88 protein-coding genes and 4 pseudogenes (2 of these 92 running past the window's edge) are annotated in these 115,343 nt (G+C 72.0%); 51 read left to right on the top strand and 41 right to left on the bottom strand.

Translation table 11 applies throughout. The annotated features are described in order from the left end of the window. Nucleotides 1-1,289: the 5' portion of a TrkH family potassium uptake protein gene (locus tag ACWEVS_RS10425; RefSeq protein WP_354907417.1), read on the bottom strand. Its footprint begins 58 nt before the window's first position; only the first 1,289 of its 1,347 coding nucleotides appear in the window; it begins with the start codon at nucleotides 1,287-1,289; the stop codon falls past the left edge of the window. Between the two features lie 123 nt (nucleotides 1,290-1,412). Between ACWEVS_RS10425 and ACWEVS_RS10420 the strand changes: the two genes are divergently transcribed. Next, nucleotides 1,413-1,889 carry a hypothetical protein gene (locus ACWEVS_RS10420; protein ID WP_449927149.1) on the top strand — a complete coding sequence of 159 codons (477 nt, stop codon included), beginning with the start codon at nucleotides 1,413-1,415 and terminating at the stop codon, nucleotides 1,887-1,889. A gap of 97 nt (nucleotides 1,890-1,986) precedes the next feature. On the opposite strand, the gene ACWEVS_RS10415 is transcribed toward ACWEVS_RS10420, so the two are convergent. After that, complete coding sequence (locus tag ACWEVS_RS10415; RefSeq protein ID WP_449927152.1) at nucleotides 1,987-2,586, bottom strand: TetR/AcrR family transcriptional regulator; 600 nt, start codon at nucleotides 2,584-2,586, stop codon at nucleotides 1,987-1,989. A gap of 59 nt (nucleotides 2,587-2,645) precedes the next feature. Between ACWEVS_RS10415 and ACWEVS_RS10410 the strand changes: the two genes are divergently transcribed. The 9 genes from ACWEVS_RS10410 to glnII all read left to right on the top strand — a co-directional run bounded on the left by ACWEVS_RS10410 (nucleotide 2,646) and on the right by glnII (nucleotide 12,427). Continuing rightward, nucleotides 2,646-3,725, top strand: a complete 1,080-nt coding sequence (locus ACWEVS_RS10410) for a calcium:proton antiporter (RefSeq protein WP_452550979.1) — start codon at nucleotides 2,646-2,648, stop codon at nucleotides 3,723-3,725. A 41-nt stretch (nucleotides 3,726-3,766) separates the two neighbouring features. Next, nucleotides 3,767-4,072 (top strand): hypothetical protein, encoded by a 306-nt coding sequence (locus tag ACWEVS_RS10405; protein WP_449927158.1) that lies wholly within the window; start codon nucleotides 3,767-3,769, stop codon nucleotides 4,070-4,072. Next, entirely contained in the window at nucleotides 4,066-5,166 is a 1,101-nt protein-coding gene (locus tag ACWEVS_RS10400) for an adenosylhomocysteinase (protein ID WP_449927161.1), read from the top strand. The genes ACWEVS_RS10405 and ACWEVS_RS10400 overlap by 7 nt, the downstream gene beginning before the upstream one ends. Continuing rightward, entirely contained in the window at nucleotides 5,163-6,764 is a 1,602-nt protein-coding gene (locus ACWEVS_RS10395; protein ID WP_449927164.1) for an ABC transporter ATP-binding protein, read from the top strand. The genes ACWEVS_RS10400 and ACWEVS_RS10395 overlap by 4 nt, the downstream gene beginning before the upstream one ends. Before the next feature lie 18 nt (nucleotides 6,765-6,782). Beyond that, complete coding sequence (locus ACWEVS_RS10390; RefSeq protein ID WP_449927167.1) at nucleotides 6,783-7,352, top strand: ECF transporter S component; 570 nt, start codon at nucleotides 6,783-6,785, stop codon at nucleotides 7,350-7,352. Nucleotides 7,353-7,355: 3 nt separating this feature from the next. Continuing rightward, entirely contained in the window at nucleotides 7,356-8,177 is an 822-nt protein-coding gene (locus ACWEVS_RS10385; RefSeq protein WP_449927170.1) for an energy-coupling factor transporter transmembrane component T family protein, read from the top strand. Further along, on the top strand, nucleotides 8,174-9,412 hold the full coding sequence (locus ACWEVS_RS10380; RefSeq protein WP_449927173.1) for an amidohydrolase family protein: 1,239 nt from the start codon (nucleotides 8,174-8,176) through the stop codon (nucleotides 9,410-9,412). The genes ACWEVS_RS10385 and ACWEVS_RS10380 overlap by 4 nt, the downstream gene beginning before the upstream one ends. Before the next feature lie 3 nt (nucleotides 9,413-9,415). After that, nucleotides 9,416-11,323, top strand: coding sequence for a sensor histidine kinase (locus tag ACWEVS_RS10375; RefSeq protein ID WP_452550977.1), 1,908 nt, complete (start codon nucleotides 9,416-9,418; stop codon nucleotides 11,321-11,323). 84 nt (nucleotides 11,324-11,407) lie between these two features. Next, nucleotides 11,408-12,427: a glutamine synthetase gene (glnII, locus tag ACWEVS_RS10370; protein ID WP_449927179.1), complete on the top strand. Its 1,020-nt coding sequence runs from the start codon at nucleotides 11,408-11,410 to the stop codon at nucleotides 12,425-12,427. Nucleotides 12,428-12,866: 439 nt separating this feature from the next. Here the strand turns inward: glnII and ACWEVS_RS10365 are convergent, their stop codons facing one another. The 3 genes from ACWEVS_RS10365 to ACWEVS_RS10355 all read right to left on the bottom strand — a co-directional run bounded on the left by ACWEVS_RS10365 (nucleotide 12,867) and on the right by ACWEVS_RS10355 (nucleotide 15,476). After that, the gene (locus ACWEVS_RS10365; protein WP_452550975.1) at nucleotides 12,867-13,412 is read right to left on the bottom strand and encodes a dihydrofolate reductase family protein; all 546 of its coding nucleotides are present in this window, start codon (nucleotides 13,410-13,412) and stop codon (nucleotides 12,867-12,869) included. 191 nt (nucleotides 13,413-13,603) lie between these two features. After that, nucleotides 13,604-14,305: a helix-turn-helix domain-containing protein gene (locus ACWEVS_RS10360; protein WP_452550973.1), complete on the bottom strand. Its 702-nt coding sequence runs from the start codon at nucleotides 14,303-14,305 to the stop codon at nucleotides 13,604-13,606. 229 nt (nucleotides 14,306-14,534) lie between these two features. Beyond that, on the bottom strand, nucleotides 14,535-15,476 hold the full coding sequence (locus ACWEVS_RS10355; protein WP_449927191.1) for a MerR family transcriptional regulator: 942 nt from the start codon (nucleotides 15,474-15,476) through the stop codon (nucleotides 14,535-14,537). Nucleotides 15,477-15,570: 94 nt separating this feature from the next. On the opposite strand from ACWEVS_RS10355, the gene ACWEVS_RS10350 reads away from it, so the two are divergent. Beyond that, the gene (locus ACWEVS_RS10350) at nucleotides 15,571-16,185 is read left to right on the top strand and encodes a TetR/AcrR family transcriptional regulator (RefSeq protein ID WP_452550972.1); all 615 of its coding nucleotides are present in this window, start codon (nucleotides 15,571-15,573) and stop codon (nucleotides 16,183-16,185) included. Nucleotides 16,186-16,263: 78 nt separating this feature from the next. Here the strand turns inward: ACWEVS_RS10350 and ACWEVS_RS10345 are convergent, their stop codons facing one another. The 5 genes from ACWEVS_RS10345 to ACWEVS_RS10325 all read right to left on the bottom strand — a co-directional run bounded on the left by ACWEVS_RS10345 (nucleotide 16,264) and on the right by ACWEVS_RS10325 (nucleotide 24,176). Then, nucleotides 16,264-16,587, bottom strand: a complete 324-nt coding sequence (locus ACWEVS_RS10345; protein WP_449927196.1) for a hypothetical protein — start codon at nucleotides 16,585-16,587, stop codon at nucleotides 16,264-16,266. 54 nt (nucleotides 16,588-16,641) lie between these two features. After that, complete coding sequence (locus ACWEVS_RS10340; RefSeq protein WP_452550971.1) at nucleotides 16,642-18,654, bottom strand: CehA/McbA family metallohydrolase; 2,013 nt, start codon at nucleotides 18,652-18,654, stop codon at nucleotides 16,642-16,644. Between the two features lie 116 nt (nucleotides 18,655-18,770). Next, nucleotides 18,771-20,303, bottom strand: coding sequence for an aldehyde dehydrogenase family protein (locus tag ACWEVS_RS10335; protein WP_452550969.1), 1,533 nt, complete (start codon nucleotides 20,301-20,303; stop codon nucleotides 18,771-18,773). A gap of 69 nt (nucleotides 20,304-20,372) precedes the next feature. Next, complete coding sequence (locus ACWEVS_RS10330) at nucleotides 20,373-20,918, bottom strand: cupin domain-containing protein (protein WP_452550967.1); 546 nt, start codon at nucleotides 20,916-20,918, stop codon at nucleotides 20,373-20,375. 9 nt (nucleotides 20,919-20,927) lie between these two features. Beyond that, nucleotides 20,928-24,176: an NACHT N-terminal Helical domain 1-containing protein gene (locus ACWEVS_RS10325; RefSeq protein ID WP_452550965.1), complete on the bottom strand. Its 3,249-nt coding sequence runs from the start codon at nucleotides 24,174-24,176 to the stop codon at nucleotides 20,928-20,930. Between the two features lie 58 nt (nucleotides 24,177-24,234). Between ACWEVS_RS10325 and ACWEVS_RS10320 the strand changes: the two genes are divergently transcribed. The 7 genes and pseudogenes from ACWEVS_RS10320 to ACWEVS_RS10290 all read left to right on the top strand — a co-directional run bounded on the left by ACWEVS_RS10320 (nucleotide 24,235) and on the right by ACWEVS_RS10290 (nucleotide 33,171). Further along, a complete protein-coding gene (locus ACWEVS_RS10320; RefSeq protein WP_449927211.1) occupies nucleotides 24,235-25,137 on the top strand; it encodes a hypothetical protein in 903 nt (300 codons plus the stop codon). Next, nucleotides 25,134-26,456: a DUF5691 domain-containing protein gene (locus ACWEVS_RS10315; RefSeq protein ID WP_452413985.1), complete on the top strand. Its 1,323-nt coding sequence runs from the start codon at nucleotides 25,134-25,136 to the stop codon at nucleotides 26,454-26,456. The genes ACWEVS_RS10320 and ACWEVS_RS10315 overlap by 4 nt, the downstream gene beginning before the upstream one ends. Further along, the gene (locus tag ACWEVS_RS10310; protein ID WP_354907393.1) at nucleotides 26,453-27,520 is read left to right on the top strand and encodes an AAA family ATPase; all 1,068 of its coding nucleotides are present in this window, start codon (nucleotides 26,453-26,455) and stop codon (nucleotides 27,518-27,520) included. Before ACWEVS_RS10315 ends, ACWEVS_RS10310 begins: the two co-directional genes overlap by 4 nt. After that, nucleotides 27,517-29,436, top strand: a pseudogene (locus tag ACWEVS_RS10305) (DUF5682 family protein); the annotation flags it as partial. The gene ACWEVS_RS10310 and the pseudogene ACWEVS_RS10305, both read left to right, overlap by 4 nt. Before the next feature lie 60 nt (nucleotides 29,437-29,496). Next, nucleotides 29,497-30,702, top strand: a complete 1,206-nt coding sequence (locus ACWEVS_RS10300) for a DUF5682 family protein (protein ID WP_452551056.1) — start codon at nucleotides 29,497-29,499, stop codon at nucleotides 30,700-30,702. Further along, nucleotides 30,695-31,828 (top strand): VWA domain-containing protein, encoded by a 1,134-nt coding sequence (locus ACWEVS_RS10295; protein WP_449927221.1) that lies wholly within the window; start codon nucleotides 30,695-30,697, stop codon nucleotides 31,826-31,828. The genes ACWEVS_RS10300 and ACWEVS_RS10295 overlap by 8 nt, the downstream gene beginning before the upstream one ends. 329 nt (nucleotides 31,829-32,157) lie before the next feature. After that, nucleotides 32,158-33,171: an aldo/keto reductase gene (locus ACWEVS_RS10290; RefSeq protein ID WP_452550963.1), complete on the top strand. Its 1,014-nt coding sequence runs from the start codon at nucleotides 32,158-32,160 to the stop codon at nucleotides 33,169-33,171. 717 nt (nucleotides 33,172-33,888) lie between these two features. On the opposite strand, the gene ACWEVS_RS10285 is transcribed toward ACWEVS_RS10290, so the two are convergent. Continuing rightward, complete coding sequence (locus ACWEVS_RS10285; protein WP_452550962.1) at nucleotides 33,889-35,325, bottom strand: MFS transporter; 1,437 nt, start codon at nucleotides 35,323-35,325, stop codon at nucleotides 33,889-33,891. Between the two features lie 123 nt (nucleotides 35,326-35,448). Between ACWEVS_RS10285 and ACWEVS_RS10280 the strand changes: the two genes are divergently transcribed. Continuing rightward, entirely contained in the window at nucleotides 35,449-36,168 is a 720-nt protein-coding gene (locus ACWEVS_RS10280; RefSeq protein WP_452550961.1) for a TetR/AcrR family transcriptional regulator, read from the top strand. A gap of 572 nt (nucleotides 36,169-36,740) precedes the next feature. Here ACWEVS_RS10280 and ACWEVS_RS10275 read toward each other — a convergent pair. After that, complete coding sequence (locus ACWEVS_RS10275; RefSeq protein WP_449927231.1) at nucleotides 36,741-37,949, bottom strand: ROK family protein; 1,209 nt, start codon at nucleotides 37,947-37,949, stop codon at nucleotides 36,741-36,743. 130 nt (nucleotides 37,950-38,079) lie between these two features. Here ACWEVS_RS10275 and ACWEVS_RS10270 point away from each other — a divergent pair, with 130 nt between their 5' ends. From ACWEVS_RS10270 to ACWEVS_RS10240, 7 genes are all read left to right on the top strand, one after another. Beyond that, complete coding sequence (locus ACWEVS_RS10270; protein WP_452550959.1) at nucleotides 38,080-39,162, top strand: sugar ABC transporter substrate-binding protein; 1,083 nt, start codon at nucleotides 38,080-38,082, stop codon at nucleotides 39,160-39,162. 55 nt (nucleotides 39,163-39,217) lie between these two features. Beyond that, entirely contained in the window at nucleotides 39,218-40,192 is a 975-nt protein-coding gene (locus ACWEVS_RS10265) for an ABC transporter permease (RefSeq protein WP_452550957.1), read from the top strand. Next, nucleotides 40,189-40,965, top strand: a complete 777-nt coding sequence (locus ACWEVS_RS10260; RefSeq protein WP_449927240.1) for an ATP-binding cassette domain-containing protein — start codon at nucleotides 40,189-40,191, stop codon at nucleotides 40,963-40,965. The genes ACWEVS_RS10265 and ACWEVS_RS10260 overlap by 4 nt, the downstream gene beginning before the upstream one ends. Before the next feature lie 64 nt (nucleotides 40,966-41,029). Continuing rightward, a complete protein-coding gene (locus ACWEVS_RS10255) occupies nucleotides 41,030-41,905 on the top strand; it encodes a sugar phosphate isomerase/epimerase family protein (RefSeq protein WP_449927243.1) in 876 nt (291 codons plus the stop codon). After that, nucleotides 41,902-42,591 (top strand): nucleoside/nucleotide kinase family protein, encoded by a 690-nt coding sequence (locus ACWEVS_RS10250; protein ID WP_452550955.1) that lies wholly within the window; start codon nucleotides 41,902-41,904, stop codon nucleotides 42,589-42,591. Before ACWEVS_RS10255 ends, ACWEVS_RS10250 begins: the two co-directional genes overlap by 4 nt. 174 nt (nucleotides 42,592-42,765) lie before the next feature. Beyond that, on the top strand, nucleotides 42,766-44,142 hold the full coding sequence (locus tag ACWEVS_RS10245; protein WP_452550954.1) for an MFS transporter: 1,377 nt from the start codon (nucleotides 42,766-42,768) through the stop codon (nucleotides 44,140-44,142). A gap of 8 nt (nucleotides 44,143-44,150) precedes the next feature. Further along, nucleotides 44,151-45,155 carry an enolase C-terminal domain-like protein gene (locus ACWEVS_RS10240; RefSeq protein ID WP_452550952.1) on the top strand — a complete coding sequence of 335 codons (1,005 nt, stop codon included), beginning with the start codon at nucleotides 44,151-44,153 and terminating at the stop codon, nucleotides 45,153-45,155. 3 nt (nucleotides 45,156-45,158) lie between these two features. Here ACWEVS_RS10240 and ACWEVS_RS10235 read toward each other — a convergent pair whose 3' ends face one another. Further along, nucleotides 45,159-46,154 carry an NADP-dependent oxidoreductase gene (locus ACWEVS_RS10235; protein WP_452413970.1) on the bottom strand — a complete coding sequence of 332 codons (996 nt, stop codon included), beginning with the start codon at nucleotides 46,152-46,154 and terminating at the stop codon, nucleotides 45,159-45,161. A gap of 47 nt (nucleotides 46,155-46,201) precedes the next feature. Here ACWEVS_RS10235 and ACWEVS_RS10230 point away from each other — a divergent pair, with 47 nt between their 5' ends. Next, on the top strand, nucleotides 46,202-46,615 hold the full coding sequence (locus ACWEVS_RS10230) for a MarR family winged helix-turn-helix transcriptional regulator (protein WP_449927257.1): 414 nt from the start codon (nucleotides 46,202-46,204) through the stop codon (nucleotides 46,613-46,615). A 22-nt stretch (nucleotides 46,616-46,637) separates the two neighbouring features. On the opposite strand, the gene ACWEVS_RS10225 is transcribed toward ACWEVS_RS10230, so the two are convergent. Continuing rightward, nucleotides 46,638-48,122, bottom strand: a complete 1,485-nt coding sequence (locus ACWEVS_RS10225; protein WP_452550950.1) for an LCP family protein — start codon at nucleotides 48,120-48,122, stop codon at nucleotides 46,638-46,640. A 328-nt stretch (nucleotides 48,123-48,450) separates the two neighbouring features. Here ACWEVS_RS10225 and ACWEVS_RS10220 point away from each other — a divergent pair, with 328 nt between their 5' ends. Next, the gene (locus ACWEVS_RS10220) at nucleotides 48,451-49,350 is read left to right on the top strand and encodes an alpha/beta hydrolase (protein ID WP_354907376.1); all 900 of its coding nucleotides are present in this window, start codon (nucleotides 48,451-48,453) and stop codon (nucleotides 49,348-49,350) included. 91 nt (nucleotides 49,351-49,441) lie between these two features. On the opposite strand, the gene ACWEVS_RS10215 is transcribed toward ACWEVS_RS10220, so the two are convergent. Next, nucleotides 49,442-50,935: an alpha/beta hydrolase family protein gene (locus ACWEVS_RS10215; protein ID WP_452550948.1), complete on the bottom strand. Its 1,494-nt coding sequence runs from the start codon at nucleotides 50,933-50,935 to the stop codon at nucleotides 49,442-49,444. Between the two features lie 121 nt (nucleotides 50,936-51,056). Here ACWEVS_RS10215 and ACWEVS_RS10210 point away from each other — a divergent pair, with 121 nt between their 5' ends. From ACWEVS_RS10210 to ACWEVS_RS10195, 4 genes are all read left to right on the top strand, one after another. Beyond that, nucleotides 51,057-52,169, top strand: a complete 1,113-nt coding sequence (locus ACWEVS_RS10210) for an exonuclease SbcCD subunit D (protein ID WP_452550946.1) — start codon at nucleotides 51,057-51,059, stop codon at nucleotides 52,167-52,169. Next, entirely contained in the window at nucleotides 52,170-57,266 is a 5,097-nt protein-coding gene (locus tag ACWEVS_RS10205; RefSeq protein WP_452550944.1) for an AAA family ATPase, read from the top strand. Nucleotides 57,267-57,481: 215 nt separating this feature from the next. Continuing rightward, nucleotides 57,482-57,853, top strand: a complete 372-nt coding sequence (locus ACWEVS_RS10200) for a VOC family protein (RefSeq protein ID WP_354907372.1) — start codon at nucleotides 57,482-57,484, stop codon at nucleotides 57,851-57,853. Further along, the gene (locus ACWEVS_RS10195) at nucleotides 57,850-59,268 is read left to right on the top strand and encodes an MFS transporter (protein WP_452550943.1); all 1,419 of its coding nucleotides are present in this window, start codon (nucleotides 57,850-57,852) and stop codon (nucleotides 59,266-59,268) included. The genes ACWEVS_RS10200 and ACWEVS_RS10195 overlap by 4 nt, the downstream gene beginning before the upstream one ends. A gap of 487 nt (nucleotides 59,269-59,755) precedes the next feature. On the opposite strand, the gene ACWEVS_RS10190 is transcribed toward ACWEVS_RS10195, so the two are convergent. The 7 genes from ACWEVS_RS10190 to ACWEVS_RS10160 form a co-directional block, all read right to left on the bottom strand. Then, the gene (locus tag ACWEVS_RS10190) at nucleotides 59,756-61,051 is read right to left on the bottom strand and encodes a threonine/serine ThrE exporter family protein (RefSeq protein ID WP_449927283.1); all 1,296 of its coding nucleotides are present in this window, start codon (nucleotides 61,049-61,051) and stop codon (nucleotides 59,756-59,758) included. 156 nt (nucleotides 61,052-61,207) lie between these two features. Continuing rightward, nucleotides 61,208-64,459: a chromosome partitioning protein ParA gene (locus tag ACWEVS_RS10185; RefSeq protein WP_452550941.1), complete on the bottom strand. Its 3,252-nt coding sequence runs from the start codon at nucleotides 64,457-64,459 to the stop codon at nucleotides 61,208-61,210. Continuing rightward, on the bottom strand, nucleotides 64,460-66,160 hold the full coding sequence (locus ACWEVS_RS10180; protein WP_452550939.1) for a hypothetical protein: 1,701 nt from the start codon (nucleotides 66,158-66,160) through the stop codon (nucleotides 64,460-64,462). Beyond that, on the bottom strand, nucleotides 66,157-67,356 hold the full coding sequence (locus ACWEVS_RS10175) for a hypothetical protein (protein ID WP_449927291.1): 1,200 nt from the start codon (nucleotides 67,354-67,356) through the stop codon (nucleotides 66,157-66,159). Before ACWEVS_RS10175 ends, ACWEVS_RS10180 begins: the two co-directional genes overlap by 4 nt. Nucleotides 67,357-67,694: 338 nt before the next feature. Further along, nucleotides 67,695-69,320 carry an alpha/beta hydrolase gene (locus tag ACWEVS_RS10170; protein ID WP_452550937.1) on the bottom strand — a complete coding sequence of 542 codons (1,626 nt, stop codon included), beginning with the start codon at nucleotides 69,318-69,320 and terminating at the stop codon, nucleotides 67,695-67,697. Next, entirely contained in the window at nucleotides 69,317-70,090 is a 774-nt protein-coding gene (locus ACWEVS_RS10165) for an ABC transporter permease (RefSeq protein WP_452550935.1), read from the bottom strand. The genes ACWEVS_RS10170 and ACWEVS_RS10165 overlap by 4 nt, the downstream gene beginning before the upstream one ends. A gap of 13 nt (nucleotides 70,091-70,103) precedes the next feature. Continuing rightward, the gene (locus ACWEVS_RS10160) at nucleotides 70,104-71,024 is read right to left on the bottom strand and encodes an ABC transporter ATP-binding protein (RefSeq protein ID WP_452550933.1); all 921 of its coding nucleotides are present in this window, start codon (nucleotides 71,022-71,024) and stop codon (nucleotides 70,104-70,106) included. A gap of 262 nt (nucleotides 71,025-71,286) precedes the next feature. Between ACWEVS_RS10160 and ACWEVS_RS10155 the strand changes: the two genes are divergently transcribed. Further along, complete coding sequence (locus ACWEVS_RS10155) at nucleotides 71,287-72,363, top strand: winged helix DNA-binding domain-containing protein (protein WP_452550929.1); 1,077 nt, start codon at nucleotides 71,287-71,289, stop codon at nucleotides 72,361-72,363. Between the two features lie 54 nt (nucleotides 72,364-72,417). On the opposite strand, the gene ACWEVS_RS10150 is transcribed toward ACWEVS_RS10155, so the two are convergent. After that, a complete protein-coding gene (locus tag ACWEVS_RS10150) occupies nucleotides 72,418-73,134 on the bottom strand; it encodes a M50 family metallopeptidase (protein WP_452550927.1) in 717 nt (238 codons plus the stop codon). Nucleotides 73,135-73,251: 117 nt separating this feature from the next. On the opposite strand from ACWEVS_RS10150, the gene ACWEVS_RS10145 reads away from it, so the two are divergent. Genes ACWEVS_RS10145 through ACWEVS_RS10135 form a run of 3 tightly spaced genes read left to right on the top strand, consistent with a single transcriptional unit; the run spans nucleotide 73,252 to nucleotide 75,724 of the window. Next, nucleotides 73,252-74,130 carry an amidohydrolase family protein gene (locus ACWEVS_RS10145; protein ID WP_452550926.1) on the top strand — a complete coding sequence of 293 codons (879 nt, stop codon included), beginning with the start codon at nucleotides 73,252-73,254 and terminating at the stop codon, nucleotides 74,128-74,130. A 15-nt stretch (nucleotides 74,131-74,145) separates the two neighbouring features. Further along, complete coding sequence (locus ACWEVS_RS10140) at nucleotides 74,146-74,619, top strand: nuclear transport factor 2 family protein (RefSeq protein ID WP_449927312.1); 474 nt, start codon at nucleotides 74,146-74,148, stop codon at nucleotides 74,617-74,619. Between the two features lie 10 nt (nucleotides 74,620-74,629). Next, nucleotides 74,630-75,724 carry a magnesium and cobalt transport protein CorA gene (locus tag ACWEVS_RS10135; protein WP_449927316.1) on the top strand — a complete coding sequence of 365 codons (1,095 nt, stop codon included), beginning with the start codon at nucleotides 74,630-74,632 and terminating at the stop codon, nucleotides 75,722-75,724. An 81-nt stretch (nucleotides 75,725-75,805) separates the two neighbouring features. Here ACWEVS_RS10135 and ACWEVS_RS10130 read toward each other — a convergent pair whose 3' ends face one another. Continuing rightward, nucleotides 75,806-78,025, bottom strand: coding sequence for a thiamine pyrophosphate-dependent enzyme (locus ACWEVS_RS10130; RefSeq protein WP_449927319.1), 2,220 nt, complete (start codon nucleotides 78,023-78,025; stop codon nucleotides 75,806-75,808). A gap of 188 nt (nucleotides 78,026-78,213) precedes the next feature. Between ACWEVS_RS10130 and ACWEVS_RS10125 the strand changes: the two genes are divergently transcribed. Beyond that, nucleotides 78,214-79,575: a hypothetical protein gene (locus tag ACWEVS_RS10125; protein WP_452550924.1), complete on the top strand. Its 1,362-nt coding sequence runs from the start codon at nucleotides 78,214-78,216 to the stop codon at nucleotides 79,573-79,575. 76 nt (nucleotides 79,576-79,651) lie between these two features. Here the strand turns inward: ACWEVS_RS10125 and ACWEVS_RS10120 are convergent, their stop codons facing one another. The 4 genes from ACWEVS_RS10120 to ACWEVS_RS10105 all read right to left on the bottom strand — a co-directional run bounded on the left by ACWEVS_RS10120 (nucleotide 79,652) and on the right by ACWEVS_RS10105 (nucleotide 82,610). After that, complete coding sequence (locus ACWEVS_RS10120) at nucleotides 79,652-80,527, bottom strand: ABC transporter permease (protein WP_354907354.1); 876 nt, start codon at nucleotides 80,525-80,527, stop codon at nucleotides 79,652-79,654. Beyond that, the gene (locus ACWEVS_RS10115; RefSeq protein WP_452550922.1) at nucleotides 80,524-81,489 is read right to left on the bottom strand and encodes an ATP-binding cassette domain-containing protein; all 966 of its coding nucleotides are present in this window, start codon (nucleotides 81,487-81,489) and stop codon (nucleotides 80,524-80,526) included. Before ACWEVS_RS10115 ends, ACWEVS_RS10120 begins: the two co-directional genes overlap by 4 nt. Next, nucleotides 81,486-81,947 carry a PadR family transcriptional regulator gene (locus ACWEVS_RS10110; protein ID WP_354907351.1) on the bottom strand — a complete coding sequence of 154 codons (462 nt, stop codon included), beginning with the start codon at nucleotides 81,945-81,947 and terminating at the stop codon, nucleotides 81,486-81,488. Before ACWEVS_RS10110 ends, ACWEVS_RS10115 begins: the two co-directional genes overlap by 4 nt. A 93-nt stretch (nucleotides 81,948-82,040) precedes the next feature. After that, nucleotides 82,041-82,610 carry an SACE_7040 family transcriptional regulator gene (locus ACWEVS_RS10105; protein WP_452550920.1) on the bottom strand — a complete coding sequence of 190 codons (570 nt, stop codon included), beginning with the start codon at nucleotides 82,608-82,610 and terminating at the stop codon, nucleotides 82,041-82,043. Nucleotides 82,611-82,657: 47 nt separating this feature from the next. On the opposite strand from ACWEVS_RS10105, the gene ACWEVS_RS10100 reads away from it, so the two are divergent. The 8 genes and pseudogenes from ACWEVS_RS10100 to ACWEVS_RS10065 all read left to right on the top strand — a co-directional run. After that, a complete protein-coding gene (locus ACWEVS_RS10100) occupies nucleotides 82,658-84,178 on the top strand; it encodes a carboxyl transferase domain-containing protein (RefSeq protein ID WP_452550919.1) in 1,521 nt (506 codons plus the stop codon). 2 nt (nucleotides 84,179-84,180) lie between these two features. Continuing rightward, on the top strand, nucleotides 84,181-86,187 hold the full coding sequence (locus ACWEVS_RS10095; protein WP_452550917.1) for an acetyl/propionyl/methylcrotonyl-CoA carboxylase subunit alpha: 2,007 nt from the start codon (nucleotides 84,181-84,183) through the stop codon (nucleotides 86,185-86,187). A 5-nt stretch (nucleotides 86,188-86,192) separates the two neighbouring features. Then, nucleotides 86,193-87,098 carry a hydroxymethylglutaryl-CoA lyase gene (locus ACWEVS_RS10090; RefSeq protein ID WP_449927332.1) on the top strand — a complete coding sequence of 302 codons (906 nt, stop codon included), beginning with the start codon at nucleotides 86,193-86,195 and terminating at the stop codon, nucleotides 87,096-87,098. 6 nt (nucleotides 87,099-87,104) lie between these two features. Beyond that, a complete protein-coding gene (locus ACWEVS_RS10085) occupies nucleotides 87,105-88,241 on the top strand; it encodes an acyl-CoA dehydrogenase family protein (protein ID WP_449927335.1) in 1,137 nt (378 codons plus the stop codon). Between the two features lie 79 nt (nucleotides 88,242-88,320). Then, the gene (locus ACWEVS_RS10080; RefSeq protein ID WP_354907346.1) at nucleotides 88,321-88,755 is read left to right on the top strand and encodes a GNAT family N-acetyltransferase; all 435 of its coding nucleotides are present in this window, start codon (nucleotides 88,321-88,323) and stop codon (nucleotides 88,753-88,755) included. 33 nt (nucleotides 88,756-88,788) lie between these two features. Then, the gene (locus ACWEVS_RS10075; protein WP_452550915.1) at nucleotides 88,789-92,409 is read left to right on the top strand and encodes a helix-turn-helix transcriptional regulator; all 3,621 of its coding nucleotides are present in this window, start codon (nucleotides 88,789-88,791) and stop codon (nucleotides 92,407-92,409) included. A 1,282-nt stretch (nucleotides 92,410-93,691) separates the two neighbouring features. After that, nucleotides 93,692-94,795, top strand: coding sequence for a DUF4236 domain-containing protein (locus tag ACWEVS_RS10070; RefSeq protein WP_452551054.1), 1,104 nt, complete (start codon nucleotides 93,692-93,694; stop codon nucleotides 94,793-94,795). 281 nt (nucleotides 94,796-95,076) lie between these two features. After that, a pseudogene (locus ACWEVS_RS10065) lies at nucleotides 95,077-95,423 on the top strand (transposase); the annotation flags it as partial. Nucleotides 95,424-95,589: 166 nt separating this feature from the next. Here ACWEVS_RS10065 and ACWEVS_RS10060 read toward each other — a convergent pair. The 8 genes from ACWEVS_RS10060 to ACWEVS_RS10025 all read right to left on the bottom strand — a co-directional run bounded on the left by ACWEVS_RS10060 (nucleotide 95,590) and on the right by ACWEVS_RS10025 (nucleotide 102,144). Then, on the bottom strand, nucleotides 95,590-96,759 hold the full coding sequence (locus ACWEVS_RS10060) for a GNAT family N-acetyltransferase (protein ID WP_452550914.1): 1,170 nt from the start codon (nucleotides 96,757-96,759) through the stop codon (nucleotides 95,590-95,592). Nucleotides 96,760-96,769: 10 nt separating this feature from the next. After that, nucleotides 96,770-97,300, bottom strand: coding sequence for a MaoC family dehydratase (locus tag ACWEVS_RS10055; protein WP_452550912.1), 531 nt, complete (start codon nucleotides 97,298-97,300; stop codon nucleotides 96,770-96,772). A gap of 32 nt (nucleotides 97,301-97,332) precedes the next feature. After that, complete coding sequence (locus ACWEVS_RS10050) at nucleotides 97,333-98,169, bottom strand: HpcH/HpaI aldolase/citrate lyase family protein (protein WP_452550910.1); 837 nt, start codon at nucleotides 98,167-98,169, stop codon at nucleotides 97,333-97,335. A gap of 8 nt (nucleotides 98,170-98,177) precedes the next feature. After that, the gene (locus ACWEVS_RS10045) at nucleotides 98,178-98,408 is read right to left on the bottom strand and encodes an acyl carrier protein (RefSeq protein WP_452550908.1); all 231 of its coding nucleotides are present in this window, start codon (nucleotides 98,406-98,408) and stop codon (nucleotides 98,178-98,180) included. Next, a complete protein-coding gene (locus tag ACWEVS_RS10040) occupies nucleotides 98,405-99,415 on the bottom strand; it encodes a beta-ketoacyl-ACP synthase III (RefSeq protein WP_452550906.1) in 1,011 nt (336 codons plus the stop codon). The genes ACWEVS_RS10045 and ACWEVS_RS10040 overlap by 4 nt, the downstream gene beginning before the upstream one ends. After that, a complete protein-coding gene (gene dmpG, locus ACWEVS_RS10035) occupies nucleotides 99,415-100,425 on the bottom strand; it encodes a 4-hydroxy-2-oxovalerate aldolase (protein WP_452550904.1) in 1,011 nt (336 codons plus the stop codon). The genes ACWEVS_RS10040 and dmpG overlap by 1 nt, the downstream gene beginning before the upstream one ends. A 13-nt stretch (nucleotides 100,426-100,438) precedes the next feature. After that, complete coding sequence (locus ACWEVS_RS10030; RefSeq protein ID WP_452550902.1) at nucleotides 100,439-101,305, bottom strand: acetaldehyde dehydrogenase (acetylating); 867 nt, start codon at nucleotides 101,303-101,305, stop codon at nucleotides 100,439-100,441. A gap of 74 nt (nucleotides 101,306-101,379) precedes the next feature. After that, nucleotides 101,380-102,144 (bottom strand): 2-keto-4-pentenoate hydratase, encoded by a 765-nt coding sequence (locus ACWEVS_RS10025; protein ID WP_452550900.1) that lies wholly within the window; start codon nucleotides 102,142-102,144, stop codon nucleotides 101,380-101,382. A 233-nt stretch (nucleotides 102,145-102,377) separates the two neighbouring features. On the opposite strand from ACWEVS_RS10025, the gene ACWEVS_RS10020 reads away from it, so the two are divergent. Further along, nucleotides 102,378-103,751: a hypothetical protein gene (locus ACWEVS_RS10020; protein WP_452550898.1), complete on the top strand. Its 1,374-nt coding sequence runs from the start codon at nucleotides 102,378-102,380 to the stop codon at nucleotides 103,749-103,751. 73 nt (nucleotides 103,752-103,824) lie between these two features. Here ACWEVS_RS10020 and ACWEVS_RS10015 read toward each other — a convergent pair whose 3' ends face one another. Next, nucleotides 103,825-104,580 (bottom strand): NUDIX domain-containing protein, encoded by a 756-nt coding sequence (locus ACWEVS_RS10015; protein ID WP_452550896.1) that lies wholly within the window; start codon nucleotides 104,578-104,580, stop codon nucleotides 103,825-103,827. Nucleotides 104,581-104,595: 15 nt separating this feature from the next. Between ACWEVS_RS10015 and ACWEVS_RS10010 the strand changes: the two are divergent. Together ACWEVS_RS10010 and ACWEVS_RS10005 are read left to right on the top strand one after the other, a co-directional pair. Continuing rightward, nucleotides 104,596-104,862 (top strand): annotated as a pseudogene (locus ACWEVS_RS10010) (transposase); the annotation flags it as partial. 55 nt (nucleotides 104,863-104,917) lie between these two features. Continuing rightward, nucleotides 104,918-106,799, top strand: a pseudogene (locus ACWEVS_RS10005) (ISAzo13 family transposase). A gap of 165 nt (nucleotides 106,800-106,964) precedes the next feature. On the opposite strand, the gene ACWEVS_RS10000 reads toward ACWEVS_RS10005, so the two are convergent. From ACWEVS_RS10000 to ACWEVS_RS09985, 4 genes are all read right to left on the bottom strand, one after another. Further along, entirely contained in the window at nucleotides 106,965-109,535 is a 2,571-nt protein-coding gene (locus ACWEVS_RS10000; protein ID WP_452550894.1) for a hypothetical protein, read from the bottom strand. A 69-nt stretch (nucleotides 109,536-109,604) separates the two neighbouring features. Then, nucleotides 109,605-110,531: a carbohydrate kinase family protein gene (locus ACWEVS_RS09995; protein ID WP_452550893.1), complete on the bottom strand. Its 927-nt coding sequence runs from the start codon at nucleotides 110,529-110,531 to the stop codon at nucleotides 109,605-109,607. Continuing rightward, entirely contained in the window at nucleotides 110,528-111,454 is a 927-nt protein-coding gene (locus ACWEVS_RS09990) for a pseudouridine-5'-phosphate glycosidase (protein ID WP_354907326.1), read from the bottom strand. Before ACWEVS_RS09990 ends, ACWEVS_RS09995 begins: the two co-directional genes overlap by 4 nt. Nucleotides 111,455-111,549: 95 nt before the next feature. Beyond that, on the bottom strand, nucleotides 111,550-112,611 hold the full coding sequence (locus ACWEVS_RS09985; protein WP_449927356.1) for a YeiH family protein: 1,062 nt from the start codon (nucleotides 112,609-112,611) through the stop codon (nucleotides 111,550-111,552). A 70-nt stretch (nucleotides 112,612-112,681) separates the two neighbouring features. Between ACWEVS_RS09985 and ACWEVS_RS09980 the strand changes: the two genes are divergently transcribed. The 3 genes in view from ACWEVS_RS09980 to ACWEVS_RS09970 are tightly spaced (at most 42 nt apart) and all read left to right on the top strand, a layout consistent with a single transcriptional unit that may run on beyond the window. Continuing rightward, nucleotides 112,682-113,572, top strand: coding sequence for a LysR family transcriptional regulator (locus tag ACWEVS_RS09980; protein WP_354907324.1), 891 nt, complete (start codon nucleotides 112,682-112,684; stop codon nucleotides 113,570-113,572). Between the two features lie 42 nt (nucleotides 113,573-113,614). Continuing rightward, on the top strand, nucleotides 113,615-115,108 hold the full coding sequence (locus ACWEVS_RS09975) for a phytoene desaturase family protein (protein WP_452550890.1): 1,494 nt from the start codon (nucleotides 113,615-113,617) through the stop codon (nucleotides 115,106-115,108). Between the two features lie 33 nt (nucleotides 115,109-115,141). Next, nucleotides 115,142-115,343 carry the start of a response regulator transcription factor gene (locus ACWEVS_RS09970; RefSeq protein WP_452550888.1) on the top strand. 497 nt of this gene lie beyond the right edge of the window, so 202 of the gene's 699 nt are visible here — the first part of the coding sequence; the start codon lies at nucleotides 115,142-115,144; the stop codon falls past the right edge of the window.

Raw genomic sequence — 115,343 nt, 5'->3', positions numbered from 1 at the left:
GCCAGCGCCGAGCCGAGCGTGAGCGGCCCGATCCGGCCCACGAACATCAGCAGCACGAGCAGCAGGTGCGCCGCGGGCGGCAGGTCGGCGGTGATGCCGGTGGACAGGCCCGCCGTGCCGAAGGCGGCGATCACCTCGAACAGCACCCTGTCCAGGCTGTGCGGGGTGATCACCAGCAGGATGTAGGTGGAGACGGTCACGAACGCCACCGCCATCAGGCTGATCGCCACGGCCTGCCGTTGCGCGGACTCCGGCAGCCGGCGGTGCCCGATGTTCACCCTCGACTCCCCTCGCAACTCGGCCCAGATGACGAAGGCCAGCAGGCCGAAGGTGGTCACCTTGATGCCGCCCGCCGTGCCCGCGCTGCCGCCGCCGATGAACATCAGGACTTCGGTCACCAGCCAGCTCGACGGGTGCATCTGGGAGATGTCGAGCGTGTTGAAGCCCGCCGAGCGCGGCATGACGCCGGCGAAGAAGGCGGCCAGCAGCTTGCCCGGCTCGTCGAGCGGGCCGAGCGTGCGCGGGTTGGTCCACTCGGTCAGCAGGAAGGCCAGCGTGCCGGCGGCCAGCAGGACGACCGTCATCCAGACGGTGATCCTGGTGAGCACGGTCCACCGGCCCGGGTGCCGCCACGCGCGGAACAGCTCGAAGACGACCGGGTAGCCGAGCCCGCCGACGATGACCGCGGCGGCGATCGTCAGGCAGATCCACGGGTCGCCGACGAAGCGCGTCAGGCCGTCGCTCCACAGGGCGAACCCGGCGTCGTTGAAGGAGGAGATCGCGTGGAAGACACCCAGGTAGACGGCCCTGCCCAGCGGCTCGCCGTACCCGAGGAGGAAGCGCAGGGTGAGGATGACGGCGATGACCGCCTCACAGCCGAGGCTGAAGAAGAGCACCTTGCGGGCGACTCTGCGCATGTCGGCGGTGCCGAGCGCCTTGGACTCGGCCTGGGCCAGCATGCGGGCGCGCAGGCCGAGGCGTCCCGAGACCAGGACGGTGAACATGGTGGCGAGCGTCATGATGCCCAGGCCGCCGACCTGGATCAGACCGGCGATCACCACCTCGCCGAACACCGACCAGTGCCCCTCGGTGTCGACGGTCGCCATGCCGGTCACGGTCACCGCCGAGGCGGCGGTGAACACCGCGATGACCCAGCCGGCCGGCTCGCCCGTGGTCGTGGCCGCGGGCAGCATGAGTAACAGCGTGCCCGCCAGGACGGCGAGCCCGAACGCGGTGGCGATCACCTGGGTGGGGCGCTGGAACCGTTCGAGCGCGGTCGACCTCCTCATCGCCCCCGCCGCGGCCCGTTGGCCAGGATCGTCGCTGACATCACGACCCAGAACCGTATCGGGTTCCGCTCGGGCCACGAGCCCGGGGTGAACCACACGGCCGCGGCGCACGTGAGTGGGGGCATGAGGAGACTTGTCGCGGCCGTGGGCATCCTGACGGCGCTGCCGGGTTGCGCCGCCGAGCGGGCGTGCACGCTGGTCGGCGCACCCGCCGGGATCTCGATACGCGTCGACGCCCCGCTCGCCGGCCGGGTGTCGGCGGCCGAGCTGACGGCATGCTGGAACGGCTCCTGCCGCCGGACGAGGGTGGAGCTCCACCCGGCCGGCGGCATCGTGCGGCAGAGCTGCGAGGGCACGGACTGCACGGCCGAGCTGGGGCCCAAGGGCGGCAAGCAGGGTTTCGGCGACCTGGCGGAGCTGCCGAAGGCGCGGGTGGACGCGGTGCTACGGCTGGAGGGGCGGGCCGGAGCGACCGTCGTGGAGCGGCGCCTGACCCTCACGCCGAAGGCCGTCTTCCCCAACGGCCCTGACTGCGGCGAGGCGGGTCCGCAGGCCGTGATCACCGTGTCCGGCACCGGCTCGGTCAGCGAGGGGACGTGACCTCGGTGCGGTCACCGGTCGCGCCGGCGGAGAGCGGCGGAGCGGCGACGACGCCGGCGAGGACACCTGGCCGCGTCCTGGCCGGCGGCGGGGACGGTCAGGAGGGCTCCTCCCGCAGCGCGCCGTAGAGGAAGATCTGGACGAGATCGGCGGTGGCGGGGCCGTCGCCCGTCCGCGCCCCGGTGAACAGCAGGCCGAGGAAGACGGCGGCGACCTGGTCGGCGCTCGCCCGCAGGGCGCCCGCCTCCGGCTCGAACAGTTCGGCGATCGCTGCCCTGACGAGGTCCATGGAGCGCTCGCGGTCGCCGGGCCGGCCGGCGGTCGCGTCGCCGCGACGGTGGCCCGAGGACATCAGCGCCCCGGCGACGGCGCCGATGCGGGCGAGGTGGGCGCCGAGCGCGTCAGCGGCCTCGGTGAGGCGGTCGGCGAGCGGCTGGTCCATCGGGATCGAGGCGATCTGCTCGACGGCGTGGTCGGGGCGGAGCGCCTCGGCCATGCAGGCGTCGAGCAGCTCCTCCTTGTCGGCGAACACGCGGAAGATCGTCGCCTCGCCGATGCCGGCGGCCCGGGCTATCTGGCTGGTCGTCACGGCGGTGCCGTGCTCGGCGACGAGGGGGAGCGCGGCGGCGACGATCATCGCGCGACGGCGCTCGGGGGTCATGCCGGGGGCGCGGCGCCGGGGTGTGTCTGTCGTCATATCGCCCACGGTACGGAGTGAGCGCTCACTCCGTCAAGAGAGCCGATAGGGTGATCGGCATGATGTTGCGTTGGACCGTGATCGTGCCTGTCGCCGCCTTCCTCGTTCTCGCCTTCGCCTGGGGCCGCCCGGCCGTCGGCCTGCTCATGGCGCTGGTCGCGCTGGCCCTGGTCGGCGCCGTGATCGCCGCCGTGCACCACGCGGAGATCGTCGCCCACCGGGTGGGGGAGCCGTTCGGCACGCTGATCCTGGCCATCGCCGTCACCGTCATCGAGGTGGGGCTCATCGTCATCCTGATGAGCGCGGGCGGCGCGGGTGCGGAGTCCCTGGCGCGCGACACCGTGTTCTCCGCCTTCATGATCGTCTGCAACGGCGTGATGGGCCTGTGCCTGCTGGTGGGCGCGCTGAAGCACCACGTGCTGGAGTTCAGGGTCGACGGCGTCACCGCCGCGCTGGCGACGCTGAGCGCCGTGGCCACGCTCGCGCTGGTCCTGCCGAACTTCACGCTCGCCACGCCGGGACCGACGTACTCGGCCGCGCAACTGGCCTTCGCGGGCGTCGCCTCGCTGGTCCTCTACGGCGTGTTCGTCTTCATGCAGACCGTGCGCCACCGCGACTACTTCCTGCCGGTCCAGGCCGGCGGCGGGGTGCGCCCGTCCGAGGAGCACGCCGACCCGCCCACCGGGCGCACCGCCCTGATCAGCCTCGGCCTGATGTTGATCTGCCTGGTCAGCGTCGTGGGACTGGCCAAGACCGTCTCTCCGGCCATCGAGGAGAGCATCGCGGCGATCGGCGCGCCGCGCACCACGGTCGGCGTGGCGATCGCGTTGCTGGTCCTGCTGCCCGAGACGGTGGCGGCGGTGCGCGCCGCGGCCCGCAACAGGGTGCAGAACAGCTTCAACCTCGCGCTCGGCTCCGCTCTGGCGAGCATCGGGCTGACCATTCCGGCGATCGCGGTCGTCTCGCTGCTGACCGGCGACAGTCTCGCCCTCGGCCTTGGACCGCTCCAGATGGTGCTGCTGGCACTGACGGTGGTGATAACAACTCTGACCGTCGCCCCGGGAAGAGCGACACTCATGCAGGGAACCGTCCACCTGGTGCTTTTCGGGGCCTTTCTCTTCCTTGCCGTCAGCCCCTGATCTCCCCTTTAATCGGAACCTGCGATTTCGGACGGAGACCATTGACCCCGCTACCTGCCGCCCAGGTCGTCATCCAGACCATCCTGCGGCGCACGAACCTCCTCATGGCGGGCAAGCGCGTATCGATCGTGGGCGACGTGCCAGGACTGGCCTCCCGCCTGCGCGCCATGGGCGCCCACCCCGGCGCCGCGCTCGCCGAGGCCGACCTCGTGATCGGCGACGACGTCGACCGGGCCGCGCTGCGGCCCGGCGCGATCCTGGCGACCACCCGGCCGGGCGACGGCGAGCGGATGCGTGACGGGGTCCTGGCGCAGGGCCGCCTGTTCGTGGTGGACCTGACGTGTTAACCGACATCAGGCACCCCGAGCGGTGGTCCGAGGGGCTGGAGAAGATCGCGTGGGCACGCCGGTTCATGCCGGTCATGGCCGCGCTGCGCTCGGGGCTGTCCCTCCACGGCGTTCGGATCGGCCTGGTCCTGGTCCTGGAGCCCAAGACCGCCAACCTGGCCCTGACGCTGAGGGACGCCGGGGCCGACGTCATCGTCACCTGTCCCGGCAGGGAGACCATGGACGACGTGGCCGCCGCGCTCGTCCACGAGGGCGTCGCCGTGCTGGCCCGCTCCGACGCCGGCCGCGCCGAGGACGACGAGCTGGCCAGGAGGATGCTCGACCAGCGGCTCGACGTGCTGGTGGACGACGGCGCCCGGGTCATCACGCTGGCCCACGCCGAGAACCGGCTCGCCACGCTGAAGGGCGCGGCCGAGGAGACCACCAGCGGGCTGCGCGCCCTGCGGCGCACCCCCTTGCGCATCCCGGTCATCGCCGTCAACGACGCCCGCTCCAAGTACCTGTTCGACAACGTCCACGGCACGGGACAGTCGTGCGTGATGGCCGCCCTCGACCTGACCGGCCTCGATCTCGACGGAGCGACCGTCGCCGTCGCCGGCTACGGCCACGTCGGCCAGGGCGTCGCCCGCTACGCGGCCGCGCTCGGCGCCCGGGTGATCGTGAGCGAGGTCGACGCGCTCGCCGCGCTGCGCGCCTTCCACGACGGCTACGAGGTGCGCCGGCTCCTCGCCGCGTGCGCCGAGGCCGACCTGGTGTTCTCCGCGACCGGCGAGCCGTACACGATCAGGCGGCAGCACCTGGAGGCGCTCAGGGCCGGCGCGGTCGTGGCGGTCGCCGGCGGAGTGCGCGACGAGGTCGAGCCCGGCGTCGCGGGCGCCTACCGGCTGCTGGCCGACGGCGAATGCGTCAACTGCGCGGCCGCCGAGGGCAACCCGATCGAGATCATGGACCTGTCCCTGTCGCTGCAGGCCCTCGCCGTCGGCCACCTGCTCACCCACGACCTGACACCCGGACTGCACCCGCTGCCCGACGAGCTCGACGAGCGGGTGGCCAGGCTGAAGCTCGACGCGCTCGGACTGGAGCTCGACCAGTGATCATCGACATCCGCGACGCCGCCGTCCGCTACCGCGCGACCGGCCTGCAGGTGCTCAGCGACGTCTCGCTCCAGGTGGCCGCGGGCGACTTCGCCCTGGTCAGCGGCCCCTCGGGAGGCGGCAAGAGCACGCTGCTGCGCATGGTCAACGGCCTGGTCCCGCACTCCTACCGGGCCGAGGTGACCGGGCAGGTCAACGTCGGCGGCGCGCCCGTCGCCGACCAGACGATCCGGCAGCTGTCCACCGTCGTGGGCACGCTCCTGCAGGACCCCCACAAGCAGATCGTCGGCGCGACCGTCTTCTCCGAGCTCGCCTTCGGCCCCGAGAACCTCGGGCTGCCCCGAGCCGAGATCCGCGCCCGCATCGAGGAGGTCACCGCCAGGGTCGGCATCACCCACCTGCTCGGCCGCGCCACCCACGAGCTGAGCGGCGGCGAGCTGCAGATGGTGGCCTTCGCGGGCGTGCTGGTCATGCGGCCACGGGTGGTCGTGGTCGACGAGCCCCTGGCCAACCTCGACCCCGCCGCCAGCCGCCACCTGCTGACCGAGCTGCGCCGGTTCGTCGACGACGGCGGCGCGGCCGTGGTGGTCGAGCACCGGGTCGAGGAACTGCTGGAGTTCGGCCCCACCCAGGTGCTCTACCTGGAGGGCGGTCGGCCCCGCTACACCGGCGACGTGACCGGCTTCCTGCGCGAAGCCCCCGTCGCGCACGTCAAGCTCCCCTTCGAGGCGCTGGTCGCCAGGGCGGACGAGCTGCCCGAGGTGCCCGCCCTGCCACGCGCCGCGCCCCCCGGCGGCCCGGCCAGGCTGCACTACCAGCGGGTCACCCTCGGGTACGGCCCGCGGCCCGTCCTGCGCGAGGTCGACCTGGCGCTCGGGGCGGCCGAACGGATCGCGGTGCTGGGCCGCAACGGCGCGGGCAAGTCCACGCTGCTGCGCGCCGCCGTCCGGCTGATCGAGCCCTCCGCGGGCCGGGTGCTGGTCGACGGCGAACCGGTCGACCGGCGCTCGACGCTGAGCCTGGCCACCACCTTCGGCTACGTCTTCCAGAACCCCAGCCAGGCGCTGTTCTCCGCCACCGTCGCCGAGGAGCTCGCCTTCGGCCCCCGCAACCTGGGGTGGAGCGCCGACCAGATCGCCGAGACCGCCGAGGCGGCGCTGACCGCCATGCTGCTGCACCACGAGCCCGACATCATGCGACGCTCGCCGCACACCCTGTCCTACGGCCAGCAGCGCCGCCTCACCGTCGCCCTCGCCCTGGCCATGCGGCCCGAGACGCTCATCCTCGACGAGCCGACCGCCGGGCAGGACCTGCACACCACCACGACGTTCATGGAGCGCGTGCTCGGCGGCATGCGCAGCGTCTACTTCATCACCCACGACGTCGATCTGGCGATCACCTCGGCCGACCGGATCGTGATCGTCGACGGGGGGCGGATCGTCGCGGACGCGCCCCCCGCCGAGCTGGCCCACCGCGAAGAGCTGTGGGCCGAATCGGGCCTGCGCGCGACCAGCCTGGTCCGAGCCGTCCGCGACCGCCTCCCCGGAACGGGAACCATCCCGCACCCCTTCCAATTAGCGCGCCTGACCCCCCAGTGAGGAAGGACTCGACCCCCCATGAGTACAGAGGCAGTATCACCACGCCCACCCCTGTGGGAGATCAACTCCAGGGTCGTGGTGTTCGCGGCCGTCGGCGCAGCGCTCTACGCGGTGCTCGGCCTCATCAGCTTCACCATCCCCGGCACCCAGAACGTCGACATCAGACCCGCCTTCGCGCTCGTCCCGTTCTTCGGCATGCGGTTCGGCCCGGTCGCCGGCTTCTTCGTCGGCCTGGTCGGCAACATCGTCATCGACCAGATCAAGGGCTACGGCGCGTTCACCTACTGGAACTGGAGCCTGGCCAACGCCCTGACCGGTCTGCTGGCGGGCGTGCTGTTCGCCCTCGTCGCCTCCCGGCTCCGCAAGGAGGCCGTCCGCCTGGTCGCCGTCGGCGTCGTCACCTGGATCGCCATGCTCATCGCCTTCGCCACTACCTTCACCGACATGTGGCTGCAGGACATGAACTTCGCGACCTGGGCGAGCGTCGCCTTCGGCCCGCTGCTGCTGAGCAACACGCTGGTCGCGCTGATTCTCACACCCGCGCTCGACGCGGTCTGGGAACCGATCTCCAAGCGCATCGGCAGGTAGCCGATGGACGTCACGCCACGTTACCTGGGAGGCGACTCCTTCCTCGGACGCCGTGATCCGCGCGTGCTCCTGCTGGTCCCGGTGTTCTACCTCGTGGCAGTGGCGCGCCTCGACGACCTGCGGGTCATCCTGCTGTGCGGCCTGGTGGCCCTGGCCTACTACCTGAGCGCGGGCATCCCGTGGCGGGCGGTCAGGGCCAACTGGGCGTTCGTCCTCACGCTGATGACGATCACCGTGCTGGTCAACAGCGTGTTCACCGACGCCCTGCAGATCGAGACGACGACCGGGGCGCCGACGCTGTTCACGATGCCGATCACCGGCAACGCGGTCACCGCCGCCACGCTGTCGTACTCGGCGACGCTGCTGGTGCGCTTCGTGTCGCTGGCGATGATGGGCTTTCCGGTCGCCTTCTGCGTCGCGCCCGGAGATCTCGGGGTCACCTTCGCCAGGTTGAAGGTGTCGCAGCGGCTGGCCTTCGGCGTCGACCTCACCTTCCGCTTCCTGCCGTCCACGGCGGCCGGCATGCAGGAGATCATCGACGCCCAGCGCGTGCGCGGCTACGACCATCCGCGCACCAGCAACCCCGTCAAACGCCTCCGGTCCCTCAAACCCATCGTCATCCCGCTCACCGTCAACGCGCTCATCGACGCCGAGGACACCTCCAACGCCATGGACCTGCGCGGGTTCGGCGCCAAGCACCGCACCTGGATGCGCGAGCTGGCCTTCGACAGGACCGACTACCTGGTGCTGGGCTCCTTCGCCGCGCTCACCGTGGCGCTGCTCAGCTACAAGATCTTCGGGAGTGACGTCGTATGGGTGCCGTGACCACGTTCAGCGCCCCGCTCGTGCTGCCCATGGACGGCCCGCCGGTGCGCGACGGCAGGATCGCGGTGCGCGACGGCAGGATCGAGGCGATCGACACCGGCGGGGGCGCGGTCCACTACCCGGGGATCATCGTCGCCGGGCTGGTCAACGCGCACACCCACCTGCAGTACACCTGCATGGCCGAGGTCGGCCGCCGCGTCTACGCCTCCTTCGAGGAGTGGGCCGAGGTCTTCGACCGGGTCTACTTCGGCGGCGAGGACGGCAGCTGGAACCCCGCCCTCCGGCACGGCGTGTGGGACTGGGCGGCCGGGGCGACCGACGGGGCCTGGCAGTGCCTGCGCACCGGCACCACCGCCGTCGCCGACATCGTCACCGACCAGGAGGCGCTCGTCGACACCCCGCTCGGCGGCCTGCGCTACCTGGAGGCGCTCGGCGACAACGACACCTCCTGGCGCGACGGCGGCCGCGAGCGCTACCTCGACCTGCTCGCCAAGGCCGACGCCGTCTCGCCGCACGCCCCCTACTCCCTCGACACCGGCGTGCTGGCCGACCTGGCGGCGCTGGCGTGGCAGCGGGACCTGCGGATCCACATCCACCTGGCCGAGTCCGCCCACGAGCGCGAGTTCACCGTCCACGGCACGGGCGCGCTCGAGCGGTACATCACCAAGCTCGGACTCGACTTCGCCCTCCTGCGCGAGGGCGGCTCGGGGCTGGCGCCCGTCGCCTACGTCGACTCCACCGGACTGCTCGGCCCCACCTGCCACATCGCGCACGGCGTGGACCTCACCGCCGAGGACCGCGCGCTGCTGCGCGAACGCGAGACCTCCGTCGCGCTCTGCCCCCGCTCCAACCACGTGCTCGGCCTGCCGGGCCCCGACGTGGCAGCGCTGCTGCGCGAAGGCAACCCCATCGCCGTCGGCACCGACTCGCTGTCGTCCTCGCCCTCGCTCGACCTGCTCGCCGACGTCGCCGCCCTCCGCGAGCTCGCCGTACGGCAGGGCTACCGCGACGGCGACCTCGACCAGCGGCTGATCGAGGCGGCCACCGTCGGGGGCGCCCGCGCGATGGGCCTGGAGCACGATATCGGCAGCCTCACCCCGGGACACCGCGCCGACTTCGCGGTGTTCGACCTCGACCCTTCGACCGCGAACCCCTACCGGACCCTCGCCGAGCACGGCGCGGGCCGCTGCGTCGCGACCGTGGTAGGCGGCTCGCCCCTGACCGGAATGACCTGACCCATGGCCTCCCAAAGTCTGCGTTTCAAGCTGTACTCGCTGCTCAGCGTGCCGATCGTGGCCCTCGTCGGCCTGTGGACCTTCGTGGCGGGGCACGTGCTCGGCGACTTCTTCGAACTGTCGGCCGCGACGGCCGTCTTCGAGGAGATCGGCGACCCCGCCGCCACGCTCGTCACCTCGCTCCAGCAGGAACGCAGGGATTCGGCCGTCTACCTGAGCGCGGGACAGCCGGACGCGCTCAGGCTCGCCGACGCGCGGCGCCGTACCGACCAGGCGGTCGAGCAGTTCCGGGGGACGGCCACCGGCGAGCGCGCCTCGACCGTGACCACGCCGGAGGTGCGCGCCGCCATCGACGCCGTCGTGGAGCGCACCCAGGGCCTGGCCAGGCTCCGCGAGAAGGTCGACGGCAGGCAGTCGGACCGGCTCGACACCGTCCAGGCCTACGGCGCCATCACCGATACCGTCTTCCGCCTCTTCGACCAGCTCATCACCGTGCCCCGGGTGCAGCTCTACCAGCAGGCGATCGGCCTGCAGCGCATCGCCCACGCCCGCGACCTGATGTCGCGCGAGGACGCGATGATCTCCGGCGCGGTGATGTCGGGCACGCTCGAACACGACGAGTACGAGGCCATGGAGGTCTTCGCGCCGAACCGGCAGCTGCTCATGAACGAGGGCGTGGCCATGCTCGACACCGAGCTGCGCGGCCCCTTCGAGCGGCTGCTCGAGGGCGCCGACAGCAAGCGGCTGGCCGTACTCGAACACGAGATCGTCGAGGACGCCAGGCTGCCGCGCGACACGACCGCGTGGCAGCAGACCGTCACCCGCCTCGGCCCGGGGCTCGACCAGCTGCTCGAATCCCGGGTCCTGCTGCTCACCAGCAGGTCCGACGACGCCGCGGGCGGCATCATCCTCAGGATCGGCATCGTCGGCGTGCTCGGCATCGCCGCCATCCTGGTCGCCGTCATCTGGTCGGTACGGCTGGGCCGCGGCCTGGTCGAGGAGCTCGACGGCCTGCGCGGCGCCGCCACCGACGTGGCCGAGGTACGGCTGCCGCAGCTCGTCGAACGGCTGCGCAGCGGGCAGACCGCCGAGGCCGACACCTCCTCGCCCATCTCCGTCTCGACCCCCACCCAGGAGGTGCGCGACCTGGCCAACGCCTTCGAAAGCGTCCGCCGCACCGCCGTCAGGGCCGCCGTCGGGCAGGCCGAGCTGCGCCAGGGCCTCAACCGCGTCTTCCGCAACCTGGCCAGGCGCAACCAGTCGCTCGTCCACCGCCAGCTCGGCCAGCTCGACGCCATGCAGCGCAAGACCGCCGAGCCCGACCAGCTCAGTGACCTGTTCCGGCTCGACCACCTCACCACCCGCATGCGCCGCCAGGCCGAGGGTCTGGTGATCCTGTCCGGCGCGCCCGCGGGACGCCAGTGGCGCCGCCCCGTCCAGATGCTCGACGTCGTGCGCGGTGCGGTGGCCGAGGTCGAGGACTACCTGCGCGTCACCATCCACCCCATCTCCGAGGGCACCCTCACCGGCAGCGCCGCGGCCGACGTCATCCACCTGCTGGCCGAGCTGGTCGAGAACGCGACCGTCTTCTCCCCGCCCAACACCCAGGTCAACGTGACGGGCGAGCTCGTGGCCCGCGGCTTCGCCGTCGAGATCGAGGACCGTGGCCTCGGCATGCCCGACGCCGAACGCGACGAGCTCAACCGGCGCCTGGCCGACCCGCCCGAGTTCGACCTGGCCGACAGCGACAGGCTCGGGCTGTTCGTCGTCGGACGGCTGGCCGTACGTCATGGCATCAAGGTCACCCTGCAGCGCTCCGCCTACGGCGGCACCACCGCCATCGTCCTCATTCCGCCGTCGTTGATGACCGATCCGTCCACGGGTGACCTTGCTCACACTCGCCCCGATTAACATGCCGTTCACATACGGGCAAAAACCGCGAAACGGCGCACTGCGAATCTCGGCGTGGCTGAGAAACACCCCGAAAGGACCGCCGTGAGCATCAAGGCTGAGTACATCTGGATCGACGGCACCGAGCCCACGGCTCTGCTCCGCTCGAAGACGAAGATCCTTGCCGACGGCGCCACCCCGCCGCTGTGGGGCTTCGACGGCTCCAGCACGAACCAGGCCGTGGGCCACTCCTCCGACCGTGTGCTCCGCCCCGTCTTCACCTGCCCCGACCCGATCCGCGGCGGTGACAACATCCTGGTCCTGTGCGAGGTCGAGGAGACCGACGGCGAATCGCACGCCAGCAACACCCGTGCGCGACTCCGCCCGATCGCCGAGCGTTTCGCCGAGCAGGAGTCGTGGTTCGGCATCGAGCAGGAGTACACCTTCTTCAAGGGCTCGCGCCCGCTCGGCTTCCCCGAGGGTGGCTTCCCCGCCCCGCAGGGCCCCTACTACTGTGGCGTCGGCGCTGACGTGATCTTCGGACGCGAGATCGTCGAGCTGCACCTCGACCGCTGCCTGGCCGCCGGCCTGCTCATCTCCGGCATCAACGCCGAGGTCATGCCCGGCCAGTGGGAGTTCCAGGTAGGCCCGGCCGGCCCGCTCGAGGTCTCCGACCACCTGTGGATCGCCCGCTGGCTGCTCTACCGCACCGCCGAGGAGTTCGGCGTGGAGGCCACGCTCGACGCCAAGCCCGCCCGCGGCGACTGGAACGGCGCCGGCGCCCACACCAACTTCTCCACCAAGGCGATGCGCGAAGGCTACGACGCCATCATCACCGCCTGCGAGGCGCTCGGCGAGGGCGACAAGCCGATGGAGCACGTCACCCAGTACGGCTCCGGCATCGAGTCCCGCCTGACCGGCCACCACGAGACCGCGCCGTGGAACAAGTACACCTACGGCGTCTCGCACCGCGGCGCCTCGGTGCGCATTCCGTGGCAGGTCGAGGTGGACAAGAAGGGCTACATCGAGGACCGTCGCCCGAACGCCAACGTCGACCCGTACGTGGTGACCCGCCTGCTGGTGGACACCTGCTGCACCGCCCTGGAGAAGGCCGGCCAGGTCTGACGGCAGACCGGCCGGGTCCGACGGCAGGCCGGCCGGGTCTCCGAATTCCGGCTCGGACCGGCCGCGCGCATCGGTGCGCCGGTTCGTCGAGCATGAAGAAGCCCACCGCTGTTCCGGCAGCGGTGGGCTTTCCTCATGCCCAGCCCCAGCCCCAGCCCATCCCAGCCCCGGCCTCGGCCCGTCCCGGCCCCAGCCCCGGCCTAGCCTCAGCCCCAGCCCCGGCCCGTCCCAGCTACGGCCCATCCCAGCCCCGGCCTCGGCCCGTCCCGGCCTAGCCTCAGCCCCAGCCCCGGCCTCGGCCCGTCCCGGCCTAGCCTCAGCCCCAGCCCCGGCCTCGGCCCGTCCCGGCCGGTTCGGCCCGGGCCCGCCCGGCTCGGCCCGGCCTGGCGGGGGCCGAGCATGGACCCGTGCGCGCCGCACCATGACGGCGTCCGGCGAGTCAGCCGGCGTCCGGAACGTAGCCCAGGTTGAGCACGCCGGTCGTGAACGTCTCCGACCTGATGAGCTTCAGCCGGTGGGTCGGGGTGTCCTCGAACAGCCGCCGGCCATGGCCGACGGCAATCGGGTGGACCAGCAGGTTCAGCTCGTCGAGCAACCCGTTGGCCAGCAGCCACCGCACGGTCGTCGCCGAGCCGGACATCTGGATGTCGCCGTCTGTCCGCTCCTTGACCTCGCGCAGCGCGGCCACCACGTCACCGGAGACGACGGTGGTGTTGTTCCAGTCCGCCTTCTCCAGGGTGTTCGACACGACGTACTTGCGCACGTTGTTGAAGAACGCGGCGGCGTCCTGGTCGTTGTCCGTCGTCGTCCAGTACGCGGACCACTCTTCGTACAGCCTGCGGCCCATCAGGAACGCCGCCGCGCGCTGCATGCCCGCTTCGACCGCGGCGCCCATCTCGTCGTTCCAGTACGGGAAGTGCCACTGGTCCGGCGACTCGACCACGCCGTCCAGGGAAATGAAGAAGTTCGAAACGATCCTGCCCATATGCTCTGCTCCTCGGTCGTCGTGGGTGACGAGGAGGGCGCCACGGCAGGCACCGCCGCACATGTCGCGGCAGGAACCTACGCCGCATGTACGGCAGGCACGCTCGCCGCACGTGTCGCGGCTGCAGACGCCGGCCGCGCGATCCTCCTCTGACGGTGGCCCGCGACCGGCAGACTAGGCGGAAGCGGCGCTCACGTCTTGTACAGAAGCGACAGCGGCTCCGGCGCGTCCTGGTCGCGCAACTGCGTGGCGGTCCGCCCGACATAGCGGGCCAGCGACCGCGCCAGGTGCGGTTGGTCGAAGTACCCGAGCCGGTGGATCACATCATGGGCCGGCACGCCCTCCTGGATGAGGACCGCCGCCCGCCTGGCCCGATCGATCTGCCGGACGGCGCCGCGTGTGAGCCCGGTCGCGGCCACGAAGCGCCGCTGGACGGTGCGCTCGGACACCTCCGGCGACCCGTCACGAAGCACTGCGGCGACGATCGGGTCACGGTCCAGGACCCCCTCACGTGCCATCCGCCCGACGAACTCCTCGGCGTTGTCGTAGTCGGGAAGGCGCCAGGCGGAACCCTTCAGCCGGAACGACCTACGCGTCGCATCGGGGAGCTCCACCGAACCGTCGACGAGCCCGCTGACCGGAAGATGGGGCATCGACGTGCCGAGCGAGAAGATGATCCCGAAGAACGTGGCGTCCTCGGGAACGGGGGCCGTGCTCGCCTTCGACTCCGGGCCCTGAACCGCGACGTGGATCTGGCCGCGGTGGTCCCAGAAGACCAGATCCAAGCGCGCCGTCGCGACCGACGTCATGCGGCCGACGTCGTCGCTGCTGCTCCGCCACACCCGCTCGATGTACGGCGAGTCGGACGATCGGCTCTCGACCGCCAAGCCCATCCGCGTCACTCCCCCTCGCCCCAGTGATGCTGTCGGCGCCGCGCAGGCAGTGTGGCACGAAACCCGCCAAGCCGTCGCCCGTCACGAGGTGGATCTGCTCGCCGTTCGTTCGGGCGCGCATCGAGGTGGATCTGCTCGCCGTTCGTCCGGGCGCGCGTCGAGGTGGATCTGCTCCCCGTTCGTCCGGGTGCGCATCGAGGTGGAGGCCGACCCTGTGGAGTGCGGTCGGCTACGGCTCCGCGCGGGCGCGCAGCGCCTGGATGCACCAGCCGAACACCGGCGCCAGGCTTTCCGGCGCCGGCCAGCCGTTGACGACCGCGAGAAGCCGCGAGTATCGCTCCCGGCGAGGATCGTTCATGCTCTCCAGCCGCGCCAGCAGCAGCCGCCCGACCTCGGCCCCGTCCGGCCGGCCGAGGAGGCGCGCGTAGCGGGCCGTGAGCGATCCGACGATCGGCTCGGCGCCGGGGGAGGCCGGGTCGACGCCGCTCGCCACGGCCGGCGCGATGTGGTCCCGGACGACAGCGGCGAGATCGCGGCGCGGTCCCGGCCCGCCGGCGTTGGCGCGCTCGGCCGCATGTTCCTCGGCCATCCGGCGCATGCCGGCGCGGAAACCCGGGTCCTGGGACAGCTCGGCCAACTCCACCCACGCCTCCACCTGCTCGGCCTCGGGGTTGTCGGGCAGTTCGGGAGTCATCGAGCGCCGGACACCCGCCAACTCCGGCGCGGCGGCCTCCAGACCGCCGAAGACGGTGTCGAGGAAGTCGTCGATCAGGACGTGGCGTTCGTCCTCGGACAGCTTGGCCAGCTTGTGCATGAGATCCATCTCCTCCGGGGTGGAGCCGCGCCTGGCCACCGCCGTCAGCACCGCCCGCCGCAGCCGTAGCGTGCGGATCTGCACCGCCAGCGCCTCGGCGTGCATGGCGGCGACCTCGGGAAGCGAGACCTCCCGGTCGACGACCCTGCGGATCGTGGGCAGATCCAACCCCAGGTCGCGCAGCGTGCGCACGAGGTCCAGGCGGGCGACGGCGTCGATGCCGTACAGACGGTGACCGGCAGGGCTGCGGTCAGTGGGCGGCACGATCCCCCGGTCGGAGTAGAACCGGACGGTCTTGACCGTCAGCCCGGTGCGCCGGGCCAGGTCGCCGATCGAGTAGAGCGTGTCGTCGTGCATGCCCTCACCTTCGCGCCTCCCCCTGCTGGAGGTTCAAGTCCGCCGTCTCGTCCACCCATACTGGCGGCATGCCAGGGCGCCTATAGTGAGTCAGGTGACTGACTCGAAGGGTTCCCGGGTGCGGGCCGCGAGCGCCAAGCGGCAGCGGCTGATGGCGGCCGCCGCGCGGGTCGTGCATCAGCAGGGCGCCGAGCGGACCACCATCGCCGACATCGCCCGCGCCGCCGACGTCCCGGTCGGCAACGTGTACTACTACTTCAAGACCAAGGACGAACTCGTCGCGGCCGCGCTCGGCGAGCACGCCCGGCAGCTGGGGATCCTCACCGGACGGCTGGACGAGCTTCCCGATCCCATGGAACGGCTCAAGGGCCTGGTGGCGGCATGGGTCAGCCAGCGCGATCTCGCCGCCCGCTACGGCTGCCCGACCGGAACGCTGGCCGTCGAGCTGGACAAGCGCGCCGAGGGCGGCCTGGACGTCGAGGCCGGGCGGGTCATCCGGCTCCTCCTGGACTGGGTGGAACGCCAGTTCCGCGACCTCGGGCTGCCCGAACCCGACGGCCTCGCCCTGACGATGGTGGGCGCCTACCAGGGCATGTCCCTGCTGGCCAACGCCCTGCGCGACCCCGGCATCATGGAACGGCAGGGCGCCTCCCTCATCGGATGGCTCAACTCCCTCCCCGGAGAAATACACATCCTTCCAGGGAGCTGAACAAATCGACACTGCCGGAAAGCAAAGAGCCCAACGCCGGAAACAGCGATGGGCTCTGTGGAAGGTGGTTGGAGGTGATTAGCCGAAGAGCTCGTCAGTCGTGGTGACGGCGCCCGCGCGCAGGACCCATTGCGCGAGCTGTTCCAGGTCGTTACAGCTGAGGATGCGCTGACGGACCTCCTCGGAAACGGCTACGCCATGGTGCTCGAGGAGCATGAGCACACAATGCGCTTCCCCCCGCGCCATGCCTTCCTCGCGGCCCACTTCCCGGCCCTCTTCGCGGCCTTCTTCCCGGCCTTCCTCTCGGCCCTGTGCCCTGCCCTCCTCCATGCCTACTTCCTTGCCTCGGTAGAAGTGCTCCTTGGCGAACGGGCTGTAGACGGGCCAGGTGGTGGACGTCATGATCTCCTCCAGGAGGCGCTTGGTCGCCGGCGAGGCCAGACGATTGCCGAAAAGCTATATGGCCAGCCGGGCCCGATAAATGCGGCGCGCCTCCTCGATCGCCTTCAGATAATCGTCCATCTGCCATTGCTCGTCGAATCTGGCCGCCGTTCTCACGAGTCCTTCGAGCAGCTCGATCCACCGCAGGCAGAACATGACGTCGTCCTCCCTGGCCACCCGCCGATGTTCCACGTCGAGGTACACCGGACTCGTGTGCGCGTAGACGTGCGTGAAGAGCGAGCGGGGATGCGCGCCTCCTTCCGCCACGGCCACCACGTACGTCGGCCACTGCACGGCCAGCTCCGCGCTCACCTCCGAGCCCGACGTCGAGGCCAGCTCCCCGTCGGCGGTCAGCACGGTCAGCCGTTCCACCTCAGGGCCGATCACCCGGGCCGTCACCCGCACCGTCCGGCCCGGCGTGAGGTTCAGCGTCTCGCCCGGCCCCTGTCCGTCGACCAGCAGTTCCAGGAAGGGCCCCGTGGTGGCGAACGTGCGGCCCCGCCGTACGGCGTCGGCATAGGAGTCCGCGGTCAGCGGCCCCTCGACCCGCGCGTAGGTGCGCTCCCAGCCGACGGGGCTGGCCACCATCTCCATGCGCTGCCTGGTGTAGGTCAGCATCGAGTCGGTGCCGGCGACGGCCGCCAGCCGGTTGCCCGCGCCGATCAGCCGCCGGTAGGCCCGCGCGGATCCCGTGGCGCAGGAGAAGTGCAGCAGCTCGAACCCGTCGACCAGGCCCAGCGCCGCGTCGACGACCGCCATCCTGGCCGTGCAGCCGGGCGTGCCGACCAGCTGCTCGGGGGTCTCGGTCGGCCCGCGGAAGGCGTGCGCGTAGCCGACGAGCGCGCCCAGCTCGCGCAGCTCTCTCAGCGCCTCCGTCGTCGGCGGCCAGTCGGGCGCGCCGGCGAACCCGGTGGCGTAGAGCGACGGCGGGGCCGCCGGCGCGAAGGCGTGCAGGTGGCCGAACAGGTCGTTGCGGTGCTCGACCCCCATCCTGGCCACGTGGGTGGCGTCCGACCACGGCAGGTCCTGGCCCGCCCAGTGCTCCAGCGCCTCCTTGTCCAGGACTCGCTCGCCGGAGACGTTCGCGGCCAGCAGGCTCAGCACGTGGAGGTCCTCGCCGTGCTGGGAGTCGGCCGCCCACTGCGGCGGCGCCACCAGGTCGCCGACGTAGTTGAGGTGGACGTGCAGGTCGCCGCCGTACCAGCCTCTGGCCGCGGCGTCGTAGATGCGCTTGGGGGTCAGCTCGACCAGCGTCTCGATGTGCTCGGGAGGGGTGAGCGAGGTCTCCGCCCAGCCGTACTCCATGCCCCGCGTCACCCTGACCGTCAGCGGCTCGGCCGGGACGAAGAGCATCAGATCGTCGCCGTGGAAGTACGGCACGCCGTTGAAGTCGCGCTTGGGCGGCACCCCTGGCGGGTACCAGCCCTGGCCGTCGGCGTTCCACACGCTCCACCGGCACGGGAAGCCGGCCCGCAGCCGCAGCGCCGCCCTGGGCGCGCTCCTGGTCAGGCCGGACAGGTCGAGGCCGCGGCCGTCGACGCGCACGTCGGCCGCCGTGTCGAGCTCGATCAGGCGCGCGCCCTTGGCGGGCACCTCGTACTCCTGGTCGCCGACCGTCACCCACGCCGCGTGGTCGCAGGCGCTGTCGATCAGCAGCGTGAGCGGCAGCGGCGTGCCGCCCACCACCGCCCGGGTACGGCCGCGCAGGTCGTGGCCGTCGGGTGTGAGGCGCAGCACGGCCAGCCCCTCCGGCGGGACGGGGCCGAGCGCGCCGCGCAGCACCTCGTCGTAGTCGAGCTCGCACTCCAGGCGCTGCAGCTCGGCGGGGCCGGCCCCGGGGGCCTGCTCCCTGGCCTGGCGCCTGGCCTCCCGCCAGAAGGGGCCGACGTCCACGAACCGCGACTGGCTCATGACCCTGACATAGGCGATGGGGGGTTCGCCCCATGTCATTCCGTGATCGGCGAGCAGCTGGCGGTACTCCTCCAGCATGCGGGCCACAGGCGCGGGCAGCATCGGATCGTCACGCATCGGTTTCTCCCCGTAATCGCAGGCGTCGTCATCGTGACACAGCCCGGCACCGACCTGCGGAGGAGCGGATGTGGTTTTTCCACACCCGGGTTGACGCAGCTTCGACCCAGATCAACTCAGATACGGAACTCCAGGTCCGGGGTGATCTCGGCGACGTCCATCTGGGCCTTCTGCAGCCGTCCCGAGTGGTCCCAGTTCATCGCCTGCCAGCGGGTGAACTGGTCGAGCACCCACATCCCGGACTGGCGGCTGCCGTTGCCGGACTTGCCGTTGCCGCCGAACGGCAGGTGCGCCTCGGCGCCGCTGGTGGAGTTGTTGACGCTGACCATGCCCGCCGAGATGCCCTCGCGGAAGCGGAAGGCGCTGCGCGGGTCGGTGGTGTAGATCGAGGAGGACAGGCCGTAACCGGGCAGGTTGGCCAGCTCGATCGCCTCGTCGAGGGTGCTGAAGGTGGTGACGCCGACGATCGGGCCGAAGGTCTCCTCCATGAACAGCCGGTCGCCCGGCCTGACCCCGTCGACGATCGTCGGGTGGTAGTAGATGCCGCCGTCGCCGGTGAAGGAGCCGCGCGGGTTGGCGGCGCTGATCCTGCCCTGCGGGGTGAGCACCGTGTGGTGCGGCTGCACCCAGGTCAGGAACTCCTCGAACCGGTCGGCGAACTTGCCGTCCAGCAGCGGCCCGGCGAGCACCTCGCCCTTCGGGTCGCCGATCTCGGCCGTCGCCAGCGCCCTGGCGAAGCGCTCGACGAACTCGTCGTGCACCGACTCGTGCACGATGGCGGTGCCGAGGCTGGTGCAGCGCTGGCCCGCCGTACCGAAGCCGGCGAACAGCGCGCCCTCGACGGCCAGGTCGAGGTCGGCGTCCGGCATGATCACCATGGGGTTCTTGCCGCCGAGCTCCAGGCAGGGCGACTGCAGGTGACGGCCGCACAGCTCGCCGATCTTCCTGCCGACCTCGGAGGAGCCGGTGAAGCCGACCTTCTGCACCGTGCCTTCGTCCAGAGCCGTCTCCAGCCCCTCGAAGGTCTCCCGGCCGTCGGCGAAGACCACGTTGAGCACGCCGTCGGGCAGGCCCGAGGCGGCGAACAGCTGGTACATCGCGTGCGCCGACGCCGCGGCGTACTCGGCGGGCTTCCACACCACGGCGTTGCCGCACAGCAGCGCGGGCACCAGGTACCAGCTCGGCACCGCCACCGGGAAGTTGCCGGCGGTGATCACCGCGGCCACACCGACGGGGTTGCGGAAGGTGAAAAGGTTCTTGTCCGGCATCTCCGACGGCACGGTCTGGCCGTACAGCCTGCGGCCCTCGCCGAGGAAGAAGTCGCAGGTGTCGACGATCTCGCGCACCTCGCCGAGAGACTCCGCGTACGGCTTGCCGATCTCCTCGGTCACCAGCCTGGCCAGCGCCTCGGCGTTCGCCTCGACCAGCCGGCCGATCGAGGCGATCACCCTGCCGCGGACCGGCGCCGGCGTGCGCGCCCACTCCCGCTGCGCCTCCTTGGCGGTACGGCAGGCCGCGGCGAAGGCGGCCGCGTCCGCGAGGCCCACGCGCGCGACGACCTGGGCGGTGTCGGCGGGGTTCGTCGAGTCGTAGGTGGTGGTGGCGGCGGCTTCCTTGCCGCCGACGACGGAGACGATCTGACGGGTCACCGGTGACCTCCTTGTGGTTCTTCCTGCCGCAAGCCAATCATTCCGCACGACTTGCGGGAAACACCGCCTTCAGGCGGTGAAATCTGCGAACTCGAATCCGGGGGAGACGACGCAGCTCACCAGCACCTCCTCGTCACCGGCGGGACGCGCGGCCTGCCACACCCCGGCGGGCACCCTGGCCTGCGGGACTTGTCCCTCCTCGACGGCCGGGCCGAGCAGGACCTGCTCGTCGCCGATGGTCAGGGCGAGCGGGCCGCCCCGGTGCCACAGCCAGATCTCGTCGGACCTGACCATGTGCGGCACCGACTCCTCGCCCGGCTGGAGGAGGAAGTAGATGCCGGTCGCGCTGGCCCGCGGCCCGTCGTAGCCCTCGGGTTCGAAGGTGACGGCGCTCTTCCAGGTCTGCCGGTACCAGCCGCCCTCGGGGTGGGGGAGCAGGTCGAGCGCCGCGGCGATCGGCGGGCGCTGGACGAAGGCGACGGCGTCGCCCCTGACGTCGCGGCGCAGGAAGCGGGTGCGGTCGAGGACGAGCTGGCCTTCCAGGTCGCTGGCCAGCGCCTCCGCCTCGTCGGCGACCTCGGTGACGGGGCCGTCCGGATAGATCATCAGCTCCATGGGGCGAGTCTAGGTCCGGTGCACGGTCAGGTGGTCCAGGCCGGCCAGCGGCGCGAGGTCGAGGGTGTCGGGCATGTCGCGCAGGTGGAGGGTCTCCAGCCCGGTCAGCCGCGCGAGCGGGCTGAGGTCCTTCACCTGGTCGCAGCGTTCGAGGTAGAGGAGCGTCAGCCGGTCCGTCCCGGCCAGTGGCCTCAGGTCGGCCACGGCGGTGCCGATGAGCCGCAGGACCGTGAGGTCGCTGGGTCCGTCCGGGAGCCAGTCCAGGTCGGTGACCCAGGGGCCGCCCAGTTCCAGCCACGACAGCGGCAGCCGCTCCAGCGCGTCGAGGCCGGCGGGTCCCGCGGTGCCCGTCAGGCCGAGCTGCTGCAGGCCGGGGAAGAGCGCGGCGATCTCGGCCACGCTGCCGGCGATGTCCGCGGCGCCCTCGATCAGCAGGGTGGTCAGCCCGGTGACCCCGGCCAGTGACCGCGGGTCGAACGCCTGGCCGCGGCAGTCGAGCGCCAGGGCCTCCAGCGCTCTGCTCAGCGACGACAGGCCGCCGTCCGGCACCTCGAGCCCGAGCTTGCGCAACCCGGCGAAACGGTCGAGGAATCCGAGGCCGTCGGCGCTCACCGTCCCCCACAGCGACAGCTCCCGCAGCGAGCCCAGCTCGGGGAAGGCGCCGAAGTCGACGGCCGGCAGGCCCTCGAAGAAGAGGAAGAGGGACTCCAGCAGCGGCAGCCGGCGCAACGGGTCGAGCTCGGCCGTGCCCAGCTCGTAGAGCTGCAGGCTCCGCAGCTCCCGCAGGCCGTCGAGGAAGCCCAGATCCGTGACCGGCGCCGTGATCAGCAGGCTGTCCTGCACGTCCAGATGTCTCAGGCCGGGCAACAGCCACGGATCGCCGATGACCCCCAGCCACAACCGGGGGGCCAGCGCCAGTACCCTGCGCGCGTACTCCTCGGGATCGTAGAACCGCCAGCCTTCCTGGAGGGCCTCGTTGACGCAGTCGCGGCCGTCGGGCGCGTAGGCGGCCAGCAGGTCCAGCGACGCCGGGCCGTTGACCAGCCACGCCGTCCTGACCGCCATCGCGGCGGCCCCGTCCGGCACGCCCTCCAGGGTCAGGGGCAGCCGCCGGAGGATCTCCTCGCCCGCCGCGGCGAGCATCCGCGCCTCGTCCTCGTTCCGCGGCGGGATCACCGCGGCCAGGCACTCCTCGACCCTGTCACGCAGCTCCACCGGGATCTCCTGGATGGTCTCCAGGCACGAGGCGACCAGTAGCCGCAGCCGCCTGGCGTGCCGGGGCTCGCGCGCCGCCCGGTCGAGCAACCCGGCCAGCAGCTCGTGGCGCAGCCGGCCGGTCGCGTGCCCGGCCGCCATGATCACGACCTCGCGCCACTGGTCGAGGTGGGCGCGCTCGACCGCCGCCTCCACGTCCTCGTCGTCGGCGAGCTGGCCGGCCGCCAGGTACTCCTGGACCGTCTTGTGCGCGAAGTCGATCCGTCCCGGCACCGGCTCGCGCAGCACGCCGCTCCTGCGCAGCAGATGCTCGACCACCTCCTCGGCCCGGTACGGCATCCGCGTCATGGAGCCCAGCCGCTGCCCCACCCGCTTCAGCGCCGTGGCCTTCGACAGCTCCGAACGCCCCATCGACACCAGCCGCCAGGCCAGGTCCCGCAGGATCCACACCTTCTGCTCAGGGTCGAGCACGATGTCGTCGGTGATGCCGCGCTCGGCGTCACGGCGTTCGAGCAGCATCCCCAGCACCGCGTCGTACAGGCCCATCCGGCTGCGCGGCAGCTGCTTGCGCCGGTCCAGGTTGAGCGCGCACAGCATGCCGGCCAGCAGCGGGGTGGTGGCCAGCACGCGCAGGTGGGCGTTGCTCTCCAGACGGGCCAGCAGCGCGCCCTCGTACCCGTCGAGCTCGTCGGGCTCGCACGGCAGGCTCGGGCAGTCGCGCATCGCCAGATGCCACTGCCGGACCAGCTCCCGCAGGTCGCCGGGCGTCATCGGTTCGAGCTGGCAGGCGGCGAAGCCCTCGTCGGCCAGCCACCTGCCCTCCGCGGCGGCCGGCCTGGAGGTCACCACGACCCTGGTGCCCGGGTAGGCGGCCAGCATCCTCGACAGCCACTGCCGTACGGCGGGGCGGTGCCGTACCAGCAGCTCGTCGACCCCGTCGACCAGCAGCAGGCCCCGCCCCGACAGCAGCACCCGCTCGGCCCAGGCGCGCGGCGCGAGACCCGCGATCTCCTGGGCGACGTCGTCGAGGACGGCGTCCGGGCCGGGCAGGCGGCCGTCGGCGTGGCTGCGCAGCTTGACCATCAGCGGGACGCAGCCGTTCCACCCGGCCAGCTCGCCGGAGAAGGCGCCGCGCGCCGCCGTCACCGCCAGCCAGCGCAGCAGCGTGCTCTTGCCCGAACCCGCCTCCCCGCGCAGCAGCGTCAGCCGCGACCTGCCGAGCGCCGCCTCGATCCGGAGCGTCGCGGGGTCGGGCTCGTGCCGTCCGGTCAGCGAGGCGAGCGGCGGCGGGGCCGCGGCCTTCCCCGGCTCGGCCGTGGAGACGCTGAGGCTGATGTAGGCGACGCTGAGCGAGGTGCGCGGCCGGAAGCTCTCCACGCGCACCCCGAACAGCTCCACCTGCTCCAGCACCCGGCTGACGTGGTCGAGGTAGCGGCGCTCGAACGCGGCGTCGTCCTGGCGCCCCTCGGGCGCTTCGAGCGTGCGGACCGGCATGCGCGCCAGCAGCCGCTCCACCTGCTCGGCCAGGCCCGACAGCCGGGACAGGGTCTCGGCCGCGGCCCTGGGCAGGAACTGCGGCAGCTGCTGGATCATCCTGACCAGGCACTCCAGCGACTCGGCCAGCAGCACCTCGTACAGCCGGTCCTGCGCCTCGCCGAGCCTCGGCGGAGGCAGCGCGGCGCGCACCCGCTCCGCCAGCCGTACGGCGTCGCCGTCCGCGCCGAGCACGGCCGCGTCGGACAGGTCGGCCCGGCGCAACCCGTCCACGACCTCCATCAGCACCGCGGCGCGGTCGTGGTCCTCCAGGCCGCGGAACTCCTGCTCGACCAGCGGCCTCAGCCGGTCCTCGACCGCGAGGGCGATGCCCTCCACCTGGTTGTCGAACCGCCTGCGCAGGATCCGGTCCCTGAACGCGCTCTGCACGAGCTCCTTCAGCTCCGAGGCGCGCTGCTCCCTGGCGCCACGGGCGGCCAGCCACTCGCGCACCGCCCGCTCCGCGATGGCCTTTCCCGCGGCGATCACCGCCGACTCGACGCCTGACATGGCGATCATCATCGCATCCGTGGCGGAATTGTCGGAGGGGGTCGCTAGGGTGCGGCAGGTGAACGAACGGTCGAGCCACGCCGCCGCCGGCGCGCGCCACACGCGGGTGGCGGCCGGGCTGTCGGAGCTGGAGCGGTGGCTGGCCGACCAGGTGCGCCACGGTCTGGCCGGCGCGGGCGAGCGTGAGTGGGCGGAGCTGGCCAGGCGGCTGGTCGACGCCCAGGCGCCGGGCGTGGCGGGCGCCGTGGGGAGGCTTGGCGGGATCAGGGCCGCGGCCGGCTGGCCGGAGCGGCTGCTGGAGGAGTACGCGCTGCTCCACCTGCTGGCCGTCGGCTATCGCAGGTCCGGCGAGCTGCCCGGCGACCTGGCCAGGACGGTCCGCACCAGGGTGGGCTTCCCGATCCCGCGCGAGGAGGTGCTGGCCGGGCCGGGCGTACGCGACCTGTGGCACGTGGTCGGCAGGCGCGACGAGACGCGCGACCGGCTGGTGGCGCGGCGGGTCTGGCTGAAGGGCCGGGCCACGGGGCGGGCGGCGCTGGTGCTGACGTTCGCGCCGGTGGGTCACGCGCTCGACGACTCCCTGGCCACCGGCGACGTGGTCGACGCCTGCCTGGCCTTCTACCCGGGCGCCGCCCCGCTGCGGGCGCTGGTGTCGGCCCGGCACGACGGCCCCCGCCCGCCGTCGCCCCCGCCCGGCACGACCGAGCGGGAGGCGCTCGAGCAGGTGGCGGCGGCGCTGGCCGGCGATCCGTGGACCGAGTCGTGGCCGCTGGTCCTGGCGGGCGTCGTCCCTTCGGCGGGCCGGCTCGGCGGGCTGCGCCTGCACCCCAGGCTGGAGACGCCGTGGCGGCTGATCGCCGTGTCGGGCGGCCGGCCGCTGACCGTGGCCGCCGAATGGACCCCGCGCGGCCTGGTGCCGCTGACCGCCTGGGACGAGCAGGGGCAGGCGGTGATCCTGTGAGCGAGGCGTGGGAGGAGCTGGTGTCGGCCGCGCTGGTCGGCACCGACCGCCGGCCGTACCCCGGCGACCTGCTGGCCGACGCCGCCGCCGAGCTGGTCCGGCGCAGGGCGGGCCGGCTGCCGGAACCTCCGGAGGGCCCCGCGTCCGTGCCCGCGCCCGAGGAGGACCAGGAACAGGTCGGCGCGGCGGCCGCCGCGCGCCTGGCCAGGATCCTGGCCGGCGAGCAGCCGCGCCTGCTGCCCGAGTGGCTGGCCGTGGCGGCGGCGACCGGGCGCAGGGTGCCGCCCCGGCTGCTGCCCGAACTCCTCGACAAGGGCGCGCGAGACCGGTCGATCAGGCCGTCGCTGGGGGTCCTGGCGGGACGGCGCGGCAGGTGGCTGGCCGGGCTCAACCCCGCGTGGTCCTACCTGCTGGCCGAGCCGACGGGCGAGAGCTGGGAGCTCGGCGGTCACGGCGACCGCATGGCCTACCTCGGGGAGCTGCGCGCACGCGATCCCGCGGCGGCCAGGCGGCTGCTGGAGGAGGCGTGGGAGAAGGAGACGCCCGACGACCGGGCTGAGTTCCTGACCGTGCTGGGCGAGGGGCTGTCGATGGCCGACGAGCCGTTCCTCGAGAGCGTGCTCGACGACCGGCGCAGGGAGGTGCGCCAGCAGGCCGCCGACCTGCTCACCAGGCTGCCCGGCTCCCGGCTCGCGGCCAGGATGGCCGAGCGCGCCGCCCGCTGCCTGGCCGTACGGGAGGGCAGGATCGTCGTAGAGCCGCCCGCCGCGTGCGACCCGGGCATGGAGCGCGACGGCGTCAGGGCCAGACCGCCCCGGGGCACCGGCGAGCGGGCCTGGTGGCTGCAGCAGGTCGTCTCCAGGGCGCCGCTGCGGATGTGGGACCCGGCGATGCTCAGGATGACCATCCCCGCGTGGGACCGGGAGGTGCGCTCCGGCTGGGTGCGGGCCACCGTGCTGCAACGGGACCCGGTGTGGGCCAGGGCGCTGTTCGCGTGGGATCCGCTGGCCGACCTGCTGGCCGTGCTGCCGCCCGGCGACCAGGACGAGGTGGCCGCCGACTTCGTGCGGCGGCACGGCGTCGACGGCCAGATGATCATGGTGTTGGGCGGCGCCTCGGCGCCCTGGGGGCGTGGGCTGACGCACGCCGTCCTCACCAAGATCAGAAAGGTGGCCGCCACCCAGCCGTGGAACCTCGACGAGCTGGCCAGGATGGCAGGCGAGCGGATCGACCCCGCCGACCGCTTCCTGGCCGACGGGTTGAGCGAGGTCTCCGGCCTGCTGGGATTCCGCGCCGCGATGATGAAGGAGCTCACGTGACGACCGTTCTGCGACCGCACGCCGAAGACCACTACGCCGAGGAGCTGGCGCTGCTGGCCAAGGAGGACGACAGGGCCAGGCCGCCCGGCTGGCGGCTGTCGCCGTGGGCGGTCACCACCTACCTGCTGGGCGACGGCGACCGCATCACGCCCAAGTACATCGGCCGGCGCCGCATCGTCGAGGTCGCCGTCGCCACCCTGGCCACCGACCGGGCGCTGCTGCTGCTCGGCGTGCCCGGCACCGCCAAGACGTGGCTGTCCGAGCACCTGGCCGCCGCCATCAGCGGCGACTCCACGCTCCTCGTGCAGGGCACGGCCGGCACCGCCGAAGAGGCGATCCGCTACGGCTGGAACTACGCCAGGCTGCTGGCCGAGGGCCCCTCGCGCGACGCGCTCACCCCCTCACCGATCATGCGAGCGATGGCCGAGGGCAGGATCGCCAGGGTCGAGGAGCTCACCCGGATGCCGTCCGACGTCCAGGACGCGCTGATCACCGTGCTGTCGGAGAAGACGCTGCCCATTCCCGAGCTCAACCAGGAGATCCAGGCCAGGCGCGGCTTCAACCTCATCGCCACCGCCAACGACCGCGACCGGGGCGTCAACGAGCTGTCCAGCGCGCTGCGGCGGCGCTTCAACACCGTCGTCCTGCCCGTGCCCGCCAGCGCGGAGGAGGAGGTCGCCATCGTCACCCGCCGCGTCGCCGAGCTCGGCCGCTCGCTCGAACTCCCGGAGACCGCCGCCGACCTCACCGAGATCCGCCGGGTCGTGACCATCTTCCGCGAGCTGCGCGAAGGCGTCACCCACGACGGGCGCACCAAGCTCAAGTCGCCCAGCGGCACCCTGTCCACCGCCGAGGCCATCTCGGTGCTGACCAGCGGCATCGCGCTGGCCGCCCACTTCGGCGACGGCGTCGTGCGCGCCGCCGACGTGGCGGCGGGCATCGTCGGCGCGGTCGTGCGCGAGCCGGTGTCCGACCAGGTGGTGTGGCGCGAATACCTCGAGACCGTGGTCCGCGAACGCGACGACTGGCGAGACTTCTACCGCGCCTGCCGGGAGGTGCCGTGACCGTCTCCGCGACCGTCTCGGTGCTCGGGATCCGCCACCACGGCCCCGGCTCGGCGCGTGCCGTACGAGAGGAGCTGCGCAGGCTCGAGCCCGATGCGATCCTCATCGAGGGCCCGCCGGAGGCCGACTCCCTGGTCTCCCTGGCGCCCGAGATGGAGCCGCCCGTGGCGCTGCTCGCGCACGCGGGCGACAGGGCCGTCTTCTGGCCCTTCGCGGTGTTCTCCCCCGAATGGCAGGCCATCCTGTACGGCACGGCGGCCGGGATCCCGGTCCGCTTCATCGACCTGCCGGCCGCCCACACCCTGGCCGCGCCCGGCACCGACGCGCACACCGACCCGCTCGGCGAGCTGGCCGCCGCCGCCGGCTACGACGATCCCGAACGCTGGTGGGAGGACGCCGTCGAGCATCGCGGCGACACGCCCTTCCAAGCGATCGCCGAGGCCATGACCGCCGTCCGCGAGGGACACCGGCCCGGCGAGCGGGAGGCCCGCCGCGAGGCCCACATGCGCCGATCCCTGCGCGCGGCGATCAAGGAGGGCTTCGAGCGCGTCGCGGTCGTCTGCGGCGCCTGGCACGTCCCCGCCCTGACCGGCCGGCTGCCGTCCGCGACCGCCGACAACGCGCTGCTGCGCGGGCTGCCGAAGGTGAAGGCCGAACTGACCTGGGTCCCGTGGACGTACGGCAGGCTCGCCTCGTGGAGCGGCTACGGCGCGGGCATCACCTCGCCCGGCTGGTACCACCACCTGTTCACCGTCCCCGACCGGCCCGTCGAACGCTGGCTCACCGCCGCGGCGGACGTCCTGCGCGAAGAGGGCAGGACCGTCTCCTCCGCCCACGTCATCGAGGCGGTACGGCTGGCCGAAGGGCTCGCCGCGCTGCGCGGCCGGCCGCTCGCCGGGCTCGGCGAGGTGACGGACGCGGTGCGGGCCGTGCTGTGCGACGGCGACGAACTCCTGGTCGAGCTGGTCCAGCGACGCATGGTGGTCAGCGACCGCCTCGGGACGGTGAGCGAGCGCACCCCGATGGTGCCGCTCCAGCGCGACCTGCGCGAACAGCGCAGGAAGGTGCGGCTCAAGGCCGAGCCGGGGGAGCGGGAGCTCGACCTCGACCTGCGCAGGCCGCTCGACCTCGCGCGCAGCCACCTCCTGCACCGGCTGCGGCTGCTCGGCGTGGAGTGGGGCCGACCGGCCGAGACACGGGGGAAGGGGACGTTCAGAGAGGTGTGGCGACTGGCCTGGCGCCCGGAGTTCGACCTGACGCTCATCGAGGCGGCCGCGCTCGGCACCAGCGTGGAGTCGGCCGCCACCCGCCACGCCCGCGACCTCGCCGCCGCGGCGGGCGACGGGGGACGGGACGGTGCGGGGCTGGATGGTTCCGCAACCGTGACAATCCCGCCGCGCGCGGCCGGTCCGGCGTCTCCGGGAGGCGTCTCTCCGGGTGGACGGGTCTCTCCGGGTGGATCGGCGTCTCCGGGTGGACGGGTCTCTCCGGCAGGGCCGGCGTCTCCGGGTGGACGGGTCTCTCCGGGCGGGAGGGCGGGGCTGACCGGACAGGCGGATCCGGCCGGGTTGGCCGGACTGACGCTGCTGGTGGAGCGGTGCCTGCTGGCGGACCTGCGGGAGGCGCTGCCCGACGTGCTGGCGGCACTGTCGGCGAAGGCGGCGCTGGACGCCGACCTCACCCACCTCATGGCCGCCCTGCCCGCGATGGCCCGCGCCCACCGGTACGGCGACGTGCGCGGAACCTCGGCGGCTGGGCTGGCGGCGGTGGCCGAGTCGATGCTGGACCGGATCTGCGCGGGACTGCCGGCGGCGGTGACGGGACTGAGCGACGAGTCGGCGGCGGCCCTGGTCACCCACATCGACGCCGTCCACACCGCCGCCACCCTCCTCACCCCCGCCCCCTCCCCGACCTCCGCCCCCTCCCCGGCCTCCGCCCCCTCCCCGGCCTCCTCCGCCCCGGCCTCCGGCCCTTCCATGACCCCGCCGCCCTCCGCGACCCCGGGGTTCTCCACGGTCCCCGGGTTCTCCAAGGCCCCCGACCCCTCCAGGCCCCCCGACCCAACCCTCGCCCCCTCCACGGCCCTCGATCCCTCCAGCGCTCCGGACCCAACCCTCGCCCCCTCCACGACCCCCGCCCGCCCGACCGCTGCCGCACCTGCTCCCGAGACAGCCGTGCCTGCAGGACCCGCCGATGAGCAACCCCGCGGCACCCGACCTGCCCCCCATCGGGCGCTCGACGACAGGCTCACCCCTCCCGAACCCTCGGCTGCCCTGCCCGGCGGAGCTCGACCTGCCCCCCGCGGGGCGTTCGACGACAGACCCACCCCTGTCGAGCCCGCAGCTGCCCTGCCCGGCCGAGAACAGCCGGTTTCAGATCGGCCGGCGTCGGTGTCGCCTTCATCCGGTTCACCGGTGCCCGAGCGATCCGCACGCGAGCATTTCGGGTCTGACAGGCCCTCACCTGACCGGCTCTCATCCGACCGATCCGCAGACGAGCATTTCCGGTCTGACCGGCTCTCATCTGACCGGCCCTCACCCGATCGATCCGCAGGCGAGCATCTCGAGTCTGACCGGCCCTCACCTGGCCGATCCTCACCAGACCGATCCTCACCCGATCGGCCCTCGACCGGGGGATTCGCGAATGAACCGGCCACCTCCGACCGATCTTCGTCCGACCTGCCGGGTGGCGGCGCATCCCCCAAGGCGTCGCCGAAGACCCGATGGCTGGCGACGTTGCACGCCGTGTGCGACCGCTCCGAGCCGCACGGCCTCATCGAGGGCCGTCTCACCCGCCTCCTCCTCGACGCCGGACAGCTCGCCCTCAACGACGCGAGCGACCGCATGTCCAGGGCGATGTCCCACGGCAACCCTCCCGCCAGGTCCGCCGCGTGGGTCGAGGGCTTCCTGGCCGGCGGCGCGCTCATGCTCGTCCACGACCCTCGCCTGCTTGCCCTCGTCGACGGCTGGCTGACGGGCCTGACCGGCGACCAGTTCACCGAGGTGCTGCCGCTGCTGCGCCGTACCTTCGCCGCCTTCGAGGCTCCGGAGCGGCGCGCGATCGGGGAGCGGGTGCAGGCCGCGGGCGCCGGTACGGCCGGCCGTCCGGTCGAGGTGGACGAGGGCCGGGCGGCGCCTGCCGTACGCACCGTGCAGATGATCCTGGGGGTGGCACGTGGATGAGCGGCTGCGCAGGTGGCGGCTGGTGCTGGGCGGCGGTGACGCCGACGGCACGGGGGTCGTGCCGCGCGGCGCCGACGCCCGGATGGACGAGGCGCTCGCCGCCGTCTACGAGAGCGAGCCGGACCGGGCCGGCGGGCTCGGCGCGTCGGCGCCGCGGGTGGCGCGCTGGCTGGGCGACATCAGGTCCTGCTTCCCTTCCACGGTCGTGCAGGTCATGCAGCGGGACGCCATCACACGGCTGAACCTCACCCGGCTGCTGCTCGAACCGGAGATGCTCGACGCCGTCGAACCGGACGTCCATCTCGTCGGCACCCTTCTCGCACTCAACAGGGTCATGCCAGACGAGTCGCGAGAGTCGGCACGCGCGGTCGTCCGGCGGGTGGTGGGCGAGCTGCAACGCAGGCTGACCGAACGCACCAGGTCGGCGATCGCGGGCGCCCTCGACCGGACGGCCAGGACCCACCGGCCACGCAACGCCGCCGACATCGACTGGGACCGCACGATCAGGGCGAACCTGCGGCACTACCTTCCCGACCGGCGCACCGTCGTGCCGTCCAAGCTGGTCGGCTACGCCCGGCAGCAGAGCGCCGTGCGGCGTGAGGTGGTGCTGTGCGTCGACCAGAGCGGGTCGATGGCGTCCTCGGTGGTGTATTCGGGGGTGTTCGGGGCGGTCCTGGCGTCGATGCGGTCGCTGAAGACGTCGCTGGTGGTGTTCGACACGGCGGTGGTCGACCTCACCGACCAGCTGCACGATCCGGTGGAGGTGCTGTTCGGCACGCAGCTCGGCGGCGGCACGGACATCAACAGGGCCCTCGCCTACGGTCAGGAGTTGGTCACCAGGCCGGCTGACTCCATCTTCATCCTGGTCAGCGACCTGTTCGAGGGTGGCGTGCGCCAGGAGATGCTGCGCAGGGTCGCGGCGATGACGCGAGCCGGGGTGCAGGTGATCGTCCTGCTGGCGCTGTCGGACGAGGGCGCGCCGTTCTACGACCACGACAACGCGGCGGCGCTGGCGGCGCTGGGGGTCCCGGCGTTCGCCTGCACCCCCGACGCCTTCCCCGACCTCATGGCGGCCGCGATCCAGCGGCAGGACCTCACCCAGTGGAAGGAACGCCACCTTCCCTGACGGCCCGGCCCTGACGGCCTGGCCCTGACGGCCCCGCCCTGACGGCCGGGGCCTCCGGGGCTTGACGGGCGGGCCGTTCGGGTCCGGTCGTCCGGTGGTGCTCGCGATCGTTTACAGTCCTCGCCGTAAAGATCACAATGATGTGGAAGGCAATGCGGTGCCCGTCCTGGCGCCGCGGCGGGCGTCCAGAGCCCGTGGGCCTCCCTCCGGCTCGCCAGGCACTGCGAAGGACGTGGCATCGCCGCGGCGAGGATCAGGGACGGAGTCGGGGCGAACGCTGATGATCGACAGGGAGCGCGTCGACGCCCCTGCCATGGAAAGGACTGATCATGCGTTACCGGCTGTTCGGATCGACCGGCCTGCGGGTCTCGGAACTGTTCTTGGGCGCGATGACGTTCGGGGAGCAGGGCGGGGTGGGCGCACCGGTCGAGGAATGCCGCAAGATGCTGGACATCTACGCCGAGGCGGGCGGCAACGTGCTCGACACGGCGATCAACTACCGCGGCGGGGCCAGCGAGGAGATCCTCGGCGAACTGCTCGACGGCCGCAGGGACTCGTTCGTGCTGGCCAGCAAGTACACCGTCTCCCGCGACGGCGCCGACCCCAACGCGGCGGGCAACCACCGCAAGAACCTCACCGCCTCCCTGGAGACCAGCCTGCGCCGGCTGCGCACCGACTACCTCGACATCTACTGGGTGCACCTGTGGGACAGGCACACACCGGTCGAGGAGACCATGCGCGCCCTCGACGACGCGGTCCGCGCCGGGAAGGTGCTGTACGTCGGCATCTCCGACGCGCCCGCGTGGATCGTCTCCCGGGCGAACACGCTGGCCGAATGGCGCGGCTGGACCCCTTTCGCGGGGCTGCAGGTCCCCTACAGCCTGCTCAACCGCGACATCGAGCGGGAACTGCTGCCCATGGCCGAGGCGTACGGGATGACGGTGGCCGCCTGGAGCCCGCTGGCGGGCGGGGTGCTGTCGGGCAAGTTCGCCCAGGGTACGGCGGGGCCGGGCACCCGCATCAAGGCCGAGTCGATCAGCGCGCAGGACCTGGCCGTCGCCAACGTGGTGCAGGAGGTGGCCGAGGAACTGGATGTCACCAGCGCGCAGGTGGCCATCGCCTGGACGCGGGCCCGGTCGCGTGCCGTCCACCCCATCGTCGGGGCACGCACCGCGGCCCAGCTGGCCGACAATCTCGCCGCGCTCGACTGCGAGCTGCCGGACACCGCGATGCGGCGGCTGGAGGAGGCCACCGGTTTCGTCGCCGGGTTCCCGCACGACTTCATCGCGCAGACCTCCGCCTGGGTGTTCGGGGAGTCCTCCCAGCGGGTCGACGGCCGCTGACCAGACGCCCGGAAGCTCCCGGGCGGATGCCGGGGGCTCCGGTGGATTTCGGCGGATGCCGGTGGATGCGCGACCGAGGTGTCTCGCGCCGCGCGGGGCTGTCTCGTCCACGCCGTCGTTAGCTGCCGAAGAGGGCCTCGGGAGAGGCATCAGGGGGCGGCGCCTCCTGCCGGTCATGCGTCCTGGCGCTTCACCCCGAGGGGGCGTTCCTCGGGGTGGCCGCCGCCGGTCGACGAGGTCCGGCCCGGCATTCGGGCCACGAGCCCTCCGGACGAGGCCCTCGTATGCGGGCGGTGTCGCCGTTCTATCGGGCTTCTTTGGGGTGAGGCGGGCGGTGTCGCCGTTCCGTCGGATGTGTCTTGGGTGAGCCGGTGGTTCGGCGTCGTCGTTCTGCCGGGCTTCTTCGGGACGAGGCCGGCGGTGTCGCCCGCCGTTCCGTGGGGTGTCTTCCGGGCGAGGCGGTGGTTCCGCTGTTCCCGGTGGGTCTTCTTTGCCTGCGGCCGGTGCCGCTGTTCCGTTGGGTTTCTTCGGGGTGAGGCGGGCGGTGCCGCTCTTCCGTCAGCTTTGGGCGAGGCGGTCTGGGGGCTCGCTGTTCCGGCGGGCTTGCTTTGGGGCGAGGCCGCCGTACGCGGTCCGCTTCGCCGTACCGGAAGAAGGGGTGGAACGGCGAAGCCCCGGTCATGAGTGAGGTGACCGGGGCGCCTGCCGTGGCGGAGATCAGTGCATGGACTCCTCGCGAGCGTGGCGGGGCAGGAGGAAGGAGAGCGCGCAGGTCACGAGCAGCAACCCGATCTCCACCCACACCGTCACCTGCATCGCGTCGCCGAAGCTCCACTGGCTCTTGAGCAGGTTGAAGAACAGCGTGCCGAGCACGGCGGCGCCGAGCGCGCTACCGAGCTGCTGGATGGCGGTCAGCGTGCCGGAGGCCGAGCCGGACTCGTGCGGCTCGACGCCCGCCAGCACGATGTCGAAGAACGGGGCCATGGTCAAGCCCATACCGATGCCGACCAGCGCGAGGCCGGGAGCCAGCTGCCAGGCGCTGACGTCGAGTCCCGCGAGGTGGATGGTGAGGCCGAGCACGCCCGCGCCGGTCGCCATGACGGCGGTGCCGATCTGCAGGAGCGTACGGCCGAGCTTGGCGACCAGGGCCATCGCGATGCCGAAGCCCGCGATGCCGCCGATCGCCTGCGGAAGGCTGGCCAGGCCGGCCTGGAACGGGGTGAAGTGCAGGCCCTCCTGGACGTACAGCATGAAGACCAGGGACAGTCCGATCATGCCGGTGAAGAACGACAGGCCCGCGACGAGGCCGCCGGTGAAGGCGCGCTTGCGGAACAGGCTGGGGGTGACCAGCGGGTCCTTGCCCGTACGCTGGCGGCGCGACTCGTAGGCGCCGAAGATCGCGAACATCACGATCGAGCCGGCCATCGAGACGAACGTCCAGGCGGGCCAGTCCTGCTCCTGTCCCTGGATCAGCGGGAAGATCAGCAGGAAGGCGGCGGCGGAGACGATCAGCATGCCGACCAGGTCGAGCCTGGTGGCGTTGGACATGCGGAACTCCGGCAGGAACTTCAGCGCGGCGAGCACGGCGGTGACGCCGATCGGCAGGTTGATCAGGAAGATCATGCGCCAGCTCGTGCCGAACAGGTCGGCGTCGACCAGCCAGCCGGCCAGCACGGGGCCGCCGACGGAGGAGATGGTCATCACAGGGCCGAACATGCCGAACGCCTTGCCGATCTCCTCGGGCGGGAACATCTCCTTGATCAGGCCGAGGCCCTGGGGGATCATCACCGAGCCGAACAGTCCTTGCAGCACGCGGGCGGCGATCAGCATCTCGGGGCTGACGGACACGCCGCACAGCAGGGAGGCGGCGGTGAAGCCGAGGGCGCCGATCACGAACATGCGCTTGCGGCCGTAGAGGTCGCCGAGCCGGCCACCGGTGATCAGCCCGACCGCCATGGCGAGGGTGTAGCCGGAGATCAGCCATTGGATGAGGCTGGCCGAGCCGCCGAGCTCCTTCTGGATGGTCGGGGCGGCGATCTGGGTGATGAGCGCGTCGATCAGGTCCATGATCTCGGCGGCGAGGATCACGAAAAGGGCGGGCCAGCGCCACCGGTAGGCCACGGTGTCCGCCGTGGCGGAGGTGGTCGTCGTCATGGGGGGCTCCTTGGGGGGGAAACGATTTTCTGTATTCGAACCCCGTTCCTAAGGACGAACGGCGTTCGTTGGCGGACACTGTTCTATGTACGAACGCCGTTCGTGTCAAGTACATTGTTCGTCATGGAGCCACTGCCCGCGCCTCCGTGGCGGAAGACACGTACCCCCAAGCCGGTGAAGCCGCAGCTCACCCAGGACCTCATCGTGGAGACGGGGCAGCGCATCGTGGGCCGTGAAGGCCTCGACGCGCTGAGCATGCGCAAGGTCGCCCAGGAACTCGACACCGGACCGGCCTCCCTCTACGCGCACGTCGCCAACAAGGAGGAACTGCTGGAACTGATCTACGAGCGGGTACTGGCCGAGATCGAGGTGCCGGCCCCCGAACCGGAACGCTGGGCCGAGCAACTACGCGAGACCGTGCTCACCATGCACCACGTGCTCAACTCCCATGGCGACATCGGGAGAGTGTCGCTGGCCAACGTGCCGATGGGGGCGAACTCCATGCGCCTGGGCGAGGGCATGCTGGCCATCATGATCGAGGGCGGGGTGCCGCCCCGGCTGGCCGCCATCGCGGTCGACCGGCTCGGGATGCTCGTCGCGGCCGACGCCTACGAGGGATCGCTGTACACCTCCCAGCAGCGGTCCAGCGGGATGGACGTCGAGACCTTCGTGACCGACATGTTCGCGCAGATGGAGGACTACCTCCGCAACCTGCCCCCGGAGCGGTTCCCGTATCTGACCCGGTACGCGGCGGAGATGGTGCGGCCGAGCGGGGAGGAGCGGTTCGAGCTCGGGCTGGACCTGCTGATCGCGGGGCTCGCGGCGCACGTCCGTTCCGACTGACATACCTACCCGGCGCCTCCCACGAGGCGGGGCGCCCGCGCCCAGGTGGGGCCGGGCGCTCTCCTCCGGAGGGTTCGGCCGGCCTCGGCGGCGGTGCCGCGCATGCGGGACGTGCGTGTCCCGGCGGTGCGGCGCGTACCGGTGTGGGTGTCGCGTCGGATCGGCGGCGGTGCGGCGCATGCGGGACGTGCGTGTCCCGGCGGTGCGGTGTCCCGGCGGTGCGTGCCGGCGTGGATGTCGCGGCGATGCGGCGCCTACCGGCACGGGTGTCCCAGCCGTGTGGTGCTGCCGACGTCTCGGCGGGTCAGGCGTCCCGGCGGTGCGGTGTACACCGGTGTGGTGTCTCGGCGGGGTGCGCGGATCGGCGGCGGGGCGGGCGTGCGTGTCCAGCGGTGCCGCGTGTGCCGGCGTGGGTGTCTGGGCGGTGTGGCGCGTGCCGGCGTGGGTGTCCCGGCGGGTATCGGCGGCGCATGCTTACGTGCGTGTCCGGCGGTGCCGCGCGTGCCCGTGTGGGTGTCCCGGCGGTGTGTGTCGGTGTGGGTGTCTGGGCGGTGCCGTGCGTGTCGGTGCGGCTACGGCGCCGCCCCGTCGACCAGTTCCTGCACGCGCTGCGGCGCGTAGATGCCGTCCACCAGCAGTTGCGCCAGCCCGAGGATCCCCGCGTGCGGGTCCAGCTCGCTGCGGACGATCTGCAGGTTGCGGGTGGCCAGCGGCAGCGAGCGCCGGTAGACGATCTCGCGGATCCCGGCGAAGAGCAGTTCGTCGGTGTGGGCGAGCTGGCCGCCGATCGCGATGACGCGCGGGTTGAACAGGTTGACGGTGTCGGCGATGGCGCCGCCGAGGATGCGGGCCGCGCGCCGGGCGAGCCGTACCGCGACGAGGTCGCCGCCGCGGATGAGGCGGACGGCGTCGTCGACGGTGTCCACCTCGCGCCCGGCCGCCTGGAGGTCGCGTACCAGGGCCCATCCTCCGGCGTAGGCCTCCACGCAGCCGGCGTTCCCGCACCGGCAGAGCGGGGGCTCGGTGGTGTCGTCGACGGTGACCTGGGTGTGGCCGACGTCGCCGGCCGCGCCGTCGGCGCCGCGGTGCACCTGGCCGCCCGCGACGAGGCCGGTGCCGACTCCGGTGCCCACCTTGACCATGAGCAGGTGGGGGACGTCCGGGTGGCGCAGGCGCTGCTCGCCGAAGGCCATGGCGTTGACGTCCTTGTCGACCAGGACGGGGCAGGCGTAGCGGGTGGCGAACCATCCGGGGATGTCGAAGCGGTCCCACCCGGTCATGATCGGCGGGCTGACCACGCGCCCGGTGGCGAAGTCGACGGGGCCGGGCACGTCGATGCCGATGCCGAGCACCGAGCTCGGCTGGTGCCGTCCTTCCTCGAGGATCTCGGTGAACAGCTCGTCGACGATGCCGAGGATGGTCTGCGGGCCCGCCGTCACGTCGGCGCGGGCCTCGCGCTCGGCCCGGACCCGCCCGCCCAGGTCGCACAGCGCGGTGCGCAGCCCGGTGGCGCCGATGTCGGCCACCAGCAGCACCCCGCGGTCGTGGTTGACGACGAACTGGCCCGCGGGCCGGCCGCGGGTGCGCGCGTCCTCGGGCGCGGGGACCAGCAGCCCGGCGGCGAGCAGCCCGTCGAGGCGCTGGTTGACGGTGGTGCGCGAGAGGCCGGTCCTGCGCATCACGTCCGTCTTGGTGAGGCCGTCGGACGCGCCGCGGAACAGGCTGAGGATCTCGCCCGCGCTGACTCCCCAACGCGGGACGGCGACGGTGGTTATGTCCACTGGACCACTGTAGCCATGGCTGGAACTAGACGTAAGTCAAGAAACTTTCGATTTCTAAAGTCAAAAGATGGGTTGTCCGATTTCAGAAGGCGGCTTACGGTCGTGCCATCGACGCTGAAAGGGGCATCCGATGCACGTCAACAGCAGAAACCGGCGAGCCGTGGCGATAGGCGCGGTCGTGGCCCTGGAGGCGCTCATGCTGGGAGCGTGCGCTTCCGGCCAGCCGTCCGGCTCGGGGACGAAGGTGGAGGCGGCGGGCGCGGGCGGCGGATCGATCGCCCAGGACAAGGCCGCCCAGGAGAAGTACGCCGCGGTGATCAAGGGTCTCGACAACCCGTTCTTCCAGGCCATGAAACAGGGCATCGACGACCAGGCCGGCGCGGGCGGCGTGACGGTCACCGTCCAGGCGGCCAACTCCATCACCGACACCACCGGCCAGGCCGACAAGCTGAACGGCCTCGCCGGGCAGGACTTCTCCTGCTACGTGGTCAACCCGATCACCGGCACCAACCTCATCCAGGGCCTCGCCCAGATCTCGGCGATGAACAAGCCCATCGTCAACATCGACAGCCCCGTCGACCCGGCCGCGGCCAAGAGCGCCAACGTCAAGCTCGCCACCTACATCGGCACCGACAACGTCGAGGCCGGCAAGATGGCGGGGCAGCAGATGACCAAGCTGCTGCCCTCGGGCGGGAACGTCGCCGTCATCGGCGGCATCGCGGGCGACGTCACGAGCGGCGCTCGGGTGGAGGGCTTCCAGCAGGGGCTCGGCCCGAACCTCAAGGTCGTCCAGACCGTGGCGGCCAACTGGGAGCGCCAGGCGGCGCTCACCGCGGCGACCGACATCATGCGGGCGCACCCGGATCTGGCCGGCTTCTTCGCCGCCAACGACGACATGGGCCTCGGCGTCGCGCGCGCCGTCGCCAACGAGGGCAAGACGGGCAAGGTCAAGGTCATCAGCGTCGACGGCAACAAGGAGGCCGTCGAGGCGGTCAAGGCCGGAACACTGAACGGCACCGTCTCGCAGTACCCGTACGCGATCGGCGTGATGGGCGTCGAGGCGTGCCAGGCCGCCACGGCGGGCAAGACGCTGCCGCCCACCGTGAAGGCGCCGATCGAGATGATCGTCAAGGACAACGCCGACCAGGCGCTGGCCACCGCGCCCAAGCCGTTCCAGGCCTACGACGACCCGTTCAAGGCCCTCACCCAGTAGCCGCACCACCGTCGCGGCGAACCGTCAGGAGCGCGGCGACACGGAGAGAACAGACATGGCAAACGCAACCCTCGCGGCGCCCGACCGCGAAGCCTGGTCCGCCCGGCTCAAGGACCTGGGATTCTGGGCCGAGTGGGCCGCCCTCGTCGGGCTGGTCGTCCTGGTGGTCGTCTTCCAGGTGCTCAACCCGACGTTCCTGAGCCTGGGAAACATCGCCTCCATGCTGGTGGCCGCGGCGATCCTGATCGTCCTGGCGGTGGGCCAGACCTTCGTCGTCGCCACGGCGGGCATCGACCTGTCGATCGCCTCCACCATGACGCTGGGCGCGGTCGCCTTCGGCCAGGCCTACGCCGCCGGGTGGGGACTCGTGCCGGCGTGCGTGCTGGGGATCGTCGCCGCCGCCCTGGTCGGCGTCATCAACGGGGTGATCATCGCCAAGGGCAGGATCACGGACTTCATCGTGACGCTGGGAACGCTGTCGGCGGCCTCGGGGCTCGCGCTCATCCTGTCCGACGGCAAGCCCGTGACCATCATCGATCCGGCACTGCTGCGCCTGTCGACCGGCGGCATCGGCATCTTCGGCTGGCCGTTCCTCATCGCGGTCGCGGTCGCCCTCGCGGCGCACGTGACGCTCTTCCACACCAGGTTCGGCACCCACCTGCTGGCCACGGGCGGCGCGCCGGAGTCGGCCACGGCCATGGGGATCAGCACCGCCCGCATCAAGATCGCCGTCTACACGGTCAGCGGCGTCCTCGCCGGGCTCGGCGCGATCCTGCTGGTGGCCCGGATCGGTGCCGCGGAGCCGGCCGCCAACACCTCCTTCCTGCTGAACTCCGTGGCCGCGGTCGTGCTCGGCGGCGTGAGCCTCTTCGGCGGGCGGGGCACCATCATCGGCCCGTTCATCGGCGCCCTGCTGCTGGTGGCGCTGGTCAACGGCCTCACCCTGCTCGGCGTCTCGCAGTTCTACCAGCCACTGGCCGTCGGCATCGTCGTGGTGCTGGCCGCACTCCTGACGAGGTTCCAGCGATGACCGTCCAGCCCGAGCCCGGCCCCATGACCGGCGACACCCTGCTCCGCTGCGAGAACGTCTCGCTGTCCTTCGGCAACGTCCGCGCCCTGGTGGAGGTCTCGCTGACGCTGAGCGCGGGTGAGATCACCGCCCTCGTCGGCGACAACGGCGCGGGCAAGTCCACGCTGGTGCGCTGCATCTCGGGGATCCACCGGCCGCACAGCGGGCGCATCGTCTTCGACGGCGCCGAGATCGACTTCCACTCGCCCGAGGACGCCCGTGAAGCCGGCATCGAGACCGTCCACCAGAACCTGGCGCTCGTCGAGGACCTCACGGTCTGGCAGAACCTCTTCCTCAACCGTGAGATCGTCCACCGGGTGGGCCCCGTGGCCCTCCTGGACCGGCGGGCCATGCAGTCCCGTGCCAGGGAGATGGTCTCCACGCTCGCGGTCAACGTGCCCGCGGTCCGCTCACGCGTCAGGCGGCTGTCCGGCGGGCAGCGCCAGGCCGTGGCCATCTGCCGCGCGGCGGGCTTCAGCTCCAAGCTCGTCATCATGGACGAGCCCACCGCGGCGCTCGGCGTCCAGGAGACCGCCCGTGTGGAGGAGCTCATCGTCAGGCTGCGCGACGAGGGGCACGCCGTCCTGCTCATCAGCCACAACTTCGCCCAGGTGATGCGCCTCAGCCAGCAGGTGTGGGTCATGCGCGCCGGCCGCTGCGTCGGCGGGCGCCGTACGGCCGAGACCACCGGCGAGGAGATCGTCGCCCTGATCACCGGTGCCGCGGCCAGGTGACCCCGCGGCCCCCGAGGGCAGCCGGGCAACGAGCCACGACCCCCGACAACCGACACGAGGAACCATGACCACCAAGACCAACCCGATCGGCGTGCACGCCCTGGTGTGGGCAGGCGACACAACCCCGGCGTCCATGGCGGCCGCGGTCGAGAAGACCAAGGCCGCCGGGTTCGACCTGCTGGAGATCTCCCTGCACGACTCGGCCAACCTCGACGTCGGCGCCACGCGGGAGGCCCTGCGCGCCGCCGGGCTGGGCGTGGCCTGCTCGCGCGGCCTGGCCTTCGACGCCGACGTCTCCAGCGAGGACCCGGCCGTGGTGGAGCGGGGCGACAAGCTGCTGCACGACTCGCTCGCCGCGACCGCCGCCCTCGGCGGCACCCACTTCACCGGCGCCCTCTACAGCGCCCTCGGCAAGTACGGTCACCCGCTCACCGCCGCGGGACGCCGCAACGTGGTGGGGGTGCTGCGCGGCCTGGCCAGGGAGGCCGGCCGCCGGCACATGACGCTCGGCCTGGAGATCTGCAACCGCTACGAGACCAACGTCATCAACACCGCGCACGACGCGCTCGTGCTCGCCGACGACATCGGCGAGGACAACGTGCTCATCCACCTCGACACCTACCACATGAACATCGAGGAGGACGACTTCGTCCGGCCCGTGCACGAGGTGGGCGACCGGCTCGGCTACGTCCACGTCGGCGAGAACCACCGGGGCTACCTCGGCTCGGGGCACCTGGACTTCACCTCGTTCTTCCACGCGCTTGCCGACATCGGCTACGGTGGGCCGATCACCTTCGAATCCTTCTCCTCGGCGGTCGTGATGCGCGGACTGTCCAACGACCTGGCCATCTGGCGCGATCTCTGGTCGGACGGCGAGGACCTGGCGCGTCACGCCCACGCCTTCATCACCGACCAGCTCCACACGAGCCGCTCGCGATGACGGCTCTCGACGATCTGGCGGAGCGGGCCCGCTCCCTCGTCAGGGACGGGCACCGCGCGCTGCTCGGCATCGCGGGAAGCCCGGGGTCGGGCAAGACCACGCTCGCCGAGAACCTGGTCGCGCTGCTGCGGCAGGCCCCTCCGGCCGGTCTGCCGCCGCAGGAGTGGGTGGCCTACGTGCCGATGGACGGATTCCACCTGGCCGACGTCGAGCTCGACCGGCTCGGACGGCGCGACCGCAAGGGAGCGCCCGACACCTTCGACGCCGCCGGCTACGCGGCGCTGCTCGCCCGGCTGAGGGACGACGAGGACGACGTGGTCTACGCGCCCGCGTTCGAACGCGACCTGGAGCAGCCGATCGCCGGCAGCATCCCGGTCGCGCGCGCGGCCAGGCTGGTCGTCACCGAGGGCAACTACCTGCTGGTCGACCAGGGTGACTGGGCGCGCGTGCGGCCCCGGCTGCACGAGGTCTGGTTCTGCGACCTCGACCCGGACGAGCGGGTGCGCCGCCTGGTGGCCCGCCACGAGCGGTTCGGCAAGGCCCACGACGCCGCCGTGGCCTGGGTGCTGGGCACCGACCAGCGCAACGCCGACCTCGTCGCCACCACCCGGGGTCGCGCCGACCTGGTCGTCCCCGCCACCGTCCTGCGCACGATCGGAGACCCCGAGCAGGCACTGATCGACTGACGGCAAAGGCACCGACCTGCCGCGACCCCCGACCCGCCACGACCGGCCACGATCGGCCCCGGGTGGCCCGAGGCGGGACGCGGATCGGCCGGGCCGGTGCCGCCGGTCGTCAGACCAAATGCCTAGGACCCCTGCCCGATGTGCCGGACCCCGCCCCACCCATACGTTTCCGGCATGAAAGCGACCCTTGACCCCGCTCCTCCCGTCAGTGTGGTGTCCAGCGCGTACCGGTCCCTCAGCTTCGGCCTGGTCGCGCTCGTCATGCTTGTGGCGTTCGAGGCGATGGCGGTGGCCACCGCCATGCCCGTCGTCGCCCGCGAGCTCGACGGCATGCACCTGTACAACCTCGCCTTCAGCGCCACCCTGGCCGCCAGCGTGATCGCGACCGTTCTCGGCGGCCGGTGGAGCGATGTGAAAGGGCCGTTGCCGCCCATCGCCGTCGGCGTGGTCACCTTTGTCGGCGGGCTGCTGATCGCCGGGTTCGCACCCACCATGGAGGTGTTCGTCGGGGGCCGCTTCATCCAGGGCCTCGGCGCCGGCCTGATCCAGGTCTCCCTCTACGTCCTGGTCGCCAGGGCCTACCCGCAGGCGATGCATCCCAAGGTGTTCGCGTTGTTCTCGGCCGCGTGGGTCGTCCCCTCGATGGTCGGCCCCGCGATCGCGGGCCTGGTCGTGGAGAACGTCGACTGGCGCTGGGTCTTCCTCGGCGTGGCCCTGATCGTGGTCCCGTCCGCCCTGGTGCTCTGGCGCGGTACGGCGGGCCTCCGGCTCGACACCGGCACCGCCGAGCCCGCCCCCGGCCTGGGCGGCAAGCTCGTCTGGGCGACCCTGACGGCCGTGGCCGCCGCCCTGATCCAGTACGGCAGCGCGCTGGCCCTCGGCGGCGTCCCGCTGCTGGTCGCCGGTGTGGTCCTGCTGGCCGTGGCGCTGCCCAGGCTGCTGCTGCCCGGCTCCCTCAGGTCCGCCCCCGGCCTGCCGACCGCCCCCGTGCTGCGCGGCCTGGCCTTCGGCTCGCTGACCGCCGCCCAGGTGCTGATCCCGCTCATGCTCATCAACGAGCGCGGCATGTCGCCGATCGGCGCCGGCGTCGTCCTGACCGTCGGCGCGCTCGGCTGGTCCACCGGATCGTGGATCAAGGGCCGCGGCACCGTCGGCAACCTGGCCGCCCTGCGCGGCGGCGCCCTGATGATCGCCCTCGGCATCGCGCTGATCGCGCTCGTCCTGGTCGAGGCCGTGCCCATCGCGCTCGCCTACGTCGCCATGGCGATCTCCGGCCTGGGCATCGGCGCCCTGCACCCGACGGTCTCGGTGCTGGTGCTGGAGAGGTCCAAGCCGGGCGAGGAGGGCCAGAACACCGCGGCCGTCGGCGTCGGCGAGTCCGTCTTCACCGTCGTGGCCGTCGCGGTCACCGGCGCCCTGTTCACCGCCAGCGGCGAGCACTACGTCGTCGGGTTCGCCTTCGCCTTCGCGCTCGCCGTCCTGGCCGCCGTGATCGCGCCCCGTTTGGCGCAGCCGGTTCCTCCGGGCACCATGGAAGGAGTCCGTTCTTAGGGGGAAACATGCCGCGAGTGCGCGAGCTGGAGGTCTTCCGGTTGGTCCTGCCGTACGGCAGGCGACCGGAAACCCTGCTCGTCCGGCTCACCGACCACGGGGGGATGAGCGGATGGGGCGAGATCGTCTCGCCCGAGCCGAAGCTGTGGGGCGCCCTGGAGGAGGGGCTGGCCGCACAGCTCATCGGCGTCGACTGGGAGCACCCCGACCAGGTGCCGGGCGGGGGCAGCGCGGTCGACATGGCGCTGTGGGACCTGTGGACCAAGATGCGCGGCGTGCCCCTGTCCCACGCGCTCGGCGGGGGCGGCACCTCACTCATGGCGACGGTCAGGCTGGGGCTCGACCCGTCCACCGAGAGCCTCGTCGCCCGGGTCAACCAGCAGATCTGCGGCGGCTACGCGCACGTGACGCTGGACGTGCGACCCGGGTGGGACATCGAGCCCGTGCGTGCCGTACGGCAGACCTATCCCGCCCTGAGCCTCGCCGTCGACTGCGGCGGCGCGTACACCTCCTCCGAGCAGCTGGCCGCGCTCGACGAGTACGGCCTGGAGGTGATCGAGCGGCCGTTCCCCGTCGACGACCCCTACGCCCACGCCGACCTGCAGGACAGGGTGCGCGCCTCGGTCGCGGTCGAGCCGCGCTCGACCGCCGAGCTCGACGACTACCTGACGCTGCGCGCGGCGAAGGTGCTGCTGCTGAGGCCGGCGGCGCTGCGGTCGCTGAGCGACGCCCGCAGGGCGCACGACCGCGCCGCGGCCGCCGGGTGGGACATCCAGTGCGCCGGAGGCCAGGGTGCGGGGCTGGCGCGGGCCGCGGCGGTCGCGGTGGCCAGCCTGCCGGGATGCACGCTGCCGTGCGACGTGACCCAGCCGCCGCGCAACGCGCAGATCGTGACACCGGCGGTCGGGGCGTCGGGCGGGGTGGTGGCGGTGCCGCTGACCCAGCCGGGCCTCGGGCACTCGATCGACGAGGAACGCGTGCGGCGGCTGGCGAAGGACTCCTTCCGCGCCTGACGGCTACACGCGGACGATCATCTTGCCGGTGTTCTCGCCGCGCAGCATTCCCAGGAACGCCTCGGGCGCGTTCTCGAGGCCGTCGACGACCGTCTCCTGGTAGGAGATCCTGCCCTCGCGCAGCCACCCGCCGATCTCCGTCACCATGTCGGACATCCGGTTCATGTGGTCGCTCACGATGAATCCGCGCAGCGTCAGCCGCTTGCCGATCGCCAGGGCCAGGTTGCGCGGGGCGGCGGGCGGCTCGGTGGTGTTGTAGGCCGCGATCGCCCCGCACATGGCCACCCTGCCGAAGGTCCGCAGCGATCCGATGGCGGCCTCCAGGTGGTCCGCGCCCACGTTGTCGAAGTACACGTCGATCCCGTCCGGCGCGGCCGCCCTGAGCTGCTCGGCCACCGGTGCCTGCCGGTAGTCGAACGCCGCGTCGAACCCAATGTCGCGCAGGTAGGCGACCTTCTCGGCCGATCCGGCGCTGCCGATCACCCGGGAGGCACCCTTGAGCTTGGCGATCTGCCCGGCGATGCCGCCGACCGCCCCCGCCGCGCCCGAGACGAACACCGCCTCGCCCTCCTTGAAGGAGGCCACGTCGAGCAGCCCCACGTAGGCGGTCAGCGCCGTCATGCCGAGCACGGACAGGAACGCCGAGTTCGGCAGCCCCTCGACGGGTGCCACCTTCCTGGCGCGGGCGCCGTCGAGCACGGCCTCGTCGCGCCAGCCGAGCCCGTGCAGGACCAGGTCGCCGGGGGCGAAGCCGGGCGCGCGCGACTCGACGACCTCGCCGACCGCGCCGCCGTCGAGCGGCCGGCCGAGCTCGAACGGCGGGACGTACGACTCGACGTCGTTCATCCGCCCCCGCATGTAGGGGTCCACGGACATGAACTGGTTGCGGACCCTGATCTGGCCCTCCTCCAGCGCCTGGGCGGGAGCCTCTTCGAGCGCGAAGTTGCCGGTGGTCGGCCAGCCGGACGGCCGCGAGGCCAGGACGAACTGACGAGGCATGGTTGATCCCCCTAAATAGTTGAGATGCATCAACTATACTCAACGGCATGAGCGTGACACGGGAGGTCGTGGCCCTGATGGCCGAGGTGGCGGCCAGGTACAACGAGGCCTACGAGCAGGCGGCCGCCGACCGGCAGCTGACCGCGCTCCAGGCCAAGGCGCTGGTCCTGCTGTCACGCGAGCCGCTGCCCATGCGCCGCATGGCGGAGCTGTTCCGGTGCGACCCGTCCAACGTGACGGGCATCGTCGACCGGCTGGAGCGGCGCGGGCTGGCCGGACGGGTGGCGAGCCCGGCCGATCGCCGGGTGAAGAACGTCGCGCTGACCGAGGAGGGCAGGCGCGTGGTCGACGAGCTCAGCGGCACCCTCGGGTTCGCCGCCGAGCCGCTGGCCACGCTGACCGAGGCCGAGCGCGTCCAGCTGCGGGACCTGCTGCTGCGGACGCTCGGCCGCCACTCATGAGAAACGTCCACGTCTCTCATCACTAGGGCGCCGCGCAGCCGTCCGTGATGCCCTTGGGGGCGGCGACGTCGCGGGGCTTCGGCGTGGGCGTGCCGGACGGCCTGGCCGCGGGCGTGCCCGACGGCGTCCCCGATGGCGTGGCTGTGGGGGTGGCGGACTGGTCGGCCGTGGCGGCGCTGGGCCGGGGCCTGACCGAGTCGCGCAGCGCCTTGGCGGTCACCGCGCGGATCTTCACCCAGTCGGGGTAGCCGGTGTTGATCAGCGGCGGGACGAACTGCACGCTGGTCACCCTGGCGCTCTTCACCTTCAGCGCGAGCGGCACCAGGTGCTCCAGCACCGGACGGGGGATGTCGGTCCGCACCAGCTGCTTCGTCGCCGCGGCGATGCCGTTGAACCTCAGCAGCACCGTGGCCGGGTCGGCCTGGGTGAGCAGGGCGCCCATCACGCAGCGCTGCCTGCGCATCCGGGTGAAGTCGTCGCTGAAGGTGCGCGAGCGGGCGTACCACATGGCGTCGGCGCCCTTGAGCCGGCGCGTTCCCGCCTTGACCAGGCCCTCGTTGTACTTGCCGAAGACGACGTCCTGCTCGACGGTGAGCTCGATGCCGCCGATCGCGTCGATCAGCCGGGCGAAGCCCCACATGTTGACCAACGCGTACCAGTCGATCTTGAGGCCGAGGGTGTAGCCGATGGTCTCCTTCAGCACGTGCGGGCCCTGCCGCTTCTTGCCGCCGAAGATCTCCGGGTGCGCGTCGGCGTACTCCCAGACGCTGTTGAGCAGGTCACTGCGCCCGCCGTTCGCGTCGGGCGGCAGGCTGAACCCCTGGGGGAAGCGTTCGGCCATCGGGGTGCCGGGAGGGAAGCGGACGTCCTCCAGGTTGCGCGGCAGGCTGAACAGCACGGTGTTGCCCGACTTCACGTCGATGCTGGCCACGTGCATGCTGTCGGTCCGCACGCCGATCCTGTTGTCGTCGGCGTCGCCGCCGAGCAGCAGGACATTGACCCGTGTCCGGTCCGCCCACGGGTCCTTCGGCGCCTGCTCGGCCGCCTGCGGCTCGGTGGGGGTGTCGAAGACGCTGTTGAGCGTCTGCTGGTAGACCCACACGTACTGCGCCGCGAGCCCGAACGGCAGGACCATCCCGACGGCCAGCAGTCCCGCGAGCGTGCCGCTGAGGATCTGCCCCGTCTGGGGCAGCCTGCCGGGAGCCAGCACCAGGTAGGAGTGGAGGATCAGGGCGAACCAGCCCAGGCCCAGCGCCACGACGGCGATGATGACCACGGTCAGCAGCGAGTCGGAGGTCAGCGCGCCCGCCAGCGCGCCCACCAGGTCGCCGTCGGCCGTCAGCACCAGCCACAGCAGGCCGAGCAGCAGCACGGCGTAGCCGATCAGCAGGGCCAGCCCGGTCCTGCGCCGGCCCGCCCGCAGGTGGGCGGCCCCCGGGGCGATCGCTGAGAGCAGCGTCCAGCCCACGACAGCGCCCGAACCGGCAGGTTTCGTCCTGTGCCCCACGCGTTACCCGCTTCCCCGTGCGCTCCGTCCTAGGCCGACGGGAGCCTACGGACTTGTACGAAATATCTACCTATGCGGGGGTGAACATCCAGCAAACCCTGCAGACCAATATCATTCGGTCCATGCCCTGGCAGGCGGATTCGCCACCCTGATATTGAATCGCCCCGAACGCCGGAACGAGTTCACGAGGACCATGCGTAGGGAAATGATCGAAGCTTTTGACCGTTGCGATGCCGACGACCCGATGCGCGCCGCCCGGCCCGCTTCACCGTGAAGGCGAGCGAGGCGGATGTGCCGTTCTGGCCGGAAAATCCCTAGGGTGACTAGCGTGTACGAGACAACGGTCCTGAAGCTCCCCACCGACTTCGAGGGCGAGGTCGTGGCGACCCTCCTGGCCAGGACGGCCGGCTCGCGCCGCGCGGTCCTCTACCTCCATGGCTTCACCGACTACTTCTTCCAGGACCACCTGGCCGACTTCTACCTCGACCAGGGCTTCGACTTCTACGCCCTCGACCTGCGCAAGTACGGCAGGTCGCTGCTCCCGCACCAGACCAGGGGGCTGATCAGGAGCGTCACCGACTACTTCCCCGAGATCGACCAGGCGGTGCGGATCATCCGCGAGGGCCACGACCAGCTCGTCGTCAACGCCCACTCCACCGGCGGCCTGGTCGCCGCGCTGTGGGCCGACAGGGTGCGCGGCCGGGGCCTGTTCGACGCGCTGGTGCTCAACAGCCCGTTCTTCGACCTCAACGTGCCCTATCCGCTGCGGCTGGCCGCCGACCTGCTGAAGACGCCGCTGTCCTACACCACGCGGCCGCTGCCGCTCGGCCTCAGCACCGCCTACGGCAAGAGCATCCACCGCGACCACGGCGGCGAATGGGACTTCGACCTGCAGCTCAAACCCCTCGGCGGGTTCGACGTGCACGCCACGTGGCTCGCCGCGATCCGCAGGGCGCAGCGCCGCCTGCACGGGGGGCTCGCCGTCGACGTCCCCGTGCTGGTGATGGCCGCCTCGACCGGCCTGCGCGTGCGCGACTTCGTGCCCGAGGCGCGCTCGGCCGACGTGGTGCTCGACCCGCGGCAGATCGCCCGCTGGTCCACCTCGCTCGGCCCGCACGTCACCTGCGTACGCGTCCAGGACGGCATCCACGACCTCGTGCTGTCGGCCGAGCCCGTGCGCAAGCAGGTCTTCGACCAGATCGAGCGATGGCAGCGCGCCTACCTCTGAACCACCGGAACAGGCCCGGCGCGACGGGAGGCCCCGGCCACCGGGGACAGCGCGCTCACCAGGCGAGCGCCGGCCACCGGAGAGGCCTCACTCACCAGGGGAAGGCGAACAGGCCGTAGTAGGCGGCGGCCACCAGCAGCAGGCCCGTGCCGCCGAGCACGCCCGCGATGGCCACGTGCTGCCACCTGCTCGGCCGCATGCCCTCGCGCAGGCCCGACACCACCGCCGCCACGGCCGTCACCTCCTGCAGCAGCATGAGGACGGCCAGCACCCGCACGACCAGCCAACCGGCGAGCACGGCGGGCCACGCGCCCGCCTGATTGATCGAGAACATCACCAGCAGCGTGATGAAGGCCAGCACCGCGGCCAGCAGACCGACGCCCGTCCAGGCCATCCGGCGCAGCCGGCGCCGGATCGGCGGCCACAGCCTGGCGTTGGTCTCCTCCAGCGTGGTGTGGCGGCCGCGCAGCCGTACGAACATCACCGCGACGGGACCGGCGACGTAGCCGACGGCCGCCAGGCAGATCGTCAGCCCGAGCATCGCCCCGCCGGCGTACCAGGGCGCGGCGGGCACGTCGCTGGCCGCGAAACGCTGCACCGGGGTGGCGCCCGCCAGGCGCAGCGGGGGCTCGGCGGTGCGGGGCAGGCCGAGGATCCAGTTGCCGAGCGTGTCGAGGTAGCCGGGGGTGAACGGGCCGCCGCTGATGCGCATCGCGTGGTCCGCCCTGGCCAGGTAGCGGATCGTGTACCTGGCGTTGCCGGCCTTCGCCAAGCCCTTGATCAGCGCCTCGGTGCTCTCCACGAACGGGATGGACGGGTCGGCCGTGCCGTACAGGGCCAGGACCGGTTGGCTGATCCGCTCCAGCGCCGGCGTCGCGTCGTAGCGCAGGAAGTCGAAGCCCACCCCGCCCATCGCCCTGGTCAGCAGGTCGCGCGCGCCGATCGGGGCGTGCAGGCGCAGCAACTGCTCGTTCAGCGCCCACGCGACCTGGCGCAGCGGCGAGACGTTCGGCGAGGAGACCAGCACGACGAAGCCCACGTCGGTGCTCTTGGCCGCGGCGATCGGCACCACCCAGCCGCCCTCGCTGACGCCCCACACGCCGGTGCGCAGCGGATCGACGTCGGGCCTGGCGCGCAGGTGCGCCACCATGCGCAGCACGTCGTCGGCGAGCAGGCCGAAGTCCCTGCTGCGGAAGTTGTAGCCGACCTCGCGCTTGTCGTAGGCGAGCGTCACCACGCCCGCCCTGGCGAGGAACTCGGCCTGGGGCGTGAACTCCTCCCTCGACCCGTTGCCCGAACCCGACACGAACACCATCGCCGGATGCCTGCCCGGCGCCAGCGGCGCCCTGATCGTGCCGTGCAGCCACTGGCCCTCGGCGGGGATGGAGAAGCGCTCGGTGCGGAACGTGCCGGTGGCCGCCACGGGCCGCCGCTCGGCCGCCGGCTGCGGCGGCAGCGACTGGAAGACCGGGTCGGCGGCCAGGGGCGGGGGGTCGAAGGCAGGGGGTAGCGCGTAGCCGACCGTGGCGAGGGCCATCAGCACCAAGCCGACCGCCACGCTCAATGTGCCTCGGCCGTTGCGCATCGGCCTCTCCATGTGAGTTGGTCTGCCCGCTGATCTTTCAGCCTACTCCCGGGGGGTGGAGTGATGCTCTGGATGTCGTTGAGACTGCTTTTGTCGGTGGGAACTGTTAGCTTCCTGCGACATGCGCCTCCTGCACACCTCCGACTGGCACCTCGGCAGGTCCTTCCACCGCGAGAGCCTCATCGAGGCGCAGGCGGCGTTCGTCGACCACCTGGTCGAGACCGTGCGCGCGGAGAAGGTCGACGTCGTCGCGGTCTCCGGCGACGTCTACGACCGGGCGCTGCCGCCCGTCGACGCCGTGGCGCTCTGCAACGAGGCGCTGCGCCGGCTCGTCGCGGCGGGCGCCCGAGTCGTCATGATCAGCGGCAACCACGACTCGGCCCGCCGTCTCGGCTTCGGCGCCGATCTCATCGACGCGGCGGGCGTCCACCTGCGTACCGACCCCGCGCGCGCGTGGCAGCCCGTGGTCGTCGGCGACGTCGCCCTCTACGGCATCCCCTACCTGGAGCCCGAGCTGGTGCGCGGCCCGTGGCAGCTGGCCGAGCGCAGCCACACCGCGGCCCTGTCCCACGCGATGGGGCTGATCAGGGCCGACGCCGTACGGCACCGCCACTCCGTGGTGCTCGCCCACGCCTTCGTGGCCGGCGGCACGGCCAGCGACAGCGAGCGCGACATCAGCGTCGGTGGCGTCGCCCACGTGCCGCTCGCCGCCTTCGACGGGGTCGACTATGTCGCGCTCGGCCACCTGCACGGCCGCCAGCGGATGGCCGACCACGTCCGCTACTCCGGCTCGCCGCTGGCCTACTCCTTCTCCGAGACCGACCACGTGAAGGGCTCGTGGCTGGTGACGGTCGGCTCACCCGGCGCCGACTTCGTGCCCGCGCCCGTGCCCCGCCCCGTCGGCAGGCTGCGCGGCACGCTCGACGACCTGCTGGCCGACCCCGCGCTCGCCGCGCGCGAGGGCCACTGGCTCCACGTCACCCTGACCGACGCGGTGCGCCCCAGGTCGGCGATGGACCGGCTGCGCGCCCGTTTCCCGCACACGCTCGCCCTAGCCTTCGACCCGCAGGGCGCCGCCCCCGCCCGCCGCCCCGTACGGCTGGCCGGGCGCCCGGAGGTCGAGGTGGCACTCGACTTCGTGCGCGAGGTCAGAGGCGAGCCCGCCGACCCCCTGGAGGAGCGGCTGCTGCGCGAGGCCGTCGAGGCGTCGAGGATCAAGGAGGTCATGGTCTAGATGCGGCCGCACCGGCTGACCCTCACCGCTTTCGGGTCCTTCCCCGGCACCGAGACGGTCGACTTCGACACCCTGTCGGAGGCGGGGCTGTTCCTCGTCCACGGGCCCACGGGCGCGGGCAAGACCACGCTGCTCGACGCGCTCTGCTTCGCCCTCTACGGCGTGGTGCCGGGGCAGCGCAACAGCGCGCGCAGCCTGCGCTGTGACCACGCGCCGCCGTCGGTGGGGCCTTCGGTGACGCTCGAGGTGACGCTGCGGGGGCGGCTGCTGCGCATCCAGCGCTCGCCCGCCTGGACGCGACCCAAGCTGCGCGGCACCGGCGTCACCGAGGAGAAGGCGAAGGTCATCGTCTCCGAGCACGTCCGCGAGGAGGGCTGGCAGGGGCTGACCACCCGCGCCGACGAGGCGGGCGACCTGGTGGGCGGGCTGCTCGGGATGAACGCCGACCAGTTCTGCCAGGTCGCGATGCTGCCGCAGGGCGACTTCGCGCGCTTCCTGCGGGCCGACGGGGAGGAACGGCGGCGGCTGCTGGAGCGGCTGTTCACGGTGAAGGTGTTCACCGCGGCGGAGACGTGGCTGGCCGAACGGCGCAAGCAGACCTGGCGGGAGTCGCAGGAGGGGCGGCAGGAGGTCGAATACGCGGTCAAGCGACTGGAGGAGGCGGCGGGCGACGTCCTCGAGGCCGCCTCGTCCCGACCCGACGGCCTTACCTGCGCTGCGGACGGCGACGGCCTGGTCTCCGCTCCTGGCACGGGCACGGGCGGCGACGGTTCGGTCTCCGCTCCTGGGGTCGTCGGCGCCGGTGGTGACGGTTCCGGCTCCGCGCCTGGCGCCATGGGGCGGGTCGTTGACGGCAGGGGTTCCGTTCCTGGCGGCGTGGGTCCCGGTGGCGAAGGGCTCGACCCTGGCTCGCATGTTCCCGCTCCCCGAGCCGCCCGCGGCGCCGCGGTGCGCGCCGTGTCGCCGGGCGCCGTGCCCGCTCCCCGTAGCGGCGCCGACGACCCTCCGACGGCGGAGAGCGACCCGCTGGCGTGGTCCGGCCTGTTGCGCGCGGCGGCCGCGGCGGTGGTGAACCGTGCCACCCAGGCGTGCGAGGCAGGGGAGGCGGCCCTGCGGGAGCACCGCGAGAGGTTCGAGCGGGCGAGCGCGCTGGCCGACCGGCAGCGCCGTCACGCCGAGGCGCTGGCCCAGCGCCGGACGCTCGACGAACGCGCGGAGGAGCGCTCCGACCTGCTCACGGTCCTCGACGAGGCGGCACGCGCCGACCGCGTGCTGCCGCTGATCAACGCCGCCCGCCAGCGCGCCGCCGCCGCGAGCAAGGCTCGGCACCTCGCCACCGACGCGATAGCCCGCGCCACCCCCTTCCTCGACACCCGGGCGCACCTCGCCCCCACGACCCCACCCCCGGGCAGCCGCCCAGCCGTTGATCCGCTCACCTCTTCCGGCGCGCTTCATGGGACAGGCCGGGAAGCGTTCGACGATGGTGGGCGACCCGGCGGCCCACACCTGGACGAACCTGGAGCCGACGCGCACAGGCCCGGCCGTTCCCCAGGCCGACCGGACGCCTACGCGCTCGGGGACGTGGGATTCCCTGGTCGGCCTGGAGCCGGCTCGCCCGGATTCGCGGTTGCTCCGGGCGTGCTGGCAGAGCTCGAGCGGGAACGGCTGGGCGAGATCACCAGGGTCTCCGAACTGCTCGCCGACGAGAGCAGGCTCGTCCAGCTCCGGCACGAGCTGCGCGCCGGCGAGCAGGAGATCGTGGCGCTGTCCACCAAGGAGCGCGCAGCCGCCGCCCGCCTGGAAGAACTCCCTGGCCTGGTGAAGGCGGCCGATGACGCCGCGGCCAAGGCCAGGCTCGACGCGGCGATGATCCCCGGCGCAGAGGCCGCCAGGTCCGGCGCCGTCACACGCCTCGAGGCGATCGAACGCCGCGACTACCTGCTGGCCGACGTCGCCGCCGCCCGGACGGCCCTGGCCGCCCGCCTCCGCGACCCGGCCCTCGCGTATGCGCTCACCGACCTGCTGACCCACTTGACGGGCCCAGCCGAAGCCGGCCCGGGCGATCTGCCTCTGGCTGACCCGGAGGCGGGCCGGATCGGCCCCGGTAGGACCGGTGGGGCCGGTGGCGAGGCGGCGACCCGGCCGGTCATCGACGAGTTGGTGGCCTGGCTGACGGATCCGGCCGGAGCCGAGCACGACATCCGCCGGCGGGATCTCGCGCTCGGCGATGCGCTCGCGAACCTGGCGGACCACCTGGCCGACTCCGGCGACACCAGCGTGGCCGCGGCAGCGACGGGTCTTTCCCGGCAGGAAGCGCCGTGGCGGAGCGTCACGGCGTGGGGGCGGCCGGCCGAACGCGCGATGCGCGACCAGGTCGCCGCTCTCGAAGGGTTGCGCGCCGACGAGGCCAGGCTCGCCGATCTCGACGAACGGCTCGCCGTACTGACCGGAGAGCTTGGCACGCTCGCCGAACGTGAAGCCGCGGGCCGGGCCGCCGTGGACGAGCTTCCCGCCGCGCTTCACGACATGGCGGCGCGGCTGGCCGAGGCGCGTGCCGCCGCCGGCCGACTGCCGTCGGCGGCGGCCGTCCGGGATACGGCGGCGTCCCGGCTCGCGGCGGCCGGGCGGCGGCAGGAGCTGGAAGGCGACCTGGAGGCCGCACGCGCCGCCCACGGCATGGCGGTCGAGCTCGCACAGGACCTCCGCGACCGGTTGCAGGAGGTACGGCAGGCCCGCATCGACGGGATGGCGGCCGAACTGGCGGCCGAGCTGGCCGACGGGCACCCGTGCGCGGTGTGTGGTTCGGCCGAGCACCCCGCGCCCGCCGCCCCCGCCGGGATCGCCTATGCCGCAGATGACGAGATCGAGGCGCAGGCCGCCTATGACGCCGCGCTCGCCGAGCGGCAGGCGTCCGACGGGCTGCTGTCCTCGCTCATCTCGCGGCTGGACGAACTGGCCGAGGCCCCCGCCCCCGAGGAGGCGGAGGCGGAACTGGCCGCCGCTGAGGGCGAGATGGCGGTGCTGGCGGCGCTGGCCGGGGAGGAGTCCGCGTGCGAGCGCGCCGTGCTGGCGCTGGAGTCGGAGCTGGACCAGGCTCGTGACCAGCTCCACGAGACGGAGCGGCGGCTGACGGAGGCGCGGGCGGAGGTGTCGGCGCTGACGGGGGAGCGGGAGCGCATCCACGCTCGCCTGGAAGCAGCGCGGGGCGCCGACGCTGGTCTGGGAGCGCGCAGGCGGCGGCTCGGCGACGAGATCCGCCTGCTGACCGAGCTGACCAGAACCGCCGAACGGGTGGAGGAGATCACCGCCCGGCTCGACGACGCCCTCGACACCCTCGCCCGGCTCCTTGCCCCGGTCTCGGTCCCCGCCGCGGCTTCGGTCGATTCCAGGGCGGATGACAGCGGATGCAACGGCTCCGGCACCGGACACCCCGGCACCGGACACCCCGGCGCCGAGCACTCCGGCACCGAGCACCCCGGCGCAGGGCACTTCGGCGCCGAGCACTCCGGCGCAGTGCATCCCGGCTCTGGGCACTTCGGCGCCGAGCACTCCGGCGCAGGGCACTCCGGCACCGAGCACCCCGGCGCAGGGCATCCTGGCTCTGGGCATTACGGCACCGAGCACTCCGGCACGGGGCATTCCGGCGCTGGGCACTCCGGTGGCATCACGGGCGGTGGCGTCGCGGGTAATCCGCCCTCTTCCGTCGCCGCCGGAGCAGCCCTGTCCTCGCCTGACTGGTCGAGGCCCGATGGTGGTGACGGGGCGGTTGAGCGGCAGCCCGAGGTCCCGGCCCGCCAGGCGGATCCGCGGACCTGGGCGGCCCGGGTCACCAGAGCGTGGGCCGCCGCCGAGCTCGACGCGGCCGACCGGGAGATGGCCAGGCTGAGGTCGGCCGCCGCCGCGCATCCCAGGCTGGCCTCCAGGGCGGCCGAGCTGGCCGCCGAACACGCCGGCACCGCCGACACCTTCCGCGAGCTCGGCCTGCGGCTGGCCGCCTGCCGTACCAGGTGCGAGGAGCTCGAAGCCGAGACCGTACGGCTGGCGTCCCGCATCGACGCCGCCAGGGGCGCCGACCCGACGCTCACCGCCAGGCTCGAACGGCTGCGGGAGGAGGCGCAGCTCCTGCGCGAGGCCCACGAGGCCACGCAGGCCGCCGAAGCCGCCGCGGTCGAGCACCGCAAGGCCGTCGAGGCGGCGAAGCAGGCGGCCGTGGCCGCGGGGTTCGCGGACGTGGAGGACGTGCTGCCTGCCGTACGCACCTCTGAAGAGAGGGAGCGGAAGGCCAAACGGCTCCGCGAGCTCGACGCCGCGCACGCGGCGGTGACGCGCGCGCTGGCCGACCCCGAGCTGCTGGCCGCCGCGGCGGAGCCGGTGCCTGACCTGGCGGCGATGGCGACCGCGAGGGAGGAGGCCGAACGGGCGCACACCGCGCTCGCCTCGGCGCGTGACCGGGCGGAGCGGCGCGTGCGCAGGCTGGCCGAGCTGCACGAAGAGCTGGTCGCCTGCCTCGACCGCTGGCAGCCCGCGGCCGACCGGCATCGGCTGGCCGAACGGCTGGCGGCGCTGGCCAACGGCACCTCGGGCGACAACCAGTGGAGTATGAGCCTGTCGTCATACGTGCTGGGCGAGCGGCTCAGGCAGGTCGTCGACGCCGCCAACGAGCGCCTCGACCACATGTCGGACGGCCGCTACCAGCTCCAGCACGACCTGCGCAAGACGGCGGGCGCGCGTGGACGGGCGGGCGGCGGGCTCGGGTTGCGGGTGCTCGACGCGTGGACGGGCGTCGACCGCGACCCGGCGACGCTGTCGGGAGGGGAGAGCTTCATCACCTCGCTGGCGCTGGCGCTGGGCCTGGCCGACGTGGTGAGCGCGGAGGCGGGCGGCGCGGAGATCGGGATGCTGTTCGTGGACGAGGGGTTCGGCACGCTCGACGAGGACACGCTCGACGGGGTGCTCGACATCCTCGACGGGTTGCGCGACGGCGGGAGGGCGGTCGGCATCGTCAGCCACGTGGGGGAGCTGCGCACCAGGATTCCGGCGCAGCTCAAGGTCACCAAGGCGCGGGCGGGATCGACGCTGTCGGTCACGGCTCCCTAGTCAAGGCACGGGCCCGGATCGACACTGTCGGTCACGGTCCCCTGGCCGAGGCGCGGGCCCGGATCGACGCTGTCGGTCACGGTGGCTTGGCGCCGGTGTGGCCCGGCCGTGCGGCCGTGTCCCAGAGGCCGCCGCACCCGGACACGACCGCGGCGATCCCGGCGTTGACGGTGGAGGCGCGGCTGCCCGGTGCCCTCGCCTGACAGGATGGGCGCATGGTGAGCATCGGGCAGGTGGTTCTCGGCGTCACGGAGATGCCACGGGCGGTACGGTTCTGGACACAGGCGTTGCACTACATCCCGAGGGCTGGAGCGGTCACGGACCGATGGACGATCCTCGATCCGGTGAACGGCCTGGGCGTCCCCGTCGCGCTGGGGCTCAGCTCGTCGCCGGTGGAGCCGGTCCCCCGTATCCACCTGGACCTGTTCGCGGAGACGACGCAGGAGCAGCAGCAGGAGATCGAGCGGCTCGTCGCGCTGGGCGCCGAGCGGGTGCAATGGGACCACTACCCGGACGACGCGGACTTCGTCGTGCTCGCCGACCCGGAGGGCAACAGGTTCTGCGTCATCGACCTGAGCCACGGATGAGCACGCCGCCACTGGGCCGACCCGAGCCGCGGGCGGGCATGCCGTCGAACGGATCCGACCCGCAGCCGGGCACGCCGTCGAACGGATCCGAGCCGCAGGCGGGCATGCTGTCGAACGGGCCCGAGCCGCGGGTGGGCAGGCCGCCGCCGACCAGGACCCGCCTCGCCGCCGCCAGCCTCGTCGGCACCGCGATCGAGTTCTACGACTTCTACATCTACGGCACGGCCGCCGCCCTGGTACTCAACACCGCCTTCTTCCCCGAACTGGACGAACTTGCCGGCACCTTGGCGGCCTTGTCCACCTTCGCCGTGGCGTTCGTGGCACGCCCGCTCGGCTCGGCGATCTTCGGGCATTGGGGCGACCGCATCGGCCGCATGTCCATGCTGGTCGTGTCGCTGCTGCTCATGGGACTGTCGACGGTCGCGATCGGCCTGCTGCCCGGGTACGCGGCCATCGGGGTGGCCGCGCCGGTGCTGCTGGTGCTGCTGCGCTTCACCCAGGGCATCGGCCTGGGCGGCGAGTGGGGCGGCGCCGCGCTGCTGGCCACCGAACACGCGCCGCCGGGCAAGCGCGGCCACTACGCGATGTTCCCGCAGCTCGGACCGCCGGTCGGCTTCATCGCCGCCAACGGGCTCTTCCTCGTCCTCGGCGGTGTGCTGACCGACGAGCAGTTCCTCGGATGGGGCTGGCGGCTGCCGTTCGTGGCGAGTCTGGTGTTGGTGGCGGTCGGCCTCTACGTCCGGGTGAAGATCTCCGAGACGCCGGTCTTCCAGGTGGCGATGGACCAGCGGAGGCTCGCCAGGGTGCCGCTCGCCGGCCTGCTGCGCCACCAGTGGCGCAGGGTACTTCTCGGCGCGGGCACGATGGTGATCACATACACCCTCTTCTACACGGCCACCACGTACGGCCTGGCATACGGCACCGCGACACTGAAGATCCCGCGGACCACGATGCTGGCCCTCACGATGGTCGGCGTGGTGTTCATGGGGATCGGCACGGCCGTCTCCGCGTCGGCCTCCGACCGCATCGGCCGCCGCCGTACGCTCGGCTACGGCACCGCCGCCGCGATCGGGTGGGGGCTGGTGATGTTCCCGCTGATGCAGACGGCCTCCGTGCCGTTGGTCGGGCTGGCGCTCGCGGGCGCGCTGACGCTGATGGGGTTGATCTTCGGGCCGATGGGCGCCTACCTGCCCGAGCTGTTCCGCACCGAGTACCGGTACAGCGGCGCGTCGGTGGCCTACAGCCTGGGCGGTGTCCTCGGCGGCGCGATCCCGCCGTTGGCCGCCACCCAGATGCAGGTCAGCGGGCTGCCGGTGTTCTACGTCGGCGTCTACGTCTCCGCGATGGCCGTTCTGAGCCTGCTGTGCCTGCTCGCCCTGCCGGAGACCGGCACACGGCGGCTCGCCGGAGAATAGCGGTCCGGGGCTGGAGAAACACCCCTCAAAGGGACGGCGGCGCGATGCTCGGGACGACCGGGGAACGGGGAGACGCGACAACGGCCCTGCCACGGCGCGACAAGGCCGTCCGGGGAGCGCGACAAAGCCGGCCAGGCCATGGCACGACAAGGCCGCATGGTGGGGGCGAATCAAGCCATGGCTCAACAAGGTCGCATGGTGGACGTGAGTCACAGCCGGCCAGGGAACAGGAGCGGCAGCTCGCGCGGATGAGCGGCGATCAGCCGGATCTCGTCGTCGGTCAGCGGCCTGCCGGTCATCGCGTTGCACGCTGGACCAGTTCGAACGTCAGCTCCTCCTCCTTCACCTCCACCGCCAGACCGTCCATGACGTGCCGGGAGCCGGCCTTGCCGCCGTACTCACCGGTCAGCACGACCCACGCCCACCGCGCGTGCCAGTCCTCGGGGAACCCTCGGCCGGCGGCACCGCCGTACCGTCACCCGCCCGGTCAGTAGCCGCGGGTGCGGCGGGCGGCGGGACGCGTCCTGCGGGCGATGCCGCGCCCGCGGAACGCGCGCAGGATCTCCGCGCCCAGAATCACTCCCGCGCCGATGCCGACCGCGAGCGACAGTGCCTCGACCAGGTGAAGCAGGCCCGACAGCACGTTGTCGAGGCTCAGCTCCAGCATCCCCCGGTACAGCGCGCTGCCCGGCAGCAGCGGGCCGATCGACGGGATCACCACCACCGCCGACGGCACCCGCACCAGCCGCCCGTACACGCCGCCGAGCAGTCCGACCACCGCTGCCGCGACCGTCGTCGCACCCAGGGCGGGCACGCCGTTGGCGGCCAGCGACACGAACGTCAGCCAGATCAGCCCGCCGCCCAGCGCACCCGGCAGCAGATGGCGGGGCGGCACCAGCAGCGCCACCGCGAACGTCAGGCTCAGCGCCAGCGCGCCGCCCACCTGGGCAGGCGCCAGCGACAGCGGCGCGGACGGCACGCTTTCCACCGTGATCGGCACGCCCAGCCTGACCGCCGCCGTCAGCGTCGTGCTGATGCCGGCGATGACCGCCGCCACGATGAACACCACCTCGCTCAGCCGCGCGGTCGCCGTGACGTACTCGCCCGCGATGCCGTCCTGCACGCAGGCCACCAGCGGCCTGCCGGGCAGCAGCGCGACCACGGCGCCGACCACTGCGGCTCCCGCCTCGACCGGGACGCGCTGCCAGATCAGCAGGACCGGCACCATCGAGCCGAACATCGCGGCCACCGCCGTCTGGAAGAACTCCGCCACGCCCCTGCGCGCCAGCGCCGCGGCCGCCCTGTCGCCGAGCACCGTCGCCACGAACGCCGCCGCCGCCACCGTCGGTCCGCCGCCGATCAGCACCGCCGCAGACGCCGCGATCAACGCCGACGACGTCACCACCGCCCACTCGGGATAGACGCGCACCCGCCTGGTGATCTCCCTCAGCCGTTCCTCGGTCTCGGCCAGCGACAGCTCCCTCGAAGCCACCTCGCCGACGAGGTGATGCACGGCGATCAGCCGGTCGTAGTCGGGCTGACGCCTGCGCACCCGCCGCTCGGCCGTCGCGGGCGGCCTGCCGTCGGACGGGACGTGCGACAGGGTGATCGCGGACAGGTTCACGTCCGCCTCGACCTGGCGCATGCCGTACCTCTCGAGGATCCTGCGCATGGCGCCCGCGACGTTCTCGGTCGCCTCGCCGCTGCCCAGCAACAGCTCGCCGACCCGCAACGCCAGCGCCATGGCACGATGCCCCTCGGCATCGGAAGCGGAATGTGTCATCGCCTGGCGTCATACCCGCAGCCCAGGCCTTGGATCAACCGGCACCCGCCGCTTTCCGCCCGAGGCCCGGCCCCGGCCTCGGCATGAAGGCGACGTGGGCGGGCCTCGGCGCGCAGGTTACGTGGGTGGGGCTCGGCGCGCGGTGAGTGGCCTCCGTCAGGTCGTGGGCTCCAGGGCGCGGGGGCGGCTCACGTAGGCGGCCAGCGCACGTACCCGTTCCGCGTGCTCGTCGTGACCCACGATCACCGGCGGCTCGTTGTACGGCATCGCGTCGGAGCTCCGCCGCAGCTTGATGTACTGCCCGCACGCGTCGATCGCGTACGGCTCCATGTCGTCCTGGAGCGCGCCGATCACCGTGATCCCGTACGTCTCGCCGATCCGGCGGAACAGCGCCACCGCCTCCCTGCGGTGCTCCTTGCCCAGGTTGCGGCCCAGTTCGTCGAGCACCAGGCACAGGTGACCGCCGCCCGAGGACGCGATGGCCGCCGCGCACACCAGCTTGACGGCCTTCTCGTCCATCAGCGCCGTGTTCGCCCTGCGGTTGTACGGCACGAAGCCCTGCCCCTCGCCGCGCCGCCACTTGGGGGTGACCCGCCACTGCCAGCGCTGTTCGGGGTCGGCGGGCGCGGGCGGCACCGGGAACTCCAGGGTCGCGCCGTAACCGCCGTAGGAGGTGTCGAGCTTCTCGAACTCCTCGGCCACCCGGCCCAGCCGCGCCTTGATCGCCGCCGTCAGCGCCGCCCTGTGCACCGCCGTCGACTGCGCGGCCTCCTCGGCGCCCTTGTCCGCCGCCGCGAGGTCTCGCTGCCGGGTCACCACCTGCGACTCGATCTGGCGGCGCTGGTGCTTCTCGTACTCCTCCTGCCCGCGCAGGTAGGAGGCCAGCGACCCGCACACCGCCGCGAACGTGGCCTGCTCCCTGCTGGCCCTGCCCGTGCGCTCGCTCATGAGGAAGCGCAGCTCCTCGGGCACCTCCTCCTCGTCGTCGCCCGGGAAGGTGTCGCGGAAGGCCTGGTCGAGATGGCGTTCGGCGATCCGCCACCACTCCTCCGCGGTGCGCGGACGCTCCTCCTCCTGCAGCGCCGCGATCCAGGCGCGGGCCTCGTCGAGCGCGCCGCCCCACTCCCGGCCCAGCTCGTCGAGCCGCAACCCCTCGCGCTCGGCGGTGAGCTTGGCCGCCGCGTCGCGCGCCTGGGCGCGCTCCGCCTCGTGCCGGCCCCTGCGGCCCTCCAGCCGCTCGATCTCCATGTCGCGGGTACGCGCCCGGAAGTCGAGCGCGGACGCCTGCTGCTCGGCCACCGCCACCGCGGGCGTCAGCTCCTGGAGCGTCTCGGTCAGCTCGGCCAGCTGGGCCCTGCGCTCGGACAGCCGCTGTTCGATCTCGCCGAGCCGCACACCCGCCTGGGCGCCGTCGAGCCGCTGCTGCGCCTCGGCCACCCGTTCCTCGCCCGCCTTGACGGCCTGCGCCGCCTCTTCCTGGGTGTCCTTGGCACGGTTGAGCCGCTGCTCGGCCGCCTTGATGCGGGCCTCCCTGCCCGTGGCGACCCCGTCGAACGCGCCGACCACGCTGACGCCCGCCGAGCTGACCAGCACCGAGCCCGGCAGGTCGCGCAGCGCCTCGGCGGCCACGCCGAGCTGGGCGGCGTCGACGATCACCGCGTGCTCGGTGGGCCAGCCCCGCAGGCCCGTGTGGTCGCGGGCCTGCTCGGCCACGTCGAGGGCGTCGAGCAGGCCGGTCGCGCCGACCCCCGCCGCCGCGAGCGCGGTGAGCTGCGCGGCGGCCGGCCCGCCCTCCGCGTCGTCGAGCGCCGCCTGCGCCGAGGCGACCTCACGGTCGGCCACGCCCAGCGCCTTGAGCGCCTCGTTCAGCCGTCCGCGCGCCTCGGCCAGCTCCCGCTCGGCCGCCGGCACGTCACGCCCGTCGGCCAGGCGGCGCCGCTCCTCCAGCGAGGGGATCATGCCGCGCAGCTCGTCGGCGGAGTTCTCGGCCACCGCCCGGTCGGCTTCCAGCTTGGCGGCCCTGGCCTGCAGCACCGCCAGCTCCTTGCGCGCCTCGGCCACCCTGCGGTCGAGCGTGTCGTCCTTCAGCGTGGCGATCTCGGCCTTGACCGTCGCGATCGCCTCGGTCGCCGTCTCCCCGGCGACCTCCAGGGTCTCGAGCTGGGCGGCGAACGCCTCGTCCCGGTCGGCGGCGTCGGCCAGCCTGCGCGCCTGCCGTCCCCGCCAGCACCGCAACGCCTCGGCGAGCCGCACCCTGGCCTGGTCGCGCCGGTCGAACGCGGCCAGCAGCGCGCTCGACTCCGTCTCGAACTCCGCCAGCCGTTCGACGGCCTGCGCCGCCTTGACCCGCTTGGCGTGCTCGTCGCGGCGGGCCTCCCGCTCCTGCTCCAGCTCGGCGTCGAGGCCGGTCAGCGCGGCGATCGCCTCGAACACCCGCTCGGGGGAGATCTCGTTGAGCGGCTGGGACAGCAGGTTGGTGGCCACCTTGCTGCGCACCGAGGTGGACAGGAACGACACGCAGCGCACGCGGTCGCCGTACAGGACCTTGGTGAGGTCCCGGGCGACCACGTCGCGGCGGCCCGCCGACCTCGGCAGCGCCGACCACACCTCGTCCGCCCTGGCCACCCGCTCGGCCTCCGAGCTCGCGGCGGCCAGGTGGATGCCGTCGCGCCAGCGGATCTCCAGGTGCGGCGCCTCCTGGTTGACCCGCAGCCAGACGGTGATCGGGCCGTTGGCGGTGTCGGGCGCGGGGAAGAGCCCCTCCCCGTCGTCGTCCGGGCCACCCAGCTCGGCCTGGAGGCCGTCCGGCAGCGCGCCGCCGCCCTTGCCGGAGTCCGTACCCGGCACGCCGCCGCCCTTGCCGGAACCCGCGCCAAGCGCGCCGCCGCTCCGCCCGGCGCCCGCGCCCGCTGTGCCGGGCGCGCCGTCACTCCGCGCGGAGGGCGCGCCGTCAATTCGCGCGGAGGGCGCGCCCACGGCGGGTGCGCCGCCGCCCTGTCCGACGCCCGCGCTCACCGCCTCCGACACGCCCTGGGGGGCCGTCTCGGAGGCGCCCGCGCCCGGGAGCGCCGTCCGGGCGGACGGCCCGAAGACGCCGACGATGTAGCCGTGGTCGGCGCTGGCCCACTGCCGTCCTCCGGCCCCGCTGGCCAGCTCGGCGTTGAACAGCAGCTCCGACACCGCCTTCGCCCCGGACGCGAACCGCCACTGCTCGTCACCGAGCAGCGCCGTGATCGACGCGATGAACGACGACTTTCCCGCGCCGTTGGAGTCCTTCGGCCCGGCGCCCGCCACGACGATCAGCGTGCCGGGCACGGTCGGCACCGGATGGGTGGACAGCCGCGAGATGTTGACCGCCTGGACGGCGATCAGCACCCTGTCCCCGACGACGTTCTCCACCAGTGCCACTTACTCGTCCCCCGTCTTCCGCTGTGCTCGAACGGCCGCCGCGAGCGGCGTGTGCGGCCCCGCGGCGAGAATCAGCTCCTCCTGCAGGCGCCGCCGCGCCGCCTGCGTGAGCCGGTGGAACTGCGGGCCCGGCACGTAACCGCCCGCCTCCTCACCGGCCTTGACCTGCGACAGCAACCCGGCATGCCGCAGGGTCCGCAGCGCCGCCTCCAGCTCGCCGATGGGCAGCTGGGTGTGGCGGCGCAGTTCCTCGACGGGCGTGGCGTGCGGTGACAGCCAGGTGTCCTCGGGCAGCAGACCCTCCGCCCGCGGGATCGCCACCGAGTGCACCAGCACCAGCGTCAGAACGGCCCGCTCGCTCTCGCCGAGCGTGCTGCCCGCCCGCGCGGCCACGCCGGCGTCGTAGCCGGAGATCCACCGCTCCCGCAGCTGGATCAGCGTGCGCCCGCGCCTGGCCAGCATCTCGCCGAGGGTACGGCGGAGCGCAGGGTCTCGCAGCGCGGCGAAGCGTGCCTCCTGGACGGGCTCGGCGGCGAACTCGACCGCCATGAACGCGGCCACCAGTTCGGCCCTGCGCCGCTCGTCGAAGGCGTCGAGCAGGTCGTCGAACTCGGCCCGCGCCGCCTCCACCCGGCCACCCAGCAACTCCTGCGCAGGGTCGTCGACGATGTCCGCACGGTCGTCCACATGGTCGGTGCCCGGTCGCGCGGCGGCGCTGTCGTCGCGGGTGGAGCGGCGCGATGTGTCGGCGCCCCCGTGAGGGGAGCCGGGCGGCGCTTCGCCGCTCTCGCGGGCGCGGCCCGCCGGTGCGGTGGCGTCGCCCCCGACGGCGGAGGCGAGCGGCATGCCCTCAACCTGCGCGGGGGCGGCCTGCGGGCCGGTCACGCCGTCCCCGGGGGTGGGCCCGTGCGACGTGGCGACGTCGGAAGGCCCGTGCTGTGTGGCGGCGTCGGACGGTTCGGGCGGTGTGGTGGCGCCGGACGGCCCGTGCGACGTGGTGGCGCCGGACGGCCCGTGCGACGTGGCGACGTCGGACGGCCCGTGCGACGTGGTGGCGTCGGACGGTTCGGGTGGTGTGGCGACGTTGGACGGGCGGTCGCTCGCCGGCGGCGCGGTCGGGTCGTCCATGCCGGGCTCCGCCGGGTCTTTCCGGCCGGTCATGACCGAGGCCGCCGCGGCCACCAGGTCGGCGTCGCGTACCACGGTCAGCGCCGTCCGGTCAGCCTCGGGCAGCCGCCTGACCAGCTCCTTCAACTGCCCGTAGGACTCCACGGGCCAGGTCGCGCACCGCGGCCCGAGCCGGACGAACCCGTCGGCCATCACCACCCACGACGAGTCGTGCAGCCGCCGCAATGCGCCCACCGCCCAGTTGCGCATCAGGTCGTCGGTCCGCCCGATCAGCGCCCGGTACGTGTCGAGCACCAGCTCGACCGGCGCGGTCGCCCCCGGCCACGGGTCGCCGGACAGGTCCACCCAGCAGCATTTCAGGCACGCCGCCAGCACCCGCCTGGTCTCGCCCGACCGCTCGACGGGAATCGGGGCGACCTGGTGCTCCTCCAGCAGCGAAGGCGTCACGCCGTCGGGCCAGACGGGGACGGCCAGGTCGGCCAGCCGTACCATGCCCGCCGGTGTCGCCTCTCCGGAGCCCAGCCGCAGCGGACCCTCCGCCCTGGCACGGGCGTGGGCGAGGGAATCCGTCATGAGGTGCGCTCCAGGAAGCCGTGCGACAGCCACGCGGGCTCGTGGGCGGGGTCGGCCGTCAACTCGTCGGACCAGGTGAGCCGGTAGGGCAGCTCCGGGCGCAGGTCGATGCTGGTCAGGTCGGCCAGCAGGCGCCGTGCGGCGGCCCAGTCGGAGCCCAGCAGCCCGGTCAGCGCCACCCGGTCGGCGCCGCCGAGCACCGACTCGGCCACCGCCGCCAGGCGCTCGACCGCCGCCCCCGGCGACTGGTCGAGGGAGTCGGCGGGCCCAGGGTCGGGCAGGTCGGAGCGCGGGGGAGTGGGCTGGGCGGGCGCGGGCCGCGGGCTCTCGTCGACCGCGCGCGCGATCGCCGCCGGATCGTGCCACGGCGCGGGGGCGTCGAAGACGAACCCGTCGAGGACGGCCGCGAGCCGCTCCTTCGAGGCCGTCTGCGCGAAGGTGCGCCAGGTCTCCGACGGCAGCAGCGTCAGGTTGCGGGTGGTGCCCGCCGAGTCGGCCAGTCGGCCGGCGGCGCGGCGCGAGGCGTCGCTGTAGGCGTAGATGGCCGCCCGCAGGTCGGTGCACACCTTGTCGAGCTCGGGCCAGCGGGTGAGGATCGTGCCGTGCAGGTTCTGCGCGCGGCGGGCGATCTCCTCGGTGCCCCACAGCTTGGGCGCCTGCTCGCGCAGCTCCTCGATCGTGCCGGTGGTGAGCGTGATCAGCTCGAGCGCCCACAGGCGGAAGGCCCGCGCCAGGTTGGCGGCGCTCTGCCTGGCCTGCTCCATCGTGGTGCGCGGGTCGGCGACGTTGAGGTCTTCGAGGGCCAGCAGGCGGTGCATCTCCGACTGGCCGCCGTCGTCCATCATCCGCCTGATGAACATCAGCCCGACCACGCTGGTGAAGGAGGCGCGGTAGCGCAGCTGGTTGGGCTTGGGGAACACCTCGCGGATCGCGCCGAGCCCCTTGAGCACCCGCAGCCGGTTGTCGAACTGGTCGGCCGGGTAGGCGCGGCAGGCGAACCGCATCTGCTCGTGGGTCAGCCACTCCTCACCCGCCTCGGCGAACGCGGCGAAGAGCGTCTCGGCGATGTCGACCATCGCGGGATCGTCGACCACCGCACCGCTGTCGCGGGCCAGGGCCGCGAACATCCTGCGGTAGGTGGACAGCACCGCCTCCTCCGAGAGGGCGGCGTCGAGGGTCAGGGGCGGTTCGGGCACGCGCTCTAAGGTAGAGGTTCCCGCCGACACTTCGCGCGCGGACGCGTCGTGGCGGCAGGCGGTCCGGCGGCCGGGCACGCCGCGGAGAGGGAAGGGTCCTCAGGCCCGCGCAGGCCCGAGGAGCCCGAAGACCCTCCCGCGACAGACCCCGCCGCGACAGGTCCGGCCGCGGCAGGTCCCGCGACAGACCGTCCCGTGACAGGTCCCGCCACGGCAGGTCCCGCAGTCATGGACTCTGCCGCCGTCACGGACCTTGACGTCACGGACGCCGCCGTCACGGACGCCGCCGTCACGGACCCTGACGGCACGGGCCGCGCCGCGACCTCCGCGAACCGGTGTCACGTGCAGCGCTTGCCGTCCGCGGGCGGGCGGCCGTCGACGAGGTAGGCGTCGACAGCGTCGTTGACGCACGCGCTGCCGTCCTTGCCGTAGGCGCCGTGGCCGTCGCCGTCGTAGGTGAGCAGCACTCCCGAGGACAGCTGCCCGGCCAGCCCCCGCGCCCACCGGTACGGCGTGGCCGGATCCCTGACCACGCCCACCACCAGGATCGGCGCCGCCCCCCGCGCGGCGATCGCATGCGGTTTCCCGACCGCCTTGACCGGCCAGTACGCGCACTGCAGACCGGACCACGCCTTCTGCTCCCCGAAGATGGGCGCCACCTTCCTGATCGCCGGCAGCACCGCCTCCACCTGCGCGGTCGTCGCCAGGCCGGGCGGGCCGTCCAGGCAGAAGTTCGCCGTGGAGGCCTCCACGAGGTTGTTCTCGCCGGCCTCCCCGGACCCGCCCAGGTCGAGCAGAGCCGTGCCGTCGCCGCCGAGGGCGTCCGCGAAGGCGGCCCGCATCACGGGCCAGGACTTCTTGCTGTACAGGGCCATGCCGATGATGGCGACGGCCGTCCGCCTGTCGAGCCGGTCCGCGCCGGCTCCCGGCAGCGGGGTGCGGTCGAGTCGGTCGAGCAGCGCGACCAGGTTCCGCTTGGCCGCCTTCGGCTCGGTGCCGAACGGGCAGTCGGCGCGTCCGGCGCAGTCGGTGACGAAGGAGTCCAGGGCCAGCTCGTGTCCCATCGCCTGGGTGAGGGGCGCGCCGGAGGGCCACGCACGAGGGTCGACGGCACTGTCCAGGACCAGCCGGCCGGTCCTGGACGGGAACAGGTCGGCGTAGACGGCACCGAGCAGGGTGCCGTAGGAGTAGCCCAGATAGTGCAGCCTGGTGTCGCCGAGCACGCCGCGCAGGATGTCCATGTCCCTGGCGACCTCGACGGTGGAGACGTGGCCCAGGAGCCTGCCGGAACCCGCCCGGCACCTGGCCGCGAACTCCTTGAAGGCCGTCACGTAGTCGCTCGCCGTGGGCTCGGCGGCGACCCGCGGGTTGCGCACGACCGGTGTGGCCATCGTGCCCGCCGTCTGCGCGGGGCAGCTGATCGCCGCGCTTGCGCCGACGCCGCGCGGGTCGAAGCCGACGACGTCGAACCGGGCGCGCAGCCGATCGGTGAGGACCGAGCCGGACTCCTGCGCGAAGGCCAGCCCGGAGGCGCCGGGACCGCCCGGGTTGAGCAGCAGCGAGCCGATCCGCCGGTGCTGGTCGGCGGCCCGCCTGCGGTTGACGGCCACGGTGATGGTGTCCCCGCCGGGATCGGCGTAGTCGAGCGGCACCCTGATGCGGCCGCACTCGAAGCCGTCCTCGCACGCCTTCCAGGAGATCCGCTGCTCGTAGAACGGGCGCAACGCCCCGGCGTCGGCGGGGACGGACGGCGGTCTGGCGTCGGTCTGCCCGCCGGCGGCGCAACCGGCGGCGAGCAGACCCAGCAGCACGCCCCCTGCACCGAGCAGGCGCAGGACGCGAGGGCCCAGCGGCACGCCTCCTGCACCGAGCAGGCGCAGGACGCGAGGGCCCGGCGGCACGCCCCCGGTGACGGGCAGGCGCAGGACGCGCGGGCGCGAGGTCGCCGAGGGTGCCCTCGTCATGCGTCCCGCCGGTGCGTCAGGTGGATCGCGAGGACGAACATCGCGGCGGCCCACGCGCAGCACAACCCGAACCGCAGCCACGGAAGCTCGGCGGTCATGTTGACGATCGCCGATCCGGCGGGGAACGGCAGGAACTGGACCGCCGTCTCGCCGACGATCGGGGCCAGGCTGACGAACGCCGGCAGCAGGTAGGCCAGGCCGATGCCGGCGAGCACGCCGACCGCGGCATGGCGCACGATCGCGCCGACGGCCATCCCGAACAGGGCCAGCACGGCCAGGTAGGCGGCGTACCCGAACAGCGCCCGCAGCATCTCGGGTTCCAGGCCGCCGAGCGTCTCGCCCGTGGCGTACTGGATCGCGAACGAGGCCCACACCGCGACCTGGGAAGCCACCGCGACCACGGCGGTGAGCACCAGCGCCTTGGCCAGCAGGAGCCGTCCCCACCGGGGGACGCTCATCAGCGAGACGCGGATGGTTCCCGTGCGGTACTCGCTGGTGGCCATAAGGACGCCCAGCACCAGGATCACCAGTTCGGCGAACCCCATCCCCAGCTGGACCATGCTCACCGTCTCGCCCATGGTGACCGTCTCGGGGCCGTGCGGCGAGAGGGCGCCGGCCACGGCGACGATGACGCTGGTGCCGACGGCGAGCAGCGCGAAGACCGCGAGACACCAGCGGAAGGACCGGACGGAGCGGAACTTGGTCCACTCGGCCCGGACGATGGTGCGGAACCGGGGCTTCACCGGCGCCGGGAGTGTCAGTGTCTTCATGTCGTCCTGCTCCTCACGCCCGGGCCGGGGCCGGGCTCGCCTGGTAGTCGAGGCTCTGGCGGGTCAGCTTCATGAACACCGACTCCAGCGACTCCGTCCGGGTCCAGAGCTCGTGCAGCGCCGCCCCTGCCGCCAGGGCGAGGTCGCCGACGCGGGTCGAGGAGAGGCCGGTCACGGTGAGCGAGCCGTCCGGCTCCACGCTCACCCGCGCCCCCGCCTCCACCAGTACGGGGCCGAGCATCGACGCGTGCGGGGAGCGCAGGCGCACCGCCTCCAGCGAGTTGCCGGCGACGAAGTCCTTCATGGACGCGTCGGCGATGAGCCGTCCCCTGCCGATGACGACGACGTGATCGACCGTGTCCTGCATCTCGTTCATGAGGTGGCTGGAGACGAAGACGACCCGGCCCTGCGCGGCGAAGGACCGGATGAGCGTGCGGACCCACAGGATCCCTTCGGGGTCCAGGCCGTTCATCGGCTCGTCGAGCACCAGGACGCCGGGGTTGCCGAGCAGCGCGCCGGCGATGCCCAGGCGCTGCTTCATCCCGAGGGAGAAGCCGCCGACCCGCTTGCCGGCCACGCCTGACAGCCCCACCAGGCCGAGGACCTCGTCGACCCGTGAGCGGGGGAGGCCGTTGGTCTGCGCCATCCACAGCAGGTGGTTTGCCGCCGAACGGCCGGGATGGACGGCCTCGGCGTCCAGGAGCGCGCCGATCTCGCGCAGCGGGTGGCGCAGCTTGCGGTACGGCCGGCCGTTCACCGTGGCCGATCCGCTGGTCGGGCGGGCCAGGCCCATGATCATGCGCATGGTCGTCGACTTGCCAGAGCCGTTGGGCCCGAGAAAGCCGGTGACCTTTCCCGGCTCGACGGTGATGGACAGGTCGTCCACCGCCACGGTCGCGCGGAACCGTTTGGTGAGCCGCTGTGTCTGTATCATCTGATCTCTCCGAGGTGTGGCGCCGGTTGCCCGCGGGGTCTTCAGTGAAGGCGGCCGTGGTGATGCACCGCCGACCTCCAAGGGGGGGCGTATATCGGACATAAAGTGACAAATCACACTTTCGGATTGGTTGCGTTTCACTTGACGTGACCGCCCACCCGCCGGCGGGTACCGGATGGCGCCAGGCCCGGTACCAGGGGGACATGGGCGTATGCCGCGGCGACGCGCGGCTTTGTCGGTGCCCGCTTCTAAGCTCTCGCCCGTGCCCGACGACCTGCGCAGCGCCCGCCTGTCCGCCCAGTTGCTGCACCGCCCGCCCGGCCTCGGCGCCGGTGAGATGGTCGGCCACCTGCTCGCCGTCCAGGCGCAGGACGTCCCCTCGGCGTTGCTGGCCTTCCGCGCCCGATCCGCCACGGTCACCGTCGAGGAGGTCGAGGCCGCCTGGCAGGCGCGTGAGATCGTCAGGGTGTGGGGGCCACGTGGCACCCTCCACTTCGTCCACCGCGACGACCTGCCGTGGCTGCTGGCCCTGACCCGCAACGACACCGGCACCCTGCGCAGGCTGGCCCAGGAGGGGGTGGCGGGCGACGACCTGCTCGCCCTGATCGACCGCGCTCTCGCGGGGCAGGGCCCGCTCACCAAGGCCGAGCTCGAGGACAGGCTCGCCGGCCGGGCCACCGGGCAGGGCGTCGTCCACCTGGTGGCGCTGGCCGCCTTCCACGGCCTGGCCGTCCTGGGGCCGCTCCGCCGTGGCAAACCCACCTACGTGCACACGGCCGACTGGTTCGGCGCGCCCCTCGCCTTCGAGCCCGACCGCGACACAGCGCTGGCCGAGCTGGCCCGGCGCTACCTGCGCGCGCACGCCCCCGCCACGCCCGACGACCTCGCCGCCTGGTCGGGCCTGCCACTCGGGACGGCCCGCGCCGCCTTCGGCCTGGTCGCCGCCTCCCTCGAGGACGCCCCGCGCGGTGGCGCCCGCCTGCGAACGGTCCCCGCCGCCGCCCGTCCAGACTCAGCGCCCGGCCCCGCCTGCCCGCGCCCAGGGCCGGGCGGGCAGGCGGGCGCCCCTGCGGTACGGCTGGCGCCCGCCTTCGACGAGTACCTCCTCGGCTGGGCCGACCGCACGCTGATCCTGGACGAGCGGCACCGGCGCGCGGTGTTCCCCGGCGGCGGCGTCCTGCGCCCGGTCATGCTGGCCGACGGCGTCATCGAGGGCACCTGGTCGCGCAAGGGCGAGCAGGTGACGCTCGCCCCCTTCGAGCAGCCGGAGGCGGCGGGCCGGTGGGCGGCGGAGGCGGCCGACGTCCGCGCCTTCCTCAGCGGCTCACCGCGCGCCTGACGAGCGGCGGCTTCGACCAGGCGAGCAGCGGTCAGCCGCTGTGGGGCCCTTCGGTCACCACCAGGCGAGCTCGGTGACGGGGATCATGAGCCAGGCCCCGCCCGCCACGGAGGCGGCGCCCACCACCAGGAAGAACAGCACGTAGAAGCCGCCGGGCAGGAACGTCAGCCGGGCCAGCTGGTCGGCGTCGGAGTCGGGCGCCTGCCCTCTGCGCCGCTTGTGCTGCAGCTCGAGGATCGGCCGGACCCCGCCGAACAGCAGGAACCACACCGCGACGTGCGCCACGACCATCTGGATGTCGCCCGGCGCGTACATCGACAGGGCGAACACCGCGCCGCCGGTGACCAGCAGGATCAGCGCGCCGTACAGGTTGCGGATCAGCAGCAGCATGCAGACGAGGAAGCCGAGCACGCTCCACACCAGCAGCGTGACCCGGCCCTCGGCGGTCAGCCACGCGCCGGCCAGGCCCAGCAGGGAGGGGGCGAGGTAGCCCGCGAGCGCGGTGAAGATCATGCCGGGGCCCGTCGGCCTGCCCCGGGTGAGGGTGACGCCCGAGGTGTCGGAGTGCAGGCGGATGCCCTGGAGCCGGCGGCGGCTCAGCAACGCCACCAGCGCGTGGCCGCCCTCGTGGGCGATCGTGACGAGGCCGCGTGAAAGGTGCCACGAGGGGCGGTAGGCGACGATCGCGAAGGCGGCCAGGGCCGAGAGCGCCACGACCCACAGCTCGGGTGGCGGCTGCGCCTCGACCAGGTGGGCCCATAGCTTGTCCATCAAGCCAGACCCTATCCGGTCGGCCCTCTTCCTGTTGATCGGATGCTCGCTCGACCTGACAGGGCCGTCCGGCCGGCGAAGGGGGGCGGAGGTGACCACAGGGGTAAGGTCGCCGATGTGGCGATAGAAGAAGATTCTGCCGTTCCGGCCTGGTGGCAGGCGCTCGGCCTGCCCGGTCTCATCGACCTGCACGTCCACTTCCTGCCCGAGCGGATGGAGCGCCGCGTCTGGCATCACTTCGACCACGGCGGCCCCCTCATGGGCGACGGCTGGCAGATCCGCTACCGGCAGCCGGTCGGCGAGCGCGTGGACCTGCTGACCGCGATGGGGGTGCGGGCCTTCCCCGCCCTCGCCTACGCGCACCGGCCCGCCATGGCCGCCGACCTCAACGCCTGGACACTGGACTTCGCCCGCAAGGTCCCCGCGTGCCTGCCGTCGGCCACCTTCTTCCCCGAGCCCGGCGTCCTGGGCTACGTCCGGCAGGCGCTCGACGACGGCGCCGCGATCTTCAAGATCCATCTCCAGGTGGGCGCCTTCGACCCTCGCATGCCCGAACTGGACCCCGTCTGGGGACTGCTGGCCGAGGCCGGCGTCCCCGTCGTCGTGCACGCCAGCTCCGTGCCCGTCGCCGGCGGCTGCGTCGGCGTCGAGCCCGTCGCCGGCGTGCTGCGCCGCCACCCGCGCCTGCGCATGGTCATCGCCCATCTCGGCATGCCCGAGTACGAGGACTTCTTCGCGCTGGCCGAACGCCACGAGCGCGTCGCGCTCGACACCACCATGGCGTTCACGGACTTCGCCGCCCGGCTGGCGCCGTTCCCCGACGCGCTCCGGCCGCGTCTGCGTGAACTGGGTCTTGCGGGGAAGGTGCTGCTCGGCAGCGATTTCCCCACCATTCCGTACGCCTACGCCCACCAGCTCGACGGCCTGGACAGACTCGGTCTGGGCGATGACTGGCTGCGCGCGGTCTGCTGGGAGAATGCGAAACGCATGATCTAAACAGAGGGGGACATCATGGACGATCGGCACGTGGCCTTGCTCACCACGTTCTTCGCGGCGCTCAGCAAGGGCGACACCGGCACCATGGAGCGCTGCTACCACCCCGACGTCAGTTTCGGCGACCCCCTCTTCCAGGAGCTGCAGGGCCGCGACCGGGTGATGGCCAGGTGGCGGCTGCTGCTTGCCACGGGAAGCGGCATGGTGGTCACCTACCGCGACCTCGCCGCCTCCTCCTCCGCGGGTAGCGCCCACTGGATCGCCCGCTATACCTTGACCACCACGGGCCGCGAGGTCGTCAACGAGGTGAAGGCCTTCTTCCGCTTCGAGGACGGCCTGATCGTCCGCCACCATGACGACTTCGACTTCCGCCACTGGTCCAAGATGGCGCTCGGCAGGCCGGCGGGGCCGCTGCTCGGCTGGACGCCCGTGTTCCGCAAGACCATCCGCGATCACGCCCACCAGGCTCTCAACGAGTTCCAGCTGTCCTAGGAGGTCCGGTATGGCACGGATGAGGAGCTTCCTGCGCAGCGGTGTCCGCGAGCCCGCCCCCGAGCACTCGATGGATCCGCGCTCGGGCGAGGCTTCGCCGTACCGGCCGACCGTGATCGACAACGCCCTCTACCTCGACGGGCACCGCATCGGCACCCCCGCCTCGCTCGCCGACGCCTTCGACAGCCTGAAGAAGACCCCCGGCAGCATGGCGTGGATCGGCCTCTACCGGCCGAAGGACTGGGAGCTGGCCAAGCTCGCCGAGGAGTTCGGCCTGCACGAGCTGGCCCTCGAGGACGCCATCGTCGGCCATCAGCGTCCGAAGGCCGACCGCTACGGCGAGATGCTGTTCGTGGTGCTGCGCGCCGCCACCTACCTCGACGACGTCGAGGAGGTCGCCTTCGGCGAGGTGCACGTCTTCGTCGGCAGCAACTTCGTGATCACCGTACGGCACGCCGAGTCGCCCGACCTGGCCGCCGTGCGCCGCCGGATGGAGTCCGACCCCGAGCTGCTGCGCCAGGGCCCCCAGGCGGTGCTCTACGCGATCCTCGACGCCGTGGTCGACGGCTGCGCCCCCGTCGTGGCCGGACTGCAGAAGGACATCGAGGAGATCGAGGTGCAGGTCTTCGGCGGCGACCCCTCGGTCTCCCGCCGGGTCTACGAGCTGTCCGGCGAGGTCATCGAGTTCCAGCGGGCGACCAGGCCGCTGCTGCCCATGATCGACGGGTTCATCGCGGGGGCGCCGAAGTACGGGGTCAACGAGGAACTGCAGAGCTACCTGCGCGACGTGGCCGACCACGCGATCACCGTCTCGGAGCGGGTGGCCGGATTCCGCCAGCTCCTGCAGAACATCCTGGTGATCAACTCGACGCTGGTGGCGCAGGAGCAGACCAGGGCGAGCTACGCGCAGAGCGAGGAGGTCAAGAAGATCTCCGCGTGGGCGGCCATCCTGTTCGCGCCGACCCTGGTCGGCACGATCTACGGCATGAACTTCGACCACATGCCGGAGACGCACTGGGCGGTCGGCTATCCGTTCGCGCTGGTGCTGATGGCGGCGGTGTGCCTGGTCCTCTACCTGGTCTTCAAACGCCGCGACTGGCTGTGACCGGCGAGCCTCACCCCGTCGGGGGGCCGCGGAGCCCGGGGGTACGGCCCGCGCGGGCCGCCTGCCGTACCCCCGGCACGCTCAGCTGAGCAGCTTCCTGGCCGCCTGCTCGATCTCCACCTCCGACAGCAGTACGTGGTTGGCGGCCTCGCCCAGCGGGATGAAGCTGTCGGCCGAGGTCACCCGGGCGATCTGGCCGGTGAATCCCGCGTCGAGCATCTCGGTGACGATGCCCTCGGAGACGCCGCCGGTGCGCCTGCACTCGTCGGCGATCAGCACCTTGCCGGTCAGCTCCGCCGCCCGCATCAGGTCCTCGACGGGCAGCGGCGCCAGCCAGCGCAGGTCGAGCACCCGGCAGCTCACGCCGTCCTGGGTGAGCCTGACCGCGGCCCGCAGGCTCATCCGCACGCCGTTGCCGTACGTCACGATCGTCAGGTCGCGGCCGTCTCCGTAGCCGCGCGCCCGCCCGATCGGCACGTGCGTCTCGGCCCACCGGGACGGCGGCGCGTACGGCGCGAGCCACCCGTTGTCGCCCTCGTCGAACAGGTCGCGCGTGTTGTACAGCGCGATCGGCTCCAGGAACACGCACACCGAGCCCTCGGTGCGCGCGGCGGCCAGGCAGGTGCGCAGCATCGCCGAAGCGTCGTCCGGCCTGGACGGCGAGGCGATGACCACCCCGGGGATGTCGCGCAGCGCCGCGATGGAGTTGTCGTTGTGGAAGTGGCCGCCGAACCCCTTCTGGTAGGCGTATCCGGCCACCCGCACCACCATCGGGTTGCGGTAGGCGCCGCGGGAGAAGAACGACAGCGTCGCCGCCTCGCCGCGGATCTGGTCGAGGGCGTTGTGCAGGTAGGCGAGGTACTGGATCTCGGGCACCGGCAGCAGCTTCGACACGCCCGAGCCGAGCGCGAGGCCGAGGATGGCCTGCTCGTCCAGCAGCGTGTCGAAGACCCTGGCGGCGCCGAAGCGCTTCTGCAGGCCGCGCGTCACACCGTAGACGCCGCCCTTCTTGGCGACGTCCTCGCCGAAGACCATCATCTCGGGATAGACGGCCAGCGCGTCGGCCAGCGTGCGGTTGATCGCCTGGGACAGCGTGAGCGGCTTGTCCTTCTCCGGAAGCTGGCCGGCGAAGGCCTTCTCCCTGACCGAGGGCTCGGCGGCGACCGGGCTGATCTTGGCGATCAGTTCGGACCGGCGGGGTGCCAGCGGTTCGACGATCTGGCGGGCGGAGGTGAGCTTGGCGGTGCGGGTGGTCTCCAGCGCCGTCCGCAGCACGTGCTCGCGCTCGGACTCGTAGCGCTTGATCAGCTCCTCGGGCGTGGCCAGCCCCGCCTCGACCAGCAGCGCCGCGGTGCGCAGCAGCGGGTCGCGCTCGTGGTCGGCGCGGATCTCGCGCTGGGTCCGGTAGGAGGACTCCACGTCGGAACCGGCGTGGCCCATCAGCCGCACGGTGCTCAGGTGCAGGAAGGCGGGCGAGCGGGTCGAGCGGACGTGGTCGGCCGCGCGGACGGCGGCGTCGTAGGTCTCGGCCAGGTCGCAGCCGTCGGCCTGGAAGTACTCGATGCCGGGACGGCGGGCGGCCGTCTCCACCCATCCCCTGGGTGTGCGGACCGAGATGCCCAGGCCGTTGTCCTCGCAGACGAACAGGATCGGCAGCGGCTGGCCCTGGTAGGTGGCGTAGGCGGCGGTGTTGAACCCCGACAGCGCGCTGGCGTGGTTGGTGGAGGCGTCGCCGAAGCTGCAGATCGTGATCGCGTCGGCGGGCCAGGCCGTCTCGAGGCCGATCGCCTTGGCCCGCTCGATGGCCAGCGCGACGCCGACCGAGCGCGGCAGATGGCTGGCGATCGTGGAGGTCTGCGGGATGACCGCGAGGTCGGGGTGGCCGAAGACCTTGTGCCGGCCGCCGGCGATGGGCTCCTCGGCCGAGGCGGTCAGCCCCAGCAGCACGTCGCGCAGCCCCTGCTCGGGCAGGCGTCCCGCCATGACCGACCGGGTCAGGTAGAAGGCGCCGGAGCGGTAGTGGAGCAGGGCGGGGTCGGTGGTCCTGACGGCCGCGGCCACGGCGGCGTTGCCCTCGTGCCCGGCCGATCCGATGGTGTAGAAGCCCTCGTTCTGCGCCCGCAACCATCTGGCCGCCACGTCGAGGAGCCTGCTGCCCAGCTGCCGGTCGAACAGCTCACGGCAGCGTTGGCCGGTCAGGGTGGTGCCGTCTCTGACGGGTTGGGCCGGATCTCGGCGAGCGCCCGCCTTGAGCGTCGCAACCGCTTCGGTGAAATGAGTCTCAACAGTGTCGCGCGCCACAAGCCCGATTATGTCCCGCGCATGGGGTCTTCGTCTGCCCGAACGCGAGGACCAGGTTCTTGTCTGACTGATCTGAATGACAGTTTGTCAACATCTCAAACGCTTTGCCTGTCCAAAACGTCTACTTTACGTACGACGTGGCACCCTCATGCCGCGTTCAACCACGGGTAAAGGAATGGAGTACCCGAATGTTGCAACGCTTCCGAGCGGCCGCCGTGGCGCTGGCGGTGGGAGCAGGGGCCCTGGCCCTGACGTCCCCCGCGACCGCGGCGGCGGCACCGAGCATCTCGAAGGTGGACGTCTCGCCTTCACCCATCGTCGTGACCGGGGACCAGCAGGTCACCGCGACGTTCTCGTTCACCACCAAGGGCGCGGGCAAGGCCGAGCTGCAGCTCAAGCCCCCTGGTGACGTGAGCGTCGGCTCACCGGTCGACCTGACCGCCTCGCCGCACGGCGAGTGGACCAGGTGGACGGGCAAGAAGACCTTCGACGCCAAGAGCGAGGGCCGGTGGAGCTTCCTGGCGATCGCCCACGACGGGCAGGGCGGGGAGAAGTCCACTGACGGCACGTTCGGCGTCGAGGTCAGAAAGACGGCCTCGGACACCAGGCTCGTCGACTTCGGCGCGCACCCCGACCTGGTCGCCAAGGGCGAGCGCATCTCCGTCTCCGGCCGGCTGCAGGTCGAGCGCGGCGGCTGGCAGGGTTACGGCGGGCAGCGCGTCACCATCACCTTCCGCGAGAAGGGCACCGACGCCTACCGGCACGTCACCACGGTCGACACCGGTCGCGGCGGCTGGTTCGCCACCAAGGTGACGGCCGAGGCCACCGGCTGGTGGCGGGCCGAGTTCGGCGGCCACGCGAGCGCCAAGAGCTCGGTCAGCGACACCGACAGGGTCGACGTCAGGGCCGGCTCCCGCGACAGCAGGATCGTCGGCTTCGACGCCCGCCCCGAGCCGGTCGACAAGGGCGACAGGCTCGTCTTCACCGGAGCCCTGCAGGCCGAGGGGTCGCGCGGCTGGTACGGGCTTCCCGGCCAGCACGTGGTCATCCTGTTCAAGGCCGACGGCTCCAGGCGCTGGGAGCGGGTGACCGCTGACCGGACCGGCCGCGACGGCCGCTTCTGGGCCGACGCCACCGCGCAGGCCTCCGGCTGGTGGCGCGCGGTGTACGAGGGCACGCGGGGCGTGGACGGCTCCAGCAGCGCCGGCGACTGGGTGAGGGTGGCCGAGCCGCCCCCGCCGGCGAAGGACAGGAGCAAGCTGGTCGCGTTCAACGCCTACCCCGAGCCGGTCACGTACGGCAAGTACCTGCGGTTCAGGGGCGCGCTCCTGGTCGACGGCGGTGGCTACGAGGCCAAGGTCGCGCTGTACTTCCTGCCCAAGGGCTCGAGCAAGTGGCAGTACGTCAAGACCACCCGCTCGACCGGCAGCGGGAAGCTGTACACCAAGGTGAAGGCCTACAGGTCGGGCTACTGGAAGTTCGTCTTCAGCGGCGACTCCGACACCTACGGCTCGCAGAGCGGTAGGGACTACGTCCGCGTCAAGAGGTAGGCGACGGCGGAACGGGGCCCGGTCTCCTGACCGGGCCCCGTTCCATGCGTGGTCCCGCCGGCCGGTGGCCGCCCGGCTACTCGGCCTTCCTGAACTGGGCGACCGCCAGCCCGAGCAGGGTCAGTCCGATCAGCGCGATCAGGCCCAGCTCCACAGGCACCGGCACCTGCCAGTCGAACCACCGCACGCCGGGGTTGAGCACCGCCTGCGCCTGCGCGGGCACGGACAGGTGGGAGAAGACCGCCTGCCGCATCGGGTCGACCGCGTAGGTGAGCGGGTTGACGGTGGTCAGCACGTGCAGCCACGACGGCAGGTTCGCCAGCGGGAACATCGCGCCCGACAGGAACATCATCGGCATGATCGCCATCTGCATCAGCCCGAAGAACGTCTGCATGTTGCGCATGCGGGCCGCCAGCGTCACCCCGAAGGCGGTGATGGTGAACGCGGCGAGGAACATCTCCGCCAGCAGCGTCACCATCAGCCCCGGCGAGTACGGCACGCCCACCAGGCCGGCCATCGCCAGGATGACGACGCCCTGACCGACGGCCACCACCGCGCCGCCCAGGCACTTGCCCACGACGATCGAGCCGCGCGAGACCGGGGCCACCAGCATCTCCCTGAGGAAGCCGAACTCCCTGTCCCACACGATCGACCCGGCGGAGAACATCGCGGTCATGATGACCGTCATCGAGATCATGCCGGGGTACATGAACGTGCGGTAGTCGACGCCGGGGATCGAGCCGCGCACCAGCGTGCCGAGGCCGGTGCCCATCACGAACAGCCACAGCACCGGCTGGATGAGCATCGACAGCATGCGGGTGCGGTCGTTGACGAAGCGCAGCATCTCGCGGTGCAGCACCACCTTGATCGCGCGCAGGTCGTGCGCCAGGCCGCGCGCGGGCATCCGCACGCTCACCACGTCGTCGCGGGTGGAGGGGTCGGTCGTCGTCATCGTCTCACCATCGCCTTCATCCACTCGTTGCCGGTGCCGGACTCGGCGTCCCTGATCGTCGAGCCGGTGTAGGACATGAACACGTCGTCGAGCGAGGGCCGCGACACGCTCACCGCCCTGATCGGCAGGCCGAGCTCGGCGAACAGCCGCGGCACGAACTCCTCGCCGGAGGCCACCGCGAACGTCACCGCGCCCTCGTGGACGGCCGCCTCGATGCCGAACCTCTCGCTGAGCGCGGTGATCGCCGTGTCGTCGTCGCCGGTGTGGATCTGCACCCTGTCCTTGCCGACACTGGCCTTCAGCGCCTCGGGGGAGTCGATGACGACGATCTCGCCGTGGTCGATGATGGCGATCCGGTCGCAGTACTCGGCCTCGTCCATGTAGTGCGTCGTCATGAAGATCGTGATGTCCTCCCCGTGACGCAGCTTGTTGATGTAGCCCCAGATGGCGGCCCGGGTCTGCGGGTCGAGGCCGACGGTCGGCTCGTCGAGGAAGAGCACGCGCGGCGAGTGCAGCAGACCGCGGGCGATCTCCAGCCGGCGCTTCATGCCGCCGGAGAAGGTCATCACCTTGGCGTCCTTGCGGTCCCACAGCGCCACCATCTCCATGACCTGCTTAATGCGCCCGGCCACCAGCGGCTTGGGCACGCCATACAGCTCGGCGTGGAAGCGGAGGTTCTGCTCGGCGGTCAGGTAGCCGTCCAGGGTGGGGTCCTGGAAGACCAGCCCGATATTCTGGCGGACCTGGTCGCGCTCGCGCACCACGTCGTGGCCCGCCACCGTGGCGCTGCCGCCCGTCGGATTGACCAGCGTGCACAGCATGCTGATCGTGGTGGTCTTGCCGGCGCCGTTGGGGCCGAGGAAGCCGAACACCTCCCCGGACCGCACCTCGAAGTCGATGCCCTTGACGGCCTCGACCTTGCCGTAGGTCTTGGTCAGGTCTTTCACCGTGACCGCGCTCATTCGCCCTCCGCCAGAATCTTGAAGATCGACCTGCGGGTCTGCCGGAGCAACTGCGAGGCCGCGGCGACCTGGCGGTCGTCGGCGGTCTGCGCCAGGTGCCCGAACGCCTCGCTGACCTGCGCCCACAGCAGCCGCAGCTGGTGCCGGTCCTCGGGCACGGAGCCCGCCACCTGCTCCCACGGCGCGAGCGTCGCCTCCCGCTCGCGCAGATGCCTGCGCCCCTGCTCGGTGAGCCGGTAGGTACGGCTGCCGCCCGCGTCCTCGCCGGCCAGCAGCCCCTCGTCCTCCAGTTGCTGGAGCGCGGGGTAGACCGAGCCGGGGCTCGGCCGCCACACGCCCCTGCTGCGCTGCTCGATGTCCTGGATCATCTGGTAGCCGTTCTTGGGCTCCTCGCCCAGCAGGCTGAGCAGGGCGGCGCGCACGTCGCCCTTGCGCACCCTCGGTGCGAAATCCGGCATGGTCGCACTCCAACTATCGAGATACCTAAACGATATATCTAGATATTTGGCGCAACAAGCGGTTTTCTGGAAGGGGGAGAGTGTTAACGTTCGCTAACCAAGGGTGTCGAAGGCGGCCAGCGCCATCCCGCGCAGCAGCGTGCGCATCGCCTCGGCGGGCAGCTCGCCGGCGCTGTGCGGCGTCGAGTTGAGCAAGCCGAACACGGCGTGGGTCGCCGCCCGCAGCCGCGGGGGCGGACAGGCGGGGTGCAACTCGGCCAGCACGGTGACCCACTCCTCGACGTAGAGCCGCTGCAGCCGCCTGATCTGGCGCCGGTGGGGTTCGGGCACGTTGCCCAGCTCTCTGTCGTGCACCGTGATGAGCGCGGGCTGCTCGAGCGCGAACGTGATCTGCACGTCCAGCAGCGCCTCGAGGGCGGTTCGCGGGTCGTGGGCGGTGGTGACCACGGCGGTCGCCGCCTCGCGCAGGCGCGTGCTGACGCCGGTGAGCATCTCCACCAGCAGCGCCTCCTTCCCGCTGAAGTGGCGGTAGAGCGCGGGACCCGACACGCCGACCGCGCCGCCGAGCTCCTCGATGGACACGCCGTGGTAGCCGCGGGCGGCGAACAGGGTCGCGGCGGCCTCCAGGATCTCGCCGCGGCGATTGCGGGTAGGAGTGCTCACATCTCACATTCTAGACACAGACGTTAATGATGATTAACCTACGTGGCATGTTCAAGCGCAACGCCGAGGTCAACGAGCGGCTGGCGGCCGAGCTGCGCGAGCGCCTGGCCGAGGCCGCGAAGGGCGGGCCCGAGCGGTCGAGGCAGCGCCACGTCGAGCGCGGCAAGCTGCTGCCACGCGACCGGGTCGACGGGCTGCTCGACCCCGGATCCCGCTTCCTGGAGCTGTCGCCGCTGGCCGCCAACGGCCTCTACGACGACCAGGCGCCCGCCGCGGGGATCATCACCGGCGTGGGCAGGGTGTCGGGACGCGAGTGCGTGATCGTGGCCAACGACGCCACCGTCAAGGGCGGCACGTACTACCCGATGACCGTCAAGAAGCACCTGCGCGCCCAGGAGGTGGCGCTGCAGAACCACCTGCCCTGCCTCTACCTGGTCGACTCCGGCGGCGCGTTCCTGCCCAGGCAGGACGAGGTCTTCCCCGACCGCGAGCACTTCGGGCGCATCTTCTACAACCAGGCCACCATGTCCGCGCGCGGCATCCCGCAGATCGCCGCCGTCCTCGGCTCCTGCACGGCGGGCGGCGCCTACGTGCCCGCCATGAGCGACGAGGCGGTCATCGTGCGCAACCAGGGCACGATCTTCCTCGGCGGGCCCCCGCTGGTGAAGGCCGCCACCGGCGAGGAGGTCACCGCGGAGGAACTGGGCGGCGGCGACCTGCACGCGCGCGTCAGCGGCGTCACCGACCACCTGGCCGAGGACGACGCCCACGCGCTGGCGATCGTCCGCGACATCGTCGCCACGCTCGCGCCCAAGGCCGCCCCGCCGTGGGAGCGCCGGGCGGCCGAGGAGCCGCACCTCGACCCGCAGGAGCTGTACGGCATCGTGCCCCCCGACACCCGCACGCCGTACGACGTGCGCGAGGTGGTGCGCAGGATCGTCGACGGCTCGCGCTTCCTGGAGTTCAAGGCCGAGTACGGCACGACACTGGTCACCGGCTTCGCCCACATCCACGGCCACCCCGTCGGGATCATCGCCAACAACGGCATCCTGTTCGCCGAGTCGGCGCTGAAGGGCGCCCACTTCATCGAGCTGTGCGACCGGCGGCGCGCCCCGCTGGTCTTCCTGCAGAACATCAGCGGCTTCATGGTCGGCAAGGCCTACGAGGCCGGCGGCATCGCCAAGCACGGCGCCAAGATGGTCACCGCGGTGGCCTGCGCCCGCGTGCCCAAGTTCACGGTGGTGATCGGCGGCTCGTTCGGCGCGGGCAACTACGCGATGGCGGGCAGGGCCTACTCGCCGCGCTTCCTGTGGATGTGGCCCAACGCCCGCATCTCGGTCATGGGCGGCGAGCAGGCCGCCAACGTGCTGACCACCGTCGGCACCGCGGACGCCGACGCCATCAGGGCCCAGTACGAGCACCAGGGCAACCCCTACTACTCCACGGCCAGGCTGTGGGACGACGGCGTGATCGACCCGATCGACACCCGTACCGTCCTGGGGCTGGGCCTGTCCGCGGCGGCCAACGCGCCGCTCGAACCCGTCGGCTACGGCGTCTTCCGGATGTGATGATGTTCAGCACCGTACTGATCGCCAACCGGGGCGAGATCGCCGTCCGGATCATCAGGACGCTCCGCGCCATGGGGGTCACCTCCGTGGCGGTCTACACCGAGTCCGACGCGTCGGCGCTCCACGTGCGCATGGCCGACCGAGCCCTCCAGATCCCGAAATATCTGGACATGGAGGCGTTGGTGGCGGCGGCCAGGGCCACCGGCGCGCAGGCCGTACACCCCGGCTACGGCTTCCTCGCGGAGAACGCCGCCTTCGCCCGCAGGTGCGCGGCCGATGGGCTGGTCTTCATCGGGCCGCCCGCCGAGGCGATCGAGGCCATGGGCGACAAGATCCGCGCCAAGCGGACGGTGGCGGCGGCCGGGGTGCCGGTCGTGCCCGGCGGCACCGGCGCCGACCTCGAGACGTGGAGCGCCTTCCCCGCGCTGATCAAGCCGTCCGCGGGCGGCGGCGGCAAGGGCATGGTGCTGGTGCGCTCGGCGGCCGAGCTGCCCGACGCGCTCGCCTCTGCCCGCCGTACGGCCGAGGCCGCCTTCGGCGACGGCACCCTGCTGATCGAGCGCTACATCGAAAACCCCCGGCACATCGAGATCCAGGTGCTCGCCGACGCCCACGGCGGCACCGTCCACCTGGGCGAGCGCGAGTGCAGCCTGCAGCGCAGGCACCAGAAGATCATCGAGGAGGCGCCCTCGCCCTTCGTCACCGAGGCGATGCGCGAGGGCATGGGGGCGGCGGCCGTCGAGGCGGCCCGCGCGGTCGGCTACACCGGCGCGGGCACCGTCGAGTTCATCGTCGACGGTGTCTCCGGCGACTACCACTTCATGGAGATGAACACCCGCCTGCAGGTCGAGCACCCCGTCACCGAGCTGGTCACCGGCCTGGACCTGGTGGAGCTGCAGGTGCGGGTGGCCGCGGGCGAGCCGCTGCCGTTCGGCCAGGAGTCGGTACGGCTGCGCGGCCACGCCGTGGAGGCGCGCGTCTACGCCGAGGACCCCGCCCGCGGCTTCCTGCCGACCGGCGGCAGCGTCCTGGCGCTGCGCGAGCCCTCGACCGCGAGGGTCGACTCCAGCCTGGCCGAAGGCGTGGTCGTCGGCAGCGACTTCGACCCGATGCTGTCGAAGGTGGTCGCCTGGGGCGAGGACCGCAGGGCCGCCCTGCGGTCGCTGGACAGGGCGCTGGCCGAGACGTGCGTGCTGGGCGTGACGACCAACATCCCCTTCCTGCGGGCGCTGGCCGCCCACCCCGACGTCGTGGCGGGAAGGCTCGACACCGGCCTGGTCGAAAGGGTGCTGCCCGAGCTGGCGCTGAGCGCGGACGTGCCCGCCGACGCGCTGGCGGCCGCCGCGCTCGCCTTCCACGCCACGCCGCCCGCCACCGACCCGTGGGAGATCGCCGACGGCTGGCGGATCGGCGATCCTGCCTGGACGACCTGGCGGCTGGAGTCGCGCGACGGGGTTCACCAGGTGGAGGTGCGCGGCCTGCCCGCCTCCGGCGCCGAGGTGCGCCTGCCGGACACCGGCGCCGGAGCGCGCCTCTCGGACACCGGCGCCGGAGCGCGCCTCTCGGGCACCGGCGCCGAGGCGCTCCTTCCGGGTGGCGGCGTCGTGGCTGCCAGGGCGGTGACCGAGGGCGGGGAGCTGGCCGTCACGCTCGGCGGCCGCGTCCTCCGGTTCGTCATGGTCCGCGACGGCGACACCCTCTGGCTCGGGCGCGACGGCGCGGCCTGGACGCTCACCAGGCACCGCATCGGCGACCCCGGCGACCGGCCGGGCGGCGCGGGCGGCGGCGACGGGGTCGTCCGCAGCCCGATGCCGGGCACCGTCCTGCTGGTCAAGGTGGCGCCGGGCGAGCAGGTGAGCGAGGGACAGCCGCTGGTCGTCGTCGAGGCCATGAAGATGGAGCACACCGTCACCGCCCCCGTCCAGGGCACCGTCACCGAGCTGCCGGTCAGGGCGGGCCAGCCCGTCGACATGGACGCGGTGCTGGCCGTCGTCTCTTCCGAGGAGTGAGCCGCATGCCGTATCGGCTGGACGGCCTGCCCGAGCGGGTCACCGTCTACGAGGTCGGGCCGCGCGACGGCCTGCAGAACGAGAAGGCCGTCATCCCCGTCGAGGTGAAGGCCGCCTTCATCGACAGGCTGGCCGACGCCGGGCACACCGTGATCGAGGCGACCAGCTTCGTCCACCCCAGGTGGGTGCCGCAGCTGGCCGACTCCGGCGAGCTGCTGGCCACGCTGCGGCGGCGGCCGGGCATCCGCTACCCGGTGCTGGTCCCCAACGAGCGCGGCCTCGACCGGGCGCTGGAGTGCGGCGTCGACGAGGTGGCCGTCTTCGCCAGCGCCACCGAGACCTTCGCCAACAAGAACCTCAACCGCGGCCTGGACAGCCAGTTCGAGATGTTCGAGCCGGTTGTCGCCCGCGCCCTGGAGGCGGGGGTCAAGGTGCGCGCCTACGTCTCCATGGTCTTCGGCGACCCGTGGGAGGGGCCGACGCCGATCGAGCAGGTCGTGCGCGTCGGCACCAGGCTGCTCGACCTCGGCTGCCACGAGCTGTCCCTCGGCGACACCATCGGCGTGGGCACCCCCGGCCACGCCACCGCGCTCATCGAGGCCTTCCCCTCGCCAGAACGGCTCGCCGTCCACTTCCACGACACCTACGGCCAGGCACTGGCCAACACGCTCGCCGCGCTCAGGGCCGGCGTCACCGTCGTCGACGCCTCCACCGGAGGCATCGGCGGCTGCCCCTACGCCGAGTCCGCCACCGGCAACCTCGCCACCGAGGACCTGGTGTGGATGCTCAACGGGCTCGGCGTCGACACGGGACTCGACCTCGGCAAGCTCGTCGCCACCAGCGTCTGGCTCGCCGAACGGCTCGGCCGTCCCAGTCCGTCCCGGGTCGTCCAGGCCCTCTCGAAAGGCTGAAGAACCATGCTCACCGACGAGTACGAAGAGCTGCGCAAGACCGTCGAGGCATTCGCGCGCGACGTGGTCGCCCCCGTCATCGGCGACTTCTACGAGCGCGAGGAGTTCCCCTACGACATCGTCCGCCAGATGGGCGCCATGGGCCTGTTCGGGCTGCCCATCCCTGAGGAGCACGGCGGCATGGGCGGCGACTACTTCGCGCTGTGCCTGGCCCTGGAGGAGCTCGCCCGGGTCGACTCCAGCGTCGCCATCACGTTGGAGGCCGCGGTCTCCCTCGGCGCCATGCCCATCTACCGCTTCGGCACGGCCGAGCAGAAGGCCCGGTGGCTGCCCGAGCTGACCTCGGGACGCGTGCTGGGCGCCTTCGGCCTGACCGAGCCGGGCGGCGGCAGCGACGTACCCGGCGGCATGCGGACCACGGCCGTGCTCGACGGCGACGAATGGGTGATCAACGGCACCAAGGCGTTCATCACCAACTCCGGCACCGACATCACCGGCGTCGTGGCCGTCGCCGCGCTGACCGGCGAGCGGGAGATCTCCACGATCCTGGTGCCGTCCGGCACCCCCGGGTTCACCGTCTCGAAGAAGTACTCCAAGGTCGGATGGAACGCCTCCGACACCCGCGAGCTGTCCTTCGCCGACTGCCGCGTGCCCGCCGCCAACCTGCTCGGCCAGCGGGGCAGGGGCTACGCGCAGTTCCTGCAGACCCTCGACGAGGGGCGCGTCGCCATCGCCGCGCTCAGCGTCGGCCTCGCGCAGGGCTGCGTGGACGAGTCGCTGCGCTACGTCCGCGACCGGCGCGCCTTCGGCCACCCGATCGGCCACTACCAGGCCATCCAGTTCAAGGTCGCCGACATGGAGGCACGCGCCCACACCGCCAGGCTGGCCTACTACCACGCCGCGTCGCTCATGGAGGCGGGCAGGCCGTTCAAGAAGGAGGCGGCCATCGCCAAGCTGGTCTCCTCCAACGCGGCCATGGACAACGCCCGCGACGCGACCCAGATCTTCGGCGGCTACGGCTTCATGAACGAGTTCCCCGTGGGCCGCTTCTACCGCGACGCGAAGATCCTGGAGATCGGCGAGGGCACCAGCGAGGTGCAGCGCATGCTGATCGCCAGGCAGCTCGGCATGGCGGATCTCTGAGGTCCGATAGAGGACATATGCTCGTGTTCCCGGAGTTCCGGATTGGACGACCCAGCGGGAACGATCTATGGTCCACCTCATGACCTCAGACGATCTGCACATACGGAGGGCGGAGCCGAGCGACGCTGACGAGATCTTCGCGCTGGCCCGCGAGTTCGGGCTGACGTTCAGGCCCGAACGCGCGGCCTTCGACAAGGCCTTCCCGCAACTGCTCGCCAACCAGGACGCGCTGGTGCTCACCGCCGTCGTCGAGGGCCGCGTCCACGGCTACCTGCTCGGCTTCGTGCACCTCACCCTGTTCGCCAACGGGCCGGTCGCCTGGGTCGAGGAGGCGATGGTGCAGACCGGCTTCCGACGGCAGGGCATCGGGCGCGGCCTGCTGGAGGAGTTCGAGGTCTGGGCGCGCGAGCGCGAGGCGGGCTACGTCGCGCTCGCCACCCGCCGCGCCCCCGAGTTCTACCGGGCGCTGGGCTACGAGCAGTCGGCCAGCTTCTACCGCAAGGTGCTGCGCTGAGTTCCGTCTGCGGCTGATGGCATCCTGTTGGGCGTGAGCATCAACACGGTGAGCCCCCTGTTCGTCGGCCGCGCCGACGAGCTGGCCGCGCTGCAGGCGGCGTTGGGCCGGGCCCGCGCCGGCATGTCGTCGACCGTCCTGATCGGTGGCGAGGCCGGCGTCGGCAAGACCAGGCTGATCAGGGAGTTCACCGAGCGCGTCACCGAGGCGCGGGTGCTGGTCGGCGGCTGCCTCGAGCTCGGCACCGACGGCCTGCCGTTCGCCCCCTTCACCGCCGTGCTGCGCAAGCTGGTGCGCGACCTCGGCCGCGACGCGATCGCCGCCATGGTGCCCGGCGGCTCCACCCGGGGCCTCGGCAGGCTGCTGCCCGAGTTCGGCGAGCCTGAGGGCGACGGGCCCGAAGCGCGCGCCAGGCTCTTCGAGCAGGTCCTCGGGCTGCTCGAGGGGCTGGCCGAGCGGGAGCCCACCGTGCTCATCGTGGAGGACACCCACTGGGCCGACCGCTCCACCCGCGACCTGCTGTCCTTCCTCGTCCGCTACCAGCGCTCCGATCTGCCCCTGCTGATCGTCGTCACCTACCGGGCCGACGACCTGCACCGCACCCACCCGCTGCGGCCGCTGCTGGCCGAGCTGGGCAGGGTCGAGTGGGTCGGCCGCCTCGAACTGCGCAGGCTGAGCCGCCGCGAGGTGATCGAGCAGGCCGTCGGCATCCTCGGCGGGCTGCCCGGCCGGCTCGACATCGACGACGTCTACTCCCGCAGCGAGGGCAACCCGCTGTTCGTCGAGGCGCTGCTGGCGGGCGACGGCCACGACAGCGTCCCCGACTCGCTGCGCGACCTGCTGCTGGCCAGCGTCGAACGGCTGCCCGACGACACCCAGGAGCTGCTGCGGGTGGCCAGCGCGGGCGGGGCGCGGATCGACCACGCGCTGCTGACCGCGGTCGCGGGGCTCGACGACGGGGCGCTGTCCAGGGCGCTGCGCCCGGCCGTCGCCGGAAACGTGCTGGTCGTCGACGGCGAGGGCTACGCCTTCAGGCACGCGCTGATCCGCGAGGCCGTCCACGACGACCTGCTGCCGGGCGAGCGCACCCGCCTGCACACCCGCTACGCCAGGACCCTGGAGGACCACCCGGCGCTGCTGCCCGCCACCAGGGCGGCGATCGAGCTGGCCCACCACTGGCACGCCGCCCACGAGGTCAGGCCCGCGCTGCTCAGCGCATGGCGGGCGGCGGCCGCGGCGCGGAAGGCCACCGCCTACGACGAACAGCTCAGGATGCTCAGCAGGGTCATCGACCTGTGGGAGCAGGTGCCCGACGCCGCCGAGCTCATCCAGACCTCCTACATCGACGTGCTGCGCGCCAAGATCATGGTCTCCCATCTGGCCGGCGAGTTCGAACGGGCCATCTCGCTGTCGCGGGCGGCCCTACGCCTCGTCGACGCCGAGACCGACCCGATCACCACCGCCAGACTGCTGCGCCACCGCGGCCTGGCCCGCTACGACCTCGGCCGCCGCGGATACGTCGACGACCTGCGCGAGGCGGCACGCCTGGTGCCCGCCTCGCCGCCGACGGCGTTGCGCGCCAAGATCCTCGAAGCGCTGGCCCGCATGCTCAACACGCCCGACCTGTGGGCCGAGAAGGTCGCCCACGCGGAGGAGGCGCTGCGCATCGCCCGCCAGATCGGCGACGCCACCACCGAGGCCCACGCGCTCATCACGCTGACCTGGGCCGACAGCCACAACGCCGAGGCCGACCAGCAGCTCGACGGCTACACCGAGGCCAGGCGGGTGGCCGGCACGGCCGGCGCCTACAACGCGCTGATGAGGGCCGCCATCTCCGAGTCCGACACGCTGGAGGGCTGGGGCCGGCACGAGGCGGCCACCGTGGTGGCCAGGCGGGGCATCGCCGGCGCCGAGGACTACGGCCTGGCCCGCACCTCGGGCGCGTTCCTGGCGATCAACCTGGCCGAGCCGCTGGTCTCCCTGGGCCGCTGGGACGAAGCGCTGGAGGTCATCGAGCACGCACTCGACCTGGCGCCGCCGCCGCCGTACCGGGCCAGCCTGCTGGGATTCACCCTCGACATCACGCTCGCCCGCGGCGACACCGCACGGGCGCGGGCCCTGTTCGAGGAGGCCGCCGGGCTGCTGTCGGTGGGCTTCTACCGCGACCAGACCGTGCTGCCCAACCTCGGCAGGGAACTGGCGATCCAGCTGGCCGAGGGGCGCCAGGAGGCCGCCCTCGAGGTGATCGCGCGGGCGCTGCGCACCCAGGACCTGCCGGGCAACCCCCGCTACGCGTGGCCGTTCATGCTCACCGCCATCCAGGCCCTCACCACCCCACCACCCCACGGCCTGTCCGGCCACACCGGCTCGACCGGTGCCCCGGGGTCCGGCGTCCGGTACGGCGGCGCGGGGTCGGGCGGTGCTCCTGAGTCGGTGGCGCGGTTTGGCGGTTTCGGGTCAGGCGGTGCTGTGGAGGGTGGCTCGCGGTACGGCGGCGCCGGGTCGGGTGGTGCTTCGGGGTCAGGGGTCCGGTACGGCGGCGCGGGGTCGGGCGGTGCTGCGGAGGGTGGCTCGCGGTACGGCGGCGCCGGGTCGGATGGCGCTCCTGAGTCGGCGGCGCGCTGTGGTGCCGGGGCCAGTGGCGCGCCTGAGTCCGGTGCGCGCATCGGCGGTGGCAGGGCCGGCGAGGCACCGCAGGCGGGGGCGCGGTATGGCGGCGCCGGGCGTGCTCCTGAGATCGGGGCAGGGGTCGGTGGTGCCGGGGCGACCGGGTCTGGGGGGCGGTATGGCGGTGAGGTTGCCGAGGGTCCTGTGCCGTCCGCCGACGAGTTGCTGGCGTCGTTGCTGGAGATCGCGGCCGAGGTCGACGCGAAGGGCGACCTCCAGCGGGCCTGGCGGCTGACCTTCGAGGCGTGGCTGACGCGGGAGCTGGCCGTGTGGGACGCGGCGGCGCAGGTGTGGGGGGCGCTGGGCCAGCCGTACCGGCAGGCCATGGCGCTGCTCGGCGCGGCGCGCGCCGCCGTCGCCGACCCCGCCACCAACCCGGCGGGTGCCACAGGCACCCGTGCGGGCGGATTCGTGGGTAGCCACTCAAGCGGTCTGTCAGGCGGCCACGCGGGTGGTCTCTCAGGCAGCCACGCCGGCGGTCCGGCGGGGGGCCAGGCGGGAGGTCTCTCGGACGGCCACGCCGGCGGTCCGGCGAGCAGTCTCGCAGGTGATCGCCCGGGCGATCTTTCGGGTGGCCACGCCGGCGGTCCGGCGGGCGGCCACATGGGTGGTCATGCGGGAGGCCTCGCGGGCGCGAGGGAGGCGGCGGCCCAGCGGCTGTCGGCGGCCCGGCCGCTGGCCGAACGCCTGCTCGCCGCACCGCTGGTGGCCGAGATCGACTCGCTGGCCAGACGCGCCCGCGTCTCGCTGACGGGAGAGGAACCGGTCGAGGACAACCGGCTGGGGCTGACCGCCAGAGAGTTCGAGGTGCTGAAGCTGGTCACGGACGGGCAGAGCAACAAGGAGATCGCCGGCGAGCTGTTCATCTCGGTGAAGACGGTCAGCGTCCACGTCTCCAACATCCTGGCGAAGCTGGGCGCCTCGTCCCGCGGGGAGGCGGCGGCCACCGCGCACCGCCTCCACCTGTTCGACACCCTCGCCTCCTGACCGCACCCTGCCAGGCGTCGTAGTTTCCCGGTCCGTGTCCTGCTGCGGGAGCGGGGACGGTTCCATCGGTCTCCGAACCGTGTCGAAGGGCGTCCGCGTTCGGTGTTCGCGGAGGTGGGTGACGCCATGGTCTTCTGGCTCGGCTCTTCGGGCGCGAAGGTTCTCTCGCTCCTCGGGTGTCGTGCCAGGGGAGGTGCCCGTACCTGGCCCATATCTGCGGCAGCGCCCTCGTCGCTGTGTCGCGCCTCCAGCATGGAGAGAGTGTGATCGTGGCGCGCTGGATTTATCCATGAGGCGTTGCCGGCGTCCTCATTCTGCGGCGCACTCGTCGGGGCCACCATATTGGAGACGTCGATCTAGCCGCCCGGGACGGCTCCGCTTGGGACTTCGAAGGCATGTACGCAGGTGGCAGCGACTATCACGACTCCTTCGTTGAGCGGTTTCCACCCCAGGGGAGGTACCTGTTCTCCAAGTCTCGGACTGCGGAGTATGTACGGAATTATCAATAGAGGGGCGATCAATAGGTACACAGTTTTTGCAGCTCAGGATAGTAATCACCGAGAAAGACAATCGCCCTCCAAAAGCGGGTTTCGCATGGTCGAAACATGCCGGAAGTATTCTTCTCCACCAGGCGTTTTCAGCCTCCGACCTGCGGTTTTCTCGACCGCAGGCCTTCTGCTCGGTGGGCCTTGATATAGCAACCGAGGGCGCCCCGTATGCAGCCATAGGACCATGATCAGGGGACATATTCGGGGTGATCTTGATGGTATTCCCCAGGTCGCCCCAGGATTTGCCAGCATCCCTATCGCAACTGAGCGCTCGCCCTGACGGGCAAGATCGTATACCACCCCTGGCCATCTTGACCTCGACAGAACGCTCATGGGGCCGATGTCGGCTACCTACGGCAAGCCATGGAGGTCGCTATACAGCGACGGTTGGGACCCGGAGGAGTCACCGCGGGCTCGTCGTTTTGGGGTTTGCCTGGGGATGGTAGTCGCGGGGTGGGGTCGATGGTCAGCTCGCGCAGGAGTTCCCAAGTTACGGCGTTGGCGATGCGGACGTGTAGGTCATCGGCCAGGAGGATGATGTGGGTCGGGGCGCGGGTTCGTCTGCCGACGTGGTGCAACCGACCGTTCACACGCAGGGTGACCGCTTCCAGAAGGGTCGATGCGGTCTTTGCGCACTCGGGCGTGGATATCGCTTCGCGACTGCGGGGCGGAACCCTCCACGCTTGCCAGCTGGTTCCGGACTGAACAGCGCCGGTAACACGGGACAGGCCCCGATGGATTTCTGTGGGGAGGGAATGTCCATGGGGTTTTATGTACGAACGAGTCTCAAGGCTGGACCGTTCCGATTCACCTTGTCCTCAGCCGGCTTCGGGGTGTCAGCAGGCGTCCCAGGGTTCAGGGTTGGCATGGGCCCGCGCGGCAACTACGTGCGCATGGGCGCGGGCACCATCTCCTACCGCACCACCCTGCCCCGCCGGGCCGCTCACCAGACCATCCCACAGCCTCACCTGCCGCCCGCTCCCCCCGGACCCGGCATCACTATGCATGACGTCACCGGCGCTGCGATCCAGAACCTTGTAGCCACCGATGCCAGCGACATCGTCCGGCAACTCCAGGCCGCCGCCCGCCGCTGGCCTCTCTGGCCCTTCGCCTTGGCCGTCTTCGTCCTCATCGGCCTCACAATCGGCGGCTGGGGACTGCTCATCATCCTGATCAGCGCACCCGCCGTCATCTGGCTTGCCTTCCGCGACCGCGCGGCCAGATCGGTGGTCGTGATGTACGACGTCAATGACGAGGCGGCCCAGCGCTTCGCCCACATCGTTCAGGCCATCACCGCGCTCCAGAATGCCCGCCGTCTCTGGCACATCGCGGCGGCAGGCGCGGTCACCACGACCTATCAGTACAAGGTCAACAGCGGCGCCTCCAAGTTGCTGCAACGCCACCCGGCCGCCCTCACGCTGACCGGCCCCCGCTGCCTGGTCACCAACGTTGTGGTCCCGACGCTCACCGCCGGGCGGCGCTCCGTCCACTTCCTCCCCGACCGGGTGCTGCTTCAAGAGGGCAAACACTTCGCCGACATCCCCTATCAGCACCTCCACGTCACCACCTCCCCCACCCGCTTCATCGAGACAGGCCCCCTGCCAGCGGACGGGCATGTCGTCGACAGCACATGGCGATACGTCAACGTGAAAGGCGGTCCCGACCGGCGCTTCAAGAACAATGCCCAGCTCCCGGTCCTGCTCTACGGCAGGCTGGTCCTACAGAGCGCGACCGGCCTCAACCTTGTCTGGGAGGCCTCCCAGCACCCACCGATCGCCGCCGTGGGACGAGCGCTCAGACTCGCCGCCGCAGCCCAGGCACCGGGCATACGTCCGTGACACCGATGGTGCAGCGAGGTATCCCAGCGACTTCACGCGATTGTCCCGCGTCAAGAAGGTGGCAGGGTTTCTGGGCGGGGCAAGTTGGGGGGTCGTCGGGTCGGCCTGACCGAGGTAGACCCCGATCGGCCGGTTCATGGCGATGCCCTCGTACGGGCGCTGGCTGTTGAAGTCGGCGCGGTAGCATGGGCGTGCAGGGCGAGGGTGGGATCGTCGCGGCTCTCCTCGCGGTAAGCCGCTCGTAATTGAGCGAGCCGAAGGCGCGTTCCCGCACGCCGTTGGTGTCGGCCGACCGGCGAGGCCGTCCGCTGTCGTTCGTGCTGACCCAGGCCAAGCCAGAGACGGCCCGCAGTTTCGCGCCGTGCTGTCGCGTATCAAGGTCCGCCTGCCCGTCGGCCGCCCAGGCGCGGTGGCCGCCGACAAGGCATGCTCCTCCCGCGGCAACCGCGCCTATCTGCGTCGACGCGGTATCAAGGCCGTCATCCCGGAGAAGGCCGACCAGGCGGCCAACCGCAAGAAGCTCGGCTTTCGGGGCGGCTTCCGCTTCGACAAGACTGCCGACAGCTATCTGGCAGGCCTGCATCTACGCGGAGCGATCTTGTGGATCCAAAGCCTCCAACCCGTCTGAAGATCCGAAGTCCGTACAGGCCCTAGTAGGGGTGATCGAGTTACCTCGTGTACACCTCCACGAGCCCTCGTAACTGCGGGCCTCGGCGCAAAGTCCGGGCCCGTAATCACTTCGACGCAAGACCTTCACGGTAGCCAGGCTCAGCCCCGGACCGTGCGTGCAGTTACTAGAAGTGGTCGGGCAGCCAAGGTTCGCGGCTGGTCGTACTGCGGATGAGGGTCGAAAGTGCTTTCTCCGATGCAGCGTGGACGCCCGCCATGCGGGCCGAGGTAACGGTGCGATAGCCGCCGGCGTACCAGACTGCGAGCTGCCGGCGGGTAAGGATCACCTGGCCCTCGGCGTGCGTCGGGCCAATCTCGGCGGATCCGGCGTTGATTCGGAGGATGTAGCGGTCCCGGGCGTCGCCGTTCTCGTCTTGGATCTCTAGTGACACGGTGGCGTTGAGGTCTTCGGGCCAGCCGCGGAGGCGGACGGCTTCGGGGATGTCGAGGATGCGCAGCATCCAGGGGTGCCACGCCTCGGCGGTGGGCCGGTGACGGTGGAGGTTGTGCAGCAGGACGGGGTAGGGCGGAAGTGCGCCGCGCCGGAATTCTATGGTCTCGGCGCGGCTGTTGTGGCGGCCGAGGAAGGCGAGCATGGCCGCGGTCGTGTTCTGATCGGCGGCCCAGAAGTCGTGGACGATGAGGTTCATGCCATGGCGCTCACGCCGCTTCGTGGCCAGGGACAGCAACCCGGCCGTGGGCTGCCTCGGCTTGTGGAAGCGGTACACGGTCAGGGCGCTCTTTTTCTGCTTCCAGGGGAACCACCAGCCGGGCCGCTCCACGGGGCCGTTCCACTGCCGAGCGAGGTCTCGCTGGAGGTTCTGGGCGTCCGGCGTGTAGCCGTGTTCGATCTCGACGTCCTCACAGGCGAACGACCGCTTCAGGTCATCGGCGGCAACGGCCCAGGCGAGCACCGGCACGGGGGCCTCCCAACCGAGCCGTCGGGCGTAGCCGGTCGAGGACGTCGAGATCGCGGAGATCACCGCGCCCTGCTCCTGCAGGGGGCGCAGCCGTTCGACCGCCATGCGGGTGGCCAGATGATCGCCGCGTTCCTCCGGGGCGACGCAGCCAGCGCCGAGGCATGCGCTGGGCACCGGGGAGCCGCCGAAGAACTGGTTGACCAGCAGGCCGAGGCCTCCCGCGACGACCCGGCCGTCGCGGATCGCCACCCGTAGGTCGACGTGTTCACGTAGGTCAGTGATGTCGCCGACGCGGTGGCCGTAGGCGCGGCTGGCCAGGTCGTCGTACTGCTGCCACAGGTTGTCGTCGGCCTGGATGAAGGACAGTTCGCTCATGGATCGCCTACTAGTAGTTGGTGAGGGCGCGGACGGCGTCGGGGTCGATGGGGACGAGGAATGTTCGCGTGAACGACAGCACTCGTGTGCCCGCCTGGTTGTGGCCGCTGGTACGGCACGTCACGATCCCGTTGATTGGGCGGCTTTCGGAGAGCCTGCGGGTAAGGACTTTCGTCTCGGCGTAGAGGGTGTCGCCCACGAAGACGGGGGCCTCGAAGCGGACGTCGGTGAGGGCAAGGTTCGCGATGGTGAGGCCACTGGTGCTGCGTACGCTCATGCCCGCGATGAGGTTCAGCGTGACGCCACCGCACACCAGGATGCGGCCCCATTCGGTGCAGCTGCTGTAGTGGGCGTCGGTGTGGATGGGCGCCGTGTTGCCGGTCAGCGCTGTGCCCAGAAGGTTGTCGACCTCGGTGACCGTGCGCCCCGGCCGGTGCTCGATGACCAGGCCGACGGGGAGCTCGTCGTATCCGAGGCCGACGTTCTCGCGGATGCGGCCCTCGGTGATGCGCCGGTAGCCCTTTGGGAGATCGTTGCTCATGGTGGACTCCGATGTGTCTCGGGCGGGCTTGTTCAGCCGTCGGCCTCGCGGACGAGGGCCTGGGCCGCCTTGAAGAAGGGGGTGCCGACCATCTGGCCGTCTACGGATGTGATGCCGCTTCCGCTCTCCTGCCCGGCGGCGACGATCGCTCGCGCGTGGGCGATCTCGTCCTCGGAGGGGGCGAAGGTGGTGTTGATGATGGCCGCCTGGCGGGGGTGGACGGCCCCTTTGCCGTAGAACCCGAGCTCCTTGGCCTTTTCGGCGTCGCGCTGCAGCGCATCGAGGTCGTTCAGGTCGAAGGTCGGCGCGTCGATGGCGGGGACCCCGGCGGCACTCGCGCTGTTGACCAAGGCCGAGCGGGCATACAGCAGGGCCTGCCACCCCAGGCCGCAGTGGACGGCTGCGGCGTAGTCGGCCGATCCGAAGACGACGCCGCCGAGCCGGGGCGCCTTCATGATCGAGCCAAGCTTGGCGAAGGCGCGTGGGGTCTCGATCAGCGCCCAGATGTCCGGGGCGTAGTCCCCAGTGTCCAGGACGCTGGCGACGAGCTCGATGTCTCGGGCCGATTCGGTCTTCGGGACGAGGATGAGGTCGGGCTTGGCCGCGTAGGCGGCCATGGCCACGAGGTCTTTGGTTCCTTCCAGGGTGGTCGGCGCGTTCATGCGGATGCCCAGTGTGCACGGAGGGTCAGGCAGGTTGAAGAACTGCTGTGCTTCGGTGCGGGCGGCCTGCTTGTCCTGCATGGCGACGGAGTCCTCGAGGTCGACGAGGGCCACCCCGGCGCCGCAGGTCCGGGCGGCCTGGAATCGGCTGAGGCGCAGGCCGGGCGTGATGATCCAGGCCCGGCCGGGACGTGGGTACTTCGTCATGGCGGGCTTCACCTTTCGTCGCGCTTGCGCTGGATGAGGCGGTCGAGCTGTTCGACGGTGGCAACGCTGTTGATGTCGTCTTCGGAGACGTCGATGCCGAAGTGGTGGCTGAGCAGGACGGACAGCTCGACAACCGCGAGCGAGTCGAAGCCGGCCTCCTCGAGGCTCGCGTTGGGGGTTAGCCTTTCTGCGGGCAGCTTGAGGTCGTGGAGCAGGATGTTTTCCAGGTCGCCGGTCACAAGGTCTCCTCCGGTTCGTAGAGGGCGTGGGTCAGATCGGGCCAGGTGACGGTGGTGGCTCCCCAAGTCAGTCCGGCGCCGAACGCGGTCAGCACGAGGCGGTGTCCGGCCTTGAGTCGACCGTCTTCGGCGGCTTGGGCCAGGAGCAGGGGGATAGAGGCGGCGCCCGTGTTGCCCACGGAGGCGACGTTGTGCAGCTGCCGGTCGTCGGGGACAGCGAGCTGCCGGGCGACGAAGGCGGTGATCCGCGCGTTCGCCTGGTGCGGCACCAGACGGTCGACGTCGGCCATGCGCCAACCGGTCGCCGCGACTGCCTGCGCGGAGGCGGAAGACATGCGGTCCACCGCATGGCGGAAGACCTCCGCCCCTTGCATCTGCAAGGATCCGGGACGCTCGGCCCGGATCAGCTCGGCGTGCGTGCCGTCGCTGCCGAGCACGATCGGGCCGAGAGCCCCGTCCTCGCCTGCCTGTCCGCGCCGCAGCACCAGGGCTCCAGCGCCGTCGCCGAAGAGGGGCACCGTCGTACGGTCACTTGGGGCCGGGAGAGTGGAGAGCCGGTCGGCACCGATGACGAGGACGGCGTCCGCGGTCCGCGAGGCGAGCAGGCCCGCCGCCGTGGCGAGGCCGTAGAGGAAACCGGTGCAGCCTGCCGCGAGATCCAGCGCCGGGACCCCTGTCAGGCCCAGCCGGGCGGCCACCTTGGGTGCGGTGGCGGGGCAGCAGCGATCCGGTGTGGTCGTGGCGAGTACCAGTGCCTGGATCGTGCCCGATTGGCAGGGTGTGAGGGCGGCCGAGGCGGCCTGCACCGCCAGGTCCTCGGTGGAGACCTCCGCGTCGGCGATATGCCGCCGGGTGATGCCGGTGCGGGAGCGAATCCACTCCTCCGTCGTGTCCAGATGGGCGCACAGGTCAGAGTTAGAGACGACTGTCGTGGGCAGTGCCGCGCCGATGGCGCAGATGACCGCCGTGGATTCACCCACCCCGACGGGTTCGCTGTGGTCTCGCATCACGCCTCCTTCAGTTTGCGGGCGACGTCGCCGATCAGATCCTCCTGACCCGCGACCACCTGGCATTTGCCCAGCTCGAAGAAGAGATCGAGGGGGCTGACTCCCTCGCGGCGAGCAGTCTCCAGAACGGGTCGCTTGAACCCAGAGAACACCCCGGCTAGGCCGCTGACGAGGCTGACCGAGTCGATCGTCGGCGGGGCTGGCATCAACCGCTCCTCGGCGATGTCCGCCGCCTGGAGAAGCTTGCGCAGGGCGATTCCGGTGGAGAAGCCCATCCGCTTCAGTACGGCCACGAGGACCTCCAGCTGGGTGTTCCCGGCTCCGGCACCGAAGCCGCGCGCAGTCCCGTCGATGATCGAAGCTCCAGCCTGTACGGCGGCGACGGAGTTCGCGATGGCCATCCCGAGGTTGTTGTGACCGTGGAAGATCACCGGGACGTCGACCGCCGCGGCGATAGCCGTGATCCGCTCGGTGACATCGGCAGGCAGGTAGTGGCCGGCGGAGTCGAAGATGCCGACCGCCTGCGCGCCAAACTCGATCAGCAGAGCGCATTGGTCGGCCAGTTGGTCGGGACTGGCCATATGGCTCATGAGCAGGACGCCGTGGGCGGCGGCGCCGAGGTCGCGGGCTATGCCGAGATGGCGCTCGGTCACGTCGGCTTCGGTGCAGTGCGCGGCGATTCGCACCACGTCCGCACCGAGGGCGACGGCGGCGCGTAGGTCGTCGCCTGTGCCCCAGCCCGGGGCCATGAAGACACCCATCCGGGAGCTGATGAGCGCTTCGCGGACAACTTTCAGCATCTCGGTGTCACGCAGGCGGGCCCGGCCGATCTGCAAGGAGGAGGCGCCAAGCCCGTTGCCGTGACCGACCTCCACCACCGAAACCCCGGCGGCGTCGGCGGCGGCGGCGTAGTCGCGCAGCTGGTCAGCGTCGAGCTGGTGGCGCACCGCGTGGTGTCCGTCCCTGAGCGTGGGATCGTGTATCAGCACCCGGGTGCTGGCTTCGTCCATGAGCGGGGTTCCTTCACCGGGTCCGGACGGCCGCGTACTGCTCAGCAAGGAGCACGGCGGCCGCGTTGATGATGTCGAGGTTTCCCGCGTACCGGGGGATGCGGCCGCCGGTGGCGGTCACCTCCACCGCGACGCTGATCCGGCCTCGCTCTTCCACTCCGACCGACGTCACGGCGAACCCTGGCGCGTACGCGCGCACGCTAGTGGCCGCGGCCTCGACGATCGAGCGGAGCTCGGGCCGCAGGTCGGACGCCAGCACGGTCATGGCCACCCGGAACGGTGGCGCCGGCTTGGCGGGGCTGAGGTTGACCATCACCTTGGCCTTCAGCGCGCCGGTGAAGGACCGGATGGCGGCCTGGGTGGTGGCGATGTACTGGTCCAGATTGAGCCGGGTGGCTCGGCCCGCGCTCGCGCTTGCCCCGGTGGACACCACCTCGATGTAGTACGGGGTGCAGTGCTGGGCGAGGGCGTGCAGGATCGGAATCGCCGCCTGGCCGCCGCAGCTGACGAGGTTGACGTGGCGGTGCACCAGCGCCTGCTCGCCGTTGACGGGCGGCACGACCGCTGTGCCGAGCTGCGTAGGGGTCAGATCGATGAGCGTCGTGCCCGTCTCACTGAGGCGGGACCAGTGTCGTGCATGGGCGTCGGCGTTGGTGGCGTCGAAGACGACGTCGAACGGACCGGCCTCCAGCAGAGAGTCGATCCCGCCGGCGGATATCGAGCATCCCATCTCGGCTGCCCGTCTCAATCCCAGGCTCTCGCGGTTGCGGCCCACCACCAGACGGCAGTCCAGCGCCTGCGAGCGTCGGACCCTGCTCACGAGGTCGGTTCCGATCAGACCTGCTCCGAGCACCGCGACTCGTGTCCTTGCATCGGCCATGGGCCACTCCTTCGTGGGTGATCGCAAGTCGAGGGCGGCCAGGCGGCCGCCGCAGAAGAGGAAAGACGGGCGCCTCAGGCGACGCGGAGGTGCACCGGCGGCAGGTGCGGCGCGACGGCCCGCACTGTCGTTCCCGCATTCAGGGGGAGGCTGGCGTGCACCGCCCCGGCCAGGACGAGATCACCGGCCTGTAGGCCGCATGAGGAGGTGACCTTGCTCAGTCGGTCCGCCAGCCAGACCAGCGGGCGAAACGGGTCGCCGAGGACGTCCCTGCCTTCCCCCGTGGCGACGATCCTGCCGTCAATGCTGACGACGAGCTGCTCGGCAGCCAGGTCCCACGCGGGATCGAGCGGGACCATGGCCCCGGTGACGACCCGCGCGCAGGAGGCGTTGTCCGCGATGCTGTCGGCCAGGGCGATCCGCCAGCTGCTGAAGCGGGTGTCGATCACCTCTAGTGCGAGGAACACCTGCGACACCGCCTCCTTGGCGGCCTCCAGGGTGACTGGTCCCTTCAGGTCGTGGCCGAGCCGGAAGGCGATCTCCGCCTCCACCCGCGGAGTCAGGAAGTCGCCCCGTACCAGCTCGCTGCCGCTGGGCAGCACCATGTCATCCAAAAGGACGCCCGAGTCCGGTTCGTCCACCCCCATCTGGTTCTGCATCGCCTGCGAGGTCACCCCGACCTTGTGGCCGACGACGCGGGCCCCGCCGGCAACCCGGCGCGCAACAGCCGCCGCCTGAATCCGGTAGGCCTCCCGGAGGGTCAGCCCAGGCGGCTGCGCGGTCAGCGGAGCGACCGGAACCCTGGAACGCTCTGCGGCGAGCAGGCACGCCGCCGCCAAGCTCCACTGTCTTTCCCGCTCATCCATCAAATTCCTCCCAAAGGTCTGTGCGGTTCGGGAGATACGGCCAGGAGCAGACGTCGAACAAGCCCGCCGACTCGGCGATCGGTCGGGTGGGACCCGGGTCCCACCGGCGCGTTCTTGCCTGATGAAGAGTCAACCCGGAGAGGCTCTGTCGAGGTACTGTGCCGGGCAGGCCAAGCGGTATATCGCGTATACACGGACAGGTGCTCATGACCACGCGCACGCCGAACCACCAGCTCCGCGACCTCGTCGCCGAATCCGGCTTCACCTACGAGGCCCTTGCCAAGGCCGTGCGCGTAGTGGCAGCCGAAGGCAGCATCGTCTTGCGGACCAACAAATCCGCCGTCGAACATTGGATCGCCGGAGCCATACCCCGCCGCGACACAGGCCGATACCTCGCCACGGCTCTATCCCGGCGCCTCGGCCGCCTCCTCACACCCGCCGACCTCGGCCTGCCAGACGTGGACGAGGCGGACAATGACACCATCGGACTATCTCTCGGGGCCGACCCGCTGGACGCCCTGCTGCCGATGTGGAGGTTCGAGTTGGACCGGCGCCACTTCCTGACCGCCTCTGCCTACTCCGTGGCCGCCTCCGCCCTACCGCTCACCCACCTCCAGGAGATCGCCGCCCGCACGGCCGCCGCCCGCACCGGCCACATCGTCGGCATGGCCGAGGTCGCCGCGGTACGCGACATGATCAGTGCGTTCTCCGAGATGGACGAACGCCACGGCGGGCAGCACGGCCGCAGCGCCCTGGTCACCTATCTGCTCGACGACGTCGCTCCGCTGTGCCGGGGCCGTTTCCGCACCGAAGAGGCCCGCCGGCAGATGCTCTCGGCGGCCAGCCGCGGCGTACACCTCCTGGGCTGGAAGAGCTACGACGCCGGCCAGCAAGGGCTCGCCCAGCGGTATTACCTCCAGTCCTACGCGCTGGCCAGCGAGTCCGGCATCACCGGGCACGACGGGTTCGTGATGCGCACCATGGCCATGCAGGGCCTCAAGCTTCACCACCCCCAACACTGCCTGAACCTCGCCGAGACAGGCCTGACTCGGGCCATGGGTCGCGTCGACGCCCAGACCGAGGCCCTGTTCCGGGTGATGTACGCCCACACTCTGGCCAAGGCCGGCAATCGGTGCGCTGCCTTCGCCGAGGCCGAGCAGGCGCGCGTGCTGCTGACCGACGCCCCCGGCGACGAAATACCATTCTGGGCCCTGGCCTGGGGACCCCCGGCCGCCGCGGTGTACTCCCGGACCGCCAAGGTCCACGAAACGCTCGGCGACCATCGGGCCGCCGCCGAGCAGTACGCCCTCGCCGCCGCGTCCCGCCCTGCCGGAACCTACGCCCGAATCGTTGCCCTTGACCTGGTGGCCGCCGCCGAGATGCACTTCAAGCGCGGCAGCATCGAACAGGCGTGTGCCACCTGGCACCAGGCCATCGACCACATGGACGGCGTGCGGTCAGTCCGCACTCGCAAGGCGGTCAACCGTATGCGTGCAGACCTCGCCCGTTTTCGTGCACGTGGCCTGCGGTGCGTGGCCGACCTCGACGAACGGGCACGCGACTTCCTCACCAGCACCTGACGACAGGTCCTACTACAGCCGACCACGTCCGGAACCGTTCACGAGAATCCACCGACCGAGTGGCCGACGCAGCTCAGGCATCGTGTCGGAGCGGTGCCTCCATGTAACGGCGCACGATCGGCTGTAGGTAGTCCGCGTGCGGACCCTCGAGGTCGGCAACCTCAGCTGGGGAGCTCACCAGAGCGATCCCGTCCAGCTCAGGCTCACGACCCTGGGCCTGGTCGGCGGCCGTCACAGTCTCAAACCGCTCATACAGCACCGCCGCCGGACGAGGCGGGGCGAGGAAGACCAGGCCGATGCTCCGGTTCTCGCCGCGAGTCACGGCCCACAGGCCCAGCTCCTCGGGCACGAGGTCGACACCGATTTCCTCGGCCAGCTCTCGGGCGGCATGGCCACGCACAGCCACCTCATCGAGCTCCCCATGGTGCTCAGGTGGCTCTACGGAACCACCGGGAAGCTGCCAGCGTCCCGGGGCAGCTGTTGATGACGACATCCTCGCTACCAGCACACGCCCATCGTCGGTCGGTTGGACCACGTTTACGAACATGGACGGCAGCCACGAGGCGCCTGGTACCCGACGAAGGGCGTAGTGGCGGTAGGTCACCCGCGCCCAGGAGAGGACGAGAATGTGCGGCCCCTCCCACTCCACCGCCGCGCATGCCACCACAGGACCGTCGAACAGGCTCGGGTTGGCCTGGACCGCCTTGTGCCATACGCGGTCCCTGGCGGATTCCTCCTCGGGGGACAGCAGCGGTGCTTCGACCTCCGTCAGGCGGAGCCGGTGAACGTCGAAGAGGTCAACGTCCACGGTGGGCGGTGTCTCGGTCACCGGGTCATCGTAGGGCTGACCAGGAAGGTGCGCGAGGGTGGGCATACGATCAACGTGCACGCGCTGGTGGCCACCGCCGTGAACGCCAACGGGCAGCGCGAGATCCTCGGGTTGGAGGTCACCAGCGCTGAGGACGGCGCGGGCTGGCTGGCCTTCCTGCGCGGCCTGGTGGCTCGTGGCCTGTCCGGGGTGCAGTTGGTCATCTCCGACTGCCACGCCGGGTTGGTCGCCGCGATCGGTGCCACCTTGGCGGGTGCGACCTGGCAACGGTGTCGCAGCCACTGAAGCCGTGAGGAAATAACACAGCGATTCGATCTTTCGGGTTGGATGTCATGTTATGGCGATCTTGCCCGTTGTTCTCGATCAGCTGGCGTTGAAGTTCGAGGTGGTGTTGCCGCATCTGAACGAGCGGCAGCGGCGGTTGCTGCTGGCAGCCGAGGCCCGGTTACTGGGGCATGGCGGAGTTCGTGCGGTCGCTCGGGTCGCCGGGGTGAGCGAGTCCACCGTGCGGAAGGGGGTGTTCGAACTCGCAGGGGCACCGGGTATCGCCGCCGACGGTCGGGCGGCTGCTGCGAGAGGCTGGGTTCAGCCTGCAGGGCAACGCCAAGACCCTGGAAGGGAAGCAGCACCCGGACCGGGATGCGCAGTTCCGCTATATCAGCGAGCAGGTCAAGCAGCATCAGGCTGCGGGCGAGCCGGTGATCAGCGTCGATACCAAGAAACGCGAGCAGCTCGGCCGGCTTCCCAACCCGGGCCGTGAGTGGCGGCCGAAGGGCGACCCGATCGAGGTGGAGGACCACAGCTTCTTCTTCACTGGGCCGGACGTCGAGCAGGCCATCCCGTATGGGATCTACGACATCAGCGCGAACACCGGCTGGGTGAACGTCGGCATCGACCACGACACCTCAACGTTCGCGGTCGCCTCGATCCGCCGCTGGTGGCAGGCCCGCGGCCGCTTGGACTATCCGGACGCCTCCCGGCTGTTGATCACCGCGGATGCGGGAGGCTCCAACAGCTACCGGTTCCGGGTCTGGAAGGCCGAGCTCGCCGCCCTGGCCGCGGAGACCGGTCTGGCGATCACTGTGTGTCATTTCCCGCCGGGCACCTCGAAATGGAACAAGATCGAGCACCGGCTGTTCTCCCATATCACGATGAACTGGCGTGGACGGCCGCTGACCAGCCACGAGGTCGTCGTCAACATCATCGCCTCAACGAGGACCCGCACCGGGCTGCGAGTCGAAGCCGAACTCGACACCGCCTCGTATCCGCTGGGCGTCACGGTGAGCAAGGCTCGGTTCGCCGAGCTGCCAATCCACGCCCACCCCACCCACGGCTCCTGGAATTACACGATCCACCCCGCCCTGGTCGCCGCCGACCGGCCACCCGTCGTCGGCACCGACCGCGCGCAGATCCACGCTGCCGCACTACGCGCGCTGGCCGACTCCCGGCTGACCGGCATGACCGAAGCCCAACTGGACGACCTGGCGCGCCGGCTCGCCCCCGCCCAGGCCGCTCGAGCCGAGCAGCGCACCTTCCACCAGCGCGGCGGCGAACGCCGGCGCGCCAAGGGCGCCGGGTCCCACAGCCTGCTCTCCAACGCGGACCGGGTGCTGATCACAGTCGTCTACCTCCGCCAGATCTGCTCCCAGAAGGTCCTGTCGGACCTGCTCGAGGTCAGCGACTTCACGATCGGCTATTGGATTGCCGAGACTCGCAAGCTGCTCACCGAGCACCAGGTCACGGTCCCCGCCACCACCATGCGGTTCACCACCGCCGCACAGCTGCGCAGCTTCCTGGACAACGACGATGTCCCCGCCCAGCGGCCCCGGATCTCCGAAACGCTCTCGCATCCCACTCTGACCGGAATGAGCCGCGAAGAACTCCGCCTGATGATCGAGCGACTCACCCCGCTCCAAGCCGCCCGCCTCGAACGCCTCCGCTACCAGCGCCGCGGCGGTGAACGACTCCCCGGAGCCCGAGGCGGCATCTTCCAACAGAAGATCACCGACGCCGAGCGGATTCTCGCCGCCATCCTCTACGAGCGGAAAGCCTGCACACGGCAAGCCCTCAGCGAACTGTTCGAAGTCAGCCCCCGCACGATCGGCAACACCCTCATCGAGACCCGCCCACTCCTGGAACACGACGGCTACAACCCCGCACCCGCCCCAACTCGCCACCGGACCGCAGCCGCGCTCCTTGCCTCCATCTCGCCGTGTTGATTCTTAACGGCTTCACTACCTGCGCAACCCGCTCTGGCCGTGCTGCCCGCCTCCTGCAGCTCCATGACGAGGTTGCGTCCGAGCTACGTGACCCACGGCCTGGAGTGCGTGCTAGCACCAGCCCGGGAGGGCGGACGAGACCCCGACTCCCGCAGAAGGCGGGGGTCAGCTGGTGAGTTGGGCCTCGAGGCGGTAGCCGTCGACGGTGACGTAGACCTGGTCGCCCGGCCTCGCGTTCAGGCGCATCAGGACCGGCTGCAGCGAGTCGAACACCGGCTGCTGGTCGCGCCAGACGAGCACGATCGCGTTGTCGCCGGGGCCCGTGACCGACAGCAGGGTGCCGGGCCGCATGCCGAGCTGGGCCGCGTACCCCTCCGGCACGGCCACGGGGCCGCCGCGCAGGTGCTCGGGGGTGACGTCGATGCGTTGCCAGCGCCGCGGGTCGGAGGCGGGGCTCGGCAGCGGAGGCGGGGGAGAGGAGGGCGTGCCCGCCAGCAGCGGGGGTGGTGTGCCGGCGCCGGCCAGCAGCGGCGAGCGTCCGCCCGAGAGCGCCGACAGGGTCGCCAGCGCGGCGCTGGGATCGATCGGGCCCTGCGGCGCGGGCGGGACGGGCTGTCCGCCCCTGTGGTGGTGGCCGTTGGCCCCCGGCGTACGGCGTGGCAGCGGCTGCTGTACGGCGGGCGCGGCCGCGGCCGTCTCGACGAGGGCTTCGGCGGGCAGCGCGTCGAGCCATGCCTTGGCCGAGTGCCGCCTGATGCCGAGTTCGCCGAGCAGTTCCTCCACGTCCGCGTCGGCGGGATGGGCGGCCAGCAGTCGCCTGGTGCGCGCCTGCAACCCGGCCAGGTCGCCGACGACGAGCCAGCCGTCCTGCAGGCGACGGTCCGGCATGAGCGTGACCAGTACCCGCCACAGCGGGCTGCGCAGGGTCGGCACGATGACGGGGTGCGCGGGGTCGGCGCCGATCAGCTGGTCCTCGGTGGCGGCGGTGCCGAGCCACTCGGTGAGGCGGAACATGTGGCCCGTGACGGGCGCGGACTCCGAGGAGCGCAGCCAGTGCAGCACGCGTTCCTCGGCGGTGCGCTGGGCCTGGGACAGCACTTCCCTGTCGACCAGCAGCTTGTGGGCGAGGGAGCGCAGGGTGTCGGGCTCGGCGGCGAACAGGCGGTTGACGGCGACCGCCAGCTCCAGACGGTCGAAGGAGCGGAACAGGCCGTCGACGACGCGGACCATCGGGTAGTCGTCGTCGGGGCTCCCCGCGGCCGGCGCGGCCAGCGGCGGTTTGGGGTAGGCCGAGCCCTGGGGCTGGGCGGCGAACGGCGAGGTCTGGTTCGGTGCGGCAGGCTGCGCGCCACCGGGCTGGCCGGCGGAGGGAGTGCCGGCGCCCTGCCCCGGAGCACCGGGCTGGCCCGAAACTCCGCCGGGCCGGTCCGCGACTCCGCCCGGCTGGCCCGCGACTCCGCCCGGCTGGCCGGCGAAACCCGGCGCGCCGTTCGCCGGAGCCGCCGCGGCGCCGGGCTGACCCGGGGCAGCACCCGGTTGACCGGCGGGGCCCTGCGCGGCCGGGGCGCCACTCGGGGACGAGGCTCCTGGCTGGCCCTGAACAGCACCCGGCTGGCCCGCGAAACCCGGTGCGCCGCCTGCCGGGGCCGCCGCGCCAGGCTGACCCGGGACAGCACCGGGTTGACCCGGGGCAGCACCAGGCTGACCGGGAGCGTTCGGGGCCGCCGCACCGGGCTGACCCGGCGCCCCTGGCGCGCCCGCCGTGCCGGGGGCACCGGCGACCGGCTGCGCGGGGAAGGAGCCGGTGGAAGGGTGTCCCGCGACGGGCTGGGCGGGGAAGGAGCCGGTGGAAGGGTGCCCCGTGCCGGATTGGGCGGGGAAGGAACCGCTCGACGGAGGACCCGCGACCGGCTGGGCGGGGAAGGAGCCGGTGGAAGGGTGCCCCGTGCCGGATTGGGCGGCGAACGAGCCGGTGGAGGTCTGGCCGGGCACGGCAGGGAAGGAGCCGGTCGACACGCCGCCGGCCGTCGGCCCGGAACCACCCGGACGCTGCGCCGCGGCGGCGGGATCCTGCGCGCCGGCCCCGTGCTGAAGCCCCTGCCCCTGCCCCTGAGCCTGAGCCGGTCCATGCCCCTGGCTCTGGCCGCCAGGCCGCTGGGGCAGCGGTGCGCTCGCGCCCCTGTCCTGCGGGGCGGCCTGGTGCGGTGCGAAGAAGCCGCCTTCAGGCGGCTGCGAGAGGCCCTGGGCGGGTTCGGCGCCGGGGCGTTGCGGGAGCGCTCCCGCGGGCCGTACGGCCGTGGCGTCGGACGTCGCGGGGATCCTGCCGAGCACTTCCCTGAACACCGACTCCACCACGACCTCGGTCGAGGCGGACGAGGGCGGCGAGCCCAGGTCTCCCGTGCTCAGCCGGCGCAGCACGCGCCATCCGCCCAGGTCGGTGATGACCGTGCGGGCGGGCTCCGGCCAGCCGGGCAGGGAGGGGTCCACGTGATGGACGTGCAGCGCGGGAAGCACGTCGGCCAGCGGCAGATGGTCCCACCGGGAGGCGGCCAGGCGCGCCAGCCGTTCGCACATCCACTCGACGCCGGTGGTGCCGAGGGCCCGTGACAGCGAGAGCGAACCCCACCAGCCCGCGGGGAGGCGAGGGTCGGCCAGGGCTTCGGCGACCTGCTGAGGACGGCTCCAGCGCAGCGCTGGGACCAGGTCGCTCAGGCAGATCGATGACTCGACGTCCATCGGCGGACCGCATCCTCCCCAGAGAGTTGTGACGCGTGTGGCTAATGGTGCAGCCTACGCCGCAAGCTATCAATCGGTGTGAATAGGGTAAAGCTGGTTGGAACCCAAACCGTACCGGGGCCGACCCCCCACGATGGCCACGGCGTCGGCCCCGGCATCGCATCCCGCCTCGAGAGATGCCAGGTCACCGGCGCCGGCGAGCTTCGCCGTGAGGAATCCCGCGGCGAAGGCGTCTCCCGCTCCGGTGGAGTCGACCACGGCGCGTTCCCTGCCCTCGGTCGTGGCGGTCACACGTCCGTTCCTGGCGAGGATCGCGCCGCTCGCGCCGAGCTTGACCACCGCCGTGCCGTAGCGGTCGCTGAGCTGTTCGGCGGCGGGCTCGGGGGAGCCGGCGCCGGTCAGCAGGAGCGCCTCGTCCCTGTTGGGGATGACCAGCCCGGCCCGCGCGGTCTCGGCGAGGAAGCGCTCGACGCCGAACTCGCGCAGGAACCCGGACGAGGCGGGGTCGACGCTGATGGACAGGCCCAGCGCCGCGGCTGACGTCATGGCGAGCCTGGCCAGTTCGAGTCCCGGCTCGGCGAACAGCGTGTAGCCGGAGATGTGCAGGTGGCGCACGCCGTCCAGCAGGTCGGGGGACCAGTCGTCGACGGAGATGTGGCCGCCGGCGCCGCGGTTGGTGAGCATGGAGCGCTCGCCTGTGACGTCGACCATCGCGATCACCACGGCGGTCGGGTGGTCGGGGTCGACGCGCACGTGCGGGCGCACGCCCACCTTGGTCAGCTCGGCCGTGTGCCATTCGCCGGTGTCGAAGCCCACCCTGGTCAGCAGGCGCGAGTCGGCCCCCAGGTGGGCGGCCCACGAGGCGGTGTTGGCGCCCGAGCCGCCGGGGCGCAGCACGATGTCGGCGGCGGTGTCGGTGCCCGTGCTGACCGGGGCGTTGTGGATGGCGACGACGTCGGTGACGACGTCGCCGATCACCAGGAGTCCCGCGCTCATCCCCGCGCCCAGGCGACCGCGATGTCGCCGGCGACGCGGACGTTGCCGCGGACGGCGGCGAGGTTGGCCTCCAGGGACGCGCCGCCGGTGCCGCGCACCAGGTACGACAGCAGGAACGGGGTGATGGCCTGGCCGGTCACGCCCTCACGCTCGGCGGCGGCCAGCGCCTCGGCCAGCACGCGGTCGTGCAGCTCCGGGTCGAGCTGCTCGGCCACCGGCACCGGGTTGGCGATGATCAGCGCGGTCTCGGGGCCGCCAAGAGCGTCCTGGCCGCGCATGATGGCGGCGGCCTGCTCGGCCGACTCGATCCGCCAGTCGACCGGCTCGCCCGAGCTGTGCAGGTAGAAGCCGGGGAAGGTGTCGGTGCGCAGGCCCGCGATGGTGACGCCGCGCGTCTCCAGGCGCTGCAGCGTGGCCGGCACGTCGAGGATCGACTTCACGCCCGCGCAGACGATGGTGATGCGGGTGCGGGCGAGCGTGTCGAGGTCGGCCGACTCGTCCTGGTCCTGCGTCCAGCCGCGGTGCACGCCGCCGAGGCCGCCGGTGGCGAAGATCCGTACGCCCGCCCTGGCGGCCAGGAACGAGGTCGCCGACACGGTGGTCGCGCCGCTGGCCCCGAGGGCGGCGGCGACGGGCAGGTCGCGCTGACCGAGCTTGCGCAGGCCGGGCTCGGTGGCGATGCGGATCAGCTCGTCCTCGTCCAGGCCGACCTTGGCCACCCCGTCCAGCACCGCGATCGTGGCGGGCACGGCGCCCGCCTTGCGGACGATCTCCTCCAGCTCCCTGGCGACCTCGAGGTTGCGCGGCTGGGGCAGGCCGTGGGAGATGATCGTGGACTCCAGGGCCACCACGGGCGCTCCGGCGGCCAGCGCCTCGGCGACCTCGGCGGACGGGCGGAGGATGGGGTCAGTCGTGCTGGGCATGGGGTGGTTCGTGCTCCTTGGACGTGCTGGTGCTGGTGTCTTCTGGAACGGGCCAATGGCCGGGGATTGTTCCAAAAAGAGCAGGTTACCCCTGGTCAGATGAGCAGCGCCACGCCGCCCAGCGAGAGCGTGACGATCACGGTGGTGGCGATGCCGCCGAGCAGCAGCGCCCTGCCGCCCCTGACCAGCCTGCGCACATCGATGCCGGTGCCCAGGCCGAACAGCGCGGCGGCCAGGAGCAGGGCGCTGAGCCGGGGCGCCGCGCCGGTGACCGCCTCGGGCACCAGACCCGTGGCGCGCACCGCGACCATGGCCAGGAAGCCGAGCACGAACGCCGGGACCAGCGGCGTGGCCCTGCGCGGCGCCTCCGGGTCCGATCCCGTGCCCGCCCTCGTGCCGGGCGCGCCGGCCTCCTCGCGGCGCAGGCGCAGGGAGGTCAGCGCCACCAGCGGCGCGAGCAGCACGACCCTGGCCAGCTTCACCGTCACCGCCACGGTGAGAACGGCGGCGCCGCCGGCCGCGCCGATGGCGGCGACCTGGGCGACCTCGTGCACCGACGCGCCCGCCCACACGCCGAGCTGGTGGGAGTTCAGGCCGAGCCACGAGGCCAGCAGCGGCAGCAGCGCGATGAGCGCCGTGCCGTACAGGACGACCACGCTGAGCGCGCCGGCCACGTCGTCGTCATCGCTGACGCCGCGCTCGCCGCCCGTGGCCTCGTGCATGCCCGCCACCGCGGCCGCGCCGCAGATGGACACGCCGGTGGCGACCAGCAGTGACGTGCCCCGTGACAGCCCGAGCCACCGGCCGGCCAGCGGGGTGACGGCGAAGGTGACGCCGGTCGCCAGCGCGACGACGGCGAGCGGCTGCCAGCCGAGTGCCAGCACGTCCGGCACCGCGATCTGCAGGCCGAGCACCACGATCGCGGCGCGCAGGACGGTCCGCGAGACGAACCTGACGCCCGGCGCGAACACGGCGCCGACGCCCGTGGTGTTGGCCAGCGCCGCGCCGAGCACGACGGCCACGATGGCCGCGCTCACCGCGGGCACCAGGCTGTTCACCACCAGGGCGACGGCGACCGCGCCGGCGGTGAGGCCGAGTCCTGGCAGCAGCCCGCGCACGGCGGCGGAGGTGGCGGGAGCGTTGGCGGTGAGGGTCATGCCTCCAGTCTTCGGGCAGGTCGGGGCCGCCAGTAGACCGATCTTGACTGGGAGCCCATAGCCTGTGGCTATGAGTGAATTGCCCGATCTGGAGTCGTTGCGGCTTTTGGTCGACGCGGGCGAGCTCGGCAGCCTCGGCCAGGCGGCCAGGGCCGCGGGCATCGCGCAGCCCTCGGCCAGCAAGCGCATCGCCAGGCTCGAACGCCGGCTCGGCGTGCCGTTGCTCGAACGCACGCCCCGCGGGTCGGCGCTGACCGCCGAGGGCCGGATGGTCGCCGGCTGGGCGGCGCAGGTGCTGGCCGCCGCGCACGAGCTGATGCGCGCGGTCGAGGCCGTACGGCAGGGCGAGGCCGCGCAGTTGCACGTCGCGGCCAGCATGACGGTGGCGGAGTACCTGGTGCCGCGCTGGCTGGGCGAGCTGCAGAGCCGGGAGCCCGACATCCAGGTGGGGCTCGACGTGATGAACTCGGCCGACGTGGCGGCCCGCGTGCTCGCCGAGAAGGTGGAGCTGGGGTTCGTGGAGGGCCCGACGGTGCCCGACGGCCTGGCCAGCAGGGTCGTGGCCACCGACCGCCTGGTCGTGGTGGTCTCACCAGGGCATCCGTGGGCGCGCCGCCGTACGGTGCTGCGGGTGGCGGAGCTGGCGGCCACCCCGCTGGTGGTGCGCGAGCCCGGCTCGGGCACCAGGGAGACGCTGGACCTGGCCTTCGCCGGGCAGCACGTGGCCAGCCCGCGCCTGGAGCTGGGCTCCAACGCGGCGGTGAAGGGCGCGGCCCAGGCGGGTGCGGCGCCGGCGGTGCTGAGCGGGCACGCGGTCGAGGCGGAGGTGGCCACGGGACGGCTGGTGGAGGTGCCGCTGGCGGGGCTCAACCTGGTGCGCAACCTGCGGGCGGTGTGGCGCAGGGGCAGGTCGCTGACCGGGCCGGCCGCCACCCTGCTGGCCATCGCCTCCCGGCCGTGACACCTTGACGGTTCGCTACATATTCATGGACAAATAGGTCGTATGCCATATGACGTCGTGATCGCCGGCGCCGGCCACAACGGTCTGGTCGCCGCGGCCTACCTGGCCGCCGCGGGCCGCAGCGTGCTCGTCCTCGAACGCCAGGACCACGTGGGCGGCCTGGCCATCTCCACCAGGGCCTTCCCCGGCGTGGACGCCCGCCTGTCGCGCTACTCCTACCTGGTCAGCCTTCTCCCCACGAAGATCGTCAACGACCTGGGGCTCCGCCTCGACCTGCGCCGGCGTCGCTTCGCCTCCTACACGCCCGTCGGAGACGGCGGCCTTCTCGTCGACAACGCCGACGACGAACGCACGGCCGCGTCGTTCCGGCGCGTCACCGGCGGGGAGTCCGACTACCGGGCATGGCGGGAGTTCTACGCCATGACGGCCCGGGTCGCCGAGCGGCTGGCCCCCACCCTGCTCGAACCGCTGCGCCCCGCCGACCGGCTGCGCGAGGTGGTCGGCGACGAGGTGGCCTGGCGCGACCTGTTCGAGCGGCCGATCGGGCAGGTCGTCGACGAGCGCTTCGCCGACGACACCGTGCGCGGGGTGGTGCTGACCGACGCGCTCATCGGCACGTTCGCCGACCCCGCCGAGAACCTGCTGGCCAACAGGTGCTTCCTCTACCACGTCATCGGCGACGGCACGGGCGAGTGGAACGTGCCCGTCGGCGGGATGGGCGCGGTCACCGGCGCGCTGGAGGAGGCGGCGAGGAAGGCCGGCGCCACCATCACGACGGGCGCGGAGATCGTGGGGATCGACCCCTCGGGCGAGGTCACCTTCCGCGACGCCGGGGGCGAGCACACCGTCACCGGCGAGCGGGTGCTGGTCAACCTGCCGCCCGCCGTCCTCGACCGGCTGATGGGAGGCTCCCCGGCGGCGCCCGAGGGCGCCCAGCTCAAGATCAACATGGTGTTGAGCAGGCTGCCCCGGCTGAAGGACCCGGACGTGGACCCGCGCGAGGCCTTCAGCGGCACCTTCCACATCAACGAGAGCCGCGACCAGCTCGCGCGCGCCTACGCGCAGGCCGCCCGCGGCGAGGTGCCCGACCTGCCGCCCGCCGAGGTCTACTGCCACTCCCTCACCGATCCCTCCATCCTCGGCCCGGGGCTGCGCGCGCAGACGATGACCTTGTTCGGCCTGCACATGCCCGCCAGGCTCTTCCCCCGCCACAAGGACGAGGCGGTCGCCGCGACCCTGCGCTCGATCGACTCGGTCCTCGCCGAGCCGCTGGAGGACTGCCTGCTCACCGGTCCGGACGGCGAGCCGTGCATCGAGGCCAAGACCCCGCACGACCTGGAGGTCGAGGCCGGGCTGCCCGGCGGCCACATCTTCCACCGCGACCTCGCCTGGCCGTACGGCGAGGCCGGCACCTGGGGCGTCGAGACCGAGCACCCGCGCATCCTGCTGTGCGGCGCGGGCGCCCGGCGCGGCGGCGGCGTCAGCGGCATCCCCGGGCACAACGCCGCGATGGCGCTGCTGAGGGGACCTTCATGACGTTCTCATGAAGCGGGTCTACCGTGGGTCACCATGAGTGATGGCGCGCGGTTGCTGGTGGTGGACGACGAGCCCGCCCTGCGGGAGGCGCTGCAGTCGAGCCTGGAGTTCGAGGGGTACCTGGTCGCCGCCGTCGCCGACGGCCAGGCCGCCCTCGACGAGCTGGGCCGGCAGAGCTACGACGCGGTGCTGCTCGACGTGATGATGCCGCGCGTCGACGGGCTGACCGCCTGCC

The organism is Nonomuraea sp. NPDC003754, assembly GCF_053605785.1.
The sequence above is the reverse complement of the archived record's forward strand: the minus strand, read 5'-3'. Positions and strand labels throughout refer to the sequence as shown.

Bases quoted from the DNA above. Each gene is read 5' to 3' on its own strand.
- ACWEVS_RS10420 (WP_449927149.1), top strand. From the start codon at position 1,413: ATGAGGAGACTTGTCGCGGCCGTGGGCATCCTGACGGCGCTGCCGGGT.
- ACWEVS_RS10415 (WP_449927152.1), bottom strand. From the start codon at position 2,586: ATGACGACAGACACACCCCGGCGCCGCGCCCCCGGCATGACCCCCGAG.
- ACWEVS_RS10410 (WP_452550979.1), top strand. From the start codon at position 2,646: ATGATGTTGCGTTGGACCGTGATCGTGCCTGTCGCCGCCTTCCTCGTT.
- ACWEVS_RS10390 (WP_449927167.1), top strand. From the start codon at position 6,783: ATGAGTACAGAGGCAGTATCACCACGCCCACCCCTGTGGGAGATCAAC.
- ACWEVS_RS10385 (WP_449927170.1), top strand. From the start codon at position 7,356: ATGGACGTCACGCCACGTTACCTGGGAGGCGACTCCTTCCTCGGACGC.
- ACWEVS_RS10375 (WP_452550977.1), top strand. From the start codon at position 9,416: ATGGCCTCCCAAAGTCTGCGTTTCAAGCTGTACTCGCTGCTCAGCGTG.
- ACWEVS_RS10365 (WP_452550975.1), bottom strand. From the start codon at position 13,412: ATGGGCAGGATCGTTTCGAACTTCTTCATTTCCCTGGACGGCGTGGTC.
- ACWEVS_RS10360 (WP_452550973.1), bottom strand. From the start codon at position 14,305: ATGGGCTTGGCGGTCGAGAGCCGATCGTCCGACTCGCCGTACATCGAG.
- ACWEVS_RS10355 (WP_449927191.1), bottom strand. From the start codon at position 15,476: ATGCACGACGACACGCTCTACTCGATCGGCGACCTGGCCCGGCGCACC.
- ACWEVS_RS10345 (WP_449927196.1), bottom strand. From the start codon at position 16,587: ATGACGTCCACCACCTGGCCCGTCTACAGCCCGTTCGCCAAGGAGCAC.
- ACWEVS_RS10340 (WP_452550971.1), bottom strand. From the start codon at position 18,654: ATGCGTGACGATCCGATGCTGCCCGCGCCTGTGGCCCGCATGCTGGAG.
- ACWEVS_RS10330 (WP_452550967.1), bottom strand. From the start codon at position 20,918: ATGGAGCTGATGATCTATCCGGACGGCCCCGTCACCGAGGTCGCCGAC.
- ACWEVS_RS10325 (WP_452550965.1), bottom strand. From the start codon at position 24,176: ATGTCAGGCGTCGAGTCGGCGGTGATCGCCGCGGGAAAGGCCATCGCG.
- ACWEVS_RS10300 (WP_452551056.1), top strand. From the start codon at position 29,497: ATGACCCCGCCGCCCTCCGCGACCCCGGGGTTCTCCACGGTCCCCGGG.
- ACWEVS_RS10290 (WP_452550963.1), top strand. From the start codon at position 32,158: ATGCGTTACCGGCTGTTCGGATCGACCGGCCTGCGGGTCTCGGAACTG.
- ACWEVS_RS10285 (WP_452550962.1), bottom strand. From the start codon at position 35,325: ATGACGACGACCACCTCCGCCACGGCGGACACCGTGGCCTACCGGTGG.
- ACWEVS_RS10280 (WP_452550961.1), top strand. From the start codon at position 35,449: ATGGAGCCACTGCCCGCGCCTCCGTGGCGGAAGACACGTACCCCCAAG.
- ACWEVS_RS10270 (WP_452550959.1), top strand. From the start codon at position 38,080: ATGCACGTCAACAGCAGAAACCGGCGAGCCGTGGCGATAGGCGCGGTC.
- ACWEVS_RS10265 (WP_452550957.1), top strand. From the start codon at position 39,218: ATGGCAAACGCAACCCTCGCGGCGCCCGACCGCGAAGCCTGGTCCGCC.
- ACWEVS_RS10260 (WP_449927240.1), top strand. From the start codon at position 40,189: ATGACCGTCCAGCCCGAGCCCGGCCCCATGACCGGCGACACCCTGCTC.
- ACWEVS_RS10255 (WP_449927243.1), top strand. From the start codon at position 41,030: ATGACCACCAAGACCAACCCGATCGGCGTGCACGCCCTGGTGTGGGCA.
- ACWEVS_RS10250 (WP_452550955.1), top strand. From the start codon at position 41,902: ATGACGGCTCTCGACGATCTGGCGGAGCGGGCCCGCTCCCTCGTCAGG.
- ACWEVS_RS10245 (WP_452550954.1), top strand. From the start codon at position 42,766: ATGAAAGCGACCCTTGACCCCGCTCCTCCCGTCAGTGTGGTGTCCAGC.
- ACWEVS_RS10240 (WP_452550952.1), top strand. From the start codon at position 44,151: ATGCCGCGAGTGCGCGAGCTGGAGGTCTTCCGGTTGGTCCTGCCGTAC.
- ACWEVS_RS10235 (WP_452413970.1), bottom strand. From the start codon at position 46,154: ATGCCTCGTCAGTTCGTCCTGGCCTCGCGGCCGTCCGGCTGGCCGACC.
- ACWEVS_RS10230 (WP_449927257.1), top strand. From the start codon at position 46,202: ATGAGCGTGACACGGGAGGTCGTGGCCCTGATGGCCGAGGTGGCGGCC.
- ACWEVS_RS10215 (WP_452550948.1), bottom strand. From the start codon at position 50,935: ATGCGCAACGGCCGAGGCACATTGAGCGTGGCGGTCGGCTTGGTGCTG.
- ACWEVS_RS10210 (WP_452550946.1), top strand. From the start codon at position 51,057: ATGCGCCTCCTGCACACCTCCGACTGGCACCTCGGCAGGTCCTTCCAC.
- ACWEVS_RS10205 (WP_452550944.1), top strand. From the start codon at position 52,170: ATGCGGCCGCACCGGCTGACCCTCACCGCTTTCGGGTCCTTCCCCGGC.
- ACWEVS_RS10200 (WP_354907372.1), top strand. From the start codon at position 57,482: ATGGTGAGCATCGGGCAGGTGGTTCTCGGCGTCACGGAGATGCCACGG.
- ACWEVS_RS10195 (WP_452550943.1), top strand. From the start codon at position 57,850: ATGAGCACGCCGCCACTGGGCCGACCCGAGCCGCGGGCGGGCATGCCG.
- ACWEVS_RS10190 (WP_449927283.1), bottom strand. From the start codon at position 61,051: ATGACACATTCCGCTTCCGATGCCGAGGGGCATCGTGCCATGGCGCTG.
- ACWEVS_RS10180 (WP_452550939.1), bottom strand. From the start codon at position 66,160: ATGACGGATTCCCTCGCCCACGCCCGTGCCAGGGCGGAGGGTCCGCTG.
- ACWEVS_RS10170 (WP_452550937.1), bottom strand. From the start codon at position 69,320: ATGACGAGGGCACCCTCGGCGACCTCGCGCCCGCGCGTCCTGCGCCTG.
- ACWEVS_RS10165 (WP_452550935.1), bottom strand. From the start codon at position 70,090: ATGAAGACACTGACACTCCCGGCGCCGGTGAAGCCCCGGTTCCGCACC.
- ACWEVS_RS10160 (WP_452550933.1), bottom strand. From the start codon at position 71,024: ATGATACAGACACAGCGGCTCACCAAACGGTTCCGCGCGACCGTGGCG.
- ACWEVS_RS10150 (WP_452550927.1), bottom strand. From the start codon at position 73,134: ATGGACAAGCTATGGGCCCACCTGGTCGAGGCGCAGCCGCCACCCGAG.
- ACWEVS_RS10140 (WP_449927312.1), top strand. From the start codon at position 74,146: ATGGACGATCGGCACGTGGCCTTGCTCACCACGTTCTTCGCGGCGCTC.
- ACWEVS_RS10135 (WP_449927316.1), top strand. From the start codon at position 74,630: ATGGCACGGATGAGGAGCTTCCTGCGCAGCGGTGTCCGCGAGCCCGCC.
- ACWEVS_RS10125 (WP_452550924.1), top strand. From the start codon at position 78,214: ATGTTGCAACGCTTCCGAGCGGCCGCCGTGGCGCTGGCGGTGGGAGCA.
- ACWEVS_RS10120 (WP_354907354.1), bottom strand. From the start codon at position 80,527: ATGACGACGACCGACCCCTCCACCCGCGACGACGTGGTGAGCGTGCGG.
- ACWEVS_RS10115 (WP_452550922.1), bottom strand. From the start codon at position 81,489: ATGAGCGCGGTCACGGTGAAAGACCTGACCAAGACCTACGGCAAGGTC.
- ACWEVS_RS10110 (WP_354907351.1), bottom strand. From the start codon at position 81,947: ATGCCGGATTTCGCACCGAGGGTGCGCAAGGGCGACGTGCGCGCCGCC.
- ACWEVS_RS10100 (WP_452550919.1), top strand. From the start codon at position 82,658: ATGTTCAAGCGCAACGCCGAGGTCAACGAGCGGCTGGCGGCCGAGCTG.
- ACWEVS_RS10095 (WP_452550917.1), top strand. From the start codon at position 84,181: ATGTTCAGCACCGTACTGATCGCCAACCGGGGCGAGATCGCCGTCCGG.
- ACWEVS_RS10090 (WP_449927332.1), top strand. From the start codon at position 86,193: ATGCCGTATCGGCTGGACGGCCTGCCCGAGCGGGTCACCGTCTACGAG.
- ACWEVS_RS10085 (WP_449927335.1), top strand. From the start codon at position 87,105: ATGCTCACCGACGAGTACGAAGAGCTGCGCAAGACCGTCGAGGCATTC.
- ACWEVS_RS10080 (WP_354907346.1), top strand. From the start codon at position 88,321: ATGACCTCAGACGATCTGCACATACGGAGGGCGGAGCCGAGCGACGCT.
- ACWEVS_RS10070 (WP_452551054.1), top strand. From the start codon at position 93,692: ATGGATTTCTGTGGGGAGGGAATGTCCATGGGGTTTTATGTACGAACG.
- ACWEVS_RS10060 (WP_452550914.1), bottom strand. From the start codon at position 96,759: ATGAGCGAACTGTCCTTCATCCAGGCCGACGACAACCTGTGGCAGCAG.
- ACWEVS_RS10055 (WP_452550912.1), bottom strand. From the start codon at position 97,300: ATGAGCAACGATCTCCCAAAGGGCTACCGGCGCATCACCGAGGGCCGC.
- ACWEVS_RS10050 (WP_452550910.1), bottom strand. From the start codon at position 98,169: ATGACGAAGTACCCACGTCCCGGCCGGGCCTGGATCATCACGCCCGGC.
- ACWEVS_RS10040 (WP_452550906.1), bottom strand. From the start codon at position 99,415: ATGCGAGACCACAGCGAACCCGTCGGGGTGGGTGAATCCACGGCGGTC.
- dmpG (WP_452550904.1), bottom strand. From the start codon at position 100,425: ATGGACGAAGCCAGCACCCGGGTGCTGATACACGATCCCACGCTCAGG.
- ACWEVS_RS10030 (WP_452550902.1), bottom strand. From the start codon at position 101,305: ATGGCCGATGCAAGGACACGAGTCGCGGTGCTCGGAGCAGGTCTGATC.
- ACWEVS_RS10020 (WP_452550898.1), top strand. From the start codon at position 102,378: ATGACCACGCGCACGCCGAACCACCAGCTCCGCGACCTCGTCGCCGAA.
- ACWEVS_RS10000 (WP_452550894.1), bottom strand. From the start codon at position 109,535: ATGGACGTCGAGTCATCGATCTGCCTGAGCGACCTGGTCCCAGCGCTG.
- ACWEVS_RS09995 (WP_452550893.1), bottom strand. From the start codon at position 110,531: ATGAGCGCGGGACTCCTGGTGATCGGCGACGTCGTCACCGACGTCGTC.
- ACWEVS_RS09990 (WP_354907326.1), bottom strand. From the start codon at position 111,454: ATGCCCAGCACGACTGACCCCATCCTCCGCCCGTCCGCCGAGGTCGCC.
- ACWEVS_RS09985 (WP_449927356.1), bottom strand. From the start codon at position 112,611: ATGACCCTCACCGCCAACGCTCCCGCCACCTCCGCCGCCGTGCGCGGG.
- ACWEVS_RS09980 (WP_354907324.1), top strand. From the start codon at position 112,682: ATGAGTGAATTGCCCGATCTGGAGTCGTTGCGGCTTTTGGTCGACGCG.
- ACWEVS_RS09975 (WP_452550890.1), top strand. From the start codon at position 113,615: ATGCCATATGACGTCGTGATCGCCGGCGCCGGCCACAACGGTCTGGTC.